Genomic DNA, 113134 nt, shown 5'->3' on the forward strand with positions numbered 1-113134 from the left:
GGGCGTGGCATCGTTTTGTCACGGGAAATTTGTTCACAAACGGCTCGTTTCTCGAACGTTCCCGGTATAACCGCCGCTGCCGGGCGCTTGGCTTCGCTATCAAATGGATCGCCGTCGTGAGCAAAACGCGGCCAACATCATGCCTATGCCGTCGTGGACAGCTTGCCGCTCCCGTTGTGCCATACGGCAAGAATGCATCGCGTCAAACGGTTTCAAGAGATCGCCGACATCGGGTATTGCGCTTCCAAAAAGCAATGGTACTACGGGTTGAAGCTGCACCTTCAAGTGACCGATCAAGGGCTGCCAATGGGGTATGTGGTGACGGAAGCATCTTGCCACGATCGAATCGCAGCCGAAAGCGTGATGACCCAAATTCCCCACCCGTATAACTTTGGGGACAAAGGATTCATTAGCCGTGACTTGCAAAAAAGGCTGTACGAAGAATACCAAATGGCGCTTTGGACTCCGTCTCGAAAAAACCAGAAACATCGTGCGTCTGAGACATGGGAGCAGTGGATCCAACAAAAACGCAAAGTGATCGAGACGGTGTTCTCGGTTCTGGTTGACCACTATCGCATCACGGGGATCCGAGCCAATTCGATTATCGGATTTGAAGTGGCACTAGACGGTATATTGTTAGCTTATTCCCTGGTTACACTTGGGCTAGTTGAGCGCTAAAGCTCAACTAGCACCACGGGTGGATAAATCATCAGCTTCTCTTCCGTCTTCGTGCGCGGCCGGGCAGGAGGGGATTTGATCGGGATCGAAGAAGCCGAGATGCAAAAATCAAAGCCGCGCTTGACTCGCAGTCAAACGCGGCTTTCGGATGAAGGAAAACTAGCGAATGGATTCAAGCTGCTTGGCCAAATGGTGAAGTTTTTTCTCGTGCTGGATGGTTTTGGACGCGAGGAAATGGACGGTTTCTTGCGTTTCGGTCAGCTCTACGCGCAAGCCAGCGAATTTTTGTTCGAGTCGGTCGAACCGCTCGTTCACCTCGGCGCGAAATTGCTGCATCTCCGCTCTCAGCTGGTTGGCCGTTTCTTGCATTTCCGCTCTCAGCTGGTTGGCCGTTTCTTGCATTTCCGCTCTCAGTTGGTTAGCCGTTTCTTGGATTTCTGCTCTCAACTGGTTGGCGGTGTCTTGGATTTCCGCTCTCAGCTGACTTCCCATTTCGTCAATTTGGGTGCGGATGTCGCGGGAAAATATTTTCAGCGCCTCGACCACTTCTTTCACCACCGTGTCGCGTTCCATGCTTGTTCACCTCCTCTTTTTTGATTATACGACGTGAAGCAGGGAAAAGAAAAGGACGTTTTGAATAAGATTTTTCTCTGTTAATGGATGGTTGGCTTGAGTTGCGGCGTCGTGATTGGTCCATGATCATGGTGGCGTTTTGAGGGAACGGGTGAATCTGCCTCTTCGTTAATCAAAATATTAGTTTCTCGTTTATCACTTTTAGGGATTTATAATTTTTCCACTACTTTTACGAATACATGTAGCAACTGATCCAAGGTTGTCCCTCCAAAACTTTGTTTGAATATACGCTTAGTTTATCATGCGTTTCGGTTAACGCCAATCGATTAGATACGGCAACCATCGACTTGTTGGATCAAGTGATCGAACAGTTTGTGCAATGGATTCATACGCATCGCGAACGGTGAGCGCGCCGTTCACTTTTTCTTTCGGCTGACGGTGAGTCCGAGTAAGTTAAATAATTTGCTTGACTATCAAGCAGGTGCAAGAGAATCGAGAGAAGAAAAAACGGCAGCGATGCCGTTTTTTCTTGAATGCTCATCTTTTTCGCATAGCGGACCATCGTAAGCATGCCGCCCATGTCCTTTATCGAATGCATGTTGGTTGTATGGTGAGGTTTATGACAGTGAAAGACCCAATTTCCCGGGTTGTTGGCCAAAAATTCGATGTTCCATGTTTCTCCTGGCGCTACATTAATCGTGTTTCGTTTTAATCGTTTGCTGTCTTTGTAAGGCAGCTGAACCGTGGGACGCACGGGGATGGCTTGGTTGACAGCCTGCCGTGGGGCGGGTGTTCCCAAGAATCTCCCACCTCTAAGCGTAGGTGGGAGAGCGCTCAAGAACAGAATATATGCAGGTGTAATACAAAAAGCTGTAATCGGATGACACGCTCTCTGTTTTCGTTCAAGCTCAGCCGGTATGTTCACTGACATGGACTAACCTGTTATTTGCACACATATATGTGTACAAATAAACATTTGCAGGAGGGATCATCCGTTGCCGATGTTATTCACTGGGGGGATCGCGGCGGTTTTGTCTTTCATTGTGATTGCTTTCATCTTTATCAAAAGGAAGAAAATCACATGCATGGCTGGAATGATGGCGGCGATGGCGTTAGGAATGTTGGCTGGGCTGACGGGCGGCCTGCTGGCTGGGATTTCTTACAACGGCAATCTCTTTTTGTCAACCATTTTAGGAATGGCTTTTGGGTTTTTAGCTGGATTTTTAGCTGGGATGCCGATCAGCATCATGGCCATCATCGACGGTGTTTTATCAGGAGTCATGGGCGGCATGATGGGAGCGATGTTAGGAGAAATGATTGCGCCTGAATATCGGGATTCTACGATTCACATCATGCTTGTTCTATTTGTTGGAATGGCTTGTATTGTTCTATACATGCTTCAACAAGAAACGGGTTTTAACCGTGCGTTTTTGATCAATAAACTATTCCATAACCCGCTATGGTTAGCAATCGTCCTTCCGCTGTTTTTCTATTTGTATAACCATTTATATAATGAATTTTCTCGATCTTCTAATCTTCCGATAACGAATCCGACTATGAACCATTTTATGGAGGGCCACAACCAAACTGCATCTCCGTTAAGCATCGAAACAAAGGGGAAAAAGGTAGTGATTGAAGCGACTGAATTTTATTACTTTCCTGAGAGTTTGCAACTGACTGTAGGACAGCCTGTTACCTTAATTCTGAAAAATAGCGGTCAAATGGAACACGATATCGAATTCGAAAATATGAAGATTTTGTTACAACAGAATGACCATGGAAACCATGCAGAAAATGCGGACGTTCATGTTCATTCCTTGCCGGGGAAAGATGCATGGACCAAACAGGAAAGGGAAGGGTTTGTCTACATTAACAAAAATGAAGATGGTTCTTTACTCATTATGTCCCCGATTTGCACCCATCTAGGGTGTACCGTTGGAGATGCTGAGGAGAACATGCAGAAAACAGGCATCCGCTTCTTATGTCCGTGCCACGCGGGGCAATATGACGAATACGGTATCAATGTAGGGGGGCCACCGCCAAGACCGTTAGATACATTTGACGCTTATATTCAAGATGGCAATGTGTATATTGCCGTACTGAGCCCGAGGAAAAGGGAAAAATGAAAATCCGTTATTCCGCAGAAAAAACAGCAGGCTGGAACGTCCAACCTGCTACTTTTTCCTTTACGGCATGATGCTGATCCCGTTGGGCATTTCGCCTACTTGAACCGTTTGGATTGTTTTGTTTTGTTCTTGATCAATGACGCTCACGGTGTTGTCGAACATATTCGTAACGAAAACATACTTGCCATCCGGGCTTGTGACGACCCCATGCGCTCCGTTTCCTGTTTCAATTGTGGCCACGACTTGTTTCGTTTTTAAGTTTATCTTGCTTACAGAATGAGAGGGCGCCTCTTTCGTCCCTTGATTGGCGACATAAGCAAACGTATCGTCAGGCGACACGTACACTTGGGCTGGCCCTTGCCCGACAGGGATTTTTTCCACTTTCCCGCTTGTTACGTCAACAATGGCCAAGGCATTTTCAGCATTCAACGTTACGACTAACGTTTTGCCGTCCGAAGTAATGCCGGTTGTGACAGGGATGGATCCGACTGTGATTTTCTTTTCTTCTTTCATTGTTTGCAAGTTGAGAACACTGACGCTGTCTTCCCCCATGTTGGCGACATACGCGTATTGGCTGTCTTTGGAAATGCGAAGCCCGTGCGGGCCTTTTCCGGTTGGAATGGTTTCAATGACTGAATAGCTCGCGAGATCAATAACGGAAACGTTATTGTCTTCATTATTGGTCACAAGGGCGTATTTGCCGTTTTCAGTAAACACGATATGGGCGGGATGGTGTCCCACTTCCACTTTTTTGATTAATTCATTCGTTTCCGTATCATAAAACAACGCCATTCCTTTCATATCCATCGACTGGTCATGCCCGTGTTGCATGGCCGGAACTAACGTAGCGCCGAGAATAGCTCCGTCGGGAGAAACTTGGACGTTATGGACCGCGCCGTCGACTTTGATCGTTCCGGCCACTTTGTTTGTTCTCGCATCAATTTTTGAAATGCTTCCGCCCTCGTTGGCAGTAAAGTAGAATTTGTTCGTTTCTTGTGTTTGTTCAAGGGCGGCTGGCTGCCCATTTTTCTCTGGTTCGGTTTTGTCTTGAGGGGAATTGGCTGCGCACCCCCCGAGAACAAACGCCAACATCGCCAATAACGATAACCATACAATCGCGGTTTTGCGCATGAGCGGTTTCCTCCTTTTGCTTTAGAAGTTACTTATATTGTAGCAGTGAATTTTGCAAAAATTATGGAGCGATATATTTTTAGGCAAACAAAAAGACATGCGCCCGCATGTCCCTATATTTCCCCTTCTGATGCTAGTTTTGTCCAACTTCCACCGTTATTTTTTGTCATAAAAATATCCCCGTTCATTGTAACGATCACAATTTCTTTGTCGTTTGCTGGATTAGAAGTTATATACATGATATGATCTTTTTCATCCAATGGCGGAACAGCAAGAACTTCTTCGTGTTTTGTGTCTAATGATTGTTTGATGAGTATAGACTGATCATTCTCTACAGCTGCAAATACAACCGACTTTTCTTGAAACATAAATGTCGTCGTATCAATTTTTCTCGTAAACCGTTCAAACGTATTCCCGTTATCTCTCGAAATGAAAACTCCCTCGGCTGTACTAATCCCGACCATATTTTCATCCGTTGGGTGAGCCACAATCGTTCTCGCTGCCGTTTGCGGCAGGCCATTCAATTGACTTGGCGACCACGTTTTGCCGTCATCTTTGCTGTAAAATACCCCTCGTCCGAGCGTTTCATTTTCTTCTTGATTCACCACATAGATGGTATGGCTTTTATAACCAACCGTCATATAATGGAAATCGGACTGTTTATAAAATCCTAAATTCATTAATGTTTGTCCATTATCAAAACTTTTCACAAGACCAAGTGGATTTCCTAACGATGAACCTTCTTCAGGATGTCCCGATGAATAAAAGCCGTCGTCCGTAGCTGAAAAGCCCATATAATCATGTTTATTGGAAACCGTTTCATACCACTTATTGTCTTGGTAAACGAGCAACCCTTCATGAGTAGCAAAGTAAACCGCATTTTGATTGCCTGCATAACCAACCCCATGCAAATGTTCGATCTTCCCTTCCTTTTTTTCTTTAAAGAAAGGATTATTGGTAACGAATACATTCGATTTTGACTGTTCTTTGCTCGTAATAAAAGCCTGTTCTTTTTCGTTGGATGATGAACAGGCGCTTAGAAGAAGAGCGGATGTGATGATGATGACTTTCTTCATTTTTGTCATAGATGTTCATTCCCCTTCATGCATAGTGTAAATCGTTGCATACTTTTACACTTTATCGGATAAATTTGCAGAATGTATGGATTTCAATAAACTGTAACGATTTGAAGATATTTTATTGCTATTGTGAAATTAATCACAGCAACCTCCCCCATTTGCCACTATCATGTCGGTAGACTCAACCTAAAAGCCCGGTGAAAAACGGGGCGTTGCGGGCAAATCAACGGCGTTGGATCAGAATCGCAAGCCCGTTTGTCAAAGTTTCTCTAAGTCTCCCACTTCGAAACGAAGTGAAAGTGGGAGATGAATTTCGGTTAGGCACAGCCTAAAGCTGTCTCTTATCATGAATTGGACCTGTGCAGGGAGTCCAGCCCGCAGCGAATCCTATGCCAATTAAAATTGTGAATTTTTTGTGGAAAGCGGGCTTTTTCCTGCGCAGGTATTGATTACGGTTTTGTGGTGAACATGATTTGTAGAGGGGATCTCTGTTGCATTTTATACCCATTACCGGTATAATGTAATGAAAAGAGGTGATGTTTGATGAACCATTATGAAGATCATCATGTGGATAAAAAAATGGTTCCACGAACGGAACAGGAAATCGAACGCATCATCAAGCGCTTGAAGCGCATTGAAGGGCAAGTGCGCGGGGTGCAAAAAATGGTGGAGGACAATCGGTATTGCATCGATATTTTAGTGCAAATTTCTGCGATCAGAGCGGCGTTGAACCAAGTCGGGCTGCAGCTGCTTGAACGCCACGTGAGCCATTGCGTGGCGAAAGCGATCCGTGAAGGGAGCGGAGACGAATCGATTCGCGAATTGATGGATGTGATGAAACAATTTTCGAAGTAAGGGAGGGAAAGGGAAATGGGAGAGCCGAAAACCGTGACGCTGAAGGTGACGGGCATGACATGCGCCGCGTGCGCCAATCGGATTGAGAAAGTATTAAATAAGATGGATGGCGTCAAAGCCCATGTCAATTTGGCCATGGAAAAAGCCACGATTCAATACGATCCATCGAAGCAAACGATCGCCGATATCGAAACGAAAATTGAGAATTTGGGGTATGGCGTTGCGACGGAAAAAGTGACGCTTGATATTGAAGGAATGACATGTGCGGCCTGTGCGACGCGGATTGAAAAAGGGTTGAATCGGATGGAAGGTGTGACAAGCGCTGCTGTCAACTTGGCGACAAACAGCGCGGTGGTTGAATACAAGGAGGGTGTTGCATTTGTCGAAGACATTTTAGAGAAAATCAAAAAGCTTGGATATAAGGGGCAAATTCGAAACGAAGAACAAGACGATGCTGGCCGGAAAGAAGAGCGGCTGAAACAAAAACAACGGCAACTTGCCATTTCCATCATCTTATCGTTGCCGCTTCTTTATACGATGCTGGCTCATATGCCGTTTGATATGGGCTTGCCGATGCCGCAGCTCTTGATGAATCCGTGGTTTCAGCTTCTTTTAGCTACACCTGTTCAGTTCTACATCGGCGGTCCTTTCTATGTCGGGGCGTACCGGGCGTTGCGAAACAAGAGCGCGAACATGGACGTCCTAGTGGCGCTTGGAACATCGGCCGCGTACGTTTACAGCTTGTACGAAGCTTTTCGGACACTTGGGAATCCTGACTATATGCCGAGACTGTATTTTGAAACAAGCGCCGTCTTGATTACGCTTGTGCTTGTCGGCAAATACTTTGAGGCTCTTGCGAAAGGGCGAACAACCGAAGCGATCTCTAAGCTGTTGAGCCTGCAGGCAAAGGAAGCTACTGTCATCCGTAATGGGGAAGAAAGAAAAGTGCCGCTCGAGGAAGTGGTGATCGGCGATACGATCGTTGTCAAGCCAGGAGAAAAAATCCCGGTGGACGGTACAGTCATCTCCGGCGCCTCTTCCGTAGACGAATCGATGATTACCGGTGAATCGATTCCGGTTGATAAGAAGGAAGGCGACTATGTGATCGGAGCGACCATGAATACAAATGGGGTGCTGACCATTCGAGCAGAAAAAGTAGGGAAAGATACAGCACTCGCCAATATCATTAAAATCGTCGAAGAGGCACAAGGTTCGAAAGCTCCGATTCAGCGGATGGCGGATGTCATTTCGGGTATTTTCGTACCAATTGTTGTCGGAATTGCGGTTGTTGCATTTATGATCTGGTACTTCTTTGCTGCGCCGGGTGATTTGGCGAAAGCGCTTGAGGCGGCCATCGCCGTTCTTGTCATCGCGTGCCCTTGTGCGCTCGGTTTGGCCACACCGACATCGATTATGGTCGGCACCGGCAAAGGGGCAGAACAGGGAATTCTCTTTAAAGGAGGTGAGTACCTAGAGAGAACGCATCAAATCAATGCCGTATTACTCGATAAAACAGGAACCGTGACAAAAGGAAAACCGGAAGTCACCGATGTGCTGGCCTTCCGCGAGGACATGCTCGATTATGCGGTTTCCGCCGAGAGCGCTTCGGAGCATCCGCTGGCTCATGCGATTGTTGAATACGGGAAGAAACAAGCGATTTCGATGAAGCCATTGGAGCACTTCTCCGCCATTACCGGCCACGGAATTGAAGCGGTCATTGACGGAAAAAGCATCCTTATTGGGACGCGAAAATTGATGAAGGAACGCTCTGTAGCGATTTCTGTGCATGAAGATAAAATGGTAGAGCTTGAAAAACAAGGGAAAACAGTGATGCTCGTGGCCATCGATGGACAGCTTGCCGGCATCATTGCGGTCGCGGATACGGTAAAAGAAAGCTCCAAAGAAGCAATTCAAACATTAAAACAAATGGGTATCGATGTCTATATGGCAACAGGGGACAATCAACGGACAGCGGAAGCGATCGCCAATGAAGTCGGCATTGAGCATGTGTACGCCGAGGTGCTCCCGGAAGACAAAGCGAACATCGTCGAGGAATTGCAAAAGCAAGGAAAACGTGTGGCGATGGTCGGTGATGGAATTAATGACGCTCCAGCTCTTGCGAAAGCGGATATTGGGATGGCGATTGGCACGGGAGCTGATGTCGCCATCGAGACCGCGGACGTGACCTTGGTCGGCGGCGATTTACGCCATATCCCGAAAGCCATTGAGTTGAGCCGCCAAACGATGAAAAACATTCGGCAAAATCTGTTCTGGGCGTTGTTTTATAATACGATTGGCATTCCGGTCGCCGCTTTCGGATTATTGGAACCATGGATCGCGGGGGCAGCGATGGCATTTAGCTCTGTATCCGTTGTGACCAACGCGCTTCGTTTGAAACGCGTGAAAATATAAACATTTAAGGAGGAATGGATGATGACGATTACATTACAAGTACAAGGAATGACATGCGGACATTGCAAAGCGGCTGTGACCAATGCCCTTCAAGCGTTGGATGGCGTCAGCCGTGTAGAAGTGCATTTGCAAGAAGGAACTGTCGATGTGGAGTATGATGAAACAAAGGTCAGCGTAGAAAAACTGAAAGAAGCGATTGAAGAGCAAGGATATGATGTGAAATAACATACGGAAGGTGCCCCGAAGTGATGACGGGGCACTTTTTTATCCAGAGCGTAACGGGACATTGTCATCGCCTAAACGAGTTCTCGGCTGGGGAAAGTTTTTTCTCTTCTTGAAGAATATCGAGAAAGCGAGATGTTATAATGAAAATAACAGGCGCGGAAAAAAGAGGGACTGACCCAAAACGCATTTGTGTTTTGGGTCAGCCCCTTCAGCTTTTTTATTCACCTTTATTGGTTGTGTCATTCGGATCTGGAGTATAGTCCGATTTGTAGTCGGTATATTTGACTTCTGTCACCATTCCCGCTGAAGCATGGTGCAAGTCATGGCAATGGAACATCCAATTTCCCGGATTATCCGCTTTAAACGCGACGACATATTCTTCACCAGGGTTTACATTTAAGGAATCCTTCATCAATGGAGAGCCTGTGACCGGCTTGCCGTTTTTGCTTAACACTTGGAAGAAATGGCCGTGTAAATGCATCGGATGTACATCCATCGGCGAGTTGTTCACGATTTTTACTTTTACGAAATCTCCTGTCTTCACATGAATAGGTGCTGTGTCAGGATACGTTTTCCCATTAATCGTGAAAATCATGCCATTTTTGCCCATGGCGGTTCCTAAATCCATTGTATACTCTACATCATATTTTTGGTCTAACGTAAATGGACCTGTTTCATATTTTCCATATGTTGTCATATCCACGACAGGGAGGTTTTCTTTTGCATTTGCTTTGTCCGTATTGTTTGCTTGTCCTTCGTATTGAATTTTCACTTTCATGCCATCGGTGCCTTTCATATTGCCGTGGCATTCCAGCAGCCATTCACCCGGGTTATTGGCGATAAACTCAATGTCGTAGCGCTCACCCGGAGCGATATTCAACAGTTCATCTTTGATTGGTTGCGGGTTCTTTAACGGTTGGCCGTCCGTTGCGACAATTTTAAACTCATGTCCATGCAAATGAAGCTTGTGGGACATGTACCCTGCATTGACAAGACGAAGTCGCACCTTTTCGCCTTTCTTCACTTTTAAAGGTTTGACAGCGGAACCGCTTTTCCCGTTAATCGTGAAAATATCATACATATTCATATCATGGCCCATGCTGCTCATATCCATTTGTTGGCCATCGGAACTATTTCCATGTCCCATATGGCTATGGTTCATGCCGCTCATATTCATGTCCATATGGCTTTCGGCGTCCGGGTCGCTCATCCATTCATCTAATACAAGCGTGTAATCTCGATCGACTTTTTCTTCATTTTTCGGTTCTACGATTAATGTACCGTATAATCCCTTGTCCACTTGCTCGGCGCTTTTTTGATGGGAATGATACCAATACGTTCCCGGCACGGTTGCTGTAAATTCATACGTAAACGTTTCACCCGGTTTAATGGCGTCCATCGTGACACCCGGTACTCCATCTTGGTTATTTGGAACAGGGTAGCCGTGCCAGTGAATCGTGATCGGTTCTGGCAATTCATTTTTTAAAACAATTTTCACATTATCCCCTTGCTTTACGCGGATTTGCGCACCGGGTACCGATCCATTGTACGTGTAGACCGGGAGTTTGACTTGATCGTTGATTTGTAATAACGCTTCCTTCGCAGTAAGGTGAATTTCTTTCCCGGATAATACTTCTGTATTGGTTGCTAAAGGCAATTGCTGCTTGCTCGTTTCAGCGGAAGTATTTTCTTTTTCCATATTCATGCCGGACATGTCGTGTCCCTGCATGGAAGATGGATTTGAGCAAGCTGCGCCAATCGCTGCTACTCCTGCGAAAATGGCGCCAAGCAGCCATTTTTTCATGTCGTTTTCCCTCCTTAAGCTTGTAGTGGGAGATGCAATGATATGATAAAAAATAGATGTGCAAAATGTATGGAGAAAATCGTTCAACTGAAATGTAAAAAAAGGCAAGCGATTCGGATTCACCGATGTCTAACGGTGGTAGGTAATCGCCTGCCGTCCCATTTGAACCCAAGCGTCGATAAAGTCTTGTTTCGGCGCTTTTTGGTTTTTGACAGCGGTCAATGGATCATTGAAATAAATGTACTGCTCATCGTATCCCGTAATGAGCACCGCGTGTTCCCGGTACGTGATTTTGATCGGGCCTTGCGGGGTTTGCCATTCCCGAAAGGCAGAGGGAGGAAGAGGACGAAAGGTGGTGTTGGTGATCACCCAAACCGGTGTGCCTTTGGCCAAGTATGTATAGATGTTCTCAAACGATTGCCCTGTTAAGTCGATGATTTGGTTCGGCAAGTACCGCTCAGCCAACTGCTTGATCGGCTTATGGTACACGCCGTATCCAGGCTTCGATAACGTATACATATCGCCGACAAACCCTTCATTTGGGTGGCCGTAAAACACTTGGCCATTTCGCACTTGATACGGAGTAGGATTTTTCTTGATTTGTTTCGCCAACGTCATCTTATCGACGCGAATGCCGGCATGATTCAAGAGCATGGCCAAGCTGGTCACTTCGCATCCCCTCGGCAGTTCCGGAAGCTGAGACAAAAGGGGGGCGTCAATCAGGACGGATGTCCTTAGCGCTTGTTTCTTTGAAGAGGCAACTGATCGATTCGCCTCCTTTGCTTGATTGCTGGGGGACGGATTGGTTTCTCTGCTGTTTCTGTTCTGTATGAAGGCTTTGATGGCATCGCCTGTCTGGGCCGAACTTGCATAATAGGATAATGAGGCGGCCAATAGCAAGAAACAGGAAATATACAATCCGAGCGACAGTTGATCCATCCTCCCGTTTAGAGGTCTTCTCAAGAGAACAAAACAAAGGGAAACGATGAGAAAAGTCAAAAAAAGGATAAACGCTAACAAGCCATTCTCAACTCCTTTATAACACGTGTGTGTTTTTATCGTAACAGATCGATGTGCAAAAATGGTGAAATTCACACTTTCTCCATATTTCATCGTTAATATTATGAGAAACTGAAAATTTTGCAAGCAGTTTTCCTGAAAAAATGGAAACAGATTGTTTTTGAAACTTGATGTTGTGTACGATAGAATGAAAGTGTCTTTGTATAAATCATTTTAGTTTTAAACAAAAAGGTTTTTGGTGTTGTTTTTGGATTCTTCTTAGCAAAGTGGGGGGACAATCATCGCCATGTGCGGTTTTATTGGCTGTATTCATGATCGCCCAAGAGCGATTGAGCAAACATGGAAAACAACGTTGGTGGAGATGAACCGCCTGATTACCCATCGCGGCCCCGACGATGAGGGGTATTTTTTTGATGACTACGTGAGTTTTGGTTTTCGGCGTTTGAGCATCATCGATCTGGAGGCGGGACATCAGCCGCTGTCTTATGAAAACGATCGATATTGGATCATTTTTAACGGGGAAATTTACAACTATCTTGAATTGCGGGAAGAGCTGGCGGCGAAAGGATATTCGTTTGCGACGCATTCGGATACCGAGGTGATTGTCGCCCTTTACAGCGCGGAAAAAGAAAAAGCGGTCGAAAAGCTGCGCGGGATGTTTGCGTTTGTCATTTGGGACAAGCAAGAGAAAACGGTGTTTGCGGCGCGCGATCCGTTCGGCATTAAGCCGTTTTTTTATGCGGAGCAAGGAGACCGCACGTTTTTCGCTTCGGAAAAGAAAAGCATCTTGCTGGCCCTCAGACAGGAATCGCCAAACGGTGATTCCCTGCAGCATTATTTAACATTCCAATATGTCCCTGAGCCGCTGACGATGTCGGCCGGCATTTACAAGCTGGAGCCGGGGCATTATCTCAAGAAAAAAGTCGGAAAACCGCTCACGATTCATCGTTATTGGAAGGCATCCTTCGACCCCATTCGCCAATCGGAAGAGGAGCTTGTAAAGAAAATCCGCGATGCGCTGTTTGATTCGGTCAACGTCCATATGCGCAGCGATGTGCCGGTCGGTGCGTTTTTGTCGGGAGGCATTGATTCATCGTTCATCGTCGCCATCGCGAAACAATTCCATCCGCACCTGAAGACCTTTTCCGTCGGGTTTGAGCGGGAAGGGTTCAGTGAAATCGATGTCGCAAAAGAAACGGCAGAGAAGCTTGGGGTAGACAACATTAGCTATGTCATCTCACCGCAGGAGTATATGGAAGAGCTGCCGAAAATCATGTGGCATATGGATGACCCATTAGCTGATCCGGCAGCTGTGCCGCTCTATTTTGTGGCCCGTGAGGCGAGAAAACATGTCACGGTCGTGCTTTCCGGTGAGGGGGCAGACGAGCTGTTTGGCGGCTACAACATTTACCGCGAACCAGAGTCGTTGCGGCTGTTTGCGCGCATGCCAAACATCGTAAAAGCGGTGTTGCGGGTGATCGCGAAGATGCTTCCGGACGGGATGAAAGGAAAAAGCTTTTTGGAGCGCGGCACGACGCCGCTTGAAGAGCGGTATGTCGGCAATGCGAAAATCTATAGCGAAAAGGAAAAAGCGGCGTTGATCAAAACGTACCAAGAGGGGCGCGAATATACGGCGGTGACGGCTCCTTTTTACCGCGAAACGCTTCATTACCCACCCGTCAACCGGATGCAGTATATTGATCTTCATACATGGCTAAGGGGCGATATTTTAGTCAAAGCGGACAAAATGACGATGGCCCATTCGCTTGAGCTGCGCGTTCCCTTTTTAGACAAAAAGGTATTTGAGGTTGCTAGGCAAATCGCCCCTGACATGAAAACAGCCAACGGCACGACGAAATATATTTTGCGCAAAGCGGCCGAGGGCATCGTACCGGATCATGTGTTAAACCGGAAAAAATTAGGGTTCCCCGTGCCGATTCGCCACTGGCTGAAAAACGAAATGTATGACTGGGCGAGACAGCTCATCAACGAAAGCGAAACTGATCATCTGTTCCATAAGGACGTGCTCTATCGGCTGCTGGATGAACATGCCCGCCACAAGGCGGACCACAGCCGCAAGCTGTGGACGGTCTTGGCGTTTATGGTTTGGCATCAAGTGTATGTGGAAAAGAAGTACGATTTTGCTCCATCCGTACAAAACGAGAAGCGGCCAGCGTCTGTTTTGGAGGCGTAGCAGGGAAACGACAGGGCGTTCTAAGGGCGACACCTAGAACGCCTTTTTCGATGGTGCGGACAGTTTCCTTGCCTTTGGCGAAGCGAAAGAGAAAATTTGCTTTCTCCCGCTCTTGCAATTTTCCCGGTTTTGGTATATGCTTGTTCCATCAGGATGCTAAACTACTATATATTGGTTTTGAGGTCTTTTTTTACAACTACATATTGTTCTGCTAAGCAACGGTGTCCATCAGGACTTAATAGGGAATCCGGTGCGAATCCGGAACTGCCCCCGCAACTGTATGTGCGGACGAAATGGGATGGCCACTGGCGGCAAGAGCTGTTCGGCGCGCCGCTGGGAAGGCCCCAAAGTAGGACGATGCACGAGTCAGGAGACCTGCCTTGCTTGGAACGTTTCATGTTCTTCGGGGTGTGAGAAGATGAAACGATAGGGGAAAAGAACAAGGGGTTCGTCTGCCTTTTTCCGTCTGTCGTTTCATCCGCTCGCCTGCCCGAGCGGATTTTTTTATGGAGGAGAGGGGAAACGAATGACAGTGTCCACGAAGTCTATTGTTGTCGATGATCAAGGAAAAGAGAAATCATTTTCGCGCGAGGAGTTTGCTAGGTTGGTGGAGCAGGCGGCGGCAGACTTTGTCCGTTTGTCGCTCGAGGAATATGAAGAACGTGTATGGCAGCTTCTCAGCCGAAAAGAGATGGTCACCTTCGAGCAGCTGTATCAAACCGCCATTTTGGAAGGGCTGTCGTATATTAGTGAGGAGGAGCCGGACTGGACGTTTGTGTGCGCCCGGCTGTATTTGCGGCAATTGTACCGTGAAGCGGCGCGGCAACGCAGGTACGATGAACGCGAGCGGTATGGCGATTTCTACTCGCTGCTTGTTGCGCTGACGGAACAAGGGGTGTACAGCCCGTTCTTGCTTGAACGTTATACGAAAGAAGAAGTCGACGCCATCGGTGCGTTTCTTGATCCGGAGAAGGACAAGCTGTTTACGTACATTGGGCTGCGCACGCTCGCGGACCGGTATTTGGCCCGCGATTATGAGCGGCGGTTGTATGAATTGCCGCAGGAGCGGTTTTTGGTCATTGCCATGACGCTAATGGTGAATGAACCACCCAAGCGGCGGCTTGAGTTGGTGAAGGAAGCGTATTGGGCGTTAAGCAACTTATACATGACCGTGGCGACGCCGACGCTTGCCAATGCCGGAAAGTCATACGGCCAGCTGTCGAGCTGCTTTGTCGACACGGTCGATGACAGCTTGCAAGGGATTTATGACAGCAACACCGACATCGCCAATTTGTCGAAATCGGGCGGCGGCATCGGCGTCTATTTAGGCAAAATCCGTTCGCGCGGCAGCGACATTAAAGGATTCAAAGGGGTCTCTTCCGGCGTCATCCCGTGGATGAAGCAGTTGAACAATACAGCGGTGAGCGTCGATCAGTTAGGACAGCGAAAGGGAGCCATTTCCGTCTATTTGGATGTATGGCATAAAGACATTTTTGCGTTTCTCGATGCGCGGCTCAACAACGGCGACGAACGGCTGCGGACGCATGATTTGTTCACCGGCGTTTGCATCCCTGATTTGTTCATGGAGCAAGTCGAACAGCGCGGCGACTGGTATTTGTTTGATCCGCATGAAGTGCGGAAGGTGATGGGGTTTAGCTTGGAAGATTTTTATGATGAGGAAAAAGGGTGCGGCAGCTTTCGGGAGAAATACTGGCAATGTGTCAACGAACCAAGACTGTCGAAAGAAAAAGTGCCGGCGATCGAAGTGATGAAAAGCATCATGCGCAGCCAGCTCGAGTCGGGGACGCCGTTTATGTTTTACCGCGATGAAGTGAACCGGCAAAATCCGAATCGCCATCTCGGGATGATCTACTGCAGCAACCTTTGCACGGAAATCGCGCAAAACCAAAGCCCAACGGTGATGAAGCGGCAATATGTGAAAGACGGGACGATCATCATTGAGAAAATCCCAGGCGATTTTGTCGTCTGCAACTTATCGTCGATCAACTTGGCGCGGGCGGTGACCGACGGCGTTTTGGCGCGGCTGATCCCGATTCAAATGCGGATGCTCGATAATGTCATTGATTTAAACAATATTCCGGTGCTGCAAGCCGACCTGACGAATCAAAAATACCGCGCTGTCGGGCTTGGAACCTTTGGCTGGCATCATTTGTTGGCGTTAAAAGGCATTCGCTGGGAGTCGGAGGAAGCGGTCCGCTATGCCGACGAGCTGTATGAAACGATCGCGTATTTGGCGATTCAAGCGAGCATGGAGCTCGCCAAAGAGAAAGGGAGCTACCCGGCGTTTCCGGGGTCGGACTGGCAGACGGGCGCTTATTTTGAGCGGCGCGGCTACGAAAGCCACGGTGAACTCGATTGGGATCGGCTGAAGCAAGATGTGGCCCGCTATGGGATGCGAAACGGCTATGTGATGGCGGTGGCGCCGAACGCCTCGACGTCGATCATCGCCGGCAGCACGGCGAGCATTGATCCCATTTTCTTAAAAGTATACGCCGAGGAAAAGAAAGATTATAAGATTCCCGTTACGGTGCCGGATTTAAACGAACAGACGACATGGTATTACAAATCGGCGTACCATATCGACCAACGTTGGAGCATCAAGCAAAACGCCGCCCGCCAGCGCCATGTCGACCAAGCCATCTCCTTTAACTTCTACGTCATGAACACGATTAAGGCAAAAGAGTTGCTCGATTTGCATTTGACGGCGTGGAAGTCGGGGTTGAAAACGACGTATTACGTGCGTTCGACATCGGGGACGATCGACGAGTGCGATTCTTGTGCGAGCTGACCATGGGGCGCAACAAACGCCTTTGGTCGGGCTTTCCCTTCCTTGTGCGGGAGGGGCGTCCGCGGTTGGCCGCGCACATGATACTAGAAAACGAAAGGAAGGAATGGACGATGACGATCGGCTTAGTCAAACGACCGATTATGGATCCGGAGGCGCCGAACCGTTCGACGGGCATCATCAACGGCCGCTGCTCGAATGTGTTGAACTGGGACGATATTGCCTACCCATGGGCGTATGCGAAATATAAGCGAATGCTCGCCAACTTTTGGACGCCGTTTGAAATCAATATGGCGCAAGATGTGAAGCAGTTTCCGCAGCTGACCGCCCGCGAACAGGAGGCGTTTTTGAAAATCATCGGCCTGTTGGCGCTGCTTGACAGCATTCAAACCGATTACGCGGGACGTGTGGCGGATTACATTACCGATCCAAGCATCAATGCCTTGATGATCATGCTTGCCCAGCAGGAAGTCATTCACAACCATTCGTATTCGTACGTGCTCTCGAGCCTTGTGCCGAAAGCAAAGCAAGATGAAGTGTTCGACTTTTGGCGAAACGAACCGACGCTGCGCAAGCGGAACGATTTTGTGACGAACGGCTACAAGGCGTTTGCGGAAGAGCCGAATGTGGAGAACTTGTTGCGCTCCATCGTTTTTGACGTCATTTTAGAAGGACTGTTTTTCTACTCAGGGTTTGCGTTCTTCTACAACCTTGCGCGCCAGCAAAAAATGGTGGCGACGAGCACGATGATCAATTACATCAACCGCGACGAGCACATTCATGTTGATTTGTTTGCGAAAATTTTCAAAGAAGTGTTGAACGAATACCCGGAGTATCGGACGCCGGAGCTTGCCGATTTCGTCCGGAACACGTTTATGAAAGCGGCAGAGCTGGAAATCGAATGGGCCGGGGAAATCATCGGGAATGACATCGATGGCATCGACTTGGCTGATTTGGAAGCGTACATTAAGTTTTACGCCAACGTCCGCGCTCATCAGCTCGGTTTTGACCGCCCGTTTGACGGCTATCGGACGAACCCGCTCCGCTGGATTAAAGCGTATGAAGAAGTCGACCTCGGCAAATCAGACTTCTTCGAGCAAAAACCGCGCCAATATACGAAAGTGCAAGTGGACAACGGATTTGATGAGTTATAAATGAGAGAAGCCACGTTTGACAACGGTCAGCGTGGCTTTTTTGTCAGGCAAGGCCGTTCGCCTTTTGCTTGACTTGCCGTTTTTTGACCTACATTTCGCACCCTGAATAAAAATTCAAAGTAAGCCTGATTTTAACGAATAAAAATTAGTTATTTTACAATATTTGGAAAAACATTTATTTTTATGTGAATATTGAGGTTGTTTTTTGTATATTATGCAAAGATTGCGAAATATGAGTTTTGAACGAACAGCAGCGGGCGTTTTAGCAGGACAGATGATGCCAAGCAGTCTTGAAATGTGAGCGAACGATGTATCATTCAATGGGGATGGGACTTGGTGTTGCTGGCGCGCGAGCAGCCCACCTGATTCAAGGGTGAGCTGCTTCCGTTCAGAGCAGACATGGTTTGTGGCGATATCTCGTTTCCTGTTTACGGGAAATGACGACATTAAAGCAACTGTTCAAATGATATCTCCGAGCCACTTTTGGGCGTGCTGACGGCTGACGAGTTCGTCGAGCTGGCGGATTTTTTTCCACGCTAAGTCGTCGCTGATCGTTCGATAATGGTGGCGGCCGCCGGGCTCCTCGTCGGCTTCGTCGGCCCATTTGACGATGGCTTGGAGCGGCGTTCGTTTCCATTCTCCTTCTGGAAGGTAGGAATCGGTATGAAGCAAAATCGCCAGGGCAATTTCCTTAGCGTTTTGCGGATGTTCGCCAAGGCGGATCAGCAGCTTATGGGCGCGCTCGGCCCCTTTGATGGCATGGATGTCGTTTTGCCGGTATTGTTCGTAGTCCCAACGGCCGTTTTTGTACCATGTGTAATGGCCGATATCATGAAGCAGTGCCGCTTTTGTCGCCAAGTCGACGTTCACTCCGTGGCGGAGGGCAAGGTGGTAGGCATGGTACGCCGCGGTGATGGCATGGGCGAGGCCGGATCGTTTTAAATATTTTTGCGCAATCGGATGGGCAAAGACGTCGGTTAAGGTGACCGTTCTCATAGGCATCCCCTCCGTTTTTTGTATTTCTCACCATCATACCATGGCGTAAAGAGTCAGGCAATGAGAGAAAGTAGGTGGGAGCGGTTGCATGGGAAAAAATAAGCCGATCGTGCTAAAATAGCGCTCGGCTTATTGGATTTGTGCTTGGCAGGCAAGCCGTTTGGCTGGTTGATCCGTTTTTTCGCGCTCGCGCCGCGTTTTCGGAGCGAGAAGGTGAGCGCCGGCGAGAACGGTGACCATGCAACGGCCACACGTTCCTTTTTTGCATTTGTGATCGAGCAGAACACCTTGTCCTAGGGCGGCGTCAAGAAGCGAAACGCCGGGGGCTGGCTGCACGGTGAACGTTTTCCCTTTTTGTTCGATTTGAATGACAGACGGCCGCACGGCGGACGGCCCATCGGGCTTAGGCGGCGCGGCAGAAATGGAGCGCTCCGATGGCCGGACGGCAGGCTTCAGTGAGCCGACCGTGAATGTTTTACCCATTTTTTTACACATCTCCTTTAAATTACATGGTTAGTTTGAAAATGAATCTCATTTACATCCGAATGAATGATTGGTATCATAATAGTAAAAGGAATTGCGAAAACGCCATCTTGGCTAGGGACAAGGGGGAGACACCATGGGCATTCCGATGAACGGACTGCGCGATATGAAAGCGATTTTGGCCAACGAGCGAAAAGTCGGCGGCGCGGTGGAAGCGGCGCTTCTCCGCCTCCGTTCCGGCGAAGAATATCGAAACGTCTGCATCGTTCATATCGATCAACTAGGCGCCCAATACTATTCGGTCGGTTTTGTGACCGAACAAGGGGAACGGCTCATCGTCAACGTTCATGACATCAGCGTCATCTCTGCGCCTGAACATAAAAAAATTCGTGAGCTGAACAACGCCGCTTATAAACGGGAAGCCATCAACAACAAGCGGCGCTATTTAAAACGCCTCTTTGAGATTTATGAAGGCAGTTATACCGTTCATTTTTGGCGGGAAGCGAAAATGATTATCGATGACATCGGTGTTGAGGCGCTCAGCCCCGAATTGTCGCTGCTCGTTTCGAACGTTCAAGACCAAGCAGCCCGCACGGCTTGATGGCCAACTAGCAAGACGCCCAGCGGTTTGTAAATCCGCTGGGCGTTTCGATTGTTGCAAGCAGCGGATGTGGCTATTGAATCGCCTTCGGACGCTTTGGCCCATGTCTAGCCAGCCTCCCGCTAATGTGTCCCCTCTTTCCCTGAAAAGAGAAATTACGAGGCTCCGGCTGGATCTTCAAGCGTACAGATGGCGCTCGGCCGTTTAATGCGCGGCACAACCGATTCATAGACACGGAACAAGTAGTTCATGTTTTCCGTATCTAAAAACGCGGTTTGCACATCGACGGCAACAGCGAGGTCGATGTTTTGCCGCCCTGTGTCAATGACGACCCCGCGTTTGCCTTTAATGACCGGAGTTTGGTAAATGCCGGCGGTCATCAGCTCGCGGATGTGCTCAATTTCAAGCACGTGCGTTCCTTCATGGACGCGGTGGATCAACGCATACAATTCCGGCGACAAGACGAGCGCGTATGGGCCGGTATGGCCGAGCTGAAGCAGCTTGTTGCGCGCTTCAACGACGTCGGCGAAGGCGTTGCCCGATTTCATCCAATCGCTGCGAATGTGGGCGATTTTTCCTTTCACGTTCATAATGCCCGGCACATCAAATTCAGTTGAACCATTGAAAATCAAATCGTCCTCAAGCAGCGCGCACTGCTGGGCGGCGTTGGCGGCGGCGGAAAAGTCGATCGGGCTGCCGAGCTGTTTCGCCTGTTCAATGTCACGCCAGTACAAAATAAAGTCTTTATACAAAAGCGGGATCGTTAAATGCACGCGGCGCGCCGGCTCGGAAAGGCTCAGCTCTTTGCCGTGGAAGCTCATGTCCCCCTGTTCCGGGTTCATATAAATATCGTTGGCGACCGACTGGACGCCTTCGCCAAGCGGACCGTACAAATCGATAAACCTACGTCCGACGAGCTGGCGCCGCGCCGTTTCAATGACCAGTTCGTCAAGCTCGCCCCATTGGCTGCTTGTGAGCGGGGCTTCTGGATACAGCTTCGTTTTATCCATGTTTACTCTCCTTTCTTATCCGTGTTTTAAGCTGCCGACTGTCAGCTGCCGTCTTGTTCCGATCGATGGGCGGACAGGCGCCGGGTCGGAAGGCGGGACGGCGTACTGCGCCAGTTTCAAATGGTCTTTTTGATGCTCTTTTTCGTCAGTCGGCACTGAAGCGTCGAAAGACAATGGCGCATCGAGCGCGCGGTTGAGCGTTTCGAGAGCGGCTTTCATCTGTTGGTAGTCCGCCGCGGTCATGTCGCGCAGTGCCGCAATCGCCGGTTCATGTTCCGTCCCTTTATAATGAAACAACGACAAATCGAGATGCTCCAAAAAGTTGTGCAAGCCGAATTTTTCTAGGCTGATGTCTTGCAACAGGCGCAGAAAGTCGCCGTTTTCCCGCGATAAGAACGCTTCGTCCGCCAATGCCTCCTCCAACTTTGGAAGCAGGGCGGCCAAACGGTCAAATCGGTGCTCCTCTTCTTCGTAAATATGATGCCAATACAGCCGTTCATGATCATCAGCCGCCTGTTCAATTGTCGGCTCTAAAATCGCTTGAAACTGGCCGAGCGCCTCTTTCGACCGGCCGAGAATGGCGCTGACCTCTGCTAATGCGTCGTGTGCGTCGTGCAATGGACTCCCTCCCATGAAATGGTTGTTACCATTTTTTCCATATGTATATGATTGTAAACCTCTTTGCTCTCGTCCGCATTACACATAGGCAGCCGTGTAGCCGACAGCACTTGCCTGTGGGCACGCTGTCATGGGAAAAAGATTGTCCTGTTCTTGAAGAGCTATGTAAGGGTGTGCAATGAGAAGGACGCTTTCCATAGACGTTGAAAGGAAAGGAGCTAGAGAAGTAGATGTATTTGTCGAATATTTTTGTATTTACCGTCAGTTATTATTTTGATATATTCAAAGTGATGAAAGATATTGCAACCTGGGAGGGAGACAATGGAAAAAGGGGTATCGAAACGGGTTTTAGTCGCCAGCCTTGTTGGCAGTTCGATTGAGTGGTTTGACTATTTTTTGTACGGAACGGTCGCGGCACTTGTGTTCAATCAATTGTTTTTTCCGAGTAAAGACCCGACCGTTGGTTTGCTTTTATCATACTCATCATTTGCCCTTTCATTTTTCATTCGCCCGTTAGGCGGCATTGTGTTTAGCCATATCGGCGATAAAATCGGGCGAAAGAAAACGCTCGTTTTAACGTTAAGCCTTATGGGGATTGCCACAGCTGGCATGGGGCTGTTGCCAACGTATGAGATGATCGGCATATGGGCGCCGGTGCTGCTCATTTTGCTTCGCCTCGTTCAAGGGATTGGTCTTGGCGGTGAATGGGGAGGGGCGCTGCTATTGGCGGTGGAATATGCACCGAAAGAAAAGCGCGGACTGTTCGGCAGCATTCCACAAATGGGAGTGACGATCGGACTGCTTCTCGGGACGTTTGTTATGTCGCTTATGACGCTTATGCCGGATGAGACGTTTATGTCATGGGGATGGCGCATTCCTTTTCTGTTAAGCGCGCTGCTTGTCGTTTTTGGGTTATGGGTGCGCCATGGCATTGATGAAACGCCTTCGTTTAAGAAAGTAAAAGAAACTGGTCAAGTGGCGAAAGTGCCGATTGTGGAGACGCTGCGGACTCAATGGAAGGAAGTATTGATCGCCATTGGCGGCAAAGTTGTGGAAACTGCTCCGTTTTACATTTTCGGGACGTTTATCGTGTCGTATGCGACAACGAACTTAGGCTTTTCAAAAACAGCTGCCTTAAACGCTGTCACCATAGCGACTGCGGTGACGACGGTTCTGATTCCGCTGATGGGCAAGTGGTCAGACCGGTACGGCCGCAAGCCGCTTTACATTGCCGGGACTGTTGGGATGATGATCTATGCGTTTCCGTATTTTTGGCTCTTGCAACAAAAATCAGTCGCCTTGTTGATAATAGCGACCGTCATTGGTCTCGGCATTATTTGGGCGCCGATTACGGCTGTGCTCGGCACGATGTTCTCGGAAATTTTCCCGTCCAATGTTCGATACACAGGGATTTCGCTCGGCTACCAAATTGGCGCCGCACTAGCGGGAGGAACGGCGCCGCTCATCGCTACGGCACTGCTGGCGGCGTATAGGAACTCTTATGTGCCGGTGGCTTTATACATTGTGCTTGTCTCGCTTATTTCCCTAGTTGCGGTCTGGTCTGTGCGCGATCGCAAACATGAAGAACTTGATGAGCAAGACGGAATCGCGTAACGCGGTTCCGTTTTTTCAGCGTATTGAAGGAGGGGGATTATGCTTATTTTGTCAGAACAAGAAATTCAACGCATGTATACGATGAAGGATGCCATTTCCGATGTAAAAGAAATGTTGCGACAAAAACAAGCAGGGAAAGTGATCACCCCTGATCGCACGGTGCTTCCATTTCCGAATCATGATGCTTCGATTTTGTATATGCCATCCGCTGAGGAGGGGGCAGCAGTGGTGAAGGTGGTCAGCATTTTCCCCCATAACCCTGCAGCAGGAAGATCGACCACCCAGGGGATCATGGTGCTTACGGATGCGAAAACGGGGGAACATCGGATGGTTTGTAATGCCACGTATTTGACGAGACTGCGCACGGGGGCGTTATCCGCCATTGCAGCTGATTATTTGGCGACACAGGCGGCGTCGCGGCTAGCGGTGATCGGAACAGGGGCGATGGCCAAAGAACAAGTGGTTGGCATATTGGCAGTGAGAGCGATTGAACGTATATTTCTGTACAACCGAACGAGGAAAAAAGCAGAAGACTTGGCGGCGGGACTGCATCAACTGGTTCGGGAATGGACAGGGAAGGTATATGTGGTGGATGAGGCGGACGAAGCCGTTCGCCAGGCCGACATCGTGGTATGCAGCACGCGCTCGGAACAGCCGGTGTTTTCCAGTCAAATGTTGCGGCCAGGCATGCACATTAGCGCCATTGGCTCGTACTTGCCACATATGCGCGAGTTGGATGTGGAGACTATTGTCCAAGCGGACCGCATTGTCGTCGATACACTTGAGGGCGTCAGGCATGAGGCAGGAGAACTCATTCAGGCGGCTGAAAGTGGAAGATGGTCTTTTTCTCAAATTGATGCCGAAATCGGGGAACTCGTCACCGGAGAGAAAGCTGGGCGGCAACACGATCAGGAAATCACCTTATTTAAATCGGTCGGAGCGGCTTTCTATGATTTGGCTGTGGCGATTGGCGTCTATCAAAAAGCGAAGGAGCTCGGAGTAGGACAAGAAATAGAATTATAGGGGATGGGAATGAGGATATGCTGCTTTGTTTCTGCCATTTTGGCGAGAAACAGGAATCCATTTTCCGGACGGTTGCCCGTCCGGTTTTTTGTTCTTTTCCATCCGACGTCACCTTTTGGCCCAGTCCCGAATAAAACAGAATTAAGGAACATTGCCCACTTGATATGCGGCGCGATTCCGGCGATAATGGAAACGATGTGGAATGAATGCCGCCAAGCGGCATGGAATGAGCGAAGAAGGTGAGACAGAACGATGAAACGTGCGGAACATATTTATCAAAGACTCGTAGAGATTTGTGGGGAAAGAAACGTCCTGCGCGATGAGCCGATGAAAAACCATACATTAGTGCGGATCGGCGGCAAGGCTGATTTTCTCGTCTGGCCGGAAACGTACGAGCAGGTCATTGAGGTGTTGCGGCTGAAAGAGGAGTACGGCCTGCCGTTTACCCTTCTCGGCAACGGTTCGAACGTCATCATCCGCGACGGCGGGCTGCGCGGCATTGTCATGCAGCTGAAGCATCTCAACCGCATTTGGCGTGAAGGAAACAACGTGATCGCCCAAAGCGGGGCGGATATTAAAGCGGTGTCGCGGTTCGCGCTCGAACAACATCTCACCGGGTTGGAGTTTGCCTGCGGCATTCCGGGGTCGGTCGGTGGGGCGATTATGATGAACGCCGGAGCGTACGGCGGGGAAGTGAAAGATGTGCTTGACCATGTCAAGGTGGCGACGCTCGCCGGCGAGTTGAAAACATTGACAAACGAGGAACTGGAGCTCGGTTATCGAACAAGCATCATCAGTCGGACGCATGATATTGTGCTTGAAGTCGTCTTTTCCCTGCAGCCGGGCGACTATGCACAAATCAAGGCGAAAATGGATGATTTAACATTTCAACGCGAATCGAAACAGCCGCTTGAGTATCCGTCGGTCGGCAGCGTGTTTAAGCGGCCGCCGGGCTATTTTGCCGGCAAGCTCATCCAAGACAGCGGCCTTCAGGGAAAAGGATTCGGCGGTGCGGAAGTGTCGACGAAGCACGCCGGATTCATCATTAACAAAAACAATGCGACGGCTGCCGATTACATCGCGACGATCGACATGGTGCGCAAAACCGTAAAGGAGAAGTTCGGAGTTGATTTAGAGCTGGAAGTGAAAATTATCGGTGAGGAATGATGACTGATCCGAATCCGGTTTGCGGGTTCGGATTTTTCTTATTTCGCCGAGAGGAAAAATGAAACAAACCGCCAATAGGTAAGAAAAGGGATTATCCGTGCCCGACGGCGCGTTTGCCAACAGCGTCGGCTGCGGTTTTGACGCCCATATCGCCCGCATGGCCAACCGTTCGGCATGGAAAGGGCGGTTCAATCGTGTTGGGATTGGCTCGCTTATTTACGTGCTTTATTTAGTGATAGAGCTATTCCGCTACCGACCCGTCGATCTTGACATTTGCATTGACGGGCGAAACTATTCATTTCAGCAAGCTTGGATGGCGACTGTGTCCAATCATCCGTACTACGGCGGAGGTATGCGCATCGCCCCGTCCGCCCGGGGTGATGACGGCTTGCTTCATGTGACGGTCGTCGGGCCGATGCAGCGTTGGAAAATTCTTGCGCTGTTTTTAACTGTATTTTGGGGCGGGCATGTGCGAATGAAAGAAGTTTCCGTGTTTGCCGGGCGGAACGTGCACATTCGCCCCGCCGCTCCCGTCCCCGTTCACGCTGATGGAGAAGAAGCGAGGGTGGGAGAGGTGTCGGCTTGGATTGAGGCTAAAAGGATGCGAGTCATTGGCGCGGAACTTGGTGAATGATGAGGGCGTATGTGAAAAGAGAAAGGGGGAGTGAGGAGACAAGTGGTGGGGAAGCGGATGGTCATGTTTGATGTCGTATTCTATGTGGTGTTTCCGATCGTGCTCTGGCATGCATTGCGCAGCCCGGTCGGGGAGTACGGGGCGATGTTGATTTGTACCGTGCCGGGAGCGGTTTATACCGTTTATCGCTATTGGCGTATTCGCAAAGTGCAATGGTTCGGCACGTTTTTGATTGTTAATCTGGCCGTTAGTACGCTGTTGAACATATTCGCTGGCTCTGCGTTGCAGATGTTATGGAATGACGTCTGGTACTCGATTGTTTTGTCTGTCTTTTTTTTGGTGACGGTCGTTGTCAAGCGCCCGTTGTTGCTTTATTTTTCTCTTGATTTTGTGGAAATGCAGGGGGCTCCGCGCTCGGTCATGAAAAGACGGTTTTTGGAACGTGATGTCTTTTCACTTTTTCAATGGATCACTGTTGGTTTTGCTTTGCGCGACGGGCTGTTGGCGGCGATTAAGGCGTACTTGATCGTTCGCTACGACGTCGAAGCGTTTGACCGTGCGATTGTCATTCGCGAAGTCATTGGTTGGGGGATCACGATTCTCTGTATGTTGGGGTTTGTCCGTATTTCGAAAATCATCTCGGAGCGGGAGAACCGCCATCATTCGACGTGAGCGTAAAGGAGAGAAGCGGTCGAAAGCAAAACGGACAACTGAAGAAACAGGGAAAAGGGAGCGGCGTTGCACATGGCCAAACGCCAAGAGGGTGTCCCAAAAGGATCAGGACACCCCCTTTCGTCTCTCTATATACGGCATTGACCGCTTCTTCCGCACTATATTTCGTGTCTATCTTGAAGTCAGGCAGCCTTTTGGGTCAGCCCCTTTCTCATCTTACTCATAATACGCAGGTGGCGGGAGTATGTCATTCGGAACTCATTTTCTATTGTTTTCTTGCTTGTTCTGTTTCTCTTGGCCTGCCGGATGGTCGGCTTTCACTTGCGGTGCAGCTGCCTGCTTCAGTTGTTGTGAATGGGAAACCGAGACACGAGACTCTGTTTGTTTGTTCACAGCAACCGCCGCTTGGTGTTTTTGACCGTTTGCTTTGGCGCTGGCAGCAGTTTTATGGTACATATTCCCTTTTGTTTCTATCTTGATCGCTTGCGTGGGGGACGAGTTCGTTTCTATTTTTGTGCTGGTGTTCGTTTGTTCATTTTGTTGAACCGCTGTCTCGTCTTCCGCCGGTGCGCTATTTTTCGACTGTGAGAGCGAAAAATCAGGCGAAAGAAACAGAAAAATAGGAAAGAAAGGGAAATGGTGAGAGTTCCTTCACGGTTTGGCAGTCAACCGCTTGTTTGCTATAATGGAAACAAGTTTGACAAAGACGATATCCGAGGCGGCTCCTGCCAATTTGTTTGGTGGGAGTTTGTTTTTGCGATGAGCGCCCGGCAGGGGAAAACGGGATGGCCAATGCCATGCCGAGCGAAAACGAAAGGAGCAAACCGGTTATGACGGAGCGGGTGGATGATATTGTTGAGGTTTGTTTATTAGCGGGAAAATTGATGCTTGAAAGCGGCGGAGAGACGTATCGGGTGGAAGATACAATGACGCGCATCGCTGCTTCGTTTGGCATGCCGCGCTCCCATGGTTATGTCACACCAACGGCCATTATTTTTTCTATTGAAGGGACAGATTCAACGAGATTGATCCGCATTTCTGATCGTTCGACTGATTTAGCGAAAGTGGCGGTCGTGAACGATATTTCCCGGCGCATCAGCCGCGGTGAATTGACGCTTGAAAAGGCGCGAAAGGAGCTCGAGGATATCGGGCGCGCCCCGATGGGTTACCCTCTTTGGCAGCAAACCGCCGCCGCAGCGTTAGCGAGTGCTTGTTTTGCGTCATTGATTGGAGGGATGGTTCACTTTTTCCCATCGCTTTTTTCCGGAGGGGTGGCATTTTGGTGTTTTGAGATGGTGCATCGGTTTGTGAAAATCCGGTTTTTCGCGGAATTTTTTGCTTCTTTTGTCGCCGGGGGGCTCGTATTGTTAATGGTGCAGGCCGGATTTGGCGGGGACGTCGGGAACATGATCATCGGCTCGGTGTTGCCGCTCGTGCCGGGGCTGGCCATTACGAACGCGGTGCGTGACTTAATGGCCGGCCATCTCATCGCCGGATTGTCGCGCGGGGCCGAGGCGTTTTTGACGGCGTTTGCGATCGGCACTGGCATCGCCTTTGTTTTATCTATTCGATGATAGGGAGCACAGGTCATGATTGTTATGCAGTTGCTGCTTAGCTTTGTGGCGTCAACGTTGTTTGGCATGATTTTTAATGTTCCGCCGCGGCTGTTGCCGCATAGCGGATTTGTCGGGATGAGCGGATGGGCGGCCTATACGTTTGCTGTACGTTCGAGCGTAGACAGTGTGATTGCGACGTTTATAGCCGCGTTTTTCGTCGCCTTTTTAAGCAATGCGTTTGCTCGGCGCTATCGGGCGCCGGCAACCATTTTTATTGTTCCTGGCATTCTCCCGCTCGTTCCAGGTGGGACGGCATTTGAAGCGATGCGTCATGTCGTCATGAACGACTACAATGCAGCGATTCCGTTGGCGGCAAAAGCGTTCATGATTTCCGGGGCGATTGCGATGGGGCTCATTTTTTCTGAGGTCGTCAACCAGCTGGTAAAGCGCCGCCCGTAATGGCACGTGTCTGTTTTTTCCAATCATTTGCCTATCGTTGTATTTGTTTGTCTGAATATTATAATGAATATAACGATGTTTTTTCTATCGATTTTGAAACAGTGGGGAGAGCGGAATGAAAGACATTATCGAGCAGATGAAAGCGGAGCTATGGGAGGTTTTCGATCACCTTCACCGCCATCCAGAAATCAGCTGGGAAGAGTGGCAAACGACTGAATTTCTCCGCCGAGAGTTGGAGCGCGAAGGATATCGGGTGCGGACGTTTGCCGATTGCCCGGGTGTGGTGGCGGAAATCGGCGCCGGGCCGTTTACGGTTGGGGTGCGCAGCGATATGGATGCGCTTTGGCAAGAAGTGAACGGCGTTTGGCAGCCGAACCATGCGTGCGGGCATGATGCCCATATGACGATCGTGCTCGGGGTGGCGAAGCTGCTTCGCCGCATCGGCTATGAGCCGCCGGGGACGCTCCGGTTTTTGTTCCAGCCGGCCGAGGAGAAAGGAACAGGGGCGTTAAAGCTGATCGAAAAAGGAGCGGTCGACGGCGTGTCGTTTTTATACGGCGTTCACCTGCGGCCGATTCAAGAAGTGAAAGGCGGATATGCGGCGCCGGCGATCATCCATGGGGCGGCGCAATGCATCGAAGGGCGGATCCGCGGTGTGGCGGCGCACGCGGCGCGGCCGCATTTAGGCGTCAATGTCATTGAAGTCGGCAGCGCCATTGTGCAAGAGCTCGGCAAAATTCATATTGATCCGCAAGTGCCGGCGTCGATCAAAATGACGAAGTTTCACGCCGGTGAAAAAGATGCGAACACGATCCCGGACTACGCGGAATTCGCCCTTGATTTGCGGGCGCAAACGAACGAGGCGATGGAGCGGCTCGTTGAAGGGTTGCGTCATGTGATCAACGGGGTCGCTGCCATTTATGGGGCGGAGATTGAACTGGTGGAACGGACGCGCATCGTGGCCGCTCATCCTGATCCAGATGCGGTGCGGCTGATGGAGGAGGCGATTATCGCGGCCTTGGGGACGGAAAAATGCGTTCCGCCGGTTGTGACATCGGGAGGAGAGGATTTCCATTTTTATTCCTTTCAAAAACCGGAGCTGAAGACAACGATGCTCGGGTTAGGCTGTGACTTGCGTCCGGGGCTCCATCACCCGAACATGACGTTCCGGCGCGATGATTTGCTTTCCGGCGTGGAAATTTTGGCGCGAACGGTCATCAATACGTTTGCGACGTTTGCGCTGCAGGGGGAGAACGAGCGTGCCTCTGTCGCTGCAAATCCTTGAGACGATCGAACAGTTGAAAGAGATGGCCAAGCTTGAGGAGGAGATTTGGAAAACAGCGCCGGTTCCGCTCCATCAAACGTTGACGGCGGCGAAAAACGGCGGCATTGTGATCGGCGCGTATATGGACGGGAAACTCGTCGGCTTTGTGTATAGCTTCCCTGGGTTTCGAAACGGGGAAGTGTATCTTTGTTCCCATATGATGGGGATTGATGCTTCCTTTCGCGACCGAGGAATCGGCTACCGTCTGAAAAGGAAGCAGGCGGAAGAAGCGCGGCGGCGCGGCTACCGAGTCATCCGCTGGACGTATGATCCGCTGCAAAGCCGCAACGGCTATTTGAACTTGGCGAAGCTTGGGGCTGTTGGCGTCGAGTATGTGGAAAACTGCTACGGCGAAATGAATGACGCGTTGAACGGTCAACTGCCGTCTGACCGCTTCATCGTCGAATGGCGGCTTGATGAGCGAGTGACTGGGGAACGGAATTTGGTTGAAGCAGATCTTCTCAAGGCCAGAAGGTTGACGGTGCTCGAGGCAGGGCAAAGGGCTGACGGTCTGTTGCAGCCGGTGCCGAGAGACATCGATGGAACAGCGGCGCCGTTGCTGTTGACAGCCATCCCGCTTGACTTTCCGCAGCTGAAAGAGCAGGATTTCGCGCTGGCGCTTGAGTGGCGGCTGGCGACGCGCGCCTTGTTTCAGCGGCTGCTTGCGGAAGGATGGATTGCCGCCGGCGCTTGGCGCTGCCTGGAGGAAGGAGTGCTTTATTACATATGGAAGCGGCGGAGTGAACGATGGCAGCAGAAAGGGGAAGAAGAATGACGATCAACATCGAGTACGTCATATTGCGCCATTTGCAAATGGAGTTGAAGGCGCCGTTTACGACGAGCTTCGGCACGTTTCAAAGGAAAGAGTTGATTTTAGTGGAAGTTGTCGATCGCGACGGCGTTTCCGGCTGGGGTGAATCGGTCGCATTTTCCGCCCCGTGGTACAGCGAGGAAACGGTGAAAACGAACTGGCATATGCTTGAAGAGTTTCTCGTGCCGCTCTTGTTTTCGAAGCCGCTTAGGCATCCAGCGGAATTGCCAGAGCGATTTGCCGCCATCCGCCAAAACAACATGGCGAAAGCGGCGCTTGAGGGGGCGGTATGGGATTTGTACGCCAAGCGGCTCGGCGTCCCGCTTTGTCAAGCTCTCGGGGGAACGAAAAAGGAAATTGAAGTCGGCGTCAGCATCGGCATCCAGCCGACGGTTGCCGATCTGCTTCAGGTGATGGAACGGTATGTGGCGCAAGGGTACCGGCGGATCAAAGTGAAGATCAAACCGGGATGGGATGTTGATGTCATTCGCGACGTGCGGCGCGCGTTTCCCGACGTGCCGCTCATGGCGGATGCCAATTCGGCGTATACGTTCGCTGACGCCAAGCGGCTTCAGGCGCTCGATGAATTTGGGCTGATGATGATCGAACAGCCGCTCGCCGCTGACGATCTTGTCGATCACGCCCGGCTGCAGCCGCTTCTTCAGACGCCGATTTGCCTTGATGAAAGCATTCGTTCCTATGACGATGCGCGCAAGGCGCTTGACCTTGGCAGCTGCCGCATCATCAACATCAAAATCGGGCGCGTCGGCGGGCTTTGGGAGGCGAAGCGCATCCACGATCTTTGCGCTGAGCGCGGCGTTTCGGTCTGGTGCGGGGGGATGCTGGAAGCAGGGGTCGGGCGCGCCCACAATATCGCGATCACGACGTTGGAAAACTTCGCGCTTCCCGGCGACACCGCCGCGTCGTCCCATTATTGGGAGCGGGATATTATCACACCGGAAGTCGAGGTGCAAGGCGGCTTGATCCGCGTGCCGAACGCCCCGGGCATCGGCTATGACGTCGACCGCCGCCAAGTGGAGCGGTATACGCAGTTTGCGAAGGTGTTTCATCGTACGGCGACGGCATAAAGGATGATAAAAGGGAGAAAGAAAAAATGATGATCAGACCGATTGAAGTTCGCGATGCGGAACATTTCTTGGAGTTGTGCAAAAAAATTGATGAATCTGGTTTTATGTTATTTGAGCCTGGCGAACGGCAAACAACGGTTGAACAACAAAGCAAATCGATTGAAAGAATGTTGTCTGAGCCGAATAAAATGATCTTTGTTGCTGAAACGGAAAACAAGCTTGTCGGGTTCCTTGCTGTCATAGGAGGCGATGTAAAACGAAATCGACATTCTGCCAATGTTGTTTTGGGAGTTCTTGAAGACTATCAAGGACAGGGCATTGCCACTAAACTATTCAACAAAGCGTTTGAGTGGGCAAAGAAAGTTGGAATTTTGAGATTAGGACTTACGGTCATGAAAGGGAACGATAAGGCGTTCAACTTATATAGGAAGATGGGATTCGTATTAGAAGGCGAGAGGGTTCAATCGTTAAGAGTGAATGGGGAATTTGTAAATGAATATTACCTATACAAACTGTTATAATGCTAATTGGGGCTGGCCCAAACGCAAGCACGTTTTGGGCCAGCCCCTTCTTTGCTGTGTTACACGCGTCCGATCCCAGTATTCGCCTTGACGACAATTTCCGTATATTTCTTTTCATCCGCTTTTTTCGATGAGACGAGCGTGCCGACGATGGCGCCGATAAAACCGAGCGGAATGGAAATAATGCCTGGATTGGCGAGCTTAAAGAGCGGTTCGCCGACGAAAATGGCGGCGCCCGGCTGCGGCGACCAGACGTTCGGGCTGAAGAAGACGAGCACCAAGGCGCTGATCAGGCCGACAAGCATCCCCGTAATCGCTCCAGTCGTGTTAAAGCGGCGCCAGAAAATGGTGAATACGATCGTCGGCAAGTTGGCGCTGGCGGCGACCGCAAATGCGAGCGATACGAGGAACGCGACGTTCATTTTTTGTGCAAACAGCGCTAACAAAATCGACAACACCGAGACGCCGACGGATGCCCAGCGGGCGGCGAGCATTTGTTCTTTTTCCGTCGCCTGGCCGCGCCGCAAAATATGGCTGTAAAAGTCATGGGCAAACGCCGAGGCGGCTGACAACACAAGTCCGGCGACAACGGCCAAAATCGTCGCAAAGGCGACGGCAGAGACGAAAGCGAACAAGAAATCTCCGCCAAGCGCTTCCGCCAACAGCGGGGCGGCCATATTGCCGGCCGGGTTGGCGGCGACGATTTTGTCATAGCCGACAAACGCGGCGGCGCCAAAGCCTAAAAAGATCGTCATGACGTAGAAAAGCCCAATGATCCATGTCGCATACACGACCGATTTGCGCGCAGTCGGGGCGTCTTTGACCGTAAAGAAGCGGATCAAAATGTGCGGCAGCCCGGCCGTCCCCAACACGAGCGCCAAGTTGAGTGAAATCGTATCGAGTGGATCCTTAAACTTGTTGCCCGGGTTTAAAAACGCCTCGCCAAGCGGCGTCGCTGTTTTCATTTCGTGGAACATTTTGGCGATGCTGAAATCGAATTTGGCAAAGACGATGATGGAAATGATAAACGTACCGACCATCAGCAAGACGGCTTTGACGATTTGCACCCAACTCGTTGCTGTCATGCCCCCGAAGACGACGTACACCGTCATCAAAATGCCGACGGTCAAGACGGAATAAACGTAGTCTAGACCCAACAGAAGCTTGATGAGGCCGCCGGCGCCGACAAGCTGGGCGATCATATAGAAAATCGAGATGGCGATCGTATTTAACGCCGCGACGCCGCGCACTTTCTTATCGTCAAAACGGGCGGCGATCATATCGGCCATCGTGTATTTGCCGAGGTTGCGAAGCGGTTCGGCGACGATGTACAAGACGACAAGATAAGCGACAAGGAAGCCGATGCTGTAGAAGAAGCCGTCAAATCCCGCCAGCGCGATCATGCCGGCAATACCGAGAAACGAGGCGGCCGACATATAGTCGCCGGCGATGGCAAGCCCGTTTTGCCAGCCGGTTAAGCTGCTGTCCGCGGTGTAAAATTCGCTTGTCGTTTTCGTCCGTTTCGAGGCGTAGTACGTAATGACAAGCGTCAAGGCGACGATGATGAGGAAGAGGAAAAAGGCGAGCCCGTGCATTACGTGTTTCCTCCTTCCGCTGCTTCTTGCTTCACTTGCTCGACGATGGCATCAAATTGTGCTGCGCGTTTCGAATAAAGGATGCATAAGGCCCATGTCATAATAAACTGCGCAAAGGCAAACAGCCACGCCCAGCTGACCGGTCCGATTGCTAGTGCGTTGAGCGCTTTCGAATACGACGTCAACACCGGAAGGGCGAAGTAAAAGACGAAGAAAAAGACGGTGGCTGGGATGATGAAGCGCTTCTTCGCCTGAATGAGCCCGCGGAATGAAGCGGATTGAGCGATGGCATCATAGTTGATGCCGCCTTGGTCGGCCCTTGATTGTTTTTTCACTGCCATTGTAATCCCTCCTTGTCTGTATTAAAGCGTTTTCAAAAAGGACAATGAACTGTTCTGCCGCAAACGGTGGATGTGACTCCCCCTTTCTGACACAAATTTGTCACACATTCATTATATATTTATCTGAAAAATTTGTAAATTGATGTTTTTTGTTATTTTTAAAAACTATTTTTTGCTTTGCCGCATAAAACGGAGAAAATTTTTTGCTGTTTTTCTTATTTTCGCACTTTACAAAAAAACGAGGATCATGTAGAATGTCAACTGTATTCGACAACAAAATTCAACAATTTTCTACAAAAAACGACAAGGGGAGACATCTATGAATTTGTTTCGTAAAAAACCGATTCAATCGTTGCTTAAGGAGTCGGGGGCGAAAGGAGCCTCGCTGCGGAAAGAGTTAGGGGCATTCGACTTAACGATGCTCGGCATCGGTGCCATTATCGGGACGGGCATTTTCGTCCTGACCGGTGTGGCTGCGGCAGAGCATGCCGGTCCGGCGCTCGTTCTCTCGTTTATTTTATCTGCCTTGGCTTGCGTGTTTGCGGCGCTTTGTTACGCTGAGTTTGCTTCGACCGTACCGGTGTCGGGAAGCGCGTACACATATAGCTATGCCACATTTGGTGAACTGTTCGCTTGGATTTTAGGTTGGGACTTGATTTTGGAATATGGGGTCGCTTCATCAGCGGTCGCCGCCGGCTGGTCCGGCTATTTCCAAGGCCTGCTCGCTGGGTTTGGCATTGAGCTGCCGAAGGCGCTCACGAGCGCATATAACCCGGAGAAAGGCACAATCATCGATTTGCCGGCTATTCTCATTATTTTGTTCATTACGTTTTTACTGAACATGGGTGCGAAAAAATCGGCCCGTTTCAATACGGTCGTGGTTTTTATTAAAGTGGCTGTCATCTTGCTTTTCTTGGCGGTTGGCGTTTGGTATGTCAAGCCGGAAAACTGGACGCCGTTTATGCCATATGGATTTGCAGGTGTTGCGACCGGCGCTGCAACAGTGTTTTTCGCTTACATCGGGTTTGATGCGGTGTCGACCGCGGCGGAAGAAGTGCGCAACCCGCAACGCAATATGCCAATTGGCATCATCGTGTCGTTGCTTGTCTGCACATTGTTGTATATTGCGGTTTCGCTCGTATTGACAGGCATCGTTCCGTACGAGCAGCTCAACGTGAAAAACCCAGTGGCGTTTGCGTTAAACTATATCAATCAAGACTGGGTCGCCGGTTTTATTTCGCTCGGGGCGATCGCAGGTATTACGACGGTATTGCTTGTTATGCTTTATGGGCAAACGCGTCTCTTTTACGCCATCAGCCGCGACGGCCTGTTGCCGAAAGTGTTTGCGCGCATTAGTCCGACCCGCCAAGTGCCGTACGTCAACACATGGCTGACCGGTGCCGCTGTTTCGGTATTTGCCGGTGTCATCCCGCTGAACAAACTGGCGGAACTGACGAACATTGGGACGCTCTTTGCCTTTATTACCGTTTCAATTGGCGTTCTTGTGCTGCGCAAAACGCAGCCGAACTTAAAGCGGGCGTTCCGCGTCCCGTTCGTTCCGGTCATCCCGATTTTAGCCGTCTTGTTCTGCGGCTACTTAGTTCTTCAGCTCCCGATGACGACATGGATCGGTTTTATCTCGTGGCTGCTGATCGGCTTGGCCATTTATTTCGTCTACGGACGGAGGCATAGCAAGCTCAACGAAACGGCCGCAAGCGAAGAAAAAGTTGGTTAGGCGTCCATATGAAAAAAAGGCTGTCCCAAACGACCGATCGTTTGGGAAACAGCCTCTTTTTTTTGGCCAAAAGCCAATCTTCTGGATGTGGCGGAAGCAGCAGTTTGTGTCGGGAAGAATCTAAACAGCGGTCATTCTTTGCTTTTCTCTCCTAGCTGGCGAACAGAAGTTCCTGCAAAACGTCGGCTGGCTTTGGAATGTTTTTCTGCTTGCCTGACGGTCAAAGTTGGATTAAGATGTACGAATAATGTAAAGAAGGAGCGCGTCAGTCCGTCTTGTATAAGCGGGGTGAAATCGATGTTTAGCATGTTATTAAAAAAAAGAGAGAGAACGCTTGAACGGACGGTTGCGGAAATCCAGCAAGGAAATGAAGCGCTGCGCAATGAGCTGATCGAGCAATACAAACCGTTTATCGCCAAAACGGCGTCGAGCGTGTGCAAGCGGTTCATTCGCGAAGAGGATGATGAGGCGAGCATCGGGCTGATCGCCTTCAATGAAGCGATTGAAAAGTATGCGCCGCATAAGGGCGGCTCATTTCTTTCGTTTGCCGAGCTGCTTATTAAACGGCGCCTTATCGATTATATTCGAAAAGAGGCTAGGGTGCGGGAAGCGGTATGGTATGCCGAGGAGGGGGAAGACGGCGAACGGACGGCGCAAACATATCTCGATGCGAAGCGGTCAGTCGATGAATTTTACAAACAAATCGAGCAGGAGCAGCGCCGTGAGGAAATCATCCATTACCAGCAAGTGCTTAAGCAATTTGGCATTCATTTTCACGATCTAGTCGAACAGTCGCCAAAACATAAAGACGCGCGTCTAAACGCCATTGACGTTGCCCAGTTGCTTGTAGAGAAAGAAGAGTTGCTCGGGTTTCTTTTTCAAAAAAAGCAGCTGCCGATCAAGCAGCTGGAAACGATGGCGTCCGTCAGCCGCAAAACGATCGAGAGAAACAGAAAATACATTATTGCGGTCGCGGTCATTTTAGCGGGTGATTATATTTACTTAAAGGACTATATAAAAGGGGTGCTTCCATCGTGAAAAAGGGGATTGTGCTGGAATTGGACGAAGAGTTCGTCACCGTATTGACGACCGAGGGGGAATTTCTCCGGGTGAAAAAGGAAGGGGAGTATGAAGTTGGAGAAGAGATTGAAGCAGGTGCAGTAAAAAAAACCTTTCCATTTCACCGTCGTTCGTTTCGATATGCATTGGTGAGCGCTTTGGCAGCGGCCGTGCTGCTTGTCACCACTTGGATTCAGTGGCCTTCCGGCGCGGTGTACGCATATATGTCGATCGACATTAATCCGAGCATTGAAGCGGGGGTCGACGATGATCTGCACGTATTGACGTTAAAGGCGTATAATGAAGAAGGAAAAAACGTGCTCGCTGCGCTCCCTGCATGGAAAAATAAACCGTTTTCTGCGGTGGCGGAACAAATTATTGTATTAAGCGAAAAAAAGGGCTATTTAAAGGAAGGCGGCGAAGTGCTCATTACAACGGTGGAAAAAGAGCGTAACGCCTCCTCGGCGCGGAAGCTGTCCGCTGAGCTTGCTGAAATCGAGCGGTCGGTGGCGGACGACCGGATCGTTATCAAAACGGCAAACAGCACAATGGAAGTGCGCAGCCGGGCAGCTGAGCAAGGAATGACGACCGGAAAACTGTTGCAGATCGAGAAAAAAGCAAAACCGGCCTCGTCCACATCCACCAAGCCGGACAAAGAGAAAGGACAAAGCGGAAAGAAGGAAAAGAAACCATCACCAGTAAAAGGGCAAAAACTAGAGCAGCCGGCGCAAATGAAACAAAAGCATGGCGAACAGAAACCAAAGCAGCAGAAAAAAGAAAAACAGCCGTTGCACGAGCGAAAAAACACCGATTCAAATAAAGAAAGTTCCCCGTCGGACAAAGAGATTTCTCCGAAAGGGAAAAACCATGGGAACGCCCGTCCGTCGCGGCCGGGCGGTCATTATGTAGAGAAAAAGGCGGCGGATGGCCGGCACGACCGCAGCAACAAGAAAGATCGCCGCGATCCGGCGAATGTCCACCGCCAGCCGACAATCATCGATTCCAAAACGAAAAAAGCCGAGTGATCACGCTCGGCTTTATTCTGTTCTCCGTCCTGCCAGCTCGCTTTGCGCTTGGGCGACGAGCCGTTTCGTAATTTCCCCGCCGACGGAGCCGTTGGCGCGCGAAACAGTGCCAGCCCCGAGCTGCACGCCAAACTCTTGGGCGATTTCGTATTTAATTTGTTCCAATGCTTGTTCAATGCCTGGAACAAGCAGTTTGTTGCTTCCACGTGCCATTCTTTTTGCCTCCTTCGTCATGTTTCGATGTGGCATCATTAGTATAAGCAAACTGTTGGTGGGGTATAGGTGGGAATTAAAGGGAGAGTTTATCACAAAAAACATCCATGAGTAAATTTTACTCCCCACCCAGGCATGAAAATCCATCTCTCCTTCCATAATGGAGGATGAACGCAAACAGTTTGGAAAGACGTGCTTTTTAATGGTGGTTCGACCCTGTACAAAAAACTGTTTGAGTCCATTTGGTGTTCCACCCATTGTAAGCCCTTTTCATTTGGAAAAGGTGACTACGAACAGAATCGAGAATTGCGGGACTTGACCCGTTTACGCAAAAAGTGGGTGGGTCAATTGATTGCGGAAAAAAACCGAATTCATAAAGTATTGGAGTGTTCCAATATCAAGCTGGGTACGGTGATTTCCGACATCTTCGGAGTATCGGGCCGAAAACTCTTGACCCGTTTAATGGAACAGGGGTACATCGAAGAAGCCGATATCGACGCTTGCCTTCACGGAAGAATGAAAGGGAAAAAGCAACAAATTCAGGAATCGCTCTTTGGGACATTAACCGAACATGAGTTGTTCATGATTCGCCAATCGTGGAAGCACATCGAGTATTTGGAAAGCTTGATTCAGGAGATGGACCAACGCATCGACCATCTCTTACAACCGTATCAACAGGAAGTGGATCTTCTGATGACGATTCCTGGAGTGAAAAAGGAAACCGCCGCCGTCATCATCGCCGAAATCGGAGTGGATATGGGACAGTTCCCGACACCGCAGCGCCTCGCTTCTTGGGCTGGGGTGGCCCCGGGAAATCACGAAAGCGCTGGAAAACGCAAAAGTACACGAACGGTAAAGGGGAATCCTCATATTAAATCCGCGTTATGCGAGGCGGCATGGGCGTTATCCCGATGCAGGAATCAACCGTTGGCGGCGAAATTTTGGTCATTGGCGGCTCGCCGGGGAAAGAAAAAAGCACTCGTTGCGATCGCGCACCGAATGCTTGTCATCATTTACTGCATGCTTTCCCGAAAAGAACCGTTTTGGGGACCACAAGTAAGTTAGTATAGCCAAAATGAATACAGAATATACGAGATGCCTAAAAATAAGGCACCTCTGCTTTCCTGTTGTCTTTTTTGGCCATTTGTAGTGTATCCAAACTGATCACAGGATATACAGAGTTGACCGGGTTTTATGGATTTTCACAGAAAACATCCATGAGTAAGCTTTTACTCGCCACCCAAGCATGAAAATAACCGCTCATGGATTCATTATTTTCACAGAAAAGATCCATGGGCAATGGTTTGCCCTCCACCCGGGCATGAAAATCCCCCTTTTCTTCCCATAATGAAGAGTAGGCGCAAACAGCTCAATAGGACGTTATACTTAATGGTGGCTTGGACCCTGTACAGAAAAGCGTTCGAATCCACTGGGTGCACCACCCATTGTCCGCCCTTTCCCGATGCGGAGGAAAGGTGACGACGAACGGAAAACTGCCGCATTTCTCCCGTGGATTCGCTGTTTGCGCACTCGATCATCGAAAAGGAGGATTTTCATCATGGATGTCATCTATCCTCGCTGCGCAGGATTGGATGTTCATGCCGAAACCATCGTCGCCTGCGCGCTATGGGAAGAAGATGGACACATTCAAAAGGACATTCAAACCTTCTCCACGTTCTCGAAGGGACTTGGCGACCTGCTTGAGTGGCTCGAAGAACATGGCGTTACCCATGTCGCCATGGAATCCACCGGCGTGTATTGGAAACCGGTCTTCGCCTTCCTCGAGGGCTATGTCGACTTGACACTGGCCAATCCGCAGCGGATCAAAAATGTCCCGGGAAGAAAAACCGATGTCTCTGACGCCGAGTGGATCGCCAAGCTGCTCCGCCATGGACTCGTTGAAAAAAGTTTCGTCCCCCCAGCGGATATTCGCGAATTGCGGGATTTTACCCGCCTCCGCAAAAAGTGGGTCGGACAGCTGACTTCGGAGAAAAACCGGATTCAAAAAATGCTCGAGTCTTCCAATGTCAAACTCGGCTCGGTCCTCTCCGATCTCTTCGGCGTTTCCGGAAAAGACATCCTCGCCCGGCTGCTTGAGAAGGGATACGTGGACAAGGACGAGTTGGATCAATGCCTGCGCGGAAGGCTCAAAAAGAAAAAGCAAGCGGTGTACGATTCGCTGCTCGGCACCTTGACCGAACACGAGCTCCGTCTCCTTCGCCTCTTGTGGAAACACGTTGAGGAATTGGAGCAGTTAATCGAAGAAGTCGACCAGCACATCGACCGCCTGCTCGAGCCGTATCGCGAGGAAGTGAACCTGCTGATGACCATGCCCGGAGTGAAAAAACAAACCGCCGCCGTCATCATCGCCGAGATGGGAACCGACATGAGCGTCTTTGAAACGCCGGAACGGGCGGCTTCATGGACTGGATTGTCCCCCGGCAACCATGAAAGCGCCGGAAAGCGAAAGAGCACGCGCACGACAAAAGGCAATCCCCATCTCCGATCGGCGTTATGCGAGGCGGCATGGTCAGCAGCTCGATCCAAGACGCATCCCTTGTCCCGAAAGTTTTGGTCGTTGGCGGCCCGGTGCGGGAAGAAAAAAGCCCTCATCGCCATTGCTCGGCGGATGTTGGTGATCATCTTTTGCATGATCTCCCGCAAAGAGCCGTTCCGCCAACCACAACTTATTTAGTCTAGCCAAAAGGCAGACAGGTTATACGAGATGCCTAAAATCGGGCACCTCTGCTTTCCTATTGCCTTTTTTGGCCATTTTCAGTATACCCTCACGGATCAGGAGCGTATACCGCACTCACCAAGTGGTGGGGATTTTCACGGAAAAAGATTGCAAACGTTTTCGATCCCGGATCGTCCTGCCGCTCGCCCGCCCGGCGCTGGCGGCTCAGGCCATTTTCGTCTTCATGGGTTCGTGGAACGATTTCATGCGCCCACTCATTATTTTGTCAGATCCGCAATTGTTTACCTTGCCGCTGGGCCTGAACAGCTTCAAAGGACAATATATCAGCTATTGGAACTACATCATGGCCGCTTCAATGGTGTTTACCTTGCCGGTGTTGGTCATTTATACGTTTTTCAATCGCTATTTCATTAAAGGAATTTCGTTTACGGGCGGGAAATAAAGGTGATTTGTTTCTGTCTGCGCGTTGAGAACGGAAGAAGGGCTGTGATAAGGCTGTTTGCCAAGGTCTTTCCGACCTTGGCGAACAGCCTTTTTTCATGCGGCATAGGCGTTGAAAAAACGAGCATCATATAGGTGAAATACCCACTCTGCGAGGAAAGGAATCGGAGCCATGGAATGGACGATGCGGCTGCCGAGTCAGGAGGGAAGGCGGGTGGGGTGGGGGTGGCCGTCGGTCCGCCGTTGGCGGCGTGGCTCATGAGCAGCGGTGTCGCCCCGCTCCTTTTCTTGCTTAGTGCGCTGGCGCTCGTCGGCGGAGGGCTTGCCTTTTGGCTCATACATCCAGAAATGGACGGAGGGAAAGAAAATGAAAGCGGTGACATATCAAGGCATCAAAGATGTAGCTGTCAAACAAATGCCTGATCCGAAAATTTTAAAAGACGATGACATTATTGTCAAAATTACCAGCACCGCGATTTGCGGCTCCGATCTCCATTTAGTGCATGGGATGATTCCGAACATGCCGGAAGATTTCATTATCGGCCATGAACCGATGGGCATTGTCGAGGAAGTCGGCCCGGCGGTGACGAAAGTGAAAAAAGGCGACCGGGTCATCGTGCCGTTTACGATCGCCTGCGGGCAATGCTGGTATTGCCAGCACGGGCTCGAAAGCCAATGCGATGCGTCGAACCCAAACGGCGAATCGGGGGGGTATTTCGGCTATTCCGAGACGTTTGGCGGCTACCCGGGCGGGCAGGCTGAATATTTGCGCGTTCCGTTTGCCAACTTCACTCCGTTTGTCGTCCCGGAAAACTGTGAGTTGGAAGATGAAAAATTGCTGTTTTTGTCGGACATCATCCCGACCGCGTTTTGGGGCGTTGATGAGGCGGGGGTAAAAGATGGCGACACTGTTGTCGTGCTCGGCTGCGGCCCAGTTGGGCTGCTGACGCAAAAGTTTGCCTGGATGAAAGGGGCGAAACGCGTCATCGCCGTTGATTACATCGATTATCGGATCGAACATGCGAAAAAGACGAACAAAGTCGAAACGTTAAATTTCACTGAATACGAGAATGTCGGAGAATATATTAAAGAAATGACCGGAGGCGGGGCCGATGTCGTCATCGATTGTGTCGGGCTCGACGGAAAGATGACGCCGCTTGAGCTTATTGGCTCAGCGCTGAAGCTGCAAGGCGGGGCGATGGGGGCGATCGTCATCGCTTCGCAGGCGGTGCGCAAAGGCGGAACGATCCAGCTCGTCGGGGTATATGGCGCCCGCTACAACCAGTTTCCGCTCGGCGATTTGTTCTCACGCAACATTACGCTGAAAATGGGGCAGGCGCCGGTCATTCATTACATTCCGACGTTATACGAGTGGATCGTGGAAGGGAAGTTCGATCCGACCGATATCATTACCCATCGCCTGCCGCTTGATGAGGCGCAATACGCATACGAAATTTTCGACGAAAAGAAAGACGGCTGTATTAAAGTCGTGCTCAAGCCGTAACGTTCTAGCGATGCATAAAGGCAGTGCGGCCGAGACACGATAAGAAAAAATGCGGGAAGGAGGATGCGGGTGAACAATGTAGCGTTCCCGGTCGCCCGTCTCCATGACGGGACGCTCCGCCAGCTGCAGCAGCTGGAACAGCGGCTGCGCGAGGAGACGGGGGAAGAAATTGTGCTTGTCGCTTATCAACGGAAAACGACAGATGAAGGGGAGACGAAACGATGATGAAACGGAAAGTGAAATTTGACGCAGCGAAAAACAACAATAAAACGCCGACCGAAAGCCTGCCGGATACCGAATTTGCGGCACAATATGCCGGCGAGGAGGACATGATCCGCGGCGCGAACCGCAATTCGAAAAAAGGGCGGCAAGGAGGCGGGGATGGGTAAAGAGCATAAGAAGCGGCCCGCTCGAACGAATGAAGAAACGGCGTTTGAATGGGGCGATTTCGCTGCCCACGAGCCGCTTTGGATCATGGAGGAACAAAAACGGGCGAAAGAAAATGAAAAGAAACGAAAAAAGCAGGGATAACGCTCCCTGCTTTTTCACGTGGTGCACAAAAAAGCCGTGCCTCCGGCGTTTGGCCGTTAGGCGGATGCCGAAGCGGACAAGGCGGACAGCGGCGCGGAAAACAGCGTTGCGCCGGTGCCGGACGGATCAAAATAGGCGACGATGACGGTTGGCGCAAACGAGAGCTGCTTCGCGGCGATATAGCGGCCGACATCAACCGGCACGATTTCCACGACCGTATGTTTAAACAATTCCTTTTCCCCGAGCCCGAGGGCGGCAAAGTCCTCCCCAAGCACCTCGGGGCGCTCAAGCAGCGCGCGGTAAACGGTCGTGCGCGTCGTTTTCTCCGTTTTTTCATTCCACCACGGCTTGCGTGGTTTGTATTTTTGGTTGCGCAAATAGTCGTATTTCATAAGCGACTCGGCGACAGGCAGGGCATCTGGCATACACGTACGCAAAAACTCATGCAGGCGGCGGAACAAGTCTTCCAACTGGTGGCCGATGCGCGCCCAGCCGTGCTCATCCCAATACGCGCCAAACTGCTGGAAAAAGTCAAACGGCGACGGGAACACATCGGTCACCAAGTACTCGATCGTTTCGTCCATTCGATGGGCGTTCCAATATTTTTCAAGCACGTCTTCCACTTGCTTGATGCGGATGACGTCATCAAACGACAAGACGTTGTTGGCGAGCACTTCGTATGGCGCATGGTCCATATACACATAGCCGTACTCCTCGGCGCGCAGGCGCAACCCAGTGCCGCGCAGCAGTTTCAAAAAGCCAAGCTGCAGTTCTTCCGGACGGAGGGCGAACACGTCGTTAAACGTCTTTCGGAACGAGTCGTAATCTTCTTCCGGCAGCCCGGCGATCAAATCCAAATGCTGGGCGATTTTCCCGCCTTCTTTAATCATCGTCACCGTTCGCGAAAGTTTGGCGAAGTTTTGTTTGCGCATAATGAGCCGGTTTACTTCGTCGTTCGTCGACTGGACGCCGATTTCAAAACGGAACAGGCCGGGCGGCGCTTCACGGTTTAAAAACTCGATCACCTCGGGGCGCATGATGTCGGCGGTAATTTCAAACTGAAAGACCGTTCCTGGTACATGTTCGTCAATCAAAAAGCGGAACATGTCCATGGCATAGCTGCGGCTGATGTTGAACGTCCGGTCGACGAACTTGATCGTCCGCGCTCCGTGCCGCATCAAGTAGCGCAAGTCGTCTTTAATTTTTTCGCGGTCAAAGTAGCGGACGCCGACTTCAATCGAGGACAGGCAAAATTGGCAGCTGAACGGGCAGCCGCGGCTTGTCTCCACGTAGATGATCCGGTTCGGAAGATGTGGGATGTCTTCCGGAAAGCGAAACGGCGACGGCATGTCGGCAAGGCGGACTTTGTTTCGCTGCGGATTGATGACAATGCGGCCCCCGTCGCGAAATGCGAGACCGGCGACATCACGGACGTCTCCATGGCCGTCTAAAGCGAAAAGCAGCTGTTTAAACGTTTCCTCTCCTTCGCCGACGACGATAAAGTCAAACTCCGGCACCCGCTCCATCCATTCGCGCACATCGTACGACACTTCCGGGCCGCCGGCGACGATGAGAATGTGCGGCGCTGCTTTTTTTAACATTTTGGCGACTTTGATCGTCTCTTCAATGTTCCAAATGTAGCAGCTGAAGCCGATGATATCCGGCCGGCGCTGGTACAAATCGGCGACGATGTTCAGCGCCGGGTCTTTGATCGTATACTCAACGAGCTTGACGTCAAACTCCGGCATTGCGTATGCTTTTAAATAGCGGATGGCGAGGTTCATATGAATGTATTTGGCGTTCAATGTCGTGCAGACAATATTCATAGAAGCAAAACCCCTTTGATTAGCGTACTAACCTCTCATTATAACGCAGTTTAACCAAACGAAAAAGAAGAAAAACTTGTCGAACGGTGGAGAAAAGAATTCGCAAAATCTTCATGAGCGAAGGGAGGAGTAAATTTTTCCACATCGAATATATATTTCGTTGAACGGTTTGAATAGACAAGGAGAGATGGATATGGCCCAAAGCCTTTCTCCTCGGGAAGAACAAAATGCGACGCCGGATGTGCGGCTGCTTGAAGAAGAAAATCAACGCCTAAAGGAGCGGCTCAACAGTTATTCCCTCATTTTTGAGCGATCGCTCGACGCGATTGTCATTTTGAATAAAAACGGTGAGTTTGTCGATGTGAATGAAGCGGCGTGCAAGCTGTTTGAGATGGATAAGTTTGACTTGATCGGCCGTTCGTTCTCTTCGTTCCTCGAACTCGTGCCGCCGGATATTTTGCTGTTTCAGCAGTCGATGCTGCAAAAGTTCGGCTCGTTCAGCGACGAGCTGCTCATTAAGCTGCCGGACGGCAAGGTGAAGCATATCGAATTTTCGATAAAAAAAGACGTGTTTCATGAATTTGACCTCGTGATGATGCGCGACGTTTCGGCTCATAAGGCGCTTGAGCGCGAACGAATCATTCATGAGTTTTTGTTTCGCGACGTATTCAACCGCGCCGTCGACGGCATCGTCATTTTCGATGAATTTGGGCGGTTTATCGATGTCAATCCGGCGTTTTCGATGAGCTTGAACTTGGAAAAAGGAAAACTGCTCAATTTGTCGTTTCAGCAGTTCGTCGCCCGCGAATGCGCCAATGAGTTCGCACGGCTGCTCGCGGAAGTGAAAGAAAAGGGAACGGCCAAAGGCGAGTTGTCGCTTGTCCGCCCGGACGGAACGGTGAAAATGTTTGAACTGACGGCGACGTCGAACGTCTACAGCGGCTTTTACATGGCCATTATGCGCGACGTGACCGAGAAGAAAAATATGGAAATCAAGCTACAAAAAAGCGAAGAGCGGTTTCGGGCCATTTTCGAGCAGGCGCATGAGGCGATTCTCATTTGGGATGATTTTGGCTACATATTGAACGCCAATCCGGCCGCGAGCCGGATGTTTGAGCTGCCTTTGAATTTGCTTGTGCGCCGCAATTTGCTCGATTTTGTGGAATATGGGGATGAAAAGGTGAAGCGGATTTTCAGCGAGTTCCGCCAAAAAGGGGAAATTCGCGATGAGCTGACGTTCCATATGCCAAACGGCGAACAGAAACAGCTTGAGTTTACGATGAAAAAAGGGGCGATTGACGGCTACCATTTGACCATTTTCCGCAACGTGAGCGAGCGGCGGAAAATCGAGCGCGAACTGCGGGAAAGCGAACAAAAATTCCGCAGCATTTTCGATCACTCGATGGACGGCATTTTGCTTTGGGATGAGCAGCATCGCATCATTGACGCCAATCCAATCGCCTGCGGCATTTTTTCTGCTGAAAAGGAGGCGCTTCTTGGCCGGAAGGTCGGCGAACTTCTTCCGGACCGGGCGCGCCGCCAGTTGAACAAGCTGATGGCTGAGTGTCAGCGCGCTGGCGAGGCGAGCGGCGAAGTCGAGTTTTCCGATGAGACAAAGGGGCGAATCATCGAGTTTTCGTTGAAAAAAGAAGTCATTCCCGGCGTTGGAATGATGACGTTTCGCGATGTGACCGAGCGGAAGGAGATGGAGCTGCAGCTGCGCAAATCGGATACGCTCAATGTCGTCGGCGAGCTCGCTGCCGGCATCGCCCACGAAATCCGCAACCCGATGACGGCGTTAAAAGGGTTCATCCAGCTGCTGCAAGGAAGCATTGACGGCGATTATTCGATGTATTTTAATGTCATTATGTCGGAATTGAAGCGGATCGAATCGATCATCACCGAGTTTCTCGTTTTGGCCAAACCGCAGGCGGTGCAATACAAGCAAAACGACATTTGCAAAATCATGCAGGATACGATCGATTTGATCAGCGCCCAGGCGATGATGCATAACGTGCAAATCATTGTCGATTTCGACCGCGGGCTGCCGCCGGTGTATTGCGAGCCGAATCAGCTGAAGCAGGTGTTTATCAACATTTTGAAAAACGCCATTGAAGTGATGCCCAAAGGCGGGGACATCACGGTGCGGATCGCCCGCATGGGCAAAAATGTTCGCATTTCCATCACTGACCAAGGCTGCGGCATTCCGAAAGATAAAATCAAAAAACTCGGCGAGCCGTTTTATACGACGAAAGAGCGCGGCACCGGACTCGGCTTGATGGTCAGCTATAAGATCATTGAAGAACATCAAGGGAAAATTGACGTGGAAAGCGAAGTCGGGGTCGGCACGACGTTTCATATTACGCTGCCGATCGAACGAACGGAAAGAGAGGACAACGATGACGATTGATTATGCAGTATACCGTTCAGAGCTGTTCGGCGACATTTACATCGCTTCTGACGGCGATGCAATTGTGAAAGTCGAATTGTTTTCGGAAGAATGGTGCGCGTTTGCGGGCGGGCATCCGGTTGTCCAAAGCCGGTCGCCGTTGCTTGAACGCGCGCTTCGACAGTTGGATGAGTACTTTCACGGCCGCCGCCGGACGTTTGATTTGCCGCTGAAATGGAAAGGGACGCCCTTCCAAGAAGAAGTGTGGGCGGCGCTTTGCCGCATCCCATACGGCGAGACGGCGACATACGCTGACATCGCTGCGCAAATCGGCCGCCCGAAGGCGGTCCGCGCCGTCGGCCAGGCGAACCGGGCGAATGAGCTCGCCATCATCGTCCCGTGCCATCGCATTGTCGGCAAAAACGGCGCCCTCGTCGGCTACGCCGGAAGCCGGACCGATGTAAAAGCAAAGCTGCTGGAGTTGGAGCGGCGCTATCAATCGCGCTTCAGCTGATCGGTGGGTGTGTATGCCTCCCAAAATGGCGCCCGCCCCCATGACGCGAATCCATGGGGGCAGGGAACGGGACATTATTTTTTTTGCCAATGCGACAACGCGAGGGCGCCGACTAAAATGGCGCCTTTAATAATGTCTTGGGCGTAATACGGGACGTTCATCATCGTCAAGCCGTTCAACAACACGCCCATCAAAATCGAACCGAACAGGGTGCCGATGACGTTCGGCTTGCCGGCGCCGAAGACAGAAAAGCCGATGTAGGCGGCGGCGACGCCGTCCATCAAAAACGAAGCGCCGGCCGACACTTGCCCGGTGCCGATGCGCGAGGCGAGCACGATGCCCCCCAAGGCGGCGAAAAAGCCGCTGATGACGTACGCATACGTCCGGTAACGGTTGACCGGGATGCCGGAGAGCCGTGCCGCTTCCCGGTTTTCACCCGTTAAATAAAAGAGACGGCCAGGTTTGGTGTATGTTAAAAACAAGTGGGCGGCCATGACGACAACGAGCATGAGCAAGACCGAAAACGGCACGCCAAACAGCTCCCCTTGGCCGATAAATAAAAAGGAAGGAATAAATTTGCCCGGCGCCGTGCCGCCATCAGGCAGCGGCATGTCGTTATAAATCGAAAATCCTTTTGTATACGTAAGCTGCACGCCGTTGATCGCGTACATCGTCGCCAACGTGGCGAGCAAATCGGGCAGTTTGAATTTGACGATCAACAACGAATTAAGCAGCCCGACGGCGACGCCGAGCAACAGCGGCACGAGCAAGGTGACGAAAATTTCTTGGCGATGCAAGACAAGCGCCGCCGCACTGGCAATCGTCGCCAAGCTCACTGTCGAACCGACCGACAAATCGAAGCCGTCGACGATGAGCGAAAATGTAATGCCAATGGCCACCAAGGTGACGATGGAAATGGAACGCAAAATGTCGCTGAAGTTTTCATAGGTGAAAAACCGGTCTTGTGTCAGGCCAAAATAGGCGATTACAGCCAAAATGGCAAGCAGTGTGCCATGTTTATACAAAAATTCAAGAATGAACGGCGCCGCTTTTTTCGACGGCGGCGCGGAAACGGCCGGCTGGCTCATCGATCTCACCTCCGCTGCAATAGTACACAAGCTGTTCATAGGTTAGTTCTGCGGCCGGCAGGCGGGTGAGTAGCCGGCCGTCAGCCATGATGTAGATGGTGTCGCACACCTCAAGAAGCTCGTGAAATTCACTCGAAAAATATAGTACTGTTTTTCCTTCATCGGCGAGAGCACGGATGATGGAAAACACCTCTTGTTTGGCGTGGACATCGATTCCTTTCGTGGGCTCGTCGAATAGAAAAACACGCGCGTTTGTGTTCAGCCATTTGCCGATGACGACTTTCTGCTGGTTGCCGCCGCTTAAGTGGCGGACAGCGGTCGAAGGCGACGGCGGATGGATGCCGAGCGAGCGGACAAGTTCGTCGGCGGCGTCCGTTTCCTTCCTCCGGCTGATCCATTGCCAGCGCGACAGCCGGGAAAGGAGGCGGACGGTGATGTTGGTTTTCACTGACTCGGGCAAGAACAGCCCTTGTTTGCGCCGTTCTTCCGGAATAAGACAAAGGCCGGCGGCAATCGCTTCATGCGGCGATGAAAATGTATAGCGCCGGCCGTCAAGTTGCCATTCGCCAGACGTCTTCCGGTGGGCGATGAGGCTTTCAGCGAGCTCCGTTTTGCCGGCGCCAACCAAGCCGGCGATGCCGACGATTTCGCCGCGATGGGCGTAAAGATCGACCGTCGTGCCGGTTTTTTCGATCGTGATCCCACGGACGGCAAAGGCGATGTCGCTTCCATGCGCGCGCGTTTGTTTCATGGCGGCGGCTCGCCTTGTTCCGGTCATATGAAGGACGATGTCTTCAAGCGGCAAACCGCGGGCGGAACCATGGTAGACGACGCGGCCGTCGCGCAAAATCGTCAGCTGGTCGGCGATTTCCTGCACTTCTTTCAGTTTATGAGAGATGTAAATAAAGCCGACGCCTTGCTGTTTCAGTTCCGTGATGATGGCAAACAGCCGCTTCGTTTCGGCTTCGCTCAAGGCGGCGGTCGGTTCGTCCAAAATGATGTAGCGCGCATTCGATGACAACACTTTGGCGAGCACGATCAGCTGTTTTTCATGGAGCGAGCAGTCGCGCACGAGCTTTGCCGGCGAAATGGCAAGGCCGACGCGGCGAAGCAGAGCAGCGGCCCGTTCTTTTTCCCGGCGCAGCGAGCGGATCGGTTGTTTCTTCACATCAGCGAGCTCATCAGCCGCCAAGTTTTCGTAAACGGGCAATCCTGGGAAAAGCGCCGTGTCGACCTCTTGGACGACGAAGCCGATGCCGGCTCGTTTCGCGTCAAGCGGCGACGAAAAGGTGCAGTTGACGCCATCGATCGTGATCGTGCCGGCGTCGGGAGGAATGGCGCCGGCCAAAATGTTCATGAGCGTGCTTTTGCCGGCGCCGTTCATGCCCAAAAGGGCGTGGACTTCGCCTGGACGGACGGCAAAGTCCACGCCGTCAAGCACGCGCACCGCGCCAAACGATTTTTCAATGCCTCGCATTGACAGCTCGTTCATTTTTTGTTCACCTGAGCTTCCAACGTTTTCATCCATGGCGAGATGGCGACGTTCGATTGCCCCCAGCCCGGAATGTATTGCGACAGCTCATTCATCGACACTTGTTTGTCCGGAAGATCGGACCGTTTCACTAAATGTGGTTCAAGCGAGTAAATGTTCGGCGTTTTCTCGCCGGCGATTTTTTGATAGGCGAACCGCACCTGAACGCGGCCGACTTCCGCCGGATCCGTCGCTGTTGTCGCCACCCACGGACTGTTCGGTTTTTGGATCATTTGCAAGTCTTCGTCACTCAAATCGATGCCGTATACTTTGATTTCCGTACGCCCGGCTTGCTCGATGGCGCGCGTCGCTCCTTTGGCGAACTCGTCCCAAGCTGCGAAGACGGCGTCAATGTCGCCTTTGTTCGGATATTTTTTCAAGATGGCCTCCATTTGCGTTTGCGTGTCCAAAGCCGTGTTGGCGCTCGCCGTACCGAACTTGGCGACTTCTTTTATGTTCGGATAGCGTTTTTTGAACGCCTCATAAATGACGTGGCGCCGCTCCATTGGAGTAAAACCGCCGACCCAAATCGTGACGATGTTGCCCTCTCCATTTAAATCTTCGGCGAGTGTTTTTAACGTTTTCCAGGCGAGGCTGTAGTCGTCTTGGTCGATGACGGTGACGCCGGGAACGTTCAAATCGTTGTCAAAGGCGACGACCGGGATGCCTTTTTCAATCGCTTTTTTCACCGGGCCTTCGAGCGCATCAGCGCGGCCGTGATCAAGCAAAATGGCATCAACGTTTTGCGTGATGGCCGTTTCTACGTATGAGGCCATTTTCGTCAAGTCGTTGTCGGCGTTGTAAATTTGCACTTCGCCGCCGAACTTTTGCACTTGTTCTTTGACGCCGGCGATGTATTGCGACGAGAACGTGCCGATGGACATTTGCATAATGGCGGCGATTTTCACCGGTTTTTTCAGCTTCTCCGGGATGGCCGCCTGCTCGCTGCTCGATGCGGTTTGGCTGTTGGATGAGGCGGTGTCGCCTTGGTTGGCCGTTTGCTTCGTTTCGTTGGCCGGCTTAGAGCTCACGGCGTCTTGCTCGTTCGTGCAGCCGGCCAAGACGGAGAACACGGCAAAGAAAAGAAGAAAAAGGAACGATAAGGCCTTAAATCGTTTCATGCTGCTCCTCCTTTGCAAATAACGCTGGCAGTGCCGCGCTGTAGCTGCCGCGGACGATGCCTTTTTCGGTAATGATCGCGGTAATCAGTTCGTTTGGCGTCACGTCAAACGCCGGGTTATACACGTTGACGCCTTCCGGGGCGACGCGCACGCCGGCCAGATGGGTCACTTCATCCGGATGGCGCTCTTCAATCGGGATGTCTGCCCCTGTCTTTGTCGCCAAATCGATGGTGGACAACGGTGCGGCGACGTAAAACGGAATGCCAAACGATTTGGCGAGCAAGGCGAGGCCGAACGTGCCGATTTTGTTCGCTGTATCGCCGTTTTGTGCGATCCGGTCGGCTCCGACGATAATGGCGCGAATCCCTTTCGCTTTGATCGTTTGCGCCGCCATGTTGTCCGTAATAAGCGTGACGTCGACGCCTGCTTGCATCAGCTCCCAGGCGGTCAGACGCGCTCCTTGCAAAACGGGGCGCGTCTCAAGGGCGTACACGGATAACTCGATCCCTTTCTCTTTCGCCAAATAAAACGGGGCGAGCGCCGTGCCGTAGCGGGCGGTGGCGATCGAGCCGGCGTTGCAAATCGTCATCACCCGGTCGCCTGGGCGAAAAAGCGATAACGCATGTTCGCCGATGCGGCGGCAGACATCTTCGTCCTCGATTTGGATGCGGATCGCCTCGTGAATAAGCGCCGTTTTCGCTTCGTTGACCGAGGCGGCGTCTTTGGCGGCGGCAGTGAGCCGGTCAAGCGCCCAAACCAAATTGACGGCCGTCGGGCGGGCGCTTGCCAAATAATCGCGGTCTTGCTTTAGGCGGCTATGGAACTCGTGGACCGTTTCCGCTTTATAATGCGAGGCGGCGAGCGCCAGACCATAAGCGGCGGTGATGCCGATCGCCGGCGCTCCGCGCACTTTCAGCGAGGCGATCGCATCGTACACGTCTTCAAGCGTATGCAGGTCGATATATTCTGTTGCTAATGGCAATTTTTGTTGGTTTAAAATCGTGATATGCGTCTCGCGCCACTCGACAGAGCGCGGGATGGCAAAGGTGTCCATCGTCGTCTTCCTTTCTTTTCACATTTTTCGTTGATCCGAGCCGGCACTGGGCCGGTCGGCGCCGCGTTACTGTTCGGTTTCTGCAAACACTCGGCGGAAGCCGTCCGTTCCGGTCAGCTCGTTGCGCTCGACAATTAGGCGGCGGCCGAGGCGGAGCGCGTGTCGTTTGGCGGCAAGGCGGGCTTCTTTCTGCTCGATGCCGTCAAGGTCGGCCACATGGGCGAGGCCGATCGTCCGGCGGATGACTTCGCAGCCGGCAAAGCCGACAGCATCGATGAACGCATGCCGGAGCACTTCGTCAAGCAAGCCCGGTGTCGCGGCGTACGTCTCGATGCTTTTGGTGCGCCAAAGCTCCGAGAATATGGACGCAAAGACGTCCCAGGTCCGGTCGATGTGATCAAAGAGCGGTTGGCGCTCAACGTCAGGGCGGGACAACGCATTTAACAGCAAGTTGGCGAAAAACTGCCCAAGGTCAAAGCCGATCGGGCCGTAAAAGGCGAATTCCGGGTCGATCACTTTCGTTTCGTCGGTGCTTGCGAAAATGCTGCCGGTATGCAAATCGCCATGCAGAAGCACATCGGCTTCGGTTAAAAACTTGCGCTTCAACTTCGCCGCTTCCAAACGGAGGCGGTCGTCATTCCAAAGCGTTTCGACGTCCGGCCGCAGCTCGTCTTCGAAGTTGTTCGTGTCATGGTCGAAAAATGGATCGGTGAAGACGAGATCTTCGGTGATTTTGCACAGCTCCGGATTGACGAAGCTTTGCGCCAATTTCTTTTTCTCTTGCTGGTTCATGCCGAAATCGGATGTGTAAAACGCTGTTTTGGCGATAAATTCGCCGATATGCCGGGACAAAAGCGGTAATGTTTTCCCTTCGATCAACCCTTTGCGGGCGATTTGCAGACGGGACAAGTCTTCCATCACGGTAATGGCAAGCGATTCGTCAGAATAGTAGACGTTCGGCACGTATTGCGGTACATAGCTGGCAAACGTGCGCAACGCGTTGCTTTCAATAACCGCGCGCTTTAACGTGAGCGGCCAGCTTTCGCCGACGACTTTCGCGTACGGGAGCGCCTGTTTGATGATGACGCCTTGCTTCGTTTCCTGATCGACGATATGAAAGACTAAGTTTAAGTTTCCGTCGCCGATTTCGCGGCACACAAGCGGCGCCCCGTCTCGGAATAGGCCGAGGCGGACGGCGAGGGCGGTCGCTTTTTGTTCGGTGAGCGGTTCGTAAACAGTGGATTGGACAATCGTCATTTTCACGTTCCCCCTTTAGGTTTTGGCAAATGAAAAAGCCTCTTTCGCATACGGAAAGAGGCTTGAAGATGCATCGTCTTCGCGCCTCTTATCTTTCAGAAAGACATCGGTCTTTCTGTTGGACTTAGCACCGTGCCCTGCGGAAGCGGTTCGCTTCCGGCGCCGCCTTTGGCGTGCGCCCTATCTCACGATAGCATTACGGTCGGTTGCTGGGCTTCATTGGGCCAATTCCCTCAGCCAACTCTTGATAAGAGTACCGATCTAGCTATTAAGTTTTTGCAATTTTCACGATGTTAACAATCGTTTGGTTGCTTGATTCGAATGATACAGGTTGGGCTGGCGGATTGTCAATACGTTTTGAAAAATTTTTTTGCCGCCTCTTCATAATCGTGCGGCCGGCGGTCGGCAAACACCGGGATGCGTGCGCGGACGTCCGCAACGAGCGAGGGATCGATGTCGGCCGAGAGAATGCCCGGCTTCTCGTCCGCCTCGGCGATAATTTCGCCCCATGGGTCGATGATGAGCGAATGGCCGGCGAAGACGTTGTTCGGGTCGCGTCCGGCCCGGTTGCAAGCGACGACATAGCATTGGTTTTCAATCGCCCGCGCCATCAGGAGCGTCCGCCAATGGTGAAGGCGGGGAAGCGGCCATTCGGCGACGACAAACAGCACTTCCGCTCCGGCCAACGCATGGGCGCGAATCCACTCCGGAAATCGGATGTCATAGCAAATGACCCCAGCGCACGGCAGCCCGTCAAGCGAGAACAAGCCTGGCTCGTTTCCCGGCTGCAAATACAAATGTTCATCCATCAATTGGAACAGGTGAAGCTTGCTGTATTCGCCGACGATTTGGCCATGGCGGTCGGCCACGATCATCGTGTTTGTCACGCCGGCGGCTGTTTTTTTGGCGACCGAACCGGCGACGAAATGGACGCCGTACGTTTGCGCCAATCGGGAAGCGAGCGCCTTCGCCCGTTCGGCGCCTTCGTCGGCAATTTCATCCAGGCGCGTCAAATCGTAGCCGGTCGTCCATAACTCTGGCAGCACGATGATGTCAGCGCCGTCTTTGGCAGCGGATTCCACGGCCTGTTCGGCTTGCTGTTCGTTTTTTGCTGGATCGCCAAATGCAATGTCAAGCTGCAGGCAGGCGATGCGGATCGTCATGAGCGTTCACCTCGGAAAAAAATTTTTCTTTACATTTTGCTTTTAACGATATATGATGTTGCACTAGAATTTCAAGAATTTTTGAGAAGGTGTGGACGATGACGATCGAATTTCCCTTTTCCGAACTGCTTGAACAGCTGCCGAAGCAGTTTTTCGCCTCGCTCGTGGCGAAAGTCGGTGCGAAGATCAAGGCGGGTTATGATGTGATCAACTTAGGGCAGGGCAATCCGGATCAGCCGACGCCGGCGCACATTGTCGAAGCGATGCAGAAGGCAGCCGCGAACCCAAAATACCATAAATATTCGCCGTTTCAAGGCTACTCGTTTTTGAAAGAAGCCGTAGCGGCGTTTTACGCGCGCGAGTACGGGGTGACGATCGACCCGGCCCGCGAGGTCGCCATCTTGTTCGGCGGCAAAGCCGGGCTTGTCGAGCTGCCGCTTTGCCTCGTCAACCCGGGCGATGTCGTGCTCGTCCCGGACCCGGGTTATCCGGACTATTGGTCGGGAATCGCGCTCGCCCGCGCGCGGATGGAAATGATGCCGCTTGTCGCGGAGAATGGGTTTCTGCCGGATTATTCGGCCATTCCCAGGGCGGCGGCCGACCGGGCGAAACTGATGTTTTTAAACTATCCGAACAACCCGACCGGCGCGACGGCGACGAAGGAGTTTTTTGCTGAAACGGTGGCGTTTGCGGAAAAGTACGGCATAGCCGTTGTGCATGATTTTGCCTATGGCGCGATCGGCTTTGACGGCCAAAAGCCGGTCAGCTTTCTAGAAGTGGACGGGGCGAAAGACATTGGCGTTGAAATCTACACGTTCTCGAAAACGTACAATATGGCCGGCTGGCGCGTGGCGTTCGCTGTCGGCAATGAGCGGATCATCCGTGCCATTGAGTTGTTGCAAGATCATTTGTACGTCAGCTTGTTCGGCGCCGTCCAAGAAGCGGCGGCAGCTGCGCTCCTCGGCCCGCAAGACTGCGTCGCGGAGCTCGTTGCCTTGTACGAGGCGCGCCGCAATACGTTTATTCATGCTTTGCGCGCGATCGGCTGGGAAGCGCCGGCGCCGTCTGGATCATTTTTCGCCTGGCTTCCGTTGCCAAAAGGCGCATCATCCGCCGAATTTGCCGATCTGTTGCTTGAGCGGGCGCACGTCGCCGTCGCCCCAGGCATCGGTTTTGGAAAACACGGCGAAGGGTATGTGCGCGTTGGATTGTTGACCGATGAAGCGCGGCTTCGCGAAGCGGCGGAGCGGATCGGCCGGCTCGGATTGTTTTGAAAAAAAGAGCGGCAATGAACCGTTGACGGGACAACGTTGACCAGGCTGTTTTGAAAAAAATGATTGACAACGGCGGCAAAGGCTGTCATAATTCAAAGTAAATTTGCCAATCGTTTGACAAGTGCATAAACGAGCAGGCTTTCTTATCAAGAGCAGGCGGAGGGACGAGCCCAATGAAGCCCGGCAACCGGCTTGGCGCACGCTAAGCACGGTGCTAATTCTTGCAGCGGAAACGCTGGGAGATAAGAAGAGCGCCATGAATGAATGACGCCTCTTCTTAGGAAGGGGCTTTTTTATTTCGCCATATATTGTAAAGAGGGATGGACGATGAGTGCAGTCATTGCGACGTATTTGCTTCATGATGAACACGATATTCGCCAAAAGGCGGAAGGAATCGCGCTCGGCTTGACAGTCGGCACATGGACCGACTTGCCGCAGCTAGAGCAAGACCAGCTTCGCAAGCATAAAGGGGAAGTCGTTGCGATCGAAGAGCTTGGCGAGAGCGAGCGGGTAAACGCCTATTTCGGCAAGCGGTTGAAGCGGGCAATCGTCAAAATCGCTTACCCGACCGTCAACTTCAGCGCCGATTTGCCAGCATTGTTGGTGACGACGTTCGGCAAGCTGTCGCTTGACGGGGAAGTGCGGTTGCTTGATTTGGCATTTCCGGAAGAATGGAAGCGGCAGTTTCCGGGGCCGCGCTTTGGCATCGCCGGCATTCGCGAAAAGGTCGGAGTGTACGACCGCCCGCTGTTGATGAGCATTTTCAAAGGCATCGTCGGCCGCGATTTGGCGTATTTGACATCAGAGTTGAAAAAGCAAGCGCTTGGCGGCGTTGACTTGGTCAAAGATGACGAAATTTTGTTTGACAGCGATCGTCTGCCATTTGCGAAGCGCATTACAGAAGGCAAAGCGGCGCTCGAAGAGGTGTACGAACAAACAGGCAAGCGGACGCTGTATGCCGTCAACTTGACCGGCAAAACGTTTGAACTGAAAGAAAAAGCGAAACGGGCGGCTGAGCTTGGCGCCGATGTGCTGTTGTTCAACGTGTTCGCCTATGGATTGGACGTCCTGCAAGGGTTGCGGGAAGATGAAGAGATTTCCGTTCCGATCATGGCCCACCCGGCGTTCAGCGGCGCGATCACGCCGTCGGAGTTTTACGGCGTCGCCCCGTCGCTCTTGCTTGGAAAGCTTTTGCGGCTTGCCGGCGCCGACTTTGTTCTGTTCCCGTCGCCGTACGGCAGCGTCGCCTTGGAGCGCGAGCAGGCGCTTGGCATCGCCCGGGCGCTGACCGATGAACAAGAGCCGTTTGCCCGGGCGTTTCCAGTGCCATCGGCCGGCATCCATCCGGGCTTGGTGCCGCTCCTTGTCCGCGATTTTGGCCTTGACAGCGTCGTCAACGCCGGCGGCGGCATCCACGGCCACCCGGACGGGGCGATCGGCGGCGGAAAGGCGTTTCGCGCCGCCATCGACGCAGCGCTGGTCGGCCGTCCGCTTCGTGAAGCGGCGAAAGACAACGAGGCGCTGCAAAAGGCGATCGACCGCTGGGGCGCTATTGAGGTGGAAGCATGACGAAACAACTCGTTCTTTTTTGCGATTTTGACGGCACGATCACGGAAAACGACAACATCATCGCGATTATGAAACAGTTCGCCCCGCCGGAGTGGGAGGCGCTAAAGGACGACATTCTCGCCCAGCGCATCTCCGTTCAGGAAGGCGTCGGAAAAATGTTTTCGCTTCTTCCGTCAGCGCTGAAAGGGGAGATTGTTGACTTTTTGCTTAGCACCGCCCGCTTGCGCGAAGGGTTCCGCGAGTTTGTCGCATGGACAAAAGAGCAAAGCATCCCGCTCTATATCGTGAGCGGCGGCATCGACTTTTTCGTCTATCCGCTGCTTGAAGGGCTCATTGAACCGGAGCGGATTTTTTGCAACGGCTCCGATTTCAGCGGTGAGACGATCCGCATCACATGGCCGCATGCATGTGACAGCCGGTGCCAAAACGGCTGCGGCTGCTGCAAGCCGTCGCTATTGCGCAGGCTTGCCCGCCCGGACGGGTATCACGTTGTCATCGGCGATTCGATCACCGACTTGGCGGTGGCCAGGCAAGCCGACTATGTGCTGGCGCGCGATTTTCTGCTTGAAAAATGTCAAGAGCTTGACCTGCCGCACGCGCCATTTGCGACGTTTTTTGACGTGATGGATGCGTTGCAGCGAATGGAGGTGATCGTATGAGCATCGTCGTGAAAAAGTGGAACGAGCTTGCGGAAGTGAAAGCCGAACTCGCCGCCCGCGATTGGTTTTTCGCAACAAGCGGCAATTTGTCGATCAAAGTGACGGACGACCCGTTGACGTTTTTGGTGACGGCGAGCGGCAAGGATAAGCGGAAGCAAACGGATGAGGACTTCTTGCTCGTTGACGCTGCCGGCCGACCAGCGGAGAAAACACATTTAAAGCCATCAGCGGAGACGCTGCTGCATGTGGAAATTTACAACCGCACAAACGCCGGTTGCGTCTTGCACGTTCATACCGTGGACAACAATTTGATTTCTGAACTGTATGCGTCAAACGGGGAAGCAGTCTTTTCCGGCCAGGAAATCATCAAGGCGTTTGGCATTTGGGAAGAAAACGCCGCAGTGCGCATCCCGATCATTAACAATGACGCCGACATCCCGACGCTGGCTCGGGAGTTTGCGAACCATGTTCATGGCGACGCCGGCGCCGTGTTGATCCACAACCACGGCATTACCGTCTGGGGACGAACGGCGTTTGAAGCGAAAAAACATTTGGAAGCGTGGGAGTTTTTGTTCAGCTGGCAGGTGAAGCGGCTGCTTTTGCAACGGGCCGGCCTGCCGGTTGGTTAATATACATCTTTTAGAAGGGGGATTTTGACATGGCCGTCATCAAAGTGAGAAAAACAGGTGAAGTGATTACAGGAGAGGAGAATGTGCGCGCCTTTTTAAACAGCCAAGGCGTCCTGTACGAGCATTGGGACATTGCCAAACTGCCGGAGCATTTGCGCGACAAATACGTGCTCACCGATGAAGAGAAAAATGAAATTTTGGCGGCGTTCAAAGATGAAATTGAAGACTTGGCGGCGCGCCGCGGCTACAAAACATGGGATATCGTCGCTCTGTCCGATGCGACGCCGAACTTGGATGAGCTGCTGAAAAAATTTGAACAAGTGCACATCCATACGGAAGACGAAGTGCGCGCTATTACGGCCGGCCATGGCATTTTCATTATCAAAGGCGACAAAGAGACCGGCTATTTTGACGTCGAGCTGGAAGCCGGCGATGTCATTTCCGTGCCGGAAGGGAATCCGCACTACTTTACGCTCATGGACGACCGCCAAGTCGTAGCCGTCCGCCTGTTCATCGACCCGTCCGGCTGGGTCGCCCATCCGTATGAAGAGAAAGAAGAGGCTGTCCAATAATGAGAACACCCCGTTGCCAGGCAAGGCAGCGGGGTGTTTCGTTCTGTATGGAGAGGAGCGCTTGCCTCGATGACGGAAGGAGAGACCGCTAAAACGATTCGGTTAACAAAATCATAAACAAAATGCCGATAATAAATGCGTACGTCGAGATCCGTTCGTTGCCGTCGCCATGGCTTTCGGGAATGAGCTCTTTGTAAATGATGAACAGCATCGCCCCGGCGGCAAACGCCAACCCGTATGGCACGAGGCCGCGGAAGAGAGAGGTTAAATAAAAGCCGAGCAAAGACGTCACAATTTCGACCGCGCCGGTTAACGTGGCAATGACAAACGCTTTAAAGCGGCCAATCTGCTGATTGACTAAAAACAAGGCGACCAAAAATCCTTCCGGCGCGTTTTGCAAGCCGATGGCCAATGCGATCAAATTGCCGATTTGCGAAGCACCGTCTGAGGCGTAGCTCACCCCGACTGACAGCCCTTCGGGGAGATTGTGCATCGCAATGGCGGCGATGATGAGCATCGCCTTTTCGTCGAATTGCAAGCCGCTTTTCGTATGTTCCAAGTCGATATGGGGGACGGTCATCTCAAGCAACGTTAACACGAGCACCCCCGCCGCCAATCCGATGGCGAGCGCCTCAAAACCGCCGGACCGCAGGGCCTCGGGAATAAGACTTGTCATCGAGGCCGCCATCATAATGCCGGCTGAAAACGCGAGAAGCACATCGCGCCAGCGGTGAGTGAGCGATTTGGCCATAAACAAAATCGGCACAGCGCCAAGTCCGGTCGATAAGGCGGACAGTACACTGCCGGTCAATACCCCGTTCATCTAATTCCCCCTTCATCAGCCTTTATTTTTTCATATGTGCTGTTTCCATAAATGTGACAATCGCCCAAGCGCTGCCCTATAACAAAATTATCATAGCGAAAGGAACGGTCGCTGGCGAGAAAAATGGATCAGCGCCTGGCAAAAACGGTTGCCTGCCTGTTTACTGTTCAAGTATAATGCAAGTAAGAAATGGTTAAATGCAAAGGGTTGGATGGCATGGAACAAAAAGCGCAAGAACTCGAGCAATCGCTAAAGTTGTTTATCGTATTGTCGCGGGCTTACCGCGCCGTAAGCGACCAAGTGAACAAATCAATCCACTCATTCGGGGTCAATCCGACCGAATTTGCCGTGTTAGAATTGTTATACCATAAAGGGGATCAGCCACTCCAGCAAATTGGCGAAAAAATTTTGCTGGCGAGCGGGAGCATCACCTACGTCATTGACAAACTGGAAAACAAAGGATTGATCGTCCGCCGCGCCTGCGAAAAGGACCGGCGCGTCACGTACGCGTCCATTACAGAAGAGGGGCGGCGGTTTATTGAGCGCGTATTTCCCGAGCATGCGGAAAAAATTCACGAAACGGTTTCGGCGCTGACGGCGGCAGAAAAAGAGCAGGCGATTGCGCTGCTGAAAAAATTAGGATATGGGGCAAAAACAAGGGGCTGACGCGAGGTCGGCCTCTTTAATTTTGCCGGAAATGGATACGTTATATAAAGAACATACCATAGCCAGCAAAAAAGGAGAGATCACCATTGATGATTCCAGTAGGGGTATCGAATCGCCACATTCATTTATCAAAAGAACACATGGCGGCGCTGTTTGGCGAAGGCGCCGAGCTGACGGTGCTCAAGCCGTTGTCGCAGCCTGGCCAGTTCGCCGCCAAGGAAACGGTGACGGTCGAAGGGCCGAAAGGGAAAATTGAAAACGTCCGCGTTCTCGGACCGGTCCGTTCGCTCACCCAGCTTGAAATTTCGAAAACCGACAGCTTCAAGCTCGGCGTCGCGCCCCCGGTCCGCTTATCCGGCGATATTGACGGAACGCCGGGCATTACGATTCACGGACCGAAGGGGACGGTGACCGTCGACAAAGGGGTGATCATTGCCAAGCGCCACATTCATATGACACCGAAAGATGCCGAGACGTTTGGCGTCCGCGATAAACAAGTTGTGAAAGTGAAAACGCAAGGGGAGCGGGCGCTCATTTTTGACGAAGTGATCGTCCGCGTCAGCGAAGATTTTGCATTAGATATGCACATTGACACCGATGAAGCGAACGCGGCCGGCTTGAAAACGGGCGATTATGTCGAACTGCTTCCATCGTGAAATCATCCGCGCCAAAGGCGGACAAAGCACCCTCTCGGTACAAACGAGAGGGCGCTTCCCATTAATGCGGCCGCTTCTTCTCTGATGCTAGTGTGCCGACAAGATGAAACGGCGCATCACGCCGAATGGCGTCAATGACGCCGCACGAGTGCGTGCATGGTGGTTCTCCTTTCGGATTAATGCGATGCTCCTTTCAAATAGCGGTCAAACCAGTCGACGATATGGCGAAGACGCTCAAGCCGAAGAGCAGGGTTGCCGGTGCGCGACAAATCGTGGTTGGCGTCCGGAAAGCGGACGAGCTTTGTTTTCCGCCCGAGCTGCTTTAAGGCGACAAACAGCTGTTCGGCCTGCTCAATCGGGCAGCGGTAATCGCGTTCGCTGTGCAAAATCAAAAGCGGTGTGCGCATGTGTTTGACGTATTTGAGCGGCGAATGATGCCAAAGCCGCTCAGCGTCTTCCCAAACGTCGCAGCCGACTTCCCATTTCGTGAAAAAGTAGCCGATGTCGCTCACGCCAGAGAAGCTGAGCCAGTTGGAAATCGAACGTTGAGTGACAGCCGCTTTGAATCGGTCGGTATGCCCAACGATCCAGTTCGTCATAAATCCGCCGTAGCTGCCGCCGGTGACGCCAAGCCGTTCTTTGTCAATAAAGTCGAACTTGCTGATGGCGGCGTCGACGCCAGCCATAATGTCTTCATAATCCATGCCGCCATAGTCGCCGCGCACCGCATTGACAAACGACTGGCCGTATCCGTGGCTGCCGCGCGGGTTCGTAAACAGCACGGCATAACCGGATGAAGCGAGCAGCTGCAATTCATGGAAAAACGTAAATCCATACATCGCATGCGGCCCGCCGTGAATTTCGACGACAAGCGGCGCCTTTTCCCCTTCGTCAAGCTCAGGCGGTTTCATGATCCAGCCTTGAATCTCCAAACCGTCCGCCGATCGATACGTAAACGGTTCGGCATCGGCGAAGGCCACTTCATGTTCAAGCGCTTCATTGGCGAGCGTAAGCCGCGTTTTCGTTCCGTCTTCAAGCGAGATTATATACAAATCGCCAATGACCGTCGGCTCGCTCATGGCGGCGATGGCTTGCTGTTCGCTTGGGTGGATGGCTAAACCGTATAAATGGAAGTTGCCTTCGATCACCGGAACGATCGGGCCGTCGAGCGGGACGAAATACAAGTTGACGCGTCCGCGCTCCGAGGCGGTGACATACAGGCCGCTTCCGTCGCTCGCCCAAATCGGGCCCGGCCCTTTCGCATCAGCGTGTGTGTCGCCGACCATGGCATCGCCGAGATGGACGTCCCAATCGGCGGTCAACACCCGCTTCGTTCCACGCTCCGGCTCAAAGACGTAAAGCCGGTGAAGCGTAGCCCCGAGATAAGCAAGATCATGGCCGATGGCGGCGAGCTTCGTTCCGTCCGGCGACCAGGCGAGCGAAGCGAATGTGCCGCATCCGTTCGTCAAGTTCGTTTCCGCTTTCGATTCGAGATCAAGCAAAACAATGTCGCGCGTAAAGGTTGTGTCTGGATCATCGTTTCGGTTGGCGACAAAGGCGAGCGTCCGTCCGGTTGGGGAAACGGCAAACGAACCGATTTCTTCCTCGCGGCCCGTCAACGCTTCGGTTTTTCCTGACGCCGCATCGATGCGCGTGAGCACCGCCCGTTTGCCGTCAAGAAAACCAGCCGCGTCCGATTTGTAATACAGCCTCTCGACCACGCGCGGTTTCAGGTCGGCTCGCTTCACTTCTGCCTTTTCCGGTTCTTCGCGGTCTTCAATCGTTTCATCATCGCCAAGCGTCGTTAGGGCGATGAGAAACGTTCCATCCGGCGACCAAACGTAATCGCGCACACCGTTTTTGAAAAACGTCAGTTGGCGCGCCTCACCGCCATTGGCGGGCAAAAGCCAAAGCTGTGTGCGTCCGGAGCGGTCAGATAAAAAGGCGATTATTTCACCTCTTGGGGAAAAACGCGGCTTCATGTCGCGCCAGCGGCCGAACGTCCATTGACGGACGGAGCCGTCTGCCGCCCATATCCATAAATGGGAGCGGTATTGTTTTTCCTCATCAATCGATTTTTCCACAAACACGGCGCGCGTCCCGTCCGGCGCGTAGTGCGGGTCGCGCACCGAGCGGAGGCGAAGCAAATCTTCCGCCGTTATGCCGCGGCGTTTCGTCAGGTGCTCGTTGTTGTTCATCAGCAAGACCTCTCTTTCCTTCAAAAATGGAACCATCTTGTATATTTCGTCTTACGAAAAAAAAGATCCTGCCCCAAAACAGAAAAAAACGAACGCCCAAACGATAGGCGTCCGTTTTTTAGCTATGCCGACAGTTTTTGTTTTTCATTTGCCTGCTGCGCTGCCTTTTTCACCTGCGGGTAGAAGATCACGCCGCTTGCCAGCAAGGCAACGCCCAGCAGGAACGTTTTCATATCCGCCGTCCCGGCGATGACGACCCAGACGGAATACAATGTTGCCAGCGCCGCAACGATGCCGTCAGCGAGCCGCTCCCGTCCTGCCGCATACGTTTCCCCCGTGAGCGTGAGCTTCAGCTGGAAGACGGAAGCAATCAAATATGGAACGAGATAAGCGAGCGTAGCGATGTAAATGACAAAATCGAACGCTGCCGCCATCGAATGGGAAATGGTCGAGAAAATGAACAGCTGGGCTAATGCATTCGATAGCGTCAACGAGAAGCTTGGCACGTTTTTCTTGTTTTCTCTCAAAAAGGCCGGCAAAAACAGCCCTTGTTTCGCCGCCTGGTACGGCACCTCAGCGCTCAGCAAGATCCAGCCGAGCGTCGAGCCGAGCAGGCTAATGAGCCCAAGACCAGCCAACACGTAGCCGCCCGCCGGTCCGACGATGGCATTGATGGCATCAACGAGCGGTTTTTCCGATTGAATCAGTTCGCGTTGCGGCAAGACGCCCATTACCAAAAAGCTGATGCCAATATAAATGGCCAAAGCGATCAAAAGACCGGCGATCGTCGCCCGTTTTACGTCCGCTTGTTTGCGCGCGCGGGAAGCGAACACCATCGCCGATTCAACGCCGACAAACGCCCAGAGTGTCGATAACGCGGCGTTGTTGATTTGTCCAAGCAAACCGATCGGCTGTCCGTTCCCGTCATAGCGAGGGGCATCAAGCGGGCCGATGACCGCTTTGTCAAAGGCAAACAAGGCGATGACGATAAATAGGAAAAAGCCAAGCACTTTGGCCGCGGTGGCGACAAAATTCAGCTTGCCAGCGCCTTCTACACCGCGCAAAATGATGATATGCATCCCCCAAAGAAGCGCCGTGCAGACGAGAAAGGTAAGCAAATTCCCAAGCTTTAGCGTAAACGAGCCCATCGTGAGAACGGTTTTGTCGCTCGTTAATACAGGGAAAAATGTCGACAAGTAGCTCGCAAACGTCGTGATGATGGCGACGTTGCCGGCAAAGTTGCCGACCCAGTAGCCCCACGATGACATAAATCCCGATAAAATCGAGAGATTGGAGCCTTTCGGAAACAGCTCCTTCGCGTAAATTTGCGGTCCGCCGCCTAAGTCGGGCTTGCGGATTGCCAAGTTGCCGAAAACAAGCGCCGTCATGAGAACGCCGGCTCCGGTCAGCAGCCAGGCGAGCATCACGCCGATGGGGCTCGAAGCCTCTGCCAACGAGCGCGGCAGCATGAAAATGCCGGAACCAACCATATTGCCCACGACAAGCGCGGTTAACACCCAAATGCCAAGTTTTCGTTGCTGATCCAAGGTCAAAACGCTCCTTTCAAAAAAAAGAAAGCACCCGCGCCTCTTCAGCGGGTGCATGATTCGCATCCAACTGAATGGCGATAGCGCTCCATCGCCCAAGGGCGATGGCAGTCCTGCGCCTGTTCGGCCGCAGGCCCAGCTTGCGCCGCCGGAGCGCGCCGCAAACTTCGGCGGTGAACCCTTTCCCGCTGCATCATCGACCGCTCCGAGCCTCGACAGCGCTACTTTTGTTCACCGCAACCTCTATCCCATTGAAGTGGAGAGGGGGTATATCGTTGTCGACATTATATTACTCAATTCGACAAAAAACGTCAATATGTTTTTGGAAAATGTATATGAGGCAAAGGTTGCGAAATATGAGTGAAATGATTAGTATAATTTGTGGTGATGAACCCAGAGAATGGGAAATCGAGAAGGATTTTGAGGATTCATGGCGAATAAACAGTAGATCGGCTGAGTGATGAAAAAATGTAAAAATGAAAGGAAAGAAGGGACAGAGCATGAAGTTTTCCGAATTTCGTTACGAGCGGCCGGACATCGCTCAATTGCAAGCATCGTTTCAAGAAGCGCTTGATTCGTTCCGCCGCGCCGGGAGCGCCGCCTTGCAACACGAGGCGATGAAGCGGATCAATGAGCTGCGCCGCCGCTACAGCACGATGGCGAACCTTTGCCATATTCGCCATACGATCGATACAAACGATGAGTTCTATAAGAAAGAACAAGACTTTTTCGATGAAACGGAGCCGATCGTCAAGGGGCTTGTCAACGATTATTACCGCGCGCTTGTTTCCTCGCCGTTCCGCGCTGAATTGGAACAAGTATGGGGGAAACAGCTGTTTGCGTTGGCCGAAACACAGCTGAAAACATACGCGCCGGCGGTTGTCGAAGACTTGCAAAAAGAAAACAAGCTGGCGAGCGAATATACGAAGCTCATTGCATCGGCGAAAATCATGTTTGAAGGAGAGGAGCGGACGCTCGCCCAGCTGCAGCCGTTTGTCGAGTCGCCGGACCGCGCGATGCGCCAACGGGCGAGCGAAGCGCGGTTTTCGTTTTTCACGGACCACGAAAAAGAGCTCGATGAGCTGTATGATGAGCTCGTCCACGTCCGCACAGCGATCGCCCGCAAGCTCGGTTTCCAAAACTTTGTGGAACTCGGCTATGCCCGTTTAGGACGGACCGATTACAATGCCGATATGGTTGCAGGCTATCGCCAGCAGGTAAAAACGCACATCGTCCCGCTCGCGTCCAAGCTGCGCGAGCGCCAGCGGCAGCGCATCAAGGTCGAGAAGCTCTACTATTACGACGAACCGTTTATGTTTCCAACCGGCAACCCGGCGCCAAAAGGGGACGCCGCTTGGATTGTTGACAACGGCCGGCGCATGTATGAAGAGCTGTCGCCGGAAACCGGCGAGTTTTTCCGCTATATGGTCGAACACGAATTGATGGACCTCGTCGCCAAAAAAGGAAAGGCGGGCGGCGGCTATTGCACGTATATCGATGATTACAAGGCGCCGTTTATTTTCTCGAACTTTACCGGCACATCCGGCGACATTGACGTATTGACCCATGAAGCCGGACATGCGTTCCAAGTGTATGAGAGCCGTCATTACGACATTCCGGAATACAACTGGCCGACGCTTGAGGCGTGTGAAATCCATTCGATGAGCATGGAGTTTTTCACCTGGCCGTGGATGGAGCTGTTTTTCGCCGACGACGCCGACAAATACCGGTTCGCCCATTTGAGCGACGCGCTCTTGTTTTTGCCGTACGGCGTTGCGGTCGATGAATTTCAGCACGCGGTCTACGAGAACCCGGATATGACGCCAGCGGAGCGGAAGAGTGTCTGGCGCAGCATCGAAAAAGCGTATTTGCCGACAAGAGACTACGCCGGCCATGACTACCTTGAGCGCGGCGGGTTTTGGCAGCGGCAAGGGCATATTTACACCGATCCGTTTTATTACATCGATTACACCCTTGCGCAAGTGTGCGCGTTCCAGTTTTGGAAGCGGGCGCAGGAAGACCGGGAATCAGCCTGGCGCGACTATGTGGCGCTTTGCCGATTGGGCGGCAGCCGGCCGTTCACCGAGCTCGTCAAAAGCGCCAACCTAAAGTCGCCGTTTGCTGACGGGGCGGTCGCTTCGGTCGTCGGCCATATCGAGCGGTGGTTGGACAGCGTCGATGACAAAGCCTTGTAAAAAGAAGCAAAGAAGGCGGGCGGGAACAGCACCGCCCTGCTTTTCTTTATCATCTCGCGCCGAGAAGACCCCCACTTCCACGTGTTGGGCGGGGATGGCTTGGTTGACAGCCTGCTGTGGGGCGGGTGTTTCCAACAATCTCTCACCTCAAAGCTCAAGCGTAGGTGGGAGAGCGTTCAATTTGAAAACTTCTATCAAACTGGGGAAAAGGGGGAAAACGATGATCCGTAAAGCCACATGGGTCGACGCACTGGCCATCGCTTCGGTCCACGTCGAAAGTTGGAAGACGACGTACAGCGGCATCGTGCCGGACGCGTACTTGGAGACGTTGGCAGTGGGAGAAAAACAAACGTTATGAGAGAAGGTGCTCAGCCAATCGGACCATTCCGTGTTTGTCGCCGAGGAACACGGGCGCGTCGTTGGATTCGTCTCCGGCGGACCAAATCGGGCAGCCGACGGTCTGATAGCGAAGTATGACGGGGAGCTGTACGCGGTGTATTTGCTCAAAGAGGCCCAAGGAAAAGGATGGGGACGGCGGCTTGTGCAAGCCTTGGCCCGCGACTTGGCGCAAAAAGGCATTCATTCGCTCGTCGTCTGGGTGCTTGCCGCCAATCCGTCGCGCGGTTTTTACGAACGGCTTGGCGGTGAAAAACTGGCCGAGGAAAGGGTGGAAATCGGCGGAACAGTGTTATCGGAGTGGTGCTACGGCTGGCAAGACATTCAAACGATGAACTAGGAAGGGGCTGCCGACAGTTCGGCAGCTCAAAAAATTTGTTTTGCGAGTGATTACTCACTTTACAAACACGTTTGTCCTGTTTTATGCTTTTTGTGAGTGATTACTCACTATTTTATTTCAAGAAGGAGGAAAGGTGCATGAGCATTTTGAGAAGTAAGTGGGTGGCCTTGTCGCCTGTCATGGTGGCCATTGTAGTATTGATTTTCTCTCTTGTTCTTGTTCCAACCGTGCATCCGAAGCCACAAAAGCTTCCCGTTGCGTTTGTCAACGAGGACGAAGGGGTGCAATTGCCGAATCAGCCCCCGATCAACATGGGGAAGGACATTGAACAAGTCATCCAAAACATGGCGAAATCGAATGCAGCTGGAAAGGATCAACCCCCAATTGATTGGATGCAAGTTGACAGCGAGAACAAAGCGAAAAAAGGAATGGATAAGCAACACTATTATGGCGCTCTCATCATTCCGAAAGATTTCAGCAAGAAAGTAGCGTCCCTACAGACGCCCCGTCCTTCTGCCCCAAAAGTGAAAATCGTCGTCAATCAAGGAATGAATGTCGCAGCGTCTGCCATCGTGCAGCAAATCTTGAATCAAGCGGCGGACCATATCAATGCCAACGTGCGCCAACAATTGTTGCAAGCGATGTCTAAAAAAGGGGGAATGGTGACGGTTGAACAGGCTGCTCTTCTCGCCTCGCCTGTTGAGAAAGAGACGGCCGTCATTCACGCGGTCGGCACACACAGCGCCAACGGCAATGCGCCTGTTTCGTTCGTTCAGCCGATTTGGATGGCAAGCCTCGCTGCAGCGGCGCTGCTACATTTAGCGATGGATCGACGCGCGTTTGCCCATCGACGCGAGAAGCTAGCTGCACAGGTGATGAAAACGGTTGTTGGGCTGCTGCTGGCGCTGATCGCAGGATTTGGACTTATCGGGATGGCGGATGCGATCGGATTTCATATCCCTTCATTTATAGATATGGCGCTGTTTGTTTCCCTTGCCTTTTTTAGCTTTTTTGCCATTGAAAGCGCCGTGTTCGCTTGGATTGGGTCAAAAGGGATCCCGATTTTTATTCTTCTTTTGTTCTTCGGCGCTCCACTGCTTCCCATGGCGCCGGAATTGATGACATCATTTTACCGCGATTGGGTTTATTCATGGCTGCCGCAGCGCTTCATGGTCGAGGGGCTTCGGGAACTCTTTTTCTTTGATCCGACATTTCAATGGAACGAACCCGTTTCCGTCTTATGTTGGCTGGCGTTTGTCGGGGTTGTTCTCGTCATCGTTTCGGCATTCAAGAAACGTATGGTTCAGGAATCGGAGGAATCCGGCAAACTGGTGACGTCATGATGAGGTGTAAAGGGGGAATGAACAATGCGCACTCATCCACCTATTCAAGTCGAGCGTGTTTCCAAGCGGTTTGGAAAAAAAGTAGTCATCGACGATGTGTCGTTGGAAGTCCAGACGGGGGAAATATTCGGCCTGCTCGGCCCGTCGGGGGCGGGCAAGACGACGTTGGTGCGCATGATCGCCGGCATTGATCAAGCGAGTGAATTCGGCGCTGGGAAATGGGCGTTGGCTACATGATCGGGTTCGGATTGTTTACCACGATTCAAGCGAGCTTAATTTCACGGTTTGCCATTGATGTGCTTGACATGATGATGGAAGGTTCGTTTTGGTATGTGCTGCTCATTACGTTTTTGCTGGCGATGACAGCGCTTGCGCTTGGGATGCTGCTGTCGGCGTTCGCCAACAACGAGCTGCAAATGGTGCAGTTTATCCCGCTTGTCGTCGTGCCGCAAGTGTTTTTCTCGGGTTTGTTCAATCTCGACACGATGGAACAATGGCTTCGTTCCTTAAGCGTCATCATGCCGCTCACCTACGGGGCGTACGCGCTGCGCGATATTATGGTGCGCGGAGAAGGTTTTAGCGCCATCGCCGTTGATGTGTACGTGCTACTTGGCTTTACGATGCTGTTTATGCTATTAAATGTAGTAGCATTGAAAAAATACCGCAAGCTGTAAGGAGTAGAGTCATGAGCGAGCATTCATGGATTCAGGAATTGCTGCAAATCGGCGGCAAGGAAGGGCAGTTCAGTGAAAAGCAACTGAAAATTTTGGAAGCCGCAGTGGAAATGTTTGCCGAAAAAGGCTATGCGGCGACTTCCACGAGTGAAATCGCCAAAAAGGCCGGGGTGGCGGAAGGCACGATCTTCCGCCACTATAAGACGAAAAAAGACTTATTGTTGGCGATCGTCACGCCGACATTGTTTCAGTCCGTCGCCCCGTTTTTGGCGAAAGAGTTTGTCCGTGAAGTGTTTGACAACGAATATGAGACGTACGAACAGTTTTTGCGCGCGGTGTTTTCCAATCGCTACGCCTTTGTGAAAACGTATTTGCCAGCGATTCGTGTGCTTTGGCAGGAGCTCGCCTTTCATTCCGAGATTAAACAGTGCTATCAACGCGTGTTTACAGAGCACGTGTATCCAAAATTCGCCCGCATTGTCCGCCATTTTCAAGAGAAAGGGGAGTTGGCCGAGCTGCCGGTTGATTCGGTCATCCGCTTGACGATCACATCGCTCGCCGGCTTTTTGGCCGCCCGCTTTCTCCTTTTGCCTGACCACAATTGGGACGATGAGGCGGAAATGGAGCGGACGATTCACGTGTTGATGAACGGTCTGCGGCGCTAACCGGCCGGCTTCCGCGTGGGAGCCGGCCTAGCCGTTTTTCTTGGCATAATCGAGGATGGCTTTGGCAAAGTGTTTAAAATCATCGAGATGGTGGTCGATGATGGCTTGCAAAATGCCAAGGTTCAGTTGTTGGTAGTTGTGAACGGCGATGTTGCGGAATCCGACCATCGCCTTCATCTTTTTGCTTACGGAAGGGGAGATGACCCCATGTTCTTCGAGGAGAGCGAATGCATCGCGGCTATGCTGCGGCAATCCGAATTTCTGCTCGGCCACAATATGCATGGCCAAATCGATGCATGCCTCGCACGCCCGCTGTAAATTGAGAATGATCGAGTCTTGTTTTGTATAATTTTGTAAATTTTGGGGGTCGTGGTCATATTCTTCGTCAATTCGTTTCAGACATCGTTCAATGATGCTGACCTTATTCAAAATCACATCATGTTTCATACACCGACCCACTTTCTGCAATTCGTTTTAATACTGGCGCCCTCTCTTCATTCAGCTTTGCATACATTTTCAACGTTTTCATTTCAAACTCCATTCGTTTCCGTTCGTCGCAACAATCGATCACCTTTCCGCTCGAGACGACTTGCGCTTGAAACACGGTGCTGGCTTGGCGCAAATCGACAAGATCGACATCTCGCCCTAACTTGTCAGCCAAATGCCCCGCGAGCCGAAACAGCTCATACGGATCATGCGGTTCGCCGTCGCTGACAAAGGCGATATCGACATCACTGTCCGGGCGCATCGCCCCACGGGCGGCTGAACCGAACAGGTAGATGACGAACGGGTGAAGAGCCGGGCGGAGCGTCTGAATGATGATCGTCTCCATTTCGTTTGGCAATCGCGATGCCCCCTTGCGTTTTTCTTCATTATAGCAAAATTTTTTCGTTCCTGGAGAAAAGACGGAAAAAGAAAAAGAGGCGATGGCGACCGCCCCTTTTTACAGCGAAAATCCTTTATTCGTGCGAAAGAGTCTGACCTCAAGAAACGGACGTGCGGTCGATGAAAACGTTTGACCGAACGGCCGTCATTTTCTTGCACCACCGTCTTCCGAAATGACGCTGGATCCTTTGTTTGGGTCGAACGATTGGTACCATTGAACATCATTGAAAATATGCACGGGGAACCGTTCTTTGTCCAAAATGAGAAGATTGTACCGCAAGTCTCCATGATTGATTCGATTGATCAAATCTTTTGGTATATCATTTGTCCAAGTGGAAGAAATGGTGATGGTATATGATAACTGTCCGTTTGCCGGCAAAGGGCCTTTGACAGCGTTGGAACGGTCAACATGGGTCAGACGCGAGAGTTCCTCTGGATATTGAATGACGAAATAGTAATCTCGATACTGTTCAAGCAAACGGTACAGCTGTTCCGAGATGGTGTAATGAATCGTCAGCTCGATCGATCGACTTGTCGCCTTTGCAATAAATTGATTGACTAGAAAATGCGGAGGGAGGGATCGTCCAAGTAACAGTTGTTGTTTTTTCCACCCGCGCTCCTAAACTTACTTCCGTACTAATTCCTACTTCCAGGACCATCTCGTTAAATGTGGACGACGAAGAAACAGTAGCGGTTGCATACGCTTCTCTCTTGACTGTGTGGGAAACAGTGTCAGTAGTAGATTTGTTGTTTACGTGGGTATGAGTCCAATAAATGGTCAGCCCTCTTGTATCTGTGCTGTGAACGTATTCATATCCATCATAAGGGATATAGGTTGGATTGATTTCTGCTTCTGTCTTATTAAATGGGGTAAGAGAAAGCAATCCAGCCAAAAGAATCGGACTAATGGTTTGAATCATCGTAACTATTCACCCCAGTGCTAGTGTATAAAAAAGCCCAGCACAAATAGGGCATTTCGGTCATAGAAAATGCCCTAGGTAGCGGAAAGAACTCGATCGATCGTTTCGCCTGCCAACAGAAGACATAACGAATCCCACACGTTTTTTTCGTGTTTCGTCAGTGTGGAAACGATGCTTCTTGCGATGCAAAACGACTGCGCGAATGTTTCTTCGCGAAACGTACCCGAAATGTTCTCTTTGACTTTGACCATGCGAAGATCGCGTTCGGCTTGGTTGTTGTCAAAGGGAACATGTACTTCACGTAAGAAACGCAGCGCTTCTTCCTTTCGTTTTTGAAGGCGTCGAACAAAAGCGAGTGCTTTTTTCGGAAGAGGCGTCATCGTTTCTAATCGGTGTTGTGCTCTTTCTAGGATGCGATCATACACTCGTTCCCACCGTCTCGCTTCTTCTTCGGAAAGTGCACCGTGATGGGCTTCGACGGCTTGCTTGGCGGCTAACAGAAACGTGGTCATGCGCATCGCCCACGTATGCCCTTGTTCGATGAATCCTTTTAACTCACGCAAATGATGGGCGTGACAAAGGGCATGGGTGGCATGTGTGTATTTCGGATATGTACCGAACGCATCGTGCATCATCGTCCCTTCATATCGGGGAAGAATCCCGATATCATCGGTCGCTTTTTTTCCACGAGAAGCGTGAGGAGCCAAGTATGTATATCTCGATGTACACGCGACATGCACCCATGCGAGTTTCCCATTGATGCGCAAACTCGTTTCATCGACATGCAGGATGTTGGATTCAAGTAAGGCGTCTTCGATGATGTCCATATTTGATTCCAGCGCTTCGCGTCCTCGTTTCACCATATTGGCAAGGGTTCCTGTACTAATCGAGTGTTGATATAACGCTTCGATTGTATCACTTAAACGCTTGTACGGGATCAATTGGATATGATGTAAATAAACAACGAGCGCCGTGAGCCGTGGACCGTATTGCACATGATTCGTGACATGGGATGGGAATTCGGCTTGTTGCACGCATCGACAATGTGGACACGATTTCACTTCACGTTCATGTTGTGTCACCTCGATCGCCACACGAGGGACATCAAACACTTGACGGATATCGACTTTGAACGGTTTGACTTCACACAAAGAAGCTCCACATCCTTGACACGTATGCACACGGTGGACGACACGATGATGTGGATGTTCCACTTGACGGAGCGTCTTCCCCTCATGTCCCTCTTGCCCACCAGGCTTTTTGCCAGACGGCTCGCGGGAGGAACGCTTTTTCTCAAAACGGTCAGAAGATGGGGGCAAATGGCTATTGGAGCTGTTTTTTTTCGTGCGTGCTTCCAGCTCTTGAACACGGTACTTCAGTTGTTCATTTTCTTTGCGTAGTTGTTTGTTTTCGTGACGCAAATGTTCATTTTCTTGAATGAGTTGATGAATGAGCTGTTTTTGTTGTTGAACTTTGCCGATTAAGCTCTCAACTGTAAATACAGCTTGTTGTACCGTCAACATGCGATTCACCTCCTTGTCTATCAGTATTCACATCATAGACAAGGAAAGAAGAAAATATTCAGCTCACTTTATGATGTGGCTGAATAGTTACGAATCATCTTTCTTTTGAACATCACCTGAATCCGTGACAAAACATCTTTACAATGGATGCAAACCGTTGATACGATAAGGGAAAACGACGTTGACGACTCTTCATCAAGTAGGTGAATGTGATGAAAGATTTCCCGATTCGGTTTGTATTGACAGATGAAGCGATTACTCCAAGTGCTGGGCTTGCTCTCGTGGGCTACTTACTGCACCAAACGAAGCTGGATAAACGAGTAAACGCCCTTCGGCTCCCAACGGTTCGTCGAGATGTGCACATTTCCCATAGCGACGTCATTCGCTCGATGATCGGCTTGCTTGCCACAGGAAAAACGGATTTTGATCATATCGAAGCGTATCGTCAGGACGATATCTTTTCGACATCAATGGGCATTCGGCACGTACCTTCCTCCCCAACGTTGCGACAGCGACTCGATCAGCTCGCTTGTCTTCCGATGACCGAAGCAATCATTTGGGAGGAATCGATGCGTCTGTTGGTTCGACAACACGCTACCTTGTCTCCTTGTTGGACCAAAGGGAAGACGACATGGCTCCCACTTGATATAGATGCTTCCCCATTTGACAACTCCGATACGAAAAAAGAAGGAGTGAGTCGAACGTATAAAGGATTTGACGGTTTTACGCCGTTGTTTGCGTATGCAGGGAAGGAAGGGTATATCGTTCATGCCGAGCTGCGTCCAGGGAAACAACATGTACAAGACAACATGCCTTCGTTTTTAACTACCGCCATCCATCGAGCTCGTCCGCTGACCTCGTCTCGTCTGCTTGTCCGCATGGATGCAGGAAACGATGCGGAAGCGAATGTGCACGTATGTCTAAAGGAAGACGTGGACTTTGTCATCAAGCGAAACTTACGCCGAGAATCGAAAGCACTTTGGTTCCAGATCGCTTCGCAAAAGGGCAGACGCGTCGATGATGGACAAACCGAAGGAGTACAAACGTATGAGTTATGCCTTCCACAGACAGCAGCAATCGATGGACACACGTATACGTACGTTCAAGTCACCCAAGTGATGGAACGAACGATGGAACGAAATGGACAGCTGATGCTCGTTCCTGATTACGAAGTCGAAAGCTACTGGGTGCGCCTCGAAGGATACGAGCATGTTCGAATGAGTGATGTGCTCGCATTGTATCATGATCATGCGACATGCGAACAGTTTCATAGCGAACTGAAAAGCGACTTAGATTTAGAGCGACTTCCATCTGGGAAGATGAAAACGAATGCGCTCGTGTTAGTCATGGGAGCATTCGTGTACAACCTTCTTCGTCTGATTGGACAAGATCTATTAAGCGATCCGAGACATCCATTACATCATAAAGTGAAACGCCGTCGCATCAAGACGATCATTCAGACGGTGATCACGATGGCAGGTCGACTCGTCCGCCGATCACGACAGATCTGGATGAAACTGACGCGAAGGAGTGGCTATAGCGAGCCCCTTCTGAACATTTACATAAAATGGAGAGAAGGAGCATAACGAACGATTGTTCGCAATTCTGTACTCACCCTAACCCTCTGTCCTTTTTTGTTTTTTCTTTGGTTTATATACCTAAAAAAGATATTTATTTCATTTCTGAGAGTGAAGATGACATTCTGTTTTAAACATAAAAAGGGAATGGTGGATCACGCATCCATAAAACCAGCAAAAAAGTCAAAGTCGATGTCAATCCATCACGGATTCAGGTAAACGGAATACTTAAAAGTAATGCTAATCTAAAATTAACATAATGAAGTCTTATCATAGGAAACATGACTATGTTAAAGAGTAAAGACCACCAAATGTTCCAACCGTTATGATGGTTAATTGTATTGAAATATTCTCGTCCCATCCATTCAATTACAGTAAATAGAGTAACTCACTTCGCTATATAAAAAATTTGTTTTAGTGCAGCATCTGGATAATTAGATAAGTAAATCAATGTCGCAGGAACCATAATAAACAAAAGAGATACAAAATAAGCTACTGTATCTCCTATTATTCCCGTACCTTTCAGTTGTAAATTAGCACATTATTTCAGAATCACTTTTTCAAATTATTTCAGATGGATTCTGAAATAATGTGCAAAATTTTTGCGGATTGTTCCGGATTTTGCACATTCTTTCGGAACGTTTGCACGCTCTTTCAGATGAAGATTTCCAGCGCGCCTGATGGACCGATGGAAAAGAAAAAGCACAAAAGAGGCCGATTCGGCCCCTTTCGTGCTAATACCCCATTTCCTCTGCGGCCATGCGCACCACTTCTTCGTCAATGGCGTCCTTTTTCAGCTGATACCCGTATAACAGGCACGTCGTGGCCAACGTGTTGATCACCCGAGGCCATCCCCGCGACTGCAGGGCAATCGCCTCTAACGCCGATGGGGTGAAGATCGGATGCTTCGCCCCGGCCTGTTTCATCCGATGCTCGATGTAGCCCGCCACCTCTTCCCTCTCCAGCGGCCCCATCCGGTATCGCATGATGATCCGTTGGTCGAGAGGGTGGTGCTGATTGAGCCGCAGCTTCCCCTGTAAATGGGGCAGCCCGGCCAAAATCAAGACAAATGGGTTGGTCGAATCCATCTCAAAGTTGAACAAGATCGCGATGTCCTGTAAAAATGCATCCTTTGCTAAATGCATCTCGTCCAAAATGAACACCGGCGTGATCCGCCGTTCATGATACAATCGCTCGATCGCCTGCTGGATTTGGCGGAAGAGGTCTACCTTGCGGTACTTCGGTTCCTCTCCTAATCCCAAGGCCAAACCACGGTAAAAATCCATCACGCCTCCGGTGGATAACGGAAAGTAGACGACATGATACAATGATGGATTCAATGACTCTTTCAGCGCCCGAAGGGCGAACGTCTTGCCCGCCCCCGGCTCTCCGATCAACAGCCCGATCCCCCGGGTTCGTTTCACGTACTCCAGCGCCCGCAACGCTTCCTGAAATGACGCCCCTTGATACGCCTCAGACGGGTCGGTTTCTTTCGCAAACGGCTCCCGCGAAAGGGAGTAAAACGATTTATACACCGTGTTCTCCCTCCTTCGCCGGAATCGCCGCAAACGGGGACCGATGGCGTTTTACATAGGCGTTGTCCTCCAAACGAACCCGAACGGCCTCCGCCACCTTCCTTCCATCTTCGTACACATAGACGCCCCGTTCGTCATAGCGGAGTTCAATCGATTGCCCAATGAACCGGGGCGGCACTTCATACAGCTGCTTGTTCAAGGTGATCGTTCCATCGGCTTTGACCTTGCGGTGCTCCCGCTTCAGAAAAATCGCGTCCAGCCAATCGATGTCTTCGATCCACACCACTCGTTCCACTTGGGACTGAAACACCTCATGCGGCGTTTTCCCATCAAGCGAGGCGTGAGGTTTTCGATGATACTCTTCTTCAAGCCACTTCCAAAAACGCTCGTTCAACTCGTCAAGCGACTTCGGCGGATTCAGCTCCAACAGCGGATAAAACCGCGTCTGCACGGTGCGGAAGAACCGTTCGATTTTCCCCTTGCTTTGCGGATCATACGGCTGGGTGTGGATCAAGGTGATTCCCATCTCGGCGCACGCATACTGCAGCACCTCGGACCGATAAATTTTCCCGTTGTCCGAGTAAATGCGTTTCGGCTTCCCGCAACGAAGCACCGCTTCCTTCGTGACGATCCGCAGCCCGTCAAACTTCTCCGAAGGGAAAAATTGGGCATATGGCACTAACCGCGAGCAGTCATCGATATACGCGATCAAAAACGTTTTCTGGGCTTTCCCATGGACGCGAATCGTGGGTCCATGGGATAAGTCCCCTTGCCATAGCTCATTGATCTGGTCATACGCAAAACGCTTTCGCTCCGGCATCGGCAAGATTTCTTTTCCCACCAGGTTGTGTTTTTTCAACAATCGGTATATAGTAAAGTATGAGAGGGTGGTGGGAATGTCCCCCTGCTTGGTGAGTTGTTCGTAGAATAGGGTCACGGGCATGGTGGGATGTTCCTTCCTCAATGCTAGAATATGATCCTCATCATCGGGGGACAGACGTCTGGAGCGGCCGCGGTCCGAACGGCGCTTCGGCTTCAAGGCGTCGAAGCCCCCTTTTTTGTATCGGGCGCACCAATCCAGAATCGTCTTCGCCGCAATGGGTTTGTCCCCTTGATGAGGAATCGAATGCACTCGCCCGCCCACCTCATTCAAATACGCCTTGGGCTCCACCTGGCCATTCACCAACGGAGCGATCAGCCCGTACCGAAACAGCGCGATGTCGTGTCTCATCGATTCATCCATCCGGATCTCCTCCCTGTCTCCCTGTGATGTTGGACCGTCCCGGTCCCTCTGCCTCCTATCTTACGAAACGGCTCGAGATTCGTCGAGAGGAAGGGTTTGTGGGAACATCAACCATCTCCATTTTTGGTGTTAAGTAGAAAATCAGGAAGCAATTTGATCCGCAAACGGATGCCACCTCTCGTTTGTCCACAGGTCTTGGATGATCGAGCCCACCCCCCGTCCCTCCAAGGTCTGCATCCACCAAACCGCCCGTTCTGTTCTTGCGTTCCCTACAGGGCCGATGATCCCCCACCTTCTCGCCGCCGCGTGATGCAAGCGAGAGAGATTCCGTAAAAATCGTCGGACATAAAACAAGATGACCTCCTTGGTGGGAAAAACAACCTGTTTGGTCTTCGCTCCTTGCCTTGGCGTTTCGAACCATGCTTTGACCGCTTGCCAAATAACCGATCGTGTATATTGAACATACGGGAGGAGGAAAGAAGGCAGCACACTCACGGTTTTGCGACACTCTTGACAGCGATATCGTGCGATCCAAAGGTGATACTCCCCCTCTGCCGTCAACGCATAGCGTTGGTAGTATCCGTGACGATGCAAGGGGCGGCGGGATGAACAGTGGGGGCATTGGTTCACGTCGGGAAAATCGTTCCCTTTCCCACGATCCGTATACGTTTGAATGTCAATGCCAAAGTCGTGAAACTGGATCACACTTCCTCCCCCTCATTGAAACGAATGGAAATCTTTGTCCGAAACAATTCACAAAAAATTTAGCACATTCCTTCAGAAAAGGGGAGAGGGCTTTCTGAAAGAATGTGCAAAAAAATGGGCGTTTTGTGCTGAAATAAAATGATAATTTACATTCAGTTTCCATAGATGAAAATGAGACAGGGCAATCACTTCATACATGAGACTTCCAACAGTTACATATAGAAAAGTCGGATAATATTTCTCAATGTTTTTCCAATCTCCCCAACGCCAAGATGCGAATAAACACCACATTGCAAGTACAAGTTCAAACATGGTACGCACTCCTGTATTTTCCTTATCAAATTATTATTCCCATTTATTCAAGAGAAATTCTTTGCAAATTATTCCTATTGAGCTAAACTGCAACGTTAGTTGAACAAGAGGATCAGCAATTTTCTTTAACAGAGCTTTTGTTTTAAAGGACATATTTTATAAGTTTGTTAGATATAAAAGTAAAGACAACTTAGTACAAGGAGGGATGATGGATGAACGCAATTTGGCTTTTAGGGTTTTCGGCTTCAGCTATTGGAATGTTATCTGGTGGAGCGATTGCTTGGTTGTTTCAAGGCTGGCAAAGAGGAACGCCGACTATTTTTTCAGTATGTAGTGGAATGATATTTGGACTGGTCACAATGGAAATTTTGCCTGAAAGCATAGAAATTGGAGGATGGTTTATTGCTATTGTCGGACTGATTTTTGGTTATTTTATATACAAGCATCTAGAGAAGGTTTCTCATCATGTGATCATTATTACAAATGACGCTAAAAAAGACTTATTCGTACATTCTGGTCTATTTTTAACATTCAGTATTGCCCTGCACAATTTTCCAACAGGCATCGCACTTGGAGCCAATACACACGATTCATTGACTAAACCAATGATGACGACGATCATGCTTCACAATATTCCAGAAGGGATTGCTGTTTTTACTCCTTTGCTGATGGCTGGGTTTGGAATTTTCAGCATCATACTTGGGGCAACCATAGCCTCCGCCCCCGTAGGAGTTGGAGCCTTCATAGGAAGCAATTATGGAATGGGAGTCCCTTGGCTAGTAGCAATGATTATCGCGTTGGCGATGGGGGTAATGCTTTCCGTGACGGGAAAAGAAATTTTTGGAACAGCTTTACGCACATCTACAAAAATATACTGCGTTATGATGGCTGTAATCGGTTTTGTATTGGTTTCATTTTACTTATTTTTTCTGTAGGTTCTGTTAAAGCATGGTTGTTTCCCATGGAAGAACGAATAAACTTCCATCATCTGTGGTGAAGCTCTCTTTACGGATGGCTAACGGGCAATAAGGTTCCATTATAGGTATAGGTTTTTTGGGGGAAAAGATTTTCGATAGAACCTTTCCCCCATTTATTTGATTAATGCTGATATTCCTCTTGATTAGATCGATAAAACATTTGCTTTTTAAACATAAAGAACAAAAAGATAGCACGAACATATAAATCTATTGCTATCGATAACCAAACACCAGCTATCCCTAATCCTAATTGGATCCCCAAAACATAAACACCTATGACACGAATGACCCACATTCCTATTGCTGTACTGTACATTGGACTTTTTGTATCTCCTGCCCCTTGTAAAGCACCTGCTAAAACTAAGCCAACAGCCAACGCTGGTTGAGCAAATGCATCAATTCTTAATGCCGTAGTCACCATATCGATTGCGTTTTTATCTGTGGTAAACCAAGTTGCGAACCAAGGTGAAAAGCAAAACAATATAATTCCGACGAAGGACATAAACCCTACGGCAATTCCTGTAGTTAGCATTCCGTATTTATAAGCTTCTTTTTCAAGTTTAGCCCCAATGCTTTGCCCTACCAATGTCGTAGCAGCTACAGCTAAGCCATAACCCGGCATATAAGAGAAGGTTTCAATATTTCCTGCAATCGTATGAGCGGCATAGGTTTCGGTACCGATTCGGACAATCAATCCAAAATAGAGTACCTGACCCAAACGCATAATAAGCCTTTCTGCTGCTGCTGGTCCGGATAACTTGACAATTGGAGAAATAAATGATTTGTTTGACGTACCGCCAAAAATCGAGAAAGAAACTTTGGACTTTTTAACACGGCTGTTGATTATCCAAAATTAGGCATACTCCTCCCATATATTCGGGCATACTCAAATAAGACAGCTGCCATCTCGGATTTCCATTCGAGAGGAAGTTGCCCAGAGAAAAAACGACGGACAAACGAAAGAAAGGTAAGGGACGAGGTTGTCCGTTTTTCCGTTCGATGATATAGCCATCTCAGTAACACATAAGCGATAAATGCCGCAAAAAGTTGGTTGTATACCGCATGCTCGTTGTTGCCAAATAAGGTCGGAACGTTTAGATATTGCTTGATCCATCGGAAAAACACTTCCACTGTCCAACGTTCTTGATACATCTCGGCAATCTTTTCCGCCGATGCCTCTAAGACGTTCGTGACCACACGGATTTCATGCCCGTTCGCATCCTGAAAGATCACGACGCGATGGCGCTTTTTGGAACGACATTGTTTCGTTCCTAACTGGCAAGTAAAATCCGCCACAATAGAAGAAGAGGAGGAAGAAAGGCGCTTTAGGCTCTTTTTTTGATGGATCTCGACATTGTCTTTCATCCGAATCACAAACGGTTGCTTCTGTTCGACAAACCGATCGAGGCGTTCAATTTTAAAGTACGCTCGATCTTCGACAAGAACCGTTTGTACGTCTGTGAGCCGCTCTCCCACCGGTCCATCGTGGCGCAACCCTACGGTTTCTACGATGTCGCTCGGCATTTGTTGCTCAGGGGAATACGCGACGTGCATTTTCACTCCGGATCGTTCCCCATGATAGGGTGCCCATGTCAGGCGGTTTTTCCCCACGGTGACGGTCGTGGAGTCTACTATACGCAATGCTTTTGGAAAGCGAAGCGAACGGCGGGTTTGGCGATTGCACTTAGAAACAACCAAAGCAAATAAGCGCTTCATCACCTCGTACGGAACTTCTTTCGCTTTCTTAGAAACCGTCGAGTAATGAAACGTCGGCAATCCGTACATTTTCGCCACATCGGCACCATGACGGAAACTTTTCCATTCGTGAAGTGCCGCCAGCAGAAAAAAATCAACCAACGTGCGCACCGTAAACGTCCGCGAAGTGTCATGGTAGCCAACGGCTTCGGTAATCGACTGGAGATCTTCATCAGAAACAATTTTTTGCATCAAATTTGGGAGTGTGGTATGCTTGTGCATAGAGAGCACCTCCTAGGTTTGTTTGTGTTGTTACTTACATTCTACAGGAAAGGTGCTCTTTTTTCTATGTTTTTTATGGATATTATTGGTTAATCAACACGCCTGACTTTTTAATGTAATAATAAAGAGCGATTGCACCTATAATACGAACAATTACCGTTGCCCAAGCTGCACCGGCAACCCCAAACCCATTAAACCCTAGTCCGAATATGAGGATGTAATCTAACGCAATATGAATAAAATTAATCCACCAACTAACTTTCATTGGTGTCTTCGTATCCCCAGCAGCTCTTAAAATACTTCCAAAAATAAACATAAGGGAAATGAAAATGGATGGTCCCGCAACAATACGAAAATAAACGGTTCCATCAGCCAAAACCGTGGGTTCCGCCCCCATTATTCGAAGTAGTGGTTCGGCAAACAATAAAGTAATAATACCGAATAATAAGCCTGCTATAGAAGAAATCAAAGTTGATTGTTTTGCTACAGTCTTTGCCTTTTCAAAATCCCCGGCTCCTATATAACGAGCAACAAGCGAGGACGTACCTACTCCGATTGCCATAAAAACCGCGATATATACAGCTAAGACAGCATTAGCCACACCAACTGCGGTGACTTCATTTAATCCGAGTTTAGAAACAAAAAGAGTATCGACAAAACCAACCACAGTTTGGAGAATATTTTCAATCATGGCTGGAACAGCCAAGGAAATGATCATGGAAATCTTTTGTTTGGTTGTTTGCTCCTGAATAATGCGTTCTGAAAGCATACCAATCACTTCCTAACGTATGAAATTATCTAAAGCTTTTTTTAAATCGTTTAATACTTGATCTTCATTGCCTTGGTGTACGGCATCAACAAGACAACTTTCCATATGGTCTGCAAAGATCACTTTTGCCGTGCTATCCAAAGCTTTTCTAACTGCTGCAATTTGCAAAAGAATATCTGGACAATCACGCCCTTCAGCAGCCATTTCCTTAATAGCTCTGACGTGTCCCTCGATTCTTGCTAATCGGTTAATAACTTGTTTTCGGTATTTATGTTCATGATTGTGTCGATGACTATGTTCACGATTTTTTTCACTCATACTAATCCCTCCTTAAATAATAATATCCCCCCATGGGGGATATGTCATTATAAAAAATCCCACCTAAAAAAGATGAATCTTTACATCCATGAAGTCACCTATTGCACTAACGGGAATCGATAGTTCAAGATGGAAAAGAAAAAAGACCGACATAAAATAACGGGTTCAGTTAAGAGGTGGAAAGATTAAAATGACAAGCAAATTGGCGTTCAAACTTAAAACAGTTTTGGAACGTCTTTTTTCTTGTCATATCACAAGACATCGCTAAAAATATGAAAGCGGATGTGACACAACTAAAATGTGGGGATGATATGGTGGTATACAGAACGTAACAAGGAGGATGCTAAAAATGAAACCCAAAACGAACAATAAAAAGCGGTCATTTTGAATCGATCGATAAACTGCATTCATACGGAGGTTTCTAATGAACAGGGATAAAGACAAGAAAGAAACAGAAAAAAAGAGGAACAAATACAACAAACAAGTAATGAGGATAACGTCATACGGGAACTTGAAGAAGAATTTACAAAAGATGTGCTGATATTGTAAAGGACAGCTCACTGCTGTCCTTTTTATACTCTTAAATCGGCATGTTGCAAGTCCGATTTTTCCACTTGAATGGTCGTATGCAAGATGTGAAATTCTTCTTCAATCCGTTGGATAGACTGTTTCAAAATGTCCTGACTATCCTTGGTATCATCGATGAGCAAATGGCAACTGAGCGAATCCAACCCAGAGGTGATTGTCCAGACGTGTAAATCGTGAACATCTTTTACCCCCTCAATGGACTGAAGCGTTTGCTTTACTTTCTCCATATCAATGGTAATCGGCGTTCCTTCCATCAGGATGTGGAAGGAGCTGCTTACTACACCCCAAGCGCTTTTCAGGATTAATAGCGACACGACAACACTGATGATGGGGTCAGTCACATACCAGCCGAAGAAGTACATTACAATCCCTGCCACGATTGCCCCAACTGCACCTAATGCATCAGAGATAATATGCAAATAGGCACTTCGCACATTTACATTTTCTTTGGTATCACTCTTTTTTGTTAAAATAAATGCGCTGGTCATGTTTGCCAACAATCCAATGGTAGCAATGAGCAGCATTGTACCGCTTGAGACTGTTGGAGGTTCAAAAAAACGTTTATAAGCTTCGTAAGAAATAAATCCCGCAATGACGAATAAGAGAAGTCCATTCAACAGAGCCGCTAGTATTTCAAATCGGTAAAAACCGTATGTTTTTCGTGGAGAAGGTGGTCTTGCGGCGAACCACATAGCGACTAAGCTCAAAGCTAGAGAGCCAATATCGCTTAACATATGCCCTGCGTCTGATAATAATGCTAGGCTATTCGTCAATAGTCCACCAAAGAACTCCAACACCGTTATCCCCGAAGTAATAAGAAGAGCGATCATTAATCCCTTTTTGTTATCCGGTGCGTGGGAATGATTATGATTTTGTCCCATATCATCAGCCTCCTCCCATTCATTATGAGCTAAATCATACATTTTCATTAAAAAACATTTCCTAAACTTGACAAAAAAATGAATGTAAAATATGATTCATACATATGAACATAATGCTCATATATAATAAATAAAGTGAGGGAAATCATCATGAAGACAGAAGACCATTCTTTCTTAAAATCTGAAACCATTGAAAATGTATCGCAAATATTTTAAGGTATTATCTGATCCAACAAGAATCAAAATTCTTTATTTGTTATCGCAAGAAGAGTGCAATGTAACTCACATTGCAGAAGTGTTGGAAATGTCTCAATCAGCGGTTCCCATCAGCTTAGTATGTTACGAAATCTGAGACTGGTTAAGTATCGCCGTGAAGGAAAAACACTGTTTTACTCCTGCGATGACGAACACGTTATTTCATTATTAAAACAAGCCATTGACCATGCTGAACATCATTAAGGAGGCAATTTTATCGTGCATCATCACCACCATCATTCTCACGACCACCATGGTCATCACCATCACCACGGACACCATCACGATCACGGTAGAGAAGGGAATAAAAAAGGGCTTACGATTGCCCTTCTCATTACCGCTGGAATTATGTTATTAGAGTTTTTTGGAGGTTTAATCACAAACAGCCTAGCCCTTCTTTCTGACTCTGGTCATATGCTTAGTGATGCCAGTTCACTTGTTCTTAGCTTAGTGGCTATTTGGTTTGCCACCAAACCAGCTTCCCCAAATAAAACGTATGGCTTTTATCGTTTTGAAATTTTAGCCGCTTTATTTAATGGAGTTACCTTGTTTGTTATCGCTGGGTTTATCGTATGGGAGGCTATTCAGCGTTTTTACAACCCACCAACCGTAGCTAGCGGCTCTATGATGCTGATTGCGTCCATTGGTCTTTTTGCCAATCTTTTAAGTGCCTGGGCGTTAATGAGAAAAGGGGATGTGAAAAATAATGTCAATCTTCGTAGTGCCTATCTTCATGTGATCGGTGATGCTTTGGGTTCCGTAGGCGCTATCATCGCTGGGCTTGTCATGTGGCTCTTTGGCTGGTATGTTGCAGACCCTATTATTTCCGTTTTGGTTGCTTTATTAATTTTGAAAGGTGCCTGGGGAGTGATTAAACATACAGTTCACATTTTGATGGAAGGGACGCCCATTACCATTGACCAAAATGAAGTGAAAAAAGCTTTAGAAAGTATTGAAGGAGTGATTAACGTTCACGACCTTCATATTTGGACCATTACTTCAGGATTGGATTCATTAAGCTGCCATATGCTCATTGAAGATCATCAAGACAGCCAAAAGGTTTTACAAGATGCCATTCACATGATTGAAGAAAAATTTAAGATTCTGCATACAACCATTCAAATTGAAACCTCTCAAATCCATCATGGGGAAATGAAAGTCTAATCCCTTTCGGAGCTGATTGAAATGCAACAAAACGTTGATGTTCTTGTTATCGGTGTGGGTCAAGCAGGATTAGCGATGGGATATTTATCTAAAACAAAATAATATATTGGGATATATGTACGTTCAGCTAATAAAGATGATGGACAAATTAGGAAACAGTTAAACGAGTGTTACAAACTTATAAAAAACGAACCAGTTAAAGAATATGTCGATATTGGAGCGACTGGTTTACAAAATAATTTTCCAGTGGCACTTCAAGAATTGAATGTGGATATAGGTAAGGGGCTGATCAAGAAAGTAGTTTGTCACAGTCCAGATTGAATTTCAAGGAACAAAACAGACATACAAATGTTTGTCTTGCATTGTCAAAGAAATGATGTTGATCTTCAGTTTGTTGATGGTACAAATATAATGATGTTGCTGTAGATTGGTATTAAGATTAAATAGGAAATGGAACGTCTGGCTTCTCAAGCTGGACGTTTTTATTTTCCTAAGATTACCTAGGTAATGTCATAGGTATAACATTACTCACATATTTTTCTTTGTAAATAATTTTGATTGGGGGAGAAGGGGATGGAAGTATATAATGTTCATCAAGCATTAAAAATCCTGAAAGAATATTACATCACTGATTCAATTCAAATGGTTACCCGGTGGATCAGAGAAGGAAAAATTAGAGCGGAACGTTCGGCAAACCGAAAGGAGGGTTGGCGAATTCATCACGATGATTTATTCGAGTTTATTGAAGAACACAGACCAGCGTTACCTGAGATAATGGGAGTTTATGAATGGTATGTAGAAAACTCTTTTTCAATGTTGGCGAGTGACCATCGTGAAAAACACAATAAATTGGATTCCGAAGAAGTTAAAGGTGATAGCACTCACTCGGAAGAATTAATGAAGCAGCTCATGAAGGAGAAGAATCAATTAGAAAATCAACTCATTAATATGCAGGATGAATTGAACTTGGTTTACGAGCAAATCACTGAATTAACGGTTAAAGTTCAAAAACTGGAAGAAGAAAATGCTTTTTTAATCGGTTTATATGAGCAAATGGATGAGATGTATCAAGAATTAGAAAAGAAAAATCAACAAGAAAGTAGTAATGAAACACCAAAAACAATGGAACGCAAATTAAAGAAAGAGATGTCTATTGAAGATTTTAAAATGATTTTCGAAAAAGTGATCAAGGGATACAAAAGTGAAACAATAAACTACATACAGCAAGAAAATAAACTAATCAACGAAATATATACGTTGTTTTTCAATGAAGATGGAGAGTTAAAAAACGAGGTTATTGATGATGGAGAATATATTTGTCCATTGACTAAGAAGAAGTATAAAAAAAATTTAAGATCCATGCTTAAAAACGCGATCCGAACCAAATTAGAACAAATCCTGAATCCAGTTGATGGAACAGACAGCTCGATTAGTTAATCTTTTTCTTATCAAATGGATCTGTTAAATTACAATCTGTAGATGAGCATTTTTCATTACAATAATTTCCATGGTTAGAGAGACAAACAGGGTACCCCTTACGCGATACGGAGCTGTTTTTTGATCACATCAATGGGAATATCTTGCTTTGCAGCGTCATAAATGAACTCGACGACGCTGTGGTCTTTCCGCGACCGAAGAAGCTCCAGCCCGGTGGAGAGGTTTTGGCGGGATTCGGCGATGCTGTACACGCAGGAGAGCAGCACCACCGCCCAATACCGTTTCACCGCCCGAATGTGGCGAACGCGGTATCCATCCAGCTTCAGTTGATCTTTCGCCTGCCGGAAAAAGCACTCGATCGTCCAACGCTGAGCATAGTAACGCAAGATGTCTTCGTCCCCGAGTTCCCGGTCGGTGCTCAAGATGCAATGAAGATGTTCCGGCGCCATCGGCTGATCCGCCTTCCAAGCCAGCAGCACCACCTCGTCATCGAGGCCATGGATGGCCCCCTCATAGCGATACACGCGATAACGCTCCTGCCCCACCGTGACGAGGCGGGTGTCTTTGGACTCGATATAGCGGGCGAACTGCTTGGCTTGGATGGCGATGCCTTTCGGGTAGAGAATCCGGTTCGTCTTGAGCATCGCGATGACATGGAATCCCTGTTTCAAGCAGGCTTCAATGAGCTTTTTGGACGGATGCCACGAATCCATGAGCACATACACCGGCTGAGCCCGCTTCACCTTGAGCGAGGAAAGCATCTCGATCGCCAGGTCGATCTTGCTTTTTCCCGCTTTCTTGTCATACAGGCGGAACGCAAATGGGAACGCCTGCGTGAAGGTGTGCACCATCAGCCAAACGAGCGAATGCCCCAGACCGATTGATGATCTTTATGCGAGTAGTGCCAGTCGCACCCTTGAATGGCGTGCACAGCCCGTGACGAAGGCTTTGTTTTTTGGCAAATCGTATCATCAATCGAAACAAAAAGGGGTTGATTCTTCCGTTTGGCCAGTCGTTCGACCTGGGAAAGGATCCACTCTTGAAGCTTCCCAAGCAGCCTTTCCTCGTTCCAAGGGCTTTTCGTGAAAAAGTGACGGAGCGTCGTTCGATGATTCGGATGAAAGCTCCAGTAATGAATATCAGTCAATGTTCCCGAGAATCCCTTGGTGGTCAAGGCATCGACAATATGAATGAGATGCTTGATGACCGGTTTGGAAAGCTGCAGCGTCAACCCCAGCGTGAAGAAAAACTTGTGGATTCCTTGGTGATGTGCTAATCTATTCATGAGACATGAACCTCCTTGTGGATAGTTGGTGGTACATCTATTCTAACCAAGGAATCGGGTTCATGTCTCCTTTTTTGTTTAGTTGTCAATTTATGTCAGTGAATTTGCTCATCTACAGTTCCAAAAAAATTATTTTATAAAATATTCACCCCTTCACTAAAAGTGTGCTTGACTGAATCGAGGTGAAAAATCGGTTTGATAAACGGTCCATTGGAAAGAAAGATCCGCCGAAAGCAAAATTGATGTTCGGCGGATCCTCTGTTGTAAGTTATGATTCGATTTTCGCCACAATGGCATTGTCCTTGACATCGATACGGATCGCACGCACCGATTGATCCGCGTCAAGCAGGCAGTCGGCGATGTTGTCTTCGACATGCTCTTGGATGACGCGGCGGAGCGGGCGGGCGCCAAAGGCCGGATGGTAGCCGAGTTCGGCCAGTTTTTCTTTCGCCGCTTCGGTCACTTCGAGTTCGATGCCTTGTTCGCGCATCGCTGCTTTGACGTCAGCGAGCATTAAGTCGACGATCTCAAGCAAGTGTGCTTTTTCGAGCGGCTTGAACTCGATGATGGCGTCGAAGCGGTTCAAAAATTCCGGCTTGAAGTAGGCGCTCAAAGAGTCAAGGACGCTTGTTTGCCCGTTGCCCTCTTTTTCAAAGCCGACGGTGATTTTTTTGTCGGTCGCACCGGCGTTGCTTGTCGCGATGATGACCGTGTCTTTGAAGCTGACGGTGCGGCCTTGGCTGTCGGTTAGGCGGCCGTCTTCCAAAATTTGCAGGAAGATGTGCTGTACATCCGGGTGCGCCTTTTCAATCTCGTCAAGCAAGATGATGCTGTACGGGTTGCGGCGCACTTTTTCCGTCAGCTGGCCGGCTTCTTCAAAGCCGACATAGCCCGGCGGCGAACCGATCAGCTTCGAGACGGAATGTTTCTCCATGTATTCGCTCATATCGAGGCGAATCATGGCGTCTTTTGTGCCAAACAGCTCCTCGGCGAGCGTTTTGGCGAGCTCCGTTTTCCCGACGCCGGTCGGGCCGACAAACAGGAACGAACCGATCGGGCGGTGTTTCGCTTTCAAGCCGGCGCGGCTGCGGCGAATGGCTTTCGCGACTTTTTTCACCGCTTCCGCTTGGCCGATCACTTTTTTCGCCAAGTGTTCTTCGAGATGTTTCATTTTTTCTTTTTCATCGGCTTGCAGCTTGCCGACGGGGATGCCGGTTTTCTCGGCGATGATTTGTTCGATGTCGGCGGCATCGACGACAGGGCGTTCTTGGTTGACGCCTTGCTCGAGTTGTTTTTCGAGCTTCAGCTCTTCATCGCGCAGTTTCGCTGCCAATTCGTAGTTTTCTTCTTTCGCCGCTTGTTCTTTTTCTTTCGCGATTTGCATCAACCGCTCTTGCAGCTGCTTTTCATCCGTCGGGCCGAGGCGCAAGTTCGCTTTCGAGCCGGCCTCGTCAAGCAAGTCGATCGCCTTGTCCGGGAGGAAGCGGTCTTGAATGTAGCGGTGCGACAGTTTCACGCACGCTTCGATCGCTTCATCCGTATAGCGGACATGGTGGAATTGTTCGTATTTCGGCTGGATGCCTTTTAAGATGACGATCGCTTCCTCAACGGTCGGCTCGTGGACGATGACCGGTTGGAAGCGGCGCTCAAGAGCCGCGTCTTTTTCAATTTGCCGGTATTCTTTGAGCGTCGTCGCCCCAACGACTTGCAGTTCCCCGCGGGCGAGCGCCGGTTTTAAAATATTGCCGGCGTCCATCGAGCCTTCAGCGGCGCCAGCGCCGACGAGCAGGTGGATTTCGTCAATGAACAAGATGATGTTTTTCCGCTCTTGCAATTCGGCGATGAGCCGTTTCATCCGCTCTTCAAATTGACCGCGGATGCCGGTGTTGGCGACAAGCGACGCCACGTCAAGCAAGTACACGTCTTTGTTCAATAGTTTTTCCGGCACTTGCCCTTCGGCGATTTTCAGCGCGAGCCCTTCAACGATGGCTGTTTTCCCGACACCCGGCTCCCCGATCAACACCGGGTTGTTTTTGTTGCGGCGGTTTAAAATTTCGATCACGCGGGCGATTTCTTTGTCGCGGCCGATGACCGGATCGATCAAGCCCGCTTTCGCCATTTGCGTCAAGTTGCGGCCGAATTGATCCAAAAATCCACCGCCATGGCTTTGCGGGCGCTTCGCCATCGTTTTCGGCGCGCTCATTCCGGCGTTGGCGGCTGTGAACGGGCTAGTAAAGAAGTCATCAAAGGAAAACGGTGAAAAGCCGAAGTTCATCGGAATGGACAGTTGTTGTTTTTGCTTTTCATAGCATTCATGGCACAGGTGAAGTTGTTGTTTTTCCCCGTTCCATTGCAAGTTGACAAACACTGTTGCTTCACGTTGTTGGCATGCTTGGCATAGCATGAGACATACCCCCTTTTCTCTTATTTGGGATTTGACTTTGACTTTCTTTGACTTTCTGGCTTTATTATACTTTGACCTTTTTTGACTTTCAAGTGTTTTGTACAAAAAAATTGTAATAACGATGAAATGTTTTTGAAAAAATGGTGAATACTAATGTAGGTGCGGCAAAGCTATGATAAAGTGAAAAACAGAAAAAGAGGCGGAAAAGACTCCGTCTTTGGTGCTCATGATGATCATGAATTTGAAGGAAAAAGGAGAAAGGTGAAGATGAGAAGACAGGTTGGTTTCGCGTTTGCTGTTGTACTTTTGGGGATGATGATCATGGCTGCTTGTACAAATCACAACAAGCAAGCCGAGACGCCGGCCGTGCTTGACGTGAAAATCGATGCGCCGGATCATATCGATTTGAACAAACCGACGAAGCTCGCCTGCGTCGTGACGTACGGCGGCGAAAAAGTAGACGATGCGAACGAAGTCAAGTTTGAAGTATGGAAGCATGGAAGCGACGAGCGGGAAATGCTTGAAGCGAAGCATGACGGCGACGGCCGATACTCGGTGGAAAAAACGTTCACCGAAGCGGGAACATATTCGGTGGTCGCCCATGTGACGGCGCGCGACATGCATAACATGCCGAAGAAAGATATTGTCGCCGGCAGCCCGGAACAGGCGGCGACGGCTGACGGTGCGCGCGAAAATTCCCAAGGCAGTGCTGAAGAACACCATCATGGCGCCGTCGCCATTTCGCTGTCGTCCCGTTCGTTCGAAGCCGGAAAACCGGCGGCGTTGACCGTCCGCCTCTCCAAAGATGGGAAGCCGTTGACAGGTGCGACCGTTCGTTTTGAAATGTGGCAGGCGGACAATAAGCATGAATTTGTCGATGCAAAGGAAAAAGGAAACGGCGAGTACGAAGCCATGGCCACGTTTGCCAACAAAGGAACGTATTCGGTGAAAGTGCACGTCGAAGGAAGCGGCGGGCTGCACGAACATCAAGTCGAACACGTGACAGTTCATTGATGGAAACGCGATTTCACATCGCATGCCATATTAATGAAGAGAGTTTGCGGTGTGTGAGAAGGCATCTTGTCTCGGATGCCTTCTTTTTTCGTTCTGTCGTCTTTCTTGTCCATGCCGGACATATACATATATATGGAAAAGCAACGGACAAGAGAGGGAGATGGAGGATTTGGGCAAGAGACACGAGTGGTCGGAGGCGTGGCAAATCGCTGCTGTTTACGTTGGAACGGTGATTGGGGCAGGATTTGCGACCGGAAGAGAGATTATGGAATTTTTCACTCGTTATGGGACGGCTGGAACGGTGGGCATCATCATCAGCGGTTGTTTGTTTATATGGGGAGGCGCGCGGCTCATGGTGATGGCGCGCCGAATTGGAGCTGCGTCCTATGATGAGTTGAATCGCTATTTGTTCGGGAACATGTTGAGCCCGTTTGTGACGCTCGTGATGACGGTGATGATCGCAGGGGTGACGGCGGTGATGATCGCGGGGGCGGGGGCGGTGTTTGAAGAGCAGCTCGGCTGGACACGGCAGGCAGGCGTCGCGCTGACGCTCGGGTTGGCGCTTTTGGTCATGCTGCTTGACCGCAAAGGATTGTTTGGCGTCAACGTGTTCGTCGTGCCGATGATGATGATCTTGAGCGTTGCCGTATGGATCAAAATGATGATGGCTGGCGACTTATGCCGACCGGATATAGCGGCATCGGATTATTCACTGAAGGCAATGTTGTCCCCGTTTTCGTATGCGGCGTTTAACTTGGCGATGGCGCAAGCGGTGTTGGTGCCCGTTGCCCGCGAAGCGGCCAGTGAGCGGGCGGTGAAGCGCGGGGCGATGTTGGGTGGGGGGATCCTAACAGGGTTGTTGCTTCTCAACCATATTGTGTTGCTGTCGTTTCCGCAAAAGGATGGTTACGATATTCCGATGGCCGAAGTAGTTCGTGCGTTTTTTGCCATGCTGTATTGGTTGTATGTCGTCGTCATTTACGGAGAAATTTTTACCTCGGTCATCGGCGGCTTGTTTGGGCTTGCCCGTCAAGCGCGCATTTGGGTGCCGATCAGTGGAAAAGGGATCGGCGTGCTGCTCGTGTTGGTGTTTACCGCGGTCAGCCCGTTTCGCTATGGGGAGTTGTTGTCGTTTCTTTATCCGCTGTTTGGCTACATGAGCCTGATGTTATTGTGGCTCCTTTGGCGCCGCAAGCTGCCGCGTTAGCAAACAGGCCCTTTCGCTTTCCCTGCCTCTTCTGTTCTGGTGCGGGGGGCGAAAGGGCTTATTGTTTTTCCGTACACCGCCCACCCAATAGGCATTCTCTCGCTTTCATTGCGTTTCGCAAAACGGGGGCTTTTTTCGAGATGGTCCTCCCGCATGCGGATGTTGAAAGCATGATTACGAGCGAAAACGGGCGATCATCGCTTCCAAATTGCGGGCTGCGGCGGCCAGGGCGTCAGCTTCTCCCGCCAGTTCATGAAGAGCGAGTGTTTGCCGCTCGAGCCCCGCCGCCGTCTCTTGCACCATATCGGAAAAGTCGGCCGCGACCGCACGCACGCCGCTCATCAGTTTGCCCAGCCGCTCGCCGTCGGCGGTGATGGCGTTGACATATGATTCGTTTTGCTGAAGCAAGTCGTTCAGTTGGGCGAACATGCCCTGAAACGATGTGAACGTCTCGCCTGTTTTCCAAAGCGAGTCTTTCGTCGTTTCAACGCGGAGGCCGCTTCCTTGTACAGCTTGCACGGCTTCCTTGAGCGCGCTCGACATGTCGTCGAGCGAGGCGAAAATTTCAGCGGCGAAGGCGTTCGTATCTTCGGCGAGCTTCCGCACTTCTTGGGCGACGATGGAAAAGCCGCGGCCTGCCTCCCCTGCGCGCGCCGCCTCGATCGAAGCGTTTAGGGCGAGCAAGTTTGTCTGTTTGGCAATTGTGCGGATGGCGGCGATCATCTCATGGACGCGCGTCGCTTCTTTGGACGCTTTGTCAATGAGGGCGGTCGTCTCGCCAATGCCGCGCTGCATCGCATCCATGTTTGCCTTTGTTTCATCGATCAGGCGGATTCCTTCGGATGCGGATGACCAGGCCTGACCCGCCTGTGCAACGACATGCTCCACCGCCGCACGCATGAGCTGCACGCGTTCCACCATCTGTCGGATAACATCATCCGCTTGCTCGACAGCGGCTGTCTGTTGTTTCGTCCCTTCCCGGAACGTTTCGACCGCGGTGGCAATTTCATCAAACGATTCGGACAAACGGCGCATTTCCGACTGCTGCTCACGGCTGACGTCATGCACTGTTTTTGCCGCTTTCGCCAGTTCGGTGATGATCGTGCGGATGCCGAGAATCATTTTGTTGATTTCGTAGGCGATTTGATGAAATTCATTCCGTTTTCCCGTCGTTTTCACTTCTGTCTGCAATTGGCCTGAGGAGACGGTGCGGGTGACGCTGTACCAATGGCGAAGCTCGGCGGCAATGGCCCGATGCCAGGCGGCGCCAAGCCCAAGCCCAGCGAGAGCGGCGCACAGCGCGGCCCAAATAGGCGGTACCCCTGCGATAGAAGCAGCCAGCCCAACGGCCGCGGGTGCAATGGCGACGCTTGCCAGCACCCATTGCAAATACGGGCGGTGCATGAGCCGCCCCATCCGCAAATTGAACCGCCTTCCGCCCGGTTCCGTCCAACATGGGCAGCTGGCGTCAATCAACACCTCGCCGGTATCGCGTTCGTACACTTGCAAGAGCGGCTTGTTCGTGCGGGCGGCGGCCAGCCCGACTGGGTCGGCAAACACCCTTCCTTCGCGAAGGCGGTTCGTATGGACAAGCCCGTATCCGCTTTCATCGACAAGAACAAAATATTCATCACGGCCGAGCCGCTCATCTAAAAAGGCGTGGATGCGGCCCGTCTGTTCTTCAAGCGGCCGCGTTCGGTCGATCATCTCCCGCAGCGCTTCCGCTGTTTCTGTCACTTTTTTCAACGCTCGTTTCGCCCGACGCTGTTTCGTCAGTTCGCTCATAGACGATTCTCCTTTTCTCATTTGTCTATTTTCAATAATATATAGAAGATTTTGTCGAATCAATAGGATGAAAGGGGGATGCATAAAAATATCGATCGATTGGAAGACTATGCTGTAAACGGAAAGGCGAGGGGATGTTTGTGGGTTTATTCTCATTTTGGAAAAAAAAGAGAAAACACCCCCCTCAGCGACCCATTTCGCAACTTTGGGAAACGCTGCGGCAATCGAGCGATTTTGTTGAATTGTCGTTCATCGTTGGGGGCAAGGAGCTGTCGATTTATTATTTTGATTCGCTCGTCGATCCGCAAGTGCTGCAAGAGCGGATTCTTTGCCATTTGCAAAACGACATTCCAAACCATCCAACTGTCCGTTTGGAAGACTTGCAGCAAATCGTGCCGATTCAGCGCATTGAGGTGAGTGAAGACACGGCACTGATTGAAGAGAAGGTGCTGAAAGGGTTTGTCGCGGTCACCTTCCGCGAGCAGCCAAACAAAGCGGCGCTCATGAGCGCCGCGGCTGAAAATTTGGGGCTTCGGGAAAACAATGATTCGGAAAACGAATTCAGCGTCGTCGGACCGAAAGTCGGGTTTGTGGAAAACGTCGGGGTCAACTTGCACCTCATCCGCCGGCAAGTGGTGACGCCGAATCTTGTGTTTCGGGAAATGTCGATTGGTTCGGTGTCGAAAACGAAAGTGGTCATCGCCTACATCGATGGCGTCGCCAATCCGGAAGTCGTTCAAACGGTGACGCAGCGGCTTGAGTCCATTCATTTTGACGTCGTGTTTGACAACGCCATTTTGGATCAGCTGCTCGCGGACAATTCACGGACGCCGTTTCCTCTTTTTATCTCGACCGAGCGGATCGATCGGGCCATCTATGCGCTTGTGTCGGGTCAGGTGGCCATTTTTTGCGACGGCTCCCCGTATGCCGTGATTGGCCCCGCCGCTCTTTCCGATTTTTTTACGTCGCCGGAAGACTATTATTTGCCATGGGTGCTCGGCACGTTTTTCCGGCTCATCCGGTTTTTCGGCGTTGCGTTCTCGGTGTTAGCGTCGCCGATTTATGTGGCGGTGCTGACGTATCATTATGAAATGATTCCCGAAGACTTGCTCGGCCCGATCATTTATTCCCGCTCGAACGTGCCGTTTCCGCCGATGCTCGAGGTGCTGTTTTTGGAAATTACGATTGAGCTGTTGCGCGAGGCCGGGGCGCGGCTGCCGACGAAAGTCGCACAAACGCTCGGGATTGTCGGCGGGATTGTCATCGGGCAAGCAACCGTTGATGCCGGGCTGACGAGTACGATTTTGTTGATTGTCGTCGCGTTGGCGGCGCTCGCTTCGTTTACAACGCCGATTTTCAAAATGTCCAACACGATTCGGTTCATTCGGTTTCCGTTTATTTTGTTTGCTGCATGTTGGGGCGGGATCGGCATTATCTTTGCCGTCTGCGGGCTGCTCATTCATTTAGGGCGGCTGCAGTCGTTTGGCTATCCGTATTTGCTGCCGTTTTATCCATTTCGTGTGCGCAGCTTCCGCGATACATTCGTTCGTTCGCCATACAGTGAAACGGCGGAGCGGCCGATGTTTCTTCGTCCGCGGTCGCGGTTTCGTTACGATCCGAATGCGGCGAAGCAAAAACGCGATATTGATGAGTAAGGGGGATCGTGATGAGGCGTGGGCTTCTATGGCTCGGTGCGCTGCTGTTGCTTGGCGGCTGCGCCAGTTTGCGGCCGATTGATGAAATTCAAATTATCCAACAGATGGGGTATGATTTCGAGAACGGCCGCTACACGGGCACCGCGGTGTACCCGACGTTCAAGCAAGGGCCGATGACAAAGCCGAATATGCTGACGACGACGTCGCCGACGGTCTACGACTTGATTCCGCGCCTGTCATCGAAATCCGCGCTGCCGGTTGAGGAAGGGCAGCTGCGCTTGATTTTGTTCGGCAAGGAGTTTGCCAGGCGGGGGGTGACGCAAATTACGCACAGCCTCGCGCGCAACAACAAAGTCGGCAGTCATTTGCTGCTTGGCGTGGCGGAAGAAAGCGCGAAGGAGCTGCTGAAAATCGCGGCGAACACGACGCTGAGCGATACGTTGTATTTGCCGAATCTGGTGGAGCAGAATGAGCAGTCGATGAACTTGCCGAAAACGAATTTGCACTTGTTTTTGTATCGCTATTTTTCCCCAGGCAGCGATCCGTTTTTGCCGTATTTTGAGAAAAAAGGAGATTTCGTCAAGCTTGAAGGGGTCGCGTTGTTTCGCGACGACCGATACGTGGGGCATGTGAGTTTGCGTGATTCGTTTTTAATGAAAATTTTGCTTGGAGAAACGAAAAACGGCGTCTACCAGCTGAAGGTTGGGAATCGCGGGAAACAGGGCGAGGATCGGGTGATGCTGCAAAACTTATGGGCGAAGTCGAAATATGAATGGAAGCGTGATGGAAGCCGCCATGTGCTTGATGTGTTCGTCCATATCCATGCGTCGGTGAGGGATTACCCGTCATGGCTCGATCAGCCGGGTCAAGATTTGTTTGCTGATGTGAAGAAAAAAATGCAAAATGAATTGGAGCATAATATGCATCGGTTATTCCGTTATTTTCAGAAAAAACGGATTGACCCGCTCGGCATCGGCGATTTTGTTCGCAGTGTGACAAGACATTGGGATTCCGACGCGTTTTACCGTGAATACCCGGATCTAGACATCCGCCCGCACGTCACGGTGGATATCGTCCATACCGGCATTGGCGAATAAGACGGGGAACATGAGGAGGGATTAGGATGAAGCAGGCCATTCAGGAACGGTTTCTCATCTCCCCGTTTCTTGTGTTTTTTGTCATTCATGCTACGCAAGTTGGGGTCGGGGCACTCAATTTTCAGCGTCCACTGATGAAAGAGGCGGGGCAGGATGCCTGGATGGCAGTCTTAATGGCCGGGCTGGCGGCGCACGTGTTGATTTGGCTGATGTATCGGCTGCTGTCGCATTTGCCATCAGGCGGAGACCTCGTGTCGCTTCATGAACAGTACTTCGGGCGGTGGATCGGCGGGGTGCTGAGCCTTGGACTTCTTTTTTACTACGCGTTGGCGGCGTTTATGGTGCTTCAATCATACATTGAAATCATTAAAGTATGGGTGTTCCCGTTGATGGGGGCGTGGCAGTTCAGCCTTATGTTTTTGCTGATGACGTATTATGCCGTCTCCGGCGGGTTTCGCGTCGTTGTCGGCTTATGCGTTTGGGGGGTGGTGATTCCGCTGTTGACGATTTTTCCGATGGTTTTCTTTCCGCTTGAGTATGCTCAATACCGGAATTTATTGCCGGTGTTCGACCATTCGTTTGGGCAATTGGCAAAAGCATCGAAAGAGATGGTGCTGCAATATTTAGGGTTTGAAATGCTGCTGATGTATTACCCGTTTTTAAAACAGGCTCCGTCCTCGCAAAAGTGGGCGCATGCGGCCAACGCATTTACGATGTTCATTTATTTTGTTTTGATCCTTATTTCCATCGTGTTTTATAACAAAGAGCAAATTCAGCATATTACATGGCCGACGCTGACGCTGGCCAAAATTCCGGGAGTGCCGTTTATCGAGCGGATGGAGTATATTGTCATCTCGATTTATGTGCTCGTTGTGTTCCCGATCATCGCGGTCTCTATTTGGGCGGCGACGCGCGTGATCAAACAGCTGTTTGCTGTTCAGCAGCGCCGTTCGCTTCCGGTGTTGCTCGCTTGCTTGTTTGTCGGGGGAATGTTTTTTCAGGAGAAGACACATATTGAGCAGTTGACGGAATGGACAGCGAAGGCGGGATTTTATCTTGTCGCGGTGTATGTTCCGCTTTTGTATCTATACGTATGGACGGCGGAAAAAGTGAAAAAGGCGCTACAACAAAAGCCATAAGTATGGTATAGTAATATGGAAAACAGAAGAATCGCAATTCCGTACGCTTGTACGGGAGAGGTTTCTAGCAAAACCCTCTATAAAAAACTAGGGACGGCTGTATCCTAGGGGTATGGCCTTTTTTGTTTTGGAAACCTCTTCTTCTGCTGATTCAGAAGGAGGTTGATTGTGATGAAGATGAAGGAAGAAAAGGCGGTCGTCGTCTTCAGCGGCGGCCAAGACAGCACGACGTGTTTGGTTTGGGCGAAAGAGCAGTTTGGGGAAGTGGAAGCGGTGACGTTTGACTATGGGCAGCGTCATCGCCGCGAAATTGAAGTCGCTCAGGCAATTGCCGCTGAGCTTGGCGTTCGCCATACGGTGCTCGATATGTCGCTGCTCGGGCAATTGGCGCCGAACGCCTTGACGCGTGATGATATCGCCATCGAACAAAAGGAAGGCGGGCTGCCGACGACGTTTGTGGACGGACGCAATTTGTTGTTTTTATCGTTCGCGGCGGTGCTTGCCAAACAGTGGGGCGCGCGCCATATTGTGACGGGAGTGTGCGAGACGGATTTCAGCGGCTATCCGGACTGCCGTGATGTGTTTATCAAATCGTTGAACGTCACGCTGAATTTAGCGATGGATTACGAATTTGTCATTCATACGCCGCTCATGTGGCTGACGAAAGCGGAGACGTGGAAGCTCGCGGATGAGCTCGGGGCGTTCGAGTTCATTCGCACGAAGACGCTGACGTGCTATAACGGCATCATCGCCGACGGCTGCGGCGAATGTCCAGCGTGCGTGCTGCGCAAGCGCGGATTGGATGACTATTTGCGGGAAAAAGCGGGGGTGGAGCGGCCATGATGCACCAGCTTTATCCGCAAGTGATGCACCCTTACCGCTATGAGCTGAACAAAGATATGCACATCGCCGCCGCCCATTTCATCCCGCACGAAGCGGCCGGGAGCTGCGCCAACGTGCACGGCCACACGTACATCGTCAATGTGACGATTGCTGGCGATGAGCTCGATGAAAGCGGATTTTTGGTCAATTTTCAAACGATCAAACAGCTTGTGCATGGAAAGCTCGATCATACGTTGCTCAATGACCATGCCGATTGCTTTGATGAAAACGACCCGAACCGGTTTCCGACGACGGAAGTGGTGGCGCGCACGATTTATGAAACGATTCAGCGCTATTTGGATACGCTGCCGCACAAGCCGACATGTTTGCAAGTGTTTGTCCGCGAAACGCCGACGAGCTATGTCGTCTACCGGCCGAAAGCGGGGGAGCGGTGATGGCGCGCACGATTCCGGTGTTGGAGATTTTTGGTCCGACCATCCAAGGAGAGGGAATGGTGATCGGCCAAAAGACGATGTTCGTCCGCACAGCCGGCTGCGATTATCGCTGCCGCTGGTGCGATTCGGCGTTTACGTGGGACGGATCAGCGAAAGACGAGATCGAGCAGTTGACGGCAGACGACATTTGGCGGCGGCTTGAAGCCATGGGCGGCCGCCGCTTCCGCCACGTGACGATTTCAGGCGGCAACCCGCTTCTCATTGCCGCTCTTGGAGAGCTTGTCGCCCTTCTTCACGAAAAAGGGGTGCGCGTTGCGGTTGAAACGCAAGGGAGCCGCTGGCAAGACTGGCTGCTCGATGTAGACGATGTCACCATTTCCCCAAAACCGCCAAGTTCGGGGATGGACACCGACTGGTCGGCGCTCGACCAACTCATCGGGCGGTTGCAGAAAGATCAAAGCCGGACGCGGCGCGTCAGTTTGAAAGTCGTCGTCTTTGATGACGCCGATTTGGCGTACGCGAAAGAGGTGCACCGCCGTTACCTAGGCGTTCCGTTTTACTTGCAGGTAGGCAACGCCGATGTGGCCGATTCAGATGTGGATGCACTCCGCACAAAGCTTCTCCATCGGTTGGAATGGCTGGTGGAGCAAGCCGCCGATTCGGAGGAGCTGGCCGACGTCCACATCTTGCCGCAGCTGCACACGCTTCTTTGGGGAAACAAGCGTGGCGTGTAAAGCGGGGGTGCGGCCGCTCACGTTGCATGAATCAAAGGGAGGAATGAAGGAATGGCAGGAAGAAAAGAGGAAGAATTGAAAGACTTGACGCTGCTTGGCCATCAAGGGACAACGTATTCGTTTACGTACAATCCCAATCTTCTTGAAGTGTTTGACAACAAACATCCTGACCGGGATTATTTCGTGAAGTTCAATTGTCCGGAGTTCACTTCGCTATGTCCGAAAACCGGCCAGCCGGACTTCGCGACGATTTACATCAGCTACATCCCGGACAAAAAATGCGTCGAAAGCAAATCGTTGAAGCTGTATTTGTTCAGCTTCCGCAATCATGGCGACTTTCACGAAGACTGCGTCAACATCATTATGAACGATTTGATTAAAGTCATGGAACCGCGCTATATCGAAGTGTGGGGCAAATTCACCCCGCGCGGCGGCATTTCCATCGATCCGTACTGCAATTGGGGGCGCCCGGGGACAAAATACGAAAAAATGGCGGAATACCGGCTGCTCAACCACGACTTGTATCCAGAAAAAGTCGACAACCGCTAAACTACAAAAAAGAGGTAGTTTTTTCGCCAACACTCCTATATAATGGACAGTGAATGTTTGCCTTGGAGGTTTTGGCGTTGGAGCGAAGAACAGCTCTTTTGCTTGGGGCGAGCGGCTTGGTCGGCGGGGAACTGCTCAAGTTGCTGCTTGAGTCGGATTTGTACCGGCAAGTGACCATTTTTGTCCGCACCCCGCTGCCGATTAAACATGAAAAACTGCAGCAAGTCGTCGCCGATTTTGCGCGGCTTGAATCGTATGAGCGGCATTTTTATGTCGATGATGTGTTTTGCTGCCTCGGAACGACGCGGAAAAAGGCGAAAACGAAGCAGCAGTTCATTCAAGTTGACTATGAATATACGCTGCGCGCGGCGGCGTTGGCGGAAAAGTGCCGCGTGAAAAGCTTTTTGACCGTCTCTTCGGTTGGCGCCAACCCGTGTTCGCCGTTTTTTTACCAGCGCGTCAAAGGAGAGGTGGAAGAGGCGTTGCAGCGGCTTTCCATCCCATCGCTTCATATTTTCCGTCCATCGTTGCTCGTCGGCAAGCGTCGGGAGTTCCGCCTTGGCGAGATGCTCGCCGGGTGGCTGTTATGCCGGCTGCCGTTTTTGTTCGTCGGCAAATGGAAAAAATATAAGCCGGTTGACGCCCATCAGCTTGCTTTGGCGATGTTTTACCGGGCGGCGTCCGCAGCGAACGGCGTCCACATCTATGAATGTGATGAACTCGCCCGCATTTCGTAAACAAAAAAGAGGCTCTTGACGGCCTCTTTTTTCTATTCAATAATCTTATAATTTTTATGGTTGACCACCGTCCGCTCTTGCAAATCAAGCTCGCGGTAGTTTTTCATATATGTCAAATCGACGATGACCGAGTTTTCGTTCACTTTTTCCACGATGCCGCGCAATCCATTTTTAAATTCAATAATGTCCCCGACTTTTGCTTTTTTCACCATTCTATCATTCCCCTTTTTAAACCGAATATAGTCGTCGGCGGCTAAAACGGGCGTGATCGGCCGAAAAGGCGGCCGGCCGGTGCGCCCTGGCCGTTGTGCCCGCTCTTTATAAAAAGGAGCAGGCGCTTTTTTACTAGTTTGCCTTATTTTTATGCACAAGTAAAGGGGTTTCTTTCCTAAAATCTGATATTTTAAAAAAAAACAAGGGGCGAAGCCGTCCCCTTGTTTTCGTCTACTTGGCAAACACATGGTTGCCGATGACGACCGTCACCGGACGGGAGCGCAGCCATTTGCTTTTCGCCGTTTTCGGATTGTAGAAATAGAGCGAGCCGTTTCCTAAACCGCGAAAAGCAAGTGCTTCTTCAACGGCGCGATATGATTCACGGTCAGCGGGTTCATTGATCGTTCCGTTTGCGACCGGCGTGAATGCATAATGGCCGCCAGAGCGCTCATAAATAACGGCGCGGATCGTATCCGGAAAATCCGGATGGTCGACGCGGTTGAGCACGACCGTTGCCACGGCTACTTTCCCGGCGTACGGCTCCCCTTTTGCCTCAGCATGGACGAGGCGAGCGAGCAAGTCTTTTTCCGCCGCTGTAATGCCTGCGTTCGGGATGATCAGTTTTTCGCCAGGATACAGCCAATCGTCTTTTCTATTTTTTTGCATCAGCTGTTTGAGCGGCACGCCGTATTGCTTCGCGATTTTCCAAAGCGTGTCGCCGCGCTTGACAGTGTGGATGGTTGCCGCATCGGCATGGCCGGCAAAGAAAAACATCCCGCACAACACCGCCATCACCCATGCTTTTCCTTTTTTCATCCTGATCCCTCCTCTCGTAAACTCGCTACTAGAGTAACAAGGATGGGAAGATGATTCATTATCGAAATGATGGAAAAAGTGCGCGAAGCATTGAAATGACTAGTTTCATAGGAGGAATGGAAATTTCTCCGCAAGCCAAAACATCCGGCTTTCGGGGCGGAAAGCCGGATGTGAAGCCGCAAAGACGGGAACGTTCAGCTGCGCGGAACATCTGTATAGTGATAAATAATGTGGCCGCCGCGCTGGGCGATGCCACGAAATCGTTTAAAATCGGGCTGTTTGACAAGCACGGCGCGAAAAACAGGGAAGTCCTCTTTTTTCACCAGCAGTTCGGAGATGATTCCGTTGCGCAAATCATGGATTTGTTTGGCCGCCAACGTTTCATCCATCTGATTCCCTCCCAACGTCCATGTGAGGTTGCTGCTGTTATTTATCATAGCGCAACCGGCGTTTAGGATAAATACCTATATTTTGGCCGGGCAAACACCCTTTGCTTGTGCCGACATACAATATGGATGGGTACGCGCCCCGACAACTATGAGCGAGAAAGGGAGAGGACAATGAATCATTGGGACCCTCATATGAATGATCCGTTTCTGAACGCATCAAACCAAGGCGATAAGGCCGGGCGAATGGACAATAATGCACCGCCCGTGGCGCCGCTGCCGACCGCACCAGCGGCAATGCCGACAGCGTATTATCCGCCGGTGACTCCTTATGGCTACTGGTGTCCGCCGGCTGTGCCGATGGCTCCTTTGGTCAGTCCGGCCCACCTTGACAGTCCGGACGAATTTGACAGCCCGGACAGCTCTGATATGATGCCCCCGGCGCCGCCGCTGGGCTTGGGAGCAGTGCCGAATGTGGCTCCGACCTTCGCCTGGCCGGTAGGAGGGGAAGAAAATGCACCGCCGCTGCCCGCTGACGGTGCCGTTGCTCCATACGATATGGCAGCTCCGTATGCAGGGGTGGGAGCTCCTGTTGCCGGTATGACGCCCGGCGTCGTTCCTAGTGCGATGCCGACCATGGGTGTCACGCCCGGTGTTGCCCCTAGCATCGCCCCCGGCGCTGTTCCGTATCCTCCGATGTGCTATCCGCCGGCTGCGCCGCTGCCATACGCCCCGGCGGCACCGTACGGTTATCCTGCTGCACCGCTGCCGCCGTATTACGGTGGGGTAGCTCCATATGCGCCCGGCCTTCCGGCGCCGTACGGCCCATATCGGTAAACCGTCAAAAAGACCGCTTCCACGCGGTCTTTTTTTATGTTCCACGGGGGACGGGCCCAGCATAGAGGCTCACCGGCTTGCCAGACGGCCGCTTCCCGTACAGGCGCCAGCATCAACCGCATTGTTCCAAACGCTCCCTTATGGCGGCATATATGTGTTCCCATTGCTGTCAATGGTATAATAAGGAACGTAGTTTTTCCCTCAAGAGAGGGAGGAAAAGACGAGGTTGGAGAAAAGAAAGGAGAAGAGGCAAATGGGCATGGAGCGGAAAACAGTGATTGTCACCGGCGGAGCGAACGGCATCGGCAAGGCGGTCTCCGCGATGTTTGCCAAACAAGGTGCGAATGTGGCCATCGTGGATCGGGATGTCAAAAAAGGGGAGGCGTTTGCCGAACAGTTGCGGGCGGATGGACGACATGCCATATTTGTGGCCGCCGATGTCCGGAAAGTGAGCGACATCGAACGGTTTGTGAACGAAACAGCCAGCCGTTTTGGCCGCATCGATTATCTCATTAATAACGCCGGCGTCTCGCGTTGGAAATCACCGTACGAGTTGACGGTGGATGAATGGGACGATGTGTTGTCGACAAATTTGCGCAGCGCCTTTTTTGCTTCTCGCGAGGCGGCAAAATATATGCGCCGCAACGCCAAAGGAGGGGCGATCGTGAATATTGCTTCTACAAGAGCGTTCATGTCTGAACCAAATTCAGAGGCGTACGCAGCGTCGAAAGGCGGTCTTGTCGCTCTCACCCACGCGTTGGCGGTGTCGTTTTCCGCTGACCGCATCCGCGTCAATTGCATCAGCCCCGGCTGGATCGAGACGGGCGATTACGGACAGCTGCGGGATGTCGACCACGGGCAGCACCCGGCCGGCCGTGTCGGCAAACCGGACGATATTGCCCGCGCCTGCCTGTACTTATGTGAGGAGGAAAACGATTTTATCACTGGGGCGAATTTCGTGATCGACGGCGGGATGACAAGGAAAATGATTTATATTGAGTAGGAAGAGGGCGTTTGCTAAAATAAATGAATATGGAGAACGGCTTTGCAGCAAAGGTGGGAGGCAATGATGAAAATCCGCAAAACGCCGATCATGGACGGGCAAGCCCCGGTCAACGTATATATTTATGAAAACCGGAAAGAGGAATACATCGTTCTAGCCATTCCGGCGCTTGAATGGTCGTTTTCGTTTTCCTATGGGGAAGAGGCCGGAGCGGTAACCGAGCGGCTCGAGGCGTCGCTGCAAAAGCGGCTTGACCATGAACGTGCTGCCGCGTTGACCGCTCAGTTGCTTGCATGGGCGCGAGAAATGTAACTGGGCGGCCGCTTGTGACTTTGCAGTTAGGAGCTCGATGGTGAAGTGTTTAACAAGTCAAAGGTAATGGCAAGCTACATTGCATTTAGTCTGTTATGGCTCGTGGTTACCGACGCCTTGATCAATATGCTGCCGGTTGGCCGCGGTTTGTATATGGCGCTTGGCATCGCCAAAGGGGCCGTCTTTATTTTGTTGTCGGTCGTTTTTTTATACCAGCTGCTTACAAAGCGGGAGCAACTCGAGAAGGCGGAAGAAAACGAGCAGCAGTTGCTCACGCTCATTAACTCGATGCCTGATTTTGTTTGTTTTAAAGATAGCGAGGGACGCTGGCTGCGCGTCAATGATTTCGGCCGGCGGCTTTACCATCTCGAGCACATCGACTATGTCGGGAAAACCGATCGTGAACTTGGCGAGCTGGTGCCGTTTTTTAAGGATACCTTCGAACAGTGCATCGAATCGGACCGCGAGGCATGGAAAAGCGGAACCGTCACGCGCCGCGAAGAGTCGTTCGAGACGCCGGATGGAGAGTTAAAGACGTTCGATGTCATTAAAGTGCCGTTGTTTGAAGAAAATGGGGCGCGCAAAGGACTATTGACCATCGGCCGTGATATTACCCAGCAAAAGCGGGCCGAAGAGCTGTTGCTCAAAAAAGAAAAACTGTCGGTGCTCGGAGAGCTGGCCGCCGGCATCGCCCACGAAATCCGCAACCCGCTCACATCGATGAAAGGGTTTATTCAAATGATGCAAGAAACGCGCGAAGTGAATGACGACTATATGCGCATTATGTTGAGCGAGCTTGGCCGCATCAATCAAATCGTCAGCGAGTTGCTCGTACTTGCCAAGCCGCAAAGCCATAATTACCGTCCATTTTTGTTAAGTGAGGCCGTTTCGTATGTCATCAGTTTGATCGGCCATGAGGCGACATTAAACAACGTTTTGATTTCTGTTCACAATAATGCCCCGAAAGCATGTGTGTACGGCGACCAGAACCAAATTGTTCAAGTGCTTTTAAACGTAATGAAAAACGCCATTGAAGCAATGCCTGGCGGCGGGAGTTTATACGTCCGCGTTTCCGAAGCGGGAGGAACGGTTTATTTGGATATTGCCGACACAGGCATTGGCATTTCCAAAGAGCGCCTGCAAAAAATCGGCGAACCGTTTTTTACGTTGAAAGAAAAAGGGATGGGGCTCGGGCTGACAACAAGCATGAAAATTATCCAGGAACATAAAGGGACAATGCAGATCGAGAGCGAAGTCGGAAAAGGGACGATTGTCCATTTGACGCTGCCGTCCAGCTATGCGGCCGACGCCGCAAGCGGCTGACAAAAGAGGCTGCTCCGACCAAAAGTGTCCGCGCCCAAGGCGCGGACACGTTCTTGGTTATGAGCGGTTTTTTTTCGCTTGCTTGGCGGTGTCAACGCTGTCTTTGGCCATTTCCGCCTCTGTTTTCGAGACGGTCGGGTTGGCCACTTCTTGGCTTACTTTGTTTTGTCTCCCTTTTTTCGACATGCTTCCCCCTCCTTTCTTCCCATCGGTCACCGCCGGCCGTACATGCGCAAAATGCCATTTAACTCCTCGCTATGTTTGGTCGGAATTTGATGGCGGGCCTGGTCGATCAACACAACGCCAGCATGCGGCACATAGCGGCGAAATATGGTGATATAGAAATGAATGTAACGGTCGCGCGCTCCGTAAATGAGCAGCACCGGCAGGCGCAGGGAGGAGAGCTGCTCCGTGCAGCGGTAGACGAGCCCAGCCCGATACGCGGCCTCTAAATCCCGCTTGTTGGCCATCTGGGCGTACCGCCTCAACAGCCGCCGCTCGCGCTGGTTTGTTCCGTGCCCGAGGGCGAGCGCCAAGGAGAGCAGTGGGATGGCTCTGAGTTTGGCGGCGGAAATGCCAAGCCAAAACTCACCCCACAGCAGCGGGGTACACACTTCAGGAAATCCGCCAATCAAAATAAGTTGCTTCACATGCTGTGGATAGCGAAGGGCGAAATCAAGTGCGACCGACCCGCCGCTGGAGTAGCCGCAAATGATCGCGCGCCCGATGCCGAGGGAGCGAAGCAACACCGAGACGTCATCGGCGAGCAGCGGCACCGTAATCGGTCCATCCGACGGACTGCTTCGCCCGTTGCCGCGCATGTCGTATAAAATGAGGCGAAAATCGCGGGCGAGCGGCTTTTGGCGGCAAAAAACGACATGCCCCATCCCAGGGGGATGGATGAACAATAGCGGTGTTCCGTTCCCTTTTTCTTCATAATAGAGACGGACGCGGCTGTTGATGGAAATGTATGGCATGCGAATCCCCCCTTCACGGCATCGCCCTCTATAGTATGGAAAGAAGAACAGCCTCCCATCCAAAAAACCTCCATCTTTTTTTCATTGAGAAGGACGGCTTTCCGATTTATAATTAGTCACGTGGATGAACGGCGGACAGGCGGCACGGAAAGGAGGGGGCTCGATGGAGCAGTCGTTCCGTGTGGAAAAGGCGCTCAATAACAACGTTTTAATCGCTTTCCACTCCCAGTATGGCGAAGTCGTCCTGCTCGGCAAGGGGATCGGCTTCGGCAAAAAAAAGGGGGATGAAATTGCGGAAAGTGCCGTGGAAAAATGTTTCGTCCTCAAAAACGAACGCGAACAAGAGCAATACAAAAAGCTGCTTCCGGAATTGAGCGAAGAATTCATCGCCCTCATGAGCGAGGTGGTTCAACATATTCAGCAACGCGTGGGCGCGCCGCTCGACGAGCACATCCATGTGGCGCTGACGGACCATATCGCTTTTACATTAAAGCGGCTTGAACAAGGATTGGATGTCAAAAACCCGTTTTTGGCTGAGACGAAAAGCTTGTATCCGTTGGAATATGAAATTGCCAATGAAGTGGCCCGCATGATTGAACAAAAGCTCGGGATTGTGCTGCCTGAAGGAGAGGCAGGCTTTATTGCCCTTCATATTCATAGCGCGATTTCGAAACAAAGCGTGTCGGAAGCGAATCGATATTCCCAGCTCATTGCTGATCTTGTCAAGATCGTCGAGCAACAGCTTGGCGTTGACATCGACCGCGAGAGCGTTCATTATTTGCGTTTCGTCCGCCATTTGCGCTATGCGATTGAGCGGATGAAAAAAGGCGAAAAAGTCGAAGAACCAAAAAATTTGTCGAAAATCTTGAAGGAAGCGTATCCATTGTGCTATAATCTAGCATGGAAGTTGGTTAAGGTCATGCAGCAAACGCTTCATCTGCCGGCGGACGATGCCGAGGCGGTCTATTTGACGTTGCATTTGCAACGGCTGGCGGAGAAAAAGAACAATACAACTGCATAGGTTGTCTCGCTTTACGTGTTACTGACTCGATCAGGCATGAGTAAAGAGGGCAAATAAGGCGGCAACAGCTGCGAATTCATCTTTGCGCTGTTGTAAGCGTTCTTTTTGTCTCTCTTTAGTCATGCCTTTTTTATTGCGCCGATGCCCCTCGGAAGCGTCCGCTTCATTTTCGGTACATGAATCGGTCGTTTGCTGTAAAACTTAAGAATAAGGAAACTAAAGGAGGTTATGAAGATGAAACGAGCGTTTGGCACGCTGCAAAAGGTCGGGAAAGCGCTCATGCTGCCGGTGGCGATCTTGCCGGCGGCCGGGATTTTGTTGGCGCTTGGCAACGCCTTGAAAAACCCGGCGCTCACTGACAAAATTCCGGCGCTCAAAGCCGACTGGGTCGTGCTCATCTCCAATGTGATGGAGCAAGCAGGCGGCATCGTCTTCTCCAACTTGTCGCTCTTGTTTGCGGTTGGTGTGGCGATCGGCCTTGCCGGCGGGGACGGAGTCGCAGGCTTGGCGGCGATCATCGGCTACTTGATTATGAACGTGACGATGAGCGTCATCTTAGGTGTAACGGCCGATATGGTCGGCGCTGACCCGTCGTATGCCAACATTCTCGGCATCCCGACGCTGCAAACCGGCGTCTTTGGCGGGATTATCGTCGGGATTTTGGCCGCCTACATGTACAACAAATACTTCAATATCGAACTGCCTCAATATCTCGGCTTTTTTGCCGGCAAGCGGTTCGTGCCGATCGTGACGGCGGTGTCTGCGGTCGTGCTTGGCATTCTCATGACATTCATCTGGCCGCCGATTCAGCACGGGCTCAATGCGTTTTCGCACAATATGATCGATGCGAACAAACCGTTGGCCGCCTTTATTTTCGGCGTCATCGAACGGGCGTTGATTCCGTTTGGCTTGCATCATATTTTCTATGCACCGTTTTGGTTTGAATTTGGCGAATACGTCAATAAAGCCGGGCAAGTGGTCCATGGCGACCAAAAAATCTTTTTCGAGCAGCTGAAAGACGGCGTGGAACTGACGGCCGGCACGTTCATGACCGGGAAGTTTCCGTTTATGATGTTCGGCCTTCCGGCAGCGGCGCTTGCCATCTACCATGAAGCGCGGCCGGAAAACAAAAAAGTTGTGGCCGGCATTATGGGATCGGCTGCGTTGACATCGTTTTTGACTGGGATTACCGAACCGATCGAATTTTCGTTCTTGTTTGTCGCTCCGGTGCTGTTTGCCATTCACTGCGTTTTTGCCGGCTTGTCGTTTATGATCATGCACTTGTTGAACGTCAAAATCGGGATGACGTTCTCCGGCGGGGTCATTGACTTCTTGCTGTTTGGCGTTCTGCCAAACCGGACGGCATGGTGGCTCGTCATTCCGGTCGGCTTGGTGTTTGCCGTGATTTATTATTTCGGGTTCCGCTTTGCGATCCGCAAATGGGATTTGGCGACGCCGGGCCGGGAAAAAACGGTCGAGGAAGCACCGAAAGCCGAGGCGGCCGCTGCTGGCGACCTGCCGTATGAAGTGCTCGCTGCTCTTGGCGGAAAGGAAAACATCGAACATTTGGACGCCTGCATCACACGTTTGCGCGTGTCGGTCCATGACATTGGCCAAGTCGATAAAGACCGCCTGAAGGCGCTTGGCGCTGCCGGGGTGCTGGAAGTCGGCAACAACGTGCAAGCGATTTTCGGTCCGAAATCGGATATGTTAAAAGGGCAAATTCAAGACATCATGCAAGGAAAAGCGCCGGCCCGTGCGGCGGAAGAAGAAAAGCCGAAAACAGCGGCTTCGGAAGCCGCGGAGTCCGAAACGATCGCTTCGCCGATGTCCGGAGAAATCGTTCCGCTCGCTGAAGTGCCGGACCAAGTGTTTTCGCAAAAAATGATGGGCGATGGGTTCGCAGTCATGCCGACGGACGGCACGGTCGTCTCTCCGGTTGATGGGAAGATCATCAACGTCTTTCCGACGAAGCACGCCATTGGCATTCAGTCGGCCGGCGGGCATGAAATTTTGATCCACGTCGGCATCGATACGGTGAAGCTGAACGGCCAAGGGTTTGAAGCGCTTGTGAAGGAAGGCGACGAAGTGAAAAAAGGACAGCCGATTTTGCGCGTCGACCTTGATTATGTCAAACAGAACGCCCCATCGATCGTCACACCGGTGATTTTCACGAATCTCCAAGCTGGCGAAACGGTTCACGTCAACAAGCAAGGCTCAGTTGCTCGAGGAGAAGACGCTGTTGTGACGATCCGCTAAGTTGCTTATTCGCCGCGGGGCGGGGACAAGCATTTTCCGTTGCCATCCCGCCCCTGCATTTGATATGATGGCAAAGAAAAAATTGAAGAAAAGGGGAATGATGAACATGGCAG

103 protein-coding genes, 9 pseudogenes and 4 riboswitches (2 of these 116 running past the window's edge) are annotated in these 113134 nt (G+C 50.8%); of the genes and pseudogenes, 67 read left to right on the forward strand and 45 right to left on the reverse strand.

All coding sequences use genetic code 11. The annotated features are described in order from the left end of the window. Positions 1 to 678, forward strand: a pseudogene (locus ACR1UW_RS05960) (IS982 family transposase) (it extends 199 nt beyond the left edge of the window). Positions 679 to 837: 159 nt separating this feature from the next. Here the strand turns inward: ACR1UW_RS05960 and ACR1UW_RS05965 are convergent. Both ACR1UW_RS05965 and ACR1UW_RS05970 read right to left on the reverse strand, forming a co-directional pair. Continuing rightward, positions 838 to 1251, reverse strand: coding sequence for a hypothetical protein (locus tag ACR1UW_RS05965; protein WP_429883403.1), 414 nt, complete (start codon positions 1249 to 1251; stop codon positions 838 to 840). A 544-nt stretch (positions 1252 to 1795) separates the two neighbouring features. Further along, a pseudogene (locus ACR1UW_RS05970) lies at positions 1796 to 1966 on the reverse strand (multicopper oxidase domain-containing protein); the annotation flags it as partial. 286 nt (positions 1967 to 2252) lie between these two features. On the opposite strand from ACR1UW_RS05970, the gene ACR1UW_RS05975 reads away from it, so the two are divergent. Then, on the forward strand, positions 2253 to 3377 hold the full coding sequence (locus ACR1UW_RS05975; RefSeq protein ID WP_429883407.1) for a Rieske (2Fe-2S) protein: 1125 nt from the start codon (positions 2253 to 2255) through the stop codon (positions 3375 to 3377). Positions 3378 to 3437: 60 nt separating this feature from the next. Here ACR1UW_RS05975 and ACR1UW_RS05980 read toward each other — a convergent pair whose 3' ends face one another. Together ACR1UW_RS05980 and ACR1UW_RS05985 are read right to left on the reverse strand one after the other, a co-directional pair. Next, positions 3438 to 4508: a YncE family protein gene (locus ACR1UW_RS05980; RefSeq protein ID WP_498934901.1), complete on the reverse strand. Its 1071-nt coding sequence runs from the start codon at positions 4506 to 4508 to the stop codon at positions 3438 to 3440. Between the two features lie 113 nt (positions 4509 to 4621). Continuing rightward, entirely contained in the window at positions 4622 to 5593 is a 972-nt protein-coding gene (locus ACR1UW_RS05985; RefSeq protein ID WP_498934903.1) for a F510_1955 family glycosylhydrolase, read from the reverse strand. Between the two features lie 537 nt (positions 5594 to 6130). Here ACR1UW_RS05985 and ACR1UW_RS05990 point away from each other — a divergent pair. The 3 genes from ACR1UW_RS05990 to copZ are packed head-to-tail and all read left to right on the forward strand — an operon-like array spanning position 6131 to position 9079. Then, positions 6131 to 6442 carry a metal-sensing transcriptional repressor gene (locus ACR1UW_RS05990; protein ID WP_013523213.1) on the forward strand — a complete coding sequence of 104 codons (312 nt, stop codon included), beginning with the start codon at positions 6131 to 6133 and terminating at the stop codon, positions 6440 to 6442. A gap of 15 nt (positions 6443 to 6457) precedes the next feature. Next, a complete protein-coding gene (locus tag ACR1UW_RS05995; protein ID WP_498934905.1) occupies positions 6458 to 8854 on the forward strand; it encodes a heavy metal translocating P-type ATPase in 2397 nt (798 codons plus the stop codon). Between the two features lie 21 nt (positions 8855 to 8875). Then, on the forward strand, positions 8876 to 9079 hold the full coding sequence (gene copZ / locus ACR1UW_RS06000) for a copper chaperone CopZ (protein ID WP_011230404.1): 204 nt from the start codon (positions 8876 to 8878) through the stop codon (positions 9077 to 9079). Between the two features lie 217 nt (positions 9080 to 9296). Here copZ and ACR1UW_RS06005 read toward each other — a convergent pair whose 3' ends face one another. Next, on the reverse strand, positions 9297 to 10883 hold the full coding sequence (locus ACR1UW_RS06005) for a multicopper oxidase family protein (protein ID WP_498934908.1): 1587 nt from the start codon (positions 10881 to 10883) through the stop codon (positions 9297 to 9299). Between the two features lie 129 nt (positions 10884 to 11012). Continuing rightward, positions 11013 to 11903 (reverse strand): C39 family peptidase, encoded by an 891-nt coding sequence (locus ACR1UW_RS06010; protein ID WP_013146009.1) that lies wholly within the window; start codon positions 11901 to 11903, stop codon positions 11013 to 11015. 286 nt (positions 11904 to 12189) lie between these two features. On the opposite strand from ACR1UW_RS06010, the gene asnB reads away from it, so the two are divergent. From asnB to ACR1UW_RS06025, 3 genes are all read left to right on the forward strand, one after another. Further along, the gene (gene asnB, locus ACR1UW_RS06015) at positions 12190 to 14097 is read left to right on the forward strand and encodes an asparagine synthase (glutamine-hydrolyzing) (RefSeq protein ID WP_498934910.1); all 1908 of its coding nucleotides are present in this window, start codon (positions 12190 to 12192) and stop codon (positions 14095 to 14097) included. A 201-nt stretch (positions 14098 to 14298) separates the two neighbouring features. Continuing rightward, positions 14299 to 14494, forward strand: a riboswitch (cobalamin riboswitch). Positions 14495 to 14623: 129 nt separating this feature from the next. Next, positions 14624 to 16906, forward strand: a complete 2283-nt coding sequence (locus ACR1UW_RS06020) for a ribonucleoside-diphosphate reductase subunit alpha (protein ID WP_498934912.1) — start codon at positions 14624 to 14626, stop codon at positions 16904 to 16906. Between the two features lie 110 nt (positions 16907 to 17016). Next, the gene (locus tag ACR1UW_RS06025) at positions 17017 to 18057 is read left to right on the forward strand and encodes a ribonucleotide-diphosphate reductase subunit beta (RefSeq protein WP_277391709.1); all 1041 of its coding nucleotides are present in this window, start codon (positions 17017 to 17019) and stop codon (positions 18055 to 18057) included. 459 nt (positions 18058 to 18516) lie between these two features. On the opposite strand, the gene ACR1UW_RS06030 is transcribed toward ACR1UW_RS06025, so the two are convergent. Together ACR1UW_RS06030 and ACR1UW_RS06035 are read right to left on the reverse strand one after the other, a co-directional pair. Beyond that, a complete protein-coding gene (locus tag ACR1UW_RS06030; protein WP_011230414.1) occupies positions 18517 to 19053 on the reverse strand; it encodes an HD domain-containing protein in 537 nt (178 codons plus the stop codon). Between the two features lie 129 nt (positions 19054 to 19182). After that, positions 19183 to 19536, reverse strand: coding sequence for a 2Fe-2S iron-sulfur cluster-binding protein (locus tag ACR1UW_RS06035; RefSeq protein WP_011230415.1), 354 nt, complete (start codon positions 19534 to 19536; stop codon positions 19183 to 19185). 136 nt (positions 19537 to 19672) lie between these two features. On the opposite strand from ACR1UW_RS06035, the gene ACR1UW_RS06040 reads away from it, so the two are divergent. Further along, on the forward strand, positions 19673 to 20137 hold the full coding sequence (locus tag ACR1UW_RS06040; protein ID WP_095859043.1) for a hypothetical protein: 465 nt from the start codon (positions 19673 to 19675) through the stop codon (positions 20135 to 20137). 155 nt (positions 20138 to 20292) lie between these two features. Here ACR1UW_RS06040 and ACR1UW_RS06045 read toward each other — a convergent pair whose 3' ends face one another. Further along, entirely contained in the window at positions 20293 to 21147 is an 855-nt protein-coding gene (locus ACR1UW_RS06045; protein WP_095859044.1) for a family 1 encapsulin nanocompartment shell protein, read from the reverse strand. A gap of 15 nt (positions 21148 to 21162) precedes the next feature. Further along, positions 21163 to 21765, reverse strand: coding sequence for an IMEF encapsulin system ferritin-like cargo protein (locus ACR1UW_RS06050; RefSeq protein WP_232722141.1), 603 nt, complete (start codon positions 21763 to 21765; stop codon positions 21163 to 21165). Between the two features lie 321 nt (positions 21766 to 22086). Here ACR1UW_RS06050 and ACR1UW_RS06055 point away from each other — a divergent pair, with 321 nt between their 5' ends. From ACR1UW_RS06055 to ACR1UW_RS06075, 5 genes are all read left to right on the forward strand, one after another. Further along, entirely contained in the window at positions 22087 to 23379 is a 1293-nt protein-coding gene (locus ACR1UW_RS06055) for an MFS transporter (RefSeq protein WP_498934916.1), read from the forward strand. Positions 23380 to 23418: 39 nt separating this feature from the next. Further along, the gene (locus ACR1UW_RS06060) at positions 23419 to 24402 is read left to right on the forward strand and encodes an ornithine cyclodeaminase family protein (protein WP_033015762.1); all 984 of its coding nucleotides are present in this window, start codon (positions 23419 to 23421) and stop codon (positions 24400 to 24402) included. Positions 24403 to 24654: 252 nt separating this feature from the next. Next, positions 24655 to 25569, forward strand: coding sequence for a UDP-N-acetylmuramate dehydrogenase (murB, locus tag ACR1UW_RS06065; protein WP_015374224.1), 915 nt, complete (start codon positions 24655 to 24657; stop codon positions 25567 to 25569). Positions 25570 to 25666: 97 nt separating this feature from the next. Continuing rightward, a complete protein-coding gene (locus tag ACR1UW_RS06070; RefSeq protein WP_289667364.1) occupies positions 25667 to 26203 on the forward strand; it encodes a diacylglycerol/lipid kinase family protein in 537 nt (178 codons plus the stop codon). Positions 26204 to 26248: 45 nt separating this feature from the next. Further along, on the forward strand, positions 26249 to 26875 hold the full coding sequence (locus tag ACR1UW_RS06075; protein WP_033008011.1) for a VC0807 family protein: 627 nt from the start codon (positions 26249 to 26251) through the stop codon (positions 26873 to 26875). A gap of 258 nt (positions 26876 to 27133) precedes the next feature. Here the strand turns inward: ACR1UW_RS06075 and ACR1UW_RS06080 are convergent, their stop codons facing one another. Then, positions 27134 to 27268: a hypothetical protein gene (locus tag ACR1UW_RS06080; protein ID WP_498934920.1), complete on the reverse strand. Its 135-nt coding sequence runs from the start codon at positions 27266 to 27268 to the stop codon at positions 27134 to 27136. Positions 27269 to 27705: 437 nt separating this feature from the next. On the opposite strand from ACR1UW_RS06080, the gene ACR1UW_RS06085 reads away from it, so the two are divergent. The 6 genes from ACR1UW_RS06085 (at position 27706) to ACR1UW_RS06110 (ending at position 32634) form a co-directional block, all read left to right on the forward strand. Beyond that, positions 27706 to 28449, forward strand: a complete 744-nt coding sequence (locus ACR1UW_RS06085; RefSeq protein WP_498935266.1) for a threonine/serine exporter family protein — start codon at positions 27706 to 27708, stop codon at positions 28447 to 28449. 15 nt (positions 28450 to 28464) lie between these two features. Then, a complete protein-coding gene (locus ACR1UW_RS06090; protein WP_020754483.1) occupies positions 28465 to 28890 on the forward strand; it encodes a threonine/serine exporter family protein in 426 nt (141 codons plus the stop codon). A gap of 115 nt (positions 28891 to 29005) precedes the next feature. After that, on the forward strand, positions 29006 to 30175 hold the full coding sequence (locus tag ACR1UW_RS06095; RefSeq protein ID WP_498934922.1) for a M20 peptidase aminoacylase family protein: 1170 nt from the start codon (positions 29006 to 29008) through the stop codon (positions 30173 to 30175). Then, positions 30150 to 30989 carry a GNAT family N-acetyltransferase gene (locus tag ACR1UW_RS06100; RefSeq protein ID WP_498934923.1) on the forward strand — a complete coding sequence of 280 codons (840 nt, stop codon included), beginning with the start codon at positions 30150 to 30152 and terminating at the stop codon, positions 30987 to 30989. The genes ACR1UW_RS06095 and ACR1UW_RS06100 overlap by 26 nt, the downstream gene beginning before the upstream one ends. After that, positions 30986 to 32113 carry an o-succinylbenzoate synthase gene (gene menC / locus ACR1UW_RS06105; protein ID WP_498934925.1) on the forward strand — a complete coding sequence of 376 codons (1128 nt, stop codon included), beginning with the start codon at positions 30986 to 30988 and terminating at the stop codon, positions 32111 to 32113. The genes ACR1UW_RS06100 and menC overlap by 4 nt, the downstream gene beginning before the upstream one ends. 26 nt (positions 32114 to 32139) lie before the next feature. Next, positions 32140 to 32634 (forward strand): GNAT family N-acetyltransferase, encoded by a 495-nt coding sequence (locus tag ACR1UW_RS06110; protein WP_094239770.1) that lies wholly within the window; start codon positions 32140 to 32142, stop codon positions 32632 to 32634. 59 nt (positions 32635 to 32693) lie between these two features. On the opposite strand, the gene ACR1UW_RS06115 is transcribed toward ACR1UW_RS06110, so the two are convergent. Continuing rightward, on the reverse strand, positions 32694 to 34229 hold the full coding sequence (locus ACR1UW_RS06115; RefSeq protein ID WP_498934927.1) for a solute symporter family protein: 1536 nt from the start codon (positions 34227 to 34229) through the stop codon (positions 32694 to 32696). Continuing rightward, positions 34229 to 34570: a DUF485 domain-containing protein gene (locus ACR1UW_RS06120; protein WP_498934929.1), complete on the reverse strand. Its 342-nt coding sequence runs from the start codon at positions 34568 to 34570 to the stop codon at positions 34229 to 34231. The genes ACR1UW_RS06115 and ACR1UW_RS06120 overlap by 1 nt, the downstream gene beginning before the upstream one ends. Positions 34571 to 34889: 319 nt before the next feature. On the opposite strand from ACR1UW_RS06120, the gene bcaP reads away from it, so the two are divergent. From bcaP to ACR1UW_RS06135, 3 genes are all read left to right on the forward strand, one after another. Further along, complete coding sequence (gene bcaP / locus ACR1UW_RS06125) at positions 34890 to 36305, forward strand: branched-chain amino acid transporter BcaP (RefSeq protein ID WP_498934931.1); 1416 nt, start codon at positions 34890 to 34892, stop codon at positions 36303 to 36305. A 288-nt stretch (positions 36306 to 36593) separates the two neighbouring features. Further along, entirely contained in the window at positions 36594 to 37343 is a 750-nt protein-coding gene (sigI, locus tag ACR1UW_RS06130) for an RNA polymerase sigma factor SigI (protein WP_498934933.1), read from the forward strand. Beyond that, complete coding sequence (locus tag ACR1UW_RS06135) at positions 37340 to 38389, forward strand: anti-sigma factor domain-containing protein (protein WP_322311003.1); 1050 nt, start codon at positions 37340 to 37342, stop codon at positions 38387 to 38389. Before sigI ends, ACR1UW_RS06135 begins: the two co-directional genes overlap by 4 nt. Positions 38390 to 38401: 12 nt before the next feature. Here ACR1UW_RS06135 and ACR1UW_RS06140 read toward each other — a convergent pair whose 3' ends face one another. Beyond that, the gene (locus ACR1UW_RS06140) at positions 38402 to 38602 is read right to left on the reverse strand and encodes an alpha/beta-type small acid-soluble spore protein (RefSeq protein WP_020959067.1); all 201 of its coding nucleotides are present in this window, start codon (positions 38600 to 38602) and stop codon (positions 38402 to 38404) included. 300 nt (positions 38603 to 38902) lie between these two features. On the opposite strand from ACR1UW_RS06140, the pseudogene ACR1UW_RS06145 reads away from it, so the two are divergent. The 7 genes and pseudogenes from ACR1UW_RS06145 to ACR1UW_RS06175 all read left to right on the forward strand — a co-directional run. After that, a pseudogene (locus ACR1UW_RS06145) lies at positions 38903 to 39667 on the forward strand (IS110 family RNA-guided transposase); the annotation flags it as partial. A gap of 493 nt (positions 39668 to 40160) precedes the next feature. Further along, positions 40161 to 41297, forward strand: coding sequence for an IS110-like element ISGka2 family transposase (locus ACR1UW_RS06150; protein ID WP_498934935.1), 1137 nt, complete (start codon positions 40161 to 40163; stop codon positions 41295 to 41297). A gap of 169 nt (positions 41298 to 41466) precedes the next feature. Continuing rightward, positions 41467 to 41742, forward strand: a pseudogene (locus tag ACR1UW_RS06155) (ABC transporter permease subunit); the annotation flags it as partial. 366 nt (positions 41743 to 42108) lie between these two features. Then, positions 42109 to 43245: a zinc-dependent alcohol dehydrogenase gene (locus ACR1UW_RS06160; RefSeq protein WP_011230439.1), complete on the forward strand. Its 1137-nt coding sequence runs from the start codon at positions 42109 to 42111 to the stop codon at positions 43243 to 43245. 69 nt (positions 43246 to 43314) lie between these two features. Continuing rightward, positions 43315 to 43470: a hypothetical protein gene (locus ACR1UW_RS06165; RefSeq protein ID WP_168368295.1), complete on the forward strand. Its 156-nt coding sequence runs from the start codon at positions 43315 to 43317 to the stop codon at positions 43468 to 43470. Next, positions 43470 to 43634 (forward strand): protein YkzP, encoded by a 165-nt coding sequence (ykzP, locus tag ACR1UW_RS06170; protein ID WP_014195259.1) that lies wholly within the window; start codon positions 43470 to 43472, stop codon positions 43632 to 43634. Before ACR1UW_RS06165 ends, ykzP begins: the two co-directional genes overlap by 1 nt. After that, a complete protein-coding gene (locus tag ACR1UW_RS06175) occupies positions 43627 to 43776 on the forward strand; it encodes a hypothetical protein (RefSeq protein WP_014195260.1) in 150 nt (49 codons plus the stop codon). The genes ykzP and ACR1UW_RS06175 overlap by 8 nt, the downstream gene beginning before the upstream one ends. Positions 43777 to 43832: 56 nt before the next feature. On the opposite strand, the gene ACR1UW_RS06180 is transcribed toward ACR1UW_RS06175, so the two are convergent. Beyond that, positions 43833 to 45602, reverse strand: a complete 1770-nt coding sequence (locus ACR1UW_RS06180) for a B12-binding domain-containing radical SAM protein (protein ID WP_498934938.1) — start codon at positions 45600 to 45602, stop codon at positions 43833 to 43835. Positions 45603 to 45795: 193 nt separating this feature from the next. On the opposite strand from ACR1UW_RS06180, the gene ACR1UW_RS06185 reads away from it, so the two are divergent. Continuing rightward, positions 45796 to 48012 (forward strand): PAS domain-containing sensor histidine kinase, encoded by a 2217-nt coding sequence (locus ACR1UW_RS06185; RefSeq protein ID WP_498934940.1) that lies wholly within the window; start codon positions 45796 to 45798, stop codon positions 48010 to 48012. Further along, on the forward strand, positions 48002 to 48505 hold the full coding sequence (locus ACR1UW_RS06190) for a methylated-DNA--[protein]-cysteine S-methyltransferase (protein ID WP_327993006.1): 504 nt from the start codon (positions 48002 to 48004) through the stop codon (positions 48503 to 48505). The genes ACR1UW_RS06185 and ACR1UW_RS06190 overlap by 11 nt, the downstream gene beginning before the upstream one ends. A 74-nt stretch (positions 48506 to 48579) precedes the next feature. Here ACR1UW_RS06190 and ACR1UW_RS06195 read toward each other — a convergent pair whose 3' ends face one another. The 6 genes from ACR1UW_RS06195 to ACR1UW_RS06220 form a co-directional block, all read right to left on the reverse strand. Continuing rightward, on the reverse strand, positions 48580 to 49593 hold the full coding sequence (locus tag ACR1UW_RS06195; RefSeq protein WP_044745535.1) for an ABC transporter permease: 1014 nt from the start codon (positions 49591 to 49593) through the stop codon (positions 48580 to 48582). Further along, positions 49535 to 51085 (reverse strand): sugar ABC transporter ATP-binding protein, encoded by a 1551-nt coding sequence (locus tag ACR1UW_RS06200; RefSeq protein ID WP_498934943.1) that lies wholly within the window; start codon positions 51083 to 51085, stop codon positions 49535 to 49537. The genes ACR1UW_RS06195 and ACR1UW_RS06200 overlap by 59 nt, the downstream gene beginning before the upstream one ends. Then, positions 51082 to 52245 carry a sugar ABC transporter substrate-binding protein gene (locus ACR1UW_RS06205; protein ID WP_498934945.1) on the reverse strand — a complete coding sequence of 388 codons (1164 nt, stop codon included), beginning with the start codon at positions 52243 to 52245 and terminating at the stop codon, positions 51082 to 51084. Before ACR1UW_RS06205 ends, ACR1UW_RS06200 begins: the two co-directional genes overlap by 4 nt. Then, positions 52232 to 53299 carry an S-methyl-5-thioribose-1-phosphate isomerase gene (gene mtnA, locus ACR1UW_RS06210; protein ID WP_033011870.1) on the reverse strand — a complete coding sequence of 356 codons (1068 nt, stop codon included), beginning with the start codon at positions 53297 to 53299 and terminating at the stop codon, positions 52232 to 52234. Before mtnA ends, ACR1UW_RS06205 begins: the two co-directional genes overlap by 14 nt. Before the next feature lie 66 nt (positions 53300 to 53365). After that, positions 53366 to 54556, reverse strand: a complete 1191-nt coding sequence (mtnK, locus tag ACR1UW_RS06215) for an S-methyl-5-thioribose kinase (protein ID WP_498934947.1) — start codon at positions 54554 to 54556, stop codon at positions 53366 to 53368. A gap of 85 nt (positions 54557 to 54641) precedes the next feature. Further along, a riboswitch (SAM riboswitch) is annotated at positions 54642 to 54810 on the reverse strand. 93 nt (positions 54811 to 54903) lie between these two features. Then, the gene (locus ACR1UW_RS06220; protein WP_050368415.1) at positions 54904 to 55719 is read right to left on the reverse strand and encodes a carbon-nitrogen family hydrolase; all 816 of its coding nucleotides are present in this window, start codon (positions 55717 to 55719) and stop codon (positions 54904 to 54906) included. A 98-nt stretch (positions 55720 to 55817) separates the two neighbouring features. Here ACR1UW_RS06220 and ACR1UW_RS06225 point away from each other — a divergent pair, with 98 nt between their 5' ends. The 5 genes from ACR1UW_RS06225 (at position 55818) to ACR1UW_RS06245 (ending at position 60422) form a co-directional block, all read left to right on the forward strand. Next, positions 55818 to 56993, forward strand: a complete 1176-nt coding sequence (locus tag ACR1UW_RS06225) for a pyridoxal phosphate-dependent aminotransferase (protein ID WP_033011866.1) — start codon at positions 55818 to 55820, stop codon at positions 56991 to 56993. A 140-nt stretch (positions 56994 to 57133) separates the two neighbouring features. Then, positions 57134 to 57242, forward strand: a riboswitch (SAM riboswitch). 78 nt (positions 57243 to 57320) lie between these two features. Next, positions 57321 to 58562, forward strand: a complete 1242-nt coding sequence (gene mtnW / locus ACR1UW_RS06230; protein WP_033011864.1) for a 2,3-diketo-5-methylthiopentyl-1-phosphate enolase — start codon at positions 57321 to 57323, stop codon at positions 58560 to 58562. Then, on the forward strand, positions 58559 to 59221 hold the full coding sequence (gene mtnX / locus ACR1UW_RS06235; protein WP_015374251.1) for a 2-hydroxy-3-keto-5-methylthiopentenyl-1-phosphate phosphatase: 663 nt from the start codon (positions 58559 to 58561) through the stop codon (positions 59219 to 59221). Before mtnW ends, mtnX begins: the two co-directional genes overlap by 4 nt. After that, a complete protein-coding gene (locus tag ACR1UW_RS06240; protein WP_015374252.1) occupies positions 59218 to 59850 on the forward strand; it encodes a methylthioribulose 1-phosphate dehydratase in 633 nt (210 codons plus the stop codon). The genes mtnX and ACR1UW_RS06240 overlap by 4 nt, the downstream gene beginning before the upstream one ends. Positions 59851 to 59879: 29 nt before the next feature. After that, positions 59880 to 60422 carry a 1,2-dihydroxy-3-keto-5-methylthiopentene dioxygenase gene (locus tag ACR1UW_RS06245; protein ID WP_033011862.1) on the forward strand — a complete coding sequence of 181 codons (543 nt, stop codon included), beginning with the start codon at positions 59880 to 59882 and terminating at the stop codon, positions 60420 to 60422. A gap of 88 nt (positions 60423 to 60510) precedes the next feature. Here the strand turns inward: ACR1UW_RS06245 and ACR1UW_RS06250 are convergent, their stop codons facing one another. Then, positions 60511 to 61245, reverse strand: a complete 735-nt coding sequence (locus tag ACR1UW_RS06250) for a ZIP family metal transporter (protein ID WP_015374254.1) — start codon at positions 61243 to 61245, stop codon at positions 60511 to 60513. A gap of 216 nt (positions 61246 to 61461) precedes the next feature. On the opposite strand from ACR1UW_RS06250, the gene ACR1UW_RS06255 reads away from it, so the two are divergent. Together ACR1UW_RS06255 and ACR1UW_RS06260 are read left to right on the forward strand one after the other, a co-directional pair. Beyond that, positions 61462 to 61911, forward strand: a complete 450-nt coding sequence (locus ACR1UW_RS06255) for a MarR family winged helix-turn-helix transcriptional regulator (RefSeq protein ID WP_498934951.1) — start codon at positions 61462 to 61464, stop codon at positions 61909 to 61911. A gap of 89 nt (positions 61912 to 62000) precedes the next feature. After that, a complete protein-coding gene (locus tag ACR1UW_RS06260; protein WP_013523257.1) occupies positions 62001 to 62567 on the forward strand; it encodes a phosphate propanoyltransferase in 567 nt (188 codons plus the stop codon). Positions 62568 to 62743: 176 nt separating this feature from the next. Here the strand turns inward: ACR1UW_RS06260 and ACR1UW_RS06265 are convergent, their stop codons facing one another. Both ACR1UW_RS06265 and ACR1UW_RS06270 read right to left on the reverse strand, forming a co-directional pair. After that, the gene (locus ACR1UW_RS06265) at positions 62744 to 64765 is read right to left on the reverse strand and encodes a S9 family peptidase (protein WP_498934953.1); all 2022 of its coding nucleotides are present in this window, start codon (positions 64763 to 64765) and stop codon (positions 62744 to 62746) included. A gap of 122 nt (positions 64766 to 64887) precedes the next feature. Beyond that, complete coding sequence (locus ACR1UW_RS06270; protein WP_498934955.1) at positions 64888 to 66312, reverse strand: amino acid permease; 1425 nt, start codon at positions 66310 to 66312, stop codon at positions 64888 to 64890. Between the two features lie 73 nt (positions 66313 to 66385). Continuing rightward, positions 66386 to 66566: riboswitch (Lysine riboswitch) on the reverse strand. Positions 66567 to 66812: 246 nt separating this feature from the next. Here ACR1UW_RS06270 and ACR1UW_RS06275 point away from each other — a divergent pair. The 6 genes and pseudogenes from ACR1UW_RS06275 (at position 66813) to ACR1UW_RS06300 (ending at position 71925) form a co-directional block, all read left to right on the forward strand. Further along, positions 66813 to 68507 carry a M3 family oligoendopeptidase gene (locus tag ACR1UW_RS06275; protein WP_498934957.1) on the forward strand — a complete coding sequence of 565 codons (1695 nt, stop codon included), beginning with the start codon at positions 66813 to 66815 and terminating at the stop codon, positions 68505 to 68507. 220 nt (positions 68508 to 68727) lie between these two features. After that, positions 68728 to 69243, forward strand: a pseudogene (locus tag ACR1UW_RS06280) (GNAT family N-acetyltransferase). A gap of 137 nt (positions 69244 to 69380) precedes the next feature. After that, entirely contained in the window at positions 69381 to 70586 is a 1206-nt protein-coding gene (locus ACR1UW_RS06285; RefSeq protein ID WP_498934959.1) for a YhgE/Pip domain-containing protein, read from the forward strand. A gap of 24 nt (positions 70587 to 70610) precedes the next feature. Beyond that, positions 70611 to 70790 (forward strand): annotated as a pseudogene (locus ACR1UW_RS06290) (ATP-binding cassette domain-containing protein); the annotation flags it as partial. Continuing rightward, a pseudogene (locus ACR1UW_RS06295) lies at positions 70790 to 71260 on the forward strand (ABC transporter permease); the annotation flags it as partial. The pseudogenes ACR1UW_RS06290 and ACR1UW_RS06295, both read left to right, overlap by 1 nt. Before the next feature lie 11 nt (positions 71261 to 71271). After that, positions 71272 to 71925 carry a TetR/AcrR family transcriptional regulator gene (locus ACR1UW_RS06300; protein ID WP_498934961.1) on the forward strand — a complete coding sequence of 218 codons (654 nt, stop codon included), beginning with the start codon at positions 71272 to 71274 and terminating at the stop codon, positions 71923 to 71925. Positions 71926 to 71952: 27 nt separating this feature from the next. Here the strand turns inward: ACR1UW_RS06300 and hepT are convergent, their stop codons facing one another. From hepT to ACR1UW_RS06320, 4 genes are all read right to left on the reverse strand, one after another. Further along, positions 71953 to 72372, reverse strand: coding sequence for a type VII toxin-antitoxin system HepT family RNase toxin (hepT, locus tag ACR1UW_RS06305; protein ID WP_033005519.1), 420 nt, complete (start codon positions 72370 to 72372; stop codon positions 71953 to 71955). After that, complete coding sequence (gene mntA, locus ACR1UW_RS06310; RefSeq protein WP_050368421.1) at positions 72362 to 72769, reverse strand: type VII toxin-antitoxin system MntA family adenylyltransferase antitoxin; 408 nt, start codon at positions 72767 to 72769, stop codon at positions 72362 to 72364. The genes hepT and mntA overlap by 11 nt, the downstream gene beginning before the upstream one ends. A 511-nt stretch (positions 72770 to 73280) precedes the next feature. Then, positions 73281 to 73730 carry a hypothetical protein gene (locus tag ACR1UW_RS06315; RefSeq protein ID WP_498934964.1) on the reverse strand — a complete coding sequence of 150 codons (450 nt, stop codon included), beginning with the start codon at positions 73728 to 73730 and terminating at the stop codon, positions 73281 to 73283. Positions 73731 to 73804: 74 nt separating this feature from the next. Continuing rightward, positions 73805 to 75253 carry an IS66-like element ISBst12 family transposase gene (locus tag ACR1UW_RS06320; RefSeq protein WP_498932894.1) on the reverse strand — a complete coding sequence of 483 codons (1449 nt, stop codon included), beginning with the start codon at positions 75251 to 75253 and terminating at the stop codon, positions 73805 to 73807. A 212-nt stretch (positions 75254 to 75465) separates the two neighbouring features. On the opposite strand from ACR1UW_RS06320, the gene ACR1UW_RS06325 reads away from it, so the two are divergent. Further along, complete coding sequence (locus ACR1UW_RS06325) at positions 75466 to 76839, forward strand: IS1380 family transposase (RefSeq protein ID WP_498934154.1); 1374 nt, start codon at positions 75466 to 75468, stop codon at positions 76837 to 76839. Positions 76840 to 77564: 725 nt separating this feature from the next. Here the strand turns inward: ACR1UW_RS06325 and ACR1UW_RS06330 are convergent. The 4 genes from ACR1UW_RS06330 to ACR1UW_RS06345 form a co-directional block, all read right to left on the reverse strand. Beyond that, positions 77565 to 78365: an ExeA family protein gene (locus ACR1UW_RS06330; RefSeq protein WP_020961374.1), complete on the reverse strand. Its 801-nt coding sequence runs from the start codon at positions 78363 to 78365 to the stop codon at positions 77565 to 77567. Next, the gene (locus ACR1UW_RS06335) at positions 78358 to 79608 is read right to left on the reverse strand and encodes an IS481 family transposase (RefSeq protein WP_047818978.1); all 1251 of its coding nucleotides are present in this window, start codon (positions 79606 to 79608) and stop codon (positions 78358 to 78360) included. Before ACR1UW_RS06335 ends, ACR1UW_RS06330 begins: the two co-directional genes overlap by 8 nt. A gap of 141 nt (positions 79609 to 79749) precedes the next feature. Further along, entirely contained in the window at positions 79750 to 80313 is a 564-nt protein-coding gene (locus ACR1UW_RS06340) for a DUF6431 domain-containing protein (RefSeq protein ID WP_498932906.1), read from the reverse strand. A gap of 72 nt (positions 80314 to 80385) precedes the next feature. Then, positions 80386 to 80625, reverse strand: a complete 240-nt coding sequence (locus ACR1UW_RS06345; protein ID WP_498934965.1) for a hypothetical protein — start codon at positions 80623 to 80625, stop codon at positions 80386 to 80388. A gap of 212 nt (positions 80626 to 80837) precedes the next feature. On the opposite strand from ACR1UW_RS06345, the gene ACR1UW_RS06350 reads away from it, so the two are divergent. Then, complete coding sequence (locus tag ACR1UW_RS06350) at positions 80838 to 81560, forward strand: ZIP family metal transporter (RefSeq protein WP_498934967.1); 723 nt, start codon at positions 80838 to 80840, stop codon at positions 81558 to 81560. 163 nt (positions 81561 to 81723) lie between these two features. Here ACR1UW_RS06350 and ACR1UW_RS06355 read toward each other — a convergent pair whose 3' ends face one another. From ACR1UW_RS06355 to ACR1UW_RS06375, 5 genes are all read right to left on the reverse strand, one after another. Beyond that, complete coding sequence (locus ACR1UW_RS06355; RefSeq protein ID WP_498935268.1) at positions 81724 to 82449, reverse strand: MATE family efflux transporter; 726 nt, start codon at positions 82447 to 82449, stop codon at positions 81724 to 81726. Continuing rightward, positions 82446 to 83579, reverse strand: a complete 1134-nt coding sequence (locus ACR1UW_RS06360; RefSeq protein WP_064214037.1) for an IS4 family transposase — start codon at positions 83577 to 83579, stop codon at positions 82446 to 82448. Before ACR1UW_RS06360 ends, ACR1UW_RS06355 begins: the two co-directional genes overlap by 4 nt. Before the next feature lie 82 nt (positions 83580 to 83661). Beyond that, positions 83662 to 84348 carry an MATE family efflux transporter gene (locus tag ACR1UW_RS06365; protein WP_498934969.1) on the reverse strand — a complete coding sequence of 229 codons (687 nt, stop codon included), beginning with the start codon at positions 84346 to 84348 and terminating at the stop codon, positions 83662 to 83664. A 12-nt stretch (positions 84349 to 84360) separates the two neighbouring features. Beyond that, the gene (locus ACR1UW_RS06370) at positions 84361 to 84666 is read right to left on the reverse strand and encodes a metal-sensing transcriptional repressor (protein WP_020754474.1); all 306 of its coding nucleotides are present in this window, start codon (positions 84664 to 84666) and stop codon (positions 84361 to 84363) included. A 572-nt stretch (positions 84667 to 85238) separates the two neighbouring features. Beyond that, complete coding sequence (locus ACR1UW_RS06375) at positions 85239 to 86135, reverse strand: cation diffusion facilitator family transporter (protein WP_307899066.1); 897 nt, start codon at positions 86133 to 86135, stop codon at positions 85239 to 85241. 150 nt (positions 86136 to 86285) lie between these two features. On the opposite strand from ACR1UW_RS06375, the pseudogene ACR1UW_RS06380 reads away from it, so the two are divergent. From ACR1UW_RS06380 to ACR1UW_RS06390, 3 genes and pseudogenes are all read left to right on the forward strand, one after another. Beyond that, a pseudogene (locus ACR1UW_RS06380) lies at positions 86286 to 86594 on the forward strand (ArsR/SmtB family transcription factor). 12 nt (positions 86595 to 86606) lie between these two features. Continuing rightward, complete coding sequence (locus ACR1UW_RS06385; RefSeq protein WP_498935270.1) at positions 86607 to 87554, forward strand: cation diffusion facilitator family transporter; 948 nt, start codon at positions 86607 to 86609, stop codon at positions 87552 to 87554. 573 nt (positions 87555 to 88127) lie between these two features. Continuing rightward, complete coding sequence (locus ACR1UW_RS06390; RefSeq protein WP_160268956.1) at positions 88128 to 88991, forward strand: helix-turn-helix domain-containing protein; 864 nt, start codon at positions 88128 to 88130, stop codon at positions 88989 to 88991. Between the two features lie 98 nt (positions 88992 to 89089). On the opposite strand, the pseudogene ACR1UW_RS06395 reads toward ACR1UW_RS06390, so the two are convergent. Together ACR1UW_RS06395 and ACR1UW_RS06400 are read right to left on the reverse strand one after the other, a co-directional pair. Next, positions 89090 to 90276: pseudogene (locus ACR1UW_RS06395) on the reverse strand (IS701 family transposase). Positions 90277 to 90544: 268 nt separating this feature from the next. After that, positions 90545 to 92680 (reverse strand): ATP-dependent Clp protease ATP-binding subunit, encoded by a 2136-nt coding sequence (locus ACR1UW_RS06400; RefSeq protein ID WP_498934972.1) that lies wholly within the window; start codon positions 92678 to 92680, stop codon positions 90545 to 90547. A 267-nt stretch (positions 92681 to 92947) separates the two neighbouring features. On the opposite strand from ACR1UW_RS06400, the gene ACR1UW_RS06405 reads away from it, so the two are divergent. Further along, positions 92948 to 93694 carry a FixH family protein gene (locus tag ACR1UW_RS06405; protein ID WP_498934973.1) on the forward strand — a complete coding sequence of 249 codons (747 nt, stop codon included), beginning with the start codon at positions 92948 to 92950 and terminating at the stop codon, positions 93692 to 93694. A gap of 160 nt (positions 93695 to 93854) precedes the next feature. Next, positions 93855 to 94901 (forward strand): YkvI family membrane protein, encoded by a 1047-nt coding sequence (locus ACR1UW_RS06410; RefSeq protein ID WP_429901652.1) that lies wholly within the window; start codon positions 93855 to 93857, stop codon positions 94899 to 94901. 174 nt (positions 94902 to 95075) lie between these two features. Here ACR1UW_RS06410 and ACR1UW_RS06415 read toward each other — a convergent pair whose 3' ends face one another. Beyond that, on the reverse strand, positions 95076 to 96686 hold the full coding sequence (locus ACR1UW_RS06415) for a methyl-accepting chemotaxis protein (RefSeq protein ID WP_498934975.1): 1611 nt from the start codon (positions 96684 to 96686) through the stop codon (positions 95076 to 95078). 140 nt (positions 96687 to 96826) lie between these two features. On the opposite strand from ACR1UW_RS06415, the gene ACR1UW_RS06420 reads away from it, so the two are divergent. The 8 genes from ACR1UW_RS06420 to ACR1UW_RS06455 all read left to right on the forward strand — a co-directional run bounded on the left by ACR1UW_RS06420 (position 96827) and on the right by ACR1UW_RS06455 (position 103874). Then, positions 96827 to 98341, forward strand: a complete 1515-nt coding sequence (locus ACR1UW_RS06420) for a spore germination protein (RefSeq protein ID WP_498934977.1) — start codon at positions 96827 to 96829, stop codon at positions 98339 to 98341. 11 nt (positions 98342 to 98352) lie between these two features. Further along, positions 98353 to 99438 (forward strand): Ger(x)C family spore germination protein, encoded by a 1086-nt coding sequence (locus ACR1UW_RS06425; protein WP_498934978.1) that lies wholly within the window; start codon positions 98353 to 98355, stop codon positions 99436 to 99438. A gap of 26 nt (positions 99439 to 99464) precedes the next feature. Then, on the forward strand, positions 99465 to 100577 hold the full coding sequence (locus tag ACR1UW_RS06430; protein WP_498934979.1) for a GerAB/ArcD/ProY family transporter: 1113 nt from the start codon (positions 99465 to 99467) through the stop codon (positions 100575 to 100577). A 171-nt stretch (positions 100578 to 100748) separates the two neighbouring features. Further along, positions 100749 to 101420 carry a 7-cyano-7-deazaguanine synthase QueC gene (queC, locus tag ACR1UW_RS06435; protein WP_044745509.1) on the forward strand — a complete coding sequence of 224 codons (672 nt, stop codon included), beginning with the start codon at positions 100749 to 100751 and terminating at the stop codon, positions 101418 to 101420. Beyond that, on the forward strand, positions 101417 to 101854 hold the full coding sequence (gene queD, locus ACR1UW_RS06440; RefSeq protein ID WP_047753434.1) for a 6-carboxytetrahydropterin synthase QueD: 438 nt from the start codon (positions 101417 to 101419) through the stop codon (positions 101852 to 101854). Before queC ends, queD begins: the two co-directional genes overlap by 4 nt. Further along, complete coding sequence (gene queE / locus ACR1UW_RS06445) at positions 101854 to 102588, forward strand: 7-carboxy-7-deazaguanine synthase QueE (protein WP_060788054.1); 735 nt, start codon at positions 101854 to 101856, stop codon at positions 102586 to 102588. The genes queD and queE overlap by 1 nt, the downstream gene beginning before the upstream one ends. A 51-nt stretch (positions 102589 to 102639) precedes the next feature. Then, positions 102640 to 103137, forward strand: a complete 498-nt coding sequence (queF, locus tag ACR1UW_RS06450; protein ID WP_025948364.1) for a preQ(1) synthase — start codon at positions 102640 to 102642, stop codon at positions 103135 to 103137. Between the two features lie 53 nt (positions 103138 to 103190). After that, positions 103191 to 103874 carry an NAD(P)H-binding protein gene (locus ACR1UW_RS06455; protein ID WP_020754933.1) on the forward strand — a complete coding sequence of 228 codons (684 nt, stop codon included), beginning with the start codon at positions 103191 to 103193 and terminating at the stop codon, positions 103872 to 103874. Positions 103875 to 103906: 32 nt separating this feature from the next. On the opposite strand, the gene ACR1UW_RS06460 is transcribed toward ACR1UW_RS06455, so the two are convergent. The 3 genes from ACR1UW_RS06460 to ykzS form a co-directional block, all read right to left on the reverse strand. Then, positions 103907 to 104086, reverse strand: a complete 180-nt coding sequence (locus ACR1UW_RS06460; RefSeq protein ID WP_033005507.1) for a YkvS family protein — start codon at positions 104084 to 104086, stop codon at positions 103907 to 103909. A gap of 232 nt (positions 104087 to 104318) precedes the next feature. Continuing rightward, complete coding sequence (locus ACR1UW_RS06465) at positions 104319 to 104903, reverse strand: cell wall hydrolase (protein WP_033010575.1); 585 nt, start codon at positions 104901 to 104903, stop codon at positions 104319 to 104321. A 194-nt stretch (positions 104904 to 105097) separates the two neighbouring features. Continuing rightward, positions 105098 to 105292 (reverse strand): protein YkzS, encoded by a 195-nt coding sequence (ykzS, locus tag ACR1UW_RS06470; protein ID WP_033015881.1) that lies wholly within the window; start codon positions 105290 to 105292, stop codon positions 105098 to 105100. A gap of 171 nt (positions 105293 to 105463) precedes the next feature. Here ykzS and ACR1UW_RS06475 point away from each other — a divergent pair, with 171 nt between their 5' ends. The 4 genes from ACR1UW_RS06475 (at position 105464) to ACR1UW_RS06490 (ending at position 108764) form a co-directional block, all read left to right on the forward strand. After that, positions 105464 to 106126, forward strand: coding sequence for a hypothetical protein (locus ACR1UW_RS06475; RefSeq protein ID WP_033010577.1), 663 nt, complete (start codon positions 105464 to 105466; stop codon positions 106124 to 106126). Between the two features lie 253 nt (positions 106127 to 106379). After that, positions 106380 to 107129, forward strand: coding sequence for an SDR family NAD(P)-dependent oxidoreductase (locus ACR1UW_RS06480; protein ID WP_033010578.1), 750 nt, complete (start codon positions 106380 to 106382; stop codon positions 107127 to 107129). Between the two features lie 66 nt (positions 107130 to 107195). Beyond that, the gene (locus tag ACR1UW_RS06485) at positions 107196 to 107441 is read left to right on the forward strand and encodes a YueH family protein (protein WP_033010762.1); all 246 of its coding nucleotides are present in this window, start codon (positions 107196 to 107198) and stop codon (positions 107439 to 107441) included. Positions 107442 to 107486: 45 nt separating this feature from the next. Next, the gene (locus ACR1UW_RS06490) at positions 107487 to 108764 is read left to right on the forward strand and encodes an ATP-binding protein (RefSeq protein WP_033010763.1); all 1278 of its coding nucleotides are present in this window, start codon (positions 107487 to 107489) and stop codon (positions 108762 to 108764) included. A gap of 57 nt (positions 108765 to 108821) precedes the next feature. Here ACR1UW_RS06490 and ACR1UW_RS06495 read toward each other — a convergent pair whose 3' ends face one another. Together ACR1UW_RS06495 and ACR1UW_RS06500 are read right to left on the reverse strand one after the other, a co-directional pair. Continuing rightward, positions 108822 to 108950: a hypothetical protein gene (locus tag ACR1UW_RS06495; protein ID WP_255350130.1), complete on the reverse strand. Its 129-nt coding sequence runs from the start codon at positions 108948 to 108950 to the stop codon at positions 108822 to 108824. Positions 108951 to 108976: 26 nt separating this feature from the next. Then, a complete protein-coding gene (locus ACR1UW_RS06500) occupies positions 108977 to 109741 on the reverse strand; it encodes an alpha/beta fold hydrolase (protein ID WP_063329726.1) in 765 nt (254 codons plus the stop codon). Between the two features lie 163 nt (positions 109742 to 109904). On the opposite strand from ACR1UW_RS06500, the gene glcT reads away from it, so the two are divergent. From glcT to ACR1UW_RS06515, 3 genes are all read left to right on the forward strand, one after another. After that, a complete protein-coding gene (glcT, locus tag ACR1UW_RS06505; RefSeq protein WP_498934986.1) occupies positions 109905 to 110762 on the forward strand; it encodes a glucose PTS transporter transcription antiterminator GlcT in 858 nt (285 codons plus the stop codon). Between the two features lie 234 nt (positions 110763 to 110996). Beyond that, positions 110997 to 113021 carry a glucose-specific PTS transporter subunit IIBC gene (gene ptsG, locus ACR1UW_RS06510; RefSeq protein WP_498934988.1) on the forward strand — a complete coding sequence of 675 codons (2025 nt, stop codon included), beginning with the start codon at positions 110997 to 110999 and terminating at the stop codon, positions 113019 to 113021. A 106-nt stretch (positions 113022 to 113127) separates the two neighbouring features. Continuing rightward, positions 113128 to 113134: the start of a phosphocarrier protein HPr gene (locus tag ACR1UW_RS06515; protein WP_011230496.1), read on the forward strand. It continues 260 nt past the right edge of the window; the window shows 7 of its 267 coding nt (coding positions 1–7); the start codon lies at positions 113128 to 113130; its stop codon lies off the right edge, out of view.

Source organism: Geobacillus lituanicus, assembly GCF_050994965.1.
In the GTDB taxonomy this organism is placed as follows: Bacteria; Bacillota; Bacilli; order Bacillales; family Anoxybacillaceae; genus Geobacillus; species Geobacillus stearothermophilus.

What these genes read in the sequence shown, in the direction of transcription:
- ACR1UW_RS06475 (WP_033010577.1), top strand. Translation starts at nt 105,464, where the DNA reads ATGAATCATTGGGACCCTCATATGAATGATCCGTTTCTGAACGCATCA.
- ACR1UW_RS06465 (WP_033010575.1), bottom strand. Translation starts at nt 104,903, where the DNA reads ATGAAAAAAGGAAAAGCATGGGTGATGGCGGTGTTGTGCGGGATGTTT.
- ACR1UW_RS06405 (WP_498934973.1), top strand. Translation starts at nt 92,948, where the DNA reads ATGAGAAGACAGGTTGGTTTCGCGTTTGCTGTTGTACTTTTGGGGATG.
- ACR1UW_RS06430 (WP_498934979.1), top strand. Translation starts at nt 99,465, where the DNA reads ATGAAGCAGGCCATTCAGGAACGGTTTCTCATCTCCCCGTTTCTTGTG.
- ACR1UW_RS06025 (WP_277391709.1), top strand. Translation starts at nt 17,017, where the DNA reads ATGACGATCGGCTTAGTCAAACGACCGATTATGGATCCGGAGGCGCCG.
- glcT (WP_498934986.1), top strand. Translation starts at nt 109,905, where the DNA reads ATGGAGCAGTCGTTCCGTGTGGAAAAGGCGCTCAATAACAACGTTTTA.
- ACR1UW_RS06140 (WP_020959067.1), bottom strand. Translation starts at nt 38,602, where the DNA reads ATGGCACGTGGAAGCAACAAACTGCTTGTTCCAGGCATTGAACAAGCA.
- ACR1UW_RS06345 (WP_498934965.1), bottom strand. Translation starts at nt 80,625, where the DNA reads ATGTTTGAACTTGTACTTGCAATGTGGTGTTTATTCGCATCTTGGCGT.
- ACR1UW_RS06285 (WP_498934959.1), top strand. Translation starts at nt 69,381, where the DNA reads ATGAGCATTTTGAGAAGTAAGTGGGTGGCCTTGTCGCCTGTCATGGTG.
- ACR1UW_RS06030 (WP_011230414.1), bottom strand. Translation starts at nt 19,053, where the DNA reads ATGAGAACGGTCACCTTAACCGACGTCTTTGCCCATCCGATTGCGCAA.
- ACR1UW_RS06350 (WP_498934967.1), top strand. Translation starts at nt 80,838, where the DNA reads ATGAACGCAATTTGGCTTTTAGGGTTTTCGGCTTCAGCTATTGGAATG.
- mtnK (WP_498934947.1), bottom strand. Translation starts at nt 54,556, where the DNA reads ATGACGATTGTCCAATCCACTGTTTACGAACCGCTCACCGAACAAAAA.
- murB (WP_015374224.1), top strand. Translation starts at nt 24,655, where the DNA reads ATGAAACGTGCGGAACATATTTATCAAAGACTCGTAGAGATTTGTGGG.
- ACR1UW_RS06495 (WP_255350130.1), bottom strand. Translation starts at nt 108,950, where the DNA reads ATGTCGAAAAAAGGGAGACAAAACAAAGTAAGCCAAGAAGTGGCCAAC.
- queC (WP_044745509.1), top strand. Translation starts at nt 100,749, where the DNA reads ATGAAGATGAAGGAAGAAAAGGCGGTCGTCGTCTTCAGCGGCGGCCAA.
- ACR1UW_RS06150 (WP_498934935.1), top strand. Translation starts at nt 40,161, where the DNA reads ATGGATGTCATCTATCCTCGCTGCGCAGGATTGGATGTTCATGCCGAA.
- ACR1UW_RS06055 (WP_498934916.1), top strand. Translation starts at nt 22,087, where the DNA reads ATGGAAAAAGGGGTATCGAAACGGGTTTTAGTCGCCAGCCTTGTTGGC.
- ACR1UW_RS06225 (WP_033011866.1), top strand. Translation starts at nt 55,818, where the DNA reads ATGACGATCGAATTTCCCTTTTCCGAACTGCTTGAACAGCTGCCGAAG.
- ACR1UW_RS06265 (WP_498934953.1), bottom strand. Translation starts at nt 64,765, where the DNA reads ATGAACAACAACGAGCACCTGACGAAACGCCGCGGCATAACGGCGGAA.
- ACR1UW_RS06300 (WP_498934961.1), top strand. Translation starts at nt 71,272, where the DNA reads ATGAGCGAGCATTCATGGATTCAGGAATTGCTGCAAATCGGCGGCAAG.
- ACR1UW_RS06315 (WP_498934964.1), bottom strand. Translation starts at nt 73,730, where the DNA reads ATGATTCAAACCATTAGTCCGATTCTTTTGGCTGGATTGCTTTCTCTT.
- ACR1UW_RS06200 (WP_498934943.1), bottom strand. Translation starts at nt 51,085, where the DNA reads ATGAACGAGCTGTCAATGCGAGGCATTGAAAAATCGTTTGGCGCGGTG.
- ACR1UW_RS05965 (WP_429883403.1), bottom strand. Translation starts at nt 1,251, where the DNA reads ATGGAACGCGACACGGTGGTGAAAGAAGTGGTCGAGGCGCTGAAAATA.
- mtnW (WP_033011864.1), top strand. Translation starts at nt 57,321, where the DNA reads ATGAGTGCAGTCATTGCGACGTATTTGCTTCATGATGAACACGATATT.
- ACR1UW_RS06035 (WP_011230415.1), bottom strand. Translation starts at nt 19,536, where the DNA reads ATGGGTAAAACATTCACGGTCGGCTCACTGAAGCCTGCCGTCCGGCCA.
- ykzS (WP_033015881.1), bottom strand. Translation starts at nt 105,292, where the DNA reads ATGGATGAAACGTTGGCGGCCAAACAAATCCATGATTTGCGCAACGGA.
- queD (WP_047753434.1), top strand. Translation starts at nt 101,417, where the DNA reads ATGATGCACCAGCTTTATCCGCAAGTGATGCACCCTTACCGCTATGAG.
- ACR1UW_RS06460 (WP_033005507.1), bottom strand. Translation starts at nt 104,086, where the DNA reads ATGGTGAAAAAAGCAAAAGTCGGGGACATTATTGAATTTAAAAATGGA.
- ACR1UW_RS06120 (WP_498934929.1), bottom strand. Translation starts at nt 34,570, where the DNA reads ATGGCAGTGAAAAAACAATCAAGGGCCGACCAAGGCGGCATCAACTAT.
- ACR1UW_RS06480 (WP_033010578.1), top strand. Translation starts at nt 106,380, where the DNA reads ATGGGCATGGAGCGGAAAACAGTGATTGTCACCGGCGGAGCGAACGGC.
- ACR1UW_RS06275 (WP_498934957.1), top strand. Translation starts at nt 66,813, where the DNA reads ATGAAGTTTTCCGAATTTCGTTACGAGCGGCCGGACATCGCTCAATTG.
- ACR1UW_RS06245 (WP_033011862.1), top strand. Translation starts at nt 59,880, where the DNA reads ATGGCCGTCATCAAAGTGAGAAAAACAGGTGAAGTGATTACAGGAGAG.
- ACR1UW_RS06005 (WP_498934908.1), bottom strand. Translation starts at nt 10,883, where the DNA reads ATGAAAAAATGGCTGCTTGGCGCCATTTTCGCAGGAGTAGCAGCGATT.
- ACR1UW_RS06205 (WP_498934945.1), bottom strand. Translation starts at nt 52,245, where the DNA reads ATGAAACGATTTAAGGCCTTATCGTTCCTTTTTCTTCTTTTCTTTGCC.
- ACR1UW_RS06180 (WP_498934938.1), bottom strand. Translation starts at nt 45,602, where the DNA reads ATGAATATTGTCTGCACGACATTGAACGCCAAATACATTCATATGAAC.
- ACR1UW_RS06390 (WP_160268956.1), top strand. Translation starts at nt 88,128, where the DNA reads ATGGAAGTATATAATGTTCATCAAGCATTAAAAATCCTGAAAGAATAT.
- ACR1UW_RS06370 (WP_020754474.1), bottom strand. Translation starts at nt 84,666, where the DNA reads ATGAGTGAAAAAAATCGTGAACATAGTCATCGACACAATCATGAACAT.
- ACR1UW_RS06060 (WP_033015762.1), top strand. Translation starts at nt 23,419, where the DNA reads ATGCTTATTTTGTCAGAACAAGAAATTCAACGCATGTATACGATGAAG.
- ACR1UW_RS06325 (WP_498934154.1), top strand. Translation starts at nt 75,466, where the DNA reads ATGAAAGATTTCCCGATTCGGTTTGTATTGACAGATGAAGCGATTACT.
- ACR1UW_RS06020 (WP_498934912.1), top strand. Translation starts at nt 14,624, where the DNA reads ATGACAGTGTCCACGAAGTCTATTGTTGTCGATGATCAAGGAAAAGAG.
- ACR1UW_RS06160 (WP_011230439.1), top strand. Translation starts at nt 42,109, where the DNA reads ATGAAAGCGGTGACATATCAAGGCATCAAAGATGTAGCTGTCAAACAA.
- ACR1UW_RS06500 (WP_063329726.1), bottom strand. Translation starts at nt 109,741, where the DNA reads ATGCCATACATTTCCATCAACAGCCGCGTCCGTCTCTATTATGAAGAA.
- queF (WP_025948364.1), top strand. Translation starts at nt 102,640, where the DNA reads ATGGCAGGAAGAAAAGAGGAAGAATTGAAAGACTTGACGCTGCTTGGC.
- asnB (WP_498934910.1), top strand. Translation starts at nt 12,190, where the DNA reads ATGTGCGGTTTTATTGGCTGTATTCATGATCGCCCAAGAGCGATTGAG.
- ACR1UW_RS05990 (WP_013523213.1), top strand. Translation starts at nt 6,131, where the DNA reads ATGAACCATTATGAAGATCATCATGTGGATAAAAAAATGGTTCCACGA.
- hepT (WP_033005519.1), bottom strand. Translation starts at nt 72,372, where the DNA reads ATGAAACATGATGTGATTTTGAATAAGGTCAGCATCATTGAACGATGT.
- mtnX (WP_015374251.1), top strand. Translation starts at nt 58,559, where the DNA reads ATGACGAAACAACTCGTTCTTTTTTGCGATTTTGACGGCACGATCACG.
- ACR1UW_RS06115 (WP_498934927.1), bottom strand. Translation starts at nt 34,229, where the DNA reads ATGCACGGGCTCGCCTTTTTCCTCTTCCTCATCATCGTCGCCTTGACG.
- ACR1UW_RS06335 (WP_047818978.1), bottom strand. Translation starts at nt 79,608, where the DNA reads ATGGATGAATCGATGAGACACGACATCGCGCTGTTTCGGTACGGGCTG.
- ACR1UW_RS06195 (WP_044745535.1), bottom strand. Translation starts at nt 49,593, where the DNA reads ATGAGCCAGCCGGCCGTTTCCGCGCCGCCGTCGAAAAAAGCGGCGCCG.
- ACR1UW_RS06040 (WP_095859043.1), top strand. Translation starts at nt 19,673, where the DNA reads ATGGGCATTCCGATGAACGGACTGCGCGATATGAAAGCGATTTTGGCC.
- ACR1UW_RS06045 (WP_095859044.1), bottom strand. Translation starts at nt 21,147, where the DNA reads ATGGATAAAACGAAGCTGTATCCAGAAGCCCCGCTCACAAGCAGCCAA.
- ACR1UW_RS06485 (WP_033010762.1), top strand. Translation starts at nt 107,196, where the DNA reads ATGAAAATCCGCAAAACGCCGATCATGGACGGGCAAGCCCCGGTCAAC.
- ACR1UW_RS06375 (WP_307899066.1), bottom strand. Translation starts at nt 86,135, where the DNA reads ATGGGACAAAATCATAATCATTCCCACGCACCGGATAACAAAAAGGGA.
- menC (WP_498934925.1), top strand. Translation starts at nt 30,986, where the DNA reads ATGACGATCAACATCGAGTACGTCATATTGCGCCATTTGCAAATGGAG.
- ACR1UW_RS06095 (WP_498934922.1), top strand. Translation starts at nt 29,006, where the DNA reads ATGAAAGACATTATCGAGCAGATGAAAGCGGAGCTATGGGAGGTTTTC.
- ACR1UW_RS06415 (WP_498934975.1), bottom strand. Translation starts at nt 96,686, where the DNA reads ATGAGCGAACTGACGAAACAGCGTCGGGCGAAACGAGCGTTGAAAAAA.
- ACR1UW_RS06085 (WP_498935266.1), top strand. Translation starts at nt 27,706, where the DNA reads ATGACGGAGCGGGTGGATGATATTGTTGAGGTTTGTTTATTAGCGGGA.
- ACR1UW_RS06175 (WP_014195260.1), top strand. Translation starts at nt 43,627, where the DNA reads ATGGGTAAAGAGCATAAGAAGCGGCCCGCTCGAACGAATGAAGAAACG.
- ACR1UW_RS06185 (WP_498934940.1), top strand. Translation starts at nt 45,796, where the DNA reads ATGGCCCAAAGCCTTTCTCCTCGGGAAGAACAAAATGCGACGCCGGAT.
- ACR1UW_RS05985 (WP_498934903.1), bottom strand. Translation starts at nt 5,593, where the DNA reads ATGACAAAAATGAAGAAAGTCATCATCATCACATCCGCTCTTCTTCTA.
- queE (WP_060788054.1), top strand. Translation starts at nt 101,854, where the DNA reads ATGGCGCGCACGATTCCGGTGTTGGAGATTTTTGGTCCGACCATCCAA.
- ACR1UW_RS06455 (WP_020754933.1), top strand. Translation starts at nt 103,191, where the DNA reads ATGTTTGCCTTGGAGGTTTTGGCGTTGGAGCGAAGAACAGCTCTTTTG.
- ACR1UW_RS06220 (WP_050368415.1), bottom strand. Translation starts at nt 55,719, where the DNA reads ATGACGATCCGCATCGCCTGCCTGCAGCTTGACATTGCATTTGGCGAT.
- bcaP (WP_498934931.1), top strand. Translation starts at nt 34,890, where the DNA reads ATGAATTTGTTTCGTAAAAAACCGATTCAATCGTTGCTTAAGGAGTCG.
- ACR1UW_RS06365 (WP_498934969.1), bottom strand. Translation starts at nt 84,348, where the DNA reads ATGCTTTCAGAACGCATTATTCAGGAGCAAACAACCAAACAAAAGATT.
- ACR1UW_RS06110 (WP_094239770.1), top strand. Translation starts at nt 32,140, where the DNA reads ATGATGATCAGACCGATTGAAGTTCGCGATGCGGAACATTTCTTGGAG.
- ACR1UW_RS06190 (WP_327993006.1), top strand. Translation starts at nt 48,002, where the DNA reads ATGACGATTGATTATGCAGTATACCGTTCAGAGCTGTTCGGCGACATT.
- ACR1UW_RS06360 (WP_064214037.1), bottom strand. Translation starts at nt 83,579, where the DNA reads ATGCACAAGCATACCACACTCCCAAATTTGATGCAAAAAATTGTTTCT.
- ptsG (WP_498934988.1), top strand. Translation starts at nt 110,997, where the DNA reads ATGAAACGAGCGTTTGGCACGCTGCAAAAGGTCGGGAAAGCGCTCATG.
- ACR1UW_RS05995 (WP_498934905.1), top strand. Translation starts at nt 6,458, where the DNA reads ATGGGAGAGCCGAAAACCGTGACGCTGAAGGTGACGGGCATGACATGC.
- copZ (WP_011230404.1), top strand. Translation starts at nt 8,876, where the DNA reads ATGACGATTACATTACAAGTACAAGGAATGACATGCGGACATTGCAAA.
- ACR1UW_RS06400 (WP_498934972.1), bottom strand. Translation starts at nt 92,680, where the DNA reads ATGCTATGCCAAGCATGCCAACAACGTGAAGCAACAGTGTTTGTCAAC.
- ACR1UW_RS06240 (WP_015374252.1), top strand. Translation starts at nt 59,218, where the DNA reads ATGAGCATCGTCGTGAAAAAGTGGAACGAGCTTGCGGAAGTGAAAGCC.
- ACR1UW_RS06260 (WP_013523257.1), top strand. Translation starts at nt 62,001, where the DNA reads ATGATTCCAGTAGGGGTATCGAATCGCCACATTCATTTATCAAAAGAA.
- ykzP (WP_014195259.1), top strand. Translation starts at nt 43,470, where the DNA reads ATGAAACGGAAAGTGAAATTTGACGCAGCGAAAAACAACAATAAAACG.
- ACR1UW_RS06090 (WP_020754483.1), top strand. Translation starts at nt 28,465, where the DNA reads ATGATTGTTATGCAGTTGCTGCTTAGCTTTGTGGCGTCAACGTTGTTT.
- ACR1UW_RS06320 (WP_498932894.1), bottom strand. Translation starts at nt 75,253, where the DNA reads ATGTTGACGGTACAACAAGCTGTATTTACAGTTGAGAGCTTAATCGGC.
- ACR1UW_RS05980 (WP_498934901.1), bottom strand. Translation starts at nt 4,508, where the DNA reads ATGCGCAAAACCGCGATTGTATGGTTATCGTTATTGGCGATGTTGGCG.
- ACR1UW_RS06425 (WP_498934978.1), top strand. Translation starts at nt 98,353, where the DNA reads ATGAGGCGTGGGCTTCTATGGCTCGGTGCGCTGCTGTTGCTTGGCGGC.
- ACR1UW_RS05975 (WP_429883407.1), top strand. Translation starts at nt 2,253, where the DNA reads ATGTTATTCACTGGGGGGATCGCGGCGGTTTTGTCTTTCATTGTGATT.
- ACR1UW_RS06410 (WP_429901652.1), top strand. Translation starts at nt 93,855, where the DNA reads ATGGAGGATTTGGGCAAGAGACACGAGTGGTCGGAGGCGTGGCAAATC.
- mtnA (WP_033011870.1), bottom strand. Translation starts at nt 53,299, where the DNA reads ATGGACACCTTTGCCATCCCGCGCTCTGTCGAGTGGCGCGAGACGCAT.
- ACR1UW_RS06255 (WP_498934951.1), top strand. Translation starts at nt 61,462, where the DNA reads ATGGAACAAAAAGCGCAAGAACTCGAGCAATCGCTAAAGTTGTTTATC.
- ACR1UW_RS06250 (WP_015374254.1), bottom strand. Translation starts at nt 61,245, where the DNA reads ATGAACGGGGTATTGACCGGCAGTGTACTGTCCGCCTTATCGACCGGA.